The organism is Marinagarivorans cellulosilyticus (assembly GCF_021655555.1).
In the GTDB taxonomy this organism is placed as follows: domain Bacteria; phylum Pseudomonadota; class Gammaproteobacteria; order Pseudomonadales; family Cellvibrionaceae; genus Marinagarivorans; species Marinagarivorans cellulosilyticus.
In genome coordinates this window covers 4,488,443-4,603,785 of sequence record NZ_AP023086.1, presented here as the reverse complement: position 1 = coordinate 4,603,785, position 115,343 = coordinate 4,488,443, and the positions used below count along the sequence as shown (strand labels likewise).

Annotated in this window: 86 protein-coding genes and 1 pseudogene (1 of these 87 cut by a window edge); 42 read left to right on the top strand and 45 right to left on the bottom strand. The window is 46.7% G+C overall.

Going from position 1 to position 115,343, the window contains the following annotated elements; genetic code table 11:
- Nucleotides 1-328: 328 nt before the first annotated feature.
- Entirely contained in the window at nt 329-535 is a 207-nt protein-coding gene (locus tag MARGE09_RS18795; protein WP_236984677.1) for a DUF1289 domain-containing protein, read from the top strand.
- A gap of 480 nt (nt 536-1,015) precedes the next feature.
- Here the strand turns inward: MARGE09_RS18795 and MARGE09_RS18790 are convergent, their stop codons facing one another.
- A complete protein-coding gene (locus MARGE09_RS18790; RefSeq protein ID WP_236984676.1) occupies nt 1,016-1,843 on the bottom strand; it encodes a GGDEF domain-containing protein in 828 nt (275 codons plus the stop codon).
- Nucleotides 1,844-1,969: 126 nt separating this feature from the next.
- On the opposite strand from MARGE09_RS18790, the gene MARGE09_RS18785 reads away from it, so the two are divergent.
- On the top strand, nt 1,970-3,163 hold the full coding sequence (locus tag MARGE09_RS18785; RefSeq protein WP_236984675.1) for a transposase: 1,194 nt from the start codon (nt 1,970-1,972) through the stop codon (nt 3,161-3,163).
- 6 nt (nt 3,164-3,169) lie between these two features.
- Here MARGE09_RS18785 and MARGE09_RS18780 read toward each other — a convergent pair whose 3' ends face one another.
- Nucleotides 3,170-5,644 carry a ligand-binding sensor domain-containing protein gene (locus MARGE09_RS18780; RefSeq protein WP_236984674.1) on the bottom strand — a complete coding sequence of 825 codons (2,475 nt, stop codon included), beginning with the start codon at nt 5,642-5,644 and terminating at the stop codon, nt 3,170-3,172.
- A gap of 390 nt (nt 5,645-6,034) precedes the next feature.
- On the opposite strand from MARGE09_RS18780, the gene MARGE09_RS18775 reads away from it, so the two are divergent.
- From MARGE09_RS18775 to MARGE09_RS18765, 3 genes are all read left to right on the top strand, one after another.
- The gene (locus tag MARGE09_RS18775; protein ID WP_236984673.1) at nt 6,035-7,813 is read left to right on the top strand and encodes a DUF2330 domain-containing protein; all 1,779 of its coding nucleotides are present in this window, start codon (nt 6,035-6,037) and stop codon (nt 7,811-7,813) included.
- A 198-nt stretch (nt 7,814-8,011) separates the two neighbouring features.
- Nucleotides 8,012-9,673 (top strand): DUF2330 domain-containing protein, encoded by a 1,662-nt coding sequence (locus MARGE09_RS18770; protein ID WP_236984672.1) that lies wholly within the window; start codon nt 8,012-8,014, stop codon nt 9,671-9,673.
- Nucleotides 9,674-9,977: 304 nt separating this feature from the next.
- On the top strand, nt 9,978-11,924 hold the full coding sequence (locus tag MARGE09_RS18765) for a vanadium-dependent haloperoxidase (protein ID WP_236984664.1): 1,947 nt from the start codon (nt 9,978-9,980) through the stop codon (nt 11,922-11,924).
- A 264-nt stretch (nt 11,925-12,188) separates the two neighbouring features.
- On the opposite strand, the gene efpL is transcribed toward MARGE09_RS18765, so the two are convergent.
- Nucleotides 12,189-12,755, bottom strand: coding sequence for an elongation factor P-like protein EfpL (gene efpL / locus MARGE09_RS18760; protein ID WP_236984663.1), 567 nt, complete (start codon nt 12,753-12,755; stop codon nt 12,189-12,191).
- A gap of 367 nt (nt 12,756-13,122) precedes the next feature.
- Here efpL and MARGE09_RS18755 point away from each other — a divergent pair, with 367 nt between their 5' ends.
- Together MARGE09_RS18755 and MARGE09_RS18750 are read left to right on the top strand one after the other, a co-directional pair.
- Entirely contained in the window at nt 13,123-13,797 is a 675-nt protein-coding gene (locus MARGE09_RS18755) for a PilZ domain-containing protein (protein ID WP_236984661.1), read from the top strand.
- Nucleotides 13,798-13,893: 96 nt separating this feature from the next.
- Nucleotides 13,894-14,181, top strand: coding sequence for a hypothetical protein (locus MARGE09_RS18750; protein ID WP_236984659.1), 288 nt, complete (start codon nt 13,894-13,896; stop codon nt 14,179-14,181).
- A gap of 63 nt (nt 14,182-14,244) precedes the next feature.
- Here MARGE09_RS18750 and MARGE09_RS18745 read toward each other — a convergent pair whose 3' ends face one another.
- From MARGE09_RS18745 to MARGE09_RS18730, 4 genes are all read right to left on the bottom strand, one after another.
- Nucleotides 14,245-14,619 (bottom strand): hypothetical protein, encoded by a 375-nt coding sequence (locus MARGE09_RS18745; protein ID WP_236984656.1) that lies wholly within the window; start codon nt 14,617-14,619, stop codon nt 14,245-14,247.
- A gap of 90 nt (nt 14,620-14,709) precedes the next feature.
- Entirely contained in the window at nt 14,710-15,153 is a 444-nt protein-coding gene (locus MARGE09_RS18740) for an FAD synthase family protein (protein WP_236984655.1), read from the bottom strand.
- A 32-nt stretch (nt 15,154-15,185) separates the two neighbouring features.
- Nucleotides 15,186-15,839, bottom strand: a complete 654-nt coding sequence (locus MARGE09_RS18735) for a CDP-alcohol phosphatidyltransferase family protein (RefSeq protein WP_236984653.1) — start codon at nt 15,837-15,839, stop codon at nt 15,186-15,188.
- A 359-nt stretch (nt 15,840-16,198) separates the two neighbouring features.
- The gene (locus tag MARGE09_RS18730) at nt 16,199-16,423 is read right to left on the bottom strand and encodes a hypothetical protein (RefSeq protein WP_236984651.1); all 225 of its coding nucleotides are present in this window, start codon (nt 16,421-16,423) and stop codon (nt 16,199-16,201) included.
- A 281-nt stretch (nt 16,424-16,704) separates the two neighbouring features.
- Here MARGE09_RS18730 and MARGE09_RS18725 point away from each other — a divergent pair, with 281 nt between their 5' ends.
- On the top strand, nt 16,705-17,289 hold the full coding sequence (locus MARGE09_RS18725; protein WP_236984649.1) for a DsbA family protein: 585 nt from the start codon (nt 16,705-16,707) through the stop codon (nt 17,287-17,289).
- A gap of 191 nt (nt 17,290-17,480) precedes the next feature.
- Nucleotides 17,481-18,506 (top strand): annotated as a pseudogene (locus MARGE09_RS18715) (transposase).
- Nucleotides 18,507-18,865: 359 nt separating this feature from the next.
- Here MARGE09_RS18715 and MARGE09_RS18710 read toward each other — a convergent pair.
- From MARGE09_RS18710 to MARGE09_RS18685, 6 genes are all read right to left on the bottom strand, one after another.
- On the bottom strand, nt 18,866-19,063 hold the full coding sequence (locus MARGE09_RS18710) for an IS4/Tn5 family transposase DNA-binding protein (protein WP_236984646.1): 198 nt from the start codon (nt 19,061-19,063) through the stop codon (nt 18,866-18,868).
- 137 nt (nt 19,064-19,200) lie between these two features.
- A complete protein-coding gene (locus MARGE09_RS18705) occupies nt 19,201-19,512 on the bottom strand; it encodes a hypothetical protein (RefSeq protein ID WP_236984644.1) in 312 nt (103 codons plus the stop codon).
- 385 nt (nt 19,513-19,897) lie between these two features.
- Nucleotides 19,898-20,842 (bottom strand): DUF2971 domain-containing protein, encoded by a 945-nt coding sequence (locus MARGE09_RS18700; RefSeq protein WP_236984642.1) that lies wholly within the window; start codon nt 20,840-20,842, stop codon nt 19,898-19,900.
- A 109-nt stretch (nt 20,843-20,951) separates the two neighbouring features.
- Nucleotides 20,952-21,281 carry a hypothetical protein gene (locus tag MARGE09_RS18695; RefSeq protein WP_236984640.1) on the bottom strand — a complete coding sequence of 110 codons (330 nt, stop codon included), beginning with the start codon at nt 21,279-21,281 and terminating at the stop codon, nt 20,952-20,954.
- A 116-nt stretch (nt 21,282-21,397) separates the two neighbouring features.
- Nucleotides 21,398-21,814 carry a hypothetical protein gene (locus MARGE09_RS18690; RefSeq protein ID WP_236984638.1) on the bottom strand — a complete coding sequence of 139 codons (417 nt, stop codon included), beginning with the start codon at nt 21,812-21,814 and terminating at the stop codon, nt 21,398-21,400.
- Between the two features lie 279 nt (nt 21,815-22,093).
- The gene (locus MARGE09_RS18685) at nt 22,094-31,552 is read right to left on the bottom strand and encodes a tandem-95 repeat protein (protein ID WP_236984636.1); all 9,459 of its coding nucleotides are present in this window, start codon (nt 31,550-31,552) and stop codon (nt 22,094-22,096) included.
- On the opposite strand from MARGE09_RS18685, the gene MARGE09_RS18680 reads away from it, so the two are divergent.
- Complete coding sequence (locus MARGE09_RS18680; RefSeq protein ID WP_236984634.1) at nt 31,532-31,987, top strand: outer membrane beta-barrel protein; 456 nt, start codon at nt 31,532-31,534, stop codon at nt 31,985-31,987. The two genes, MARGE09_RS18685 and MARGE09_RS18680, sit on opposite strands and share 21 nt — an antisense overlap.
- A gap of 107 nt (nt 31,988-32,094) precedes the next feature.
- On the opposite strand, the gene MARGE09_RS18675 is transcribed toward MARGE09_RS18680, so the two are convergent.
- The 3 genes from MARGE09_RS18675 to MARGE09_RS18665 all read right to left on the bottom strand — a co-directional run bounded on the left by MARGE09_RS18675 (nt 32,095) and on the right by MARGE09_RS18665 (nt 33,761).
- A complete protein-coding gene (locus MARGE09_RS18675) occupies nt 32,095-32,313 on the bottom strand; it encodes a DUF6500 family protein (protein ID WP_236984632.1) in 219 nt (72 codons plus the stop codon).
- 109 nt (nt 32,314-32,422) lie between these two features.
- Complete coding sequence (locus tag MARGE09_RS18670) at nt 32,423-32,968, bottom strand: hypothetical protein (RefSeq protein ID WP_236984630.1); 546 nt, start codon at nt 32,966-32,968, stop codon at nt 32,423-32,425.
- A gap of 76 nt (nt 32,969-33,044) precedes the next feature.
- Nucleotides 33,045-33,761, bottom strand: a complete 717-nt coding sequence (locus MARGE09_RS18665; RefSeq protein ID WP_236987414.1) for an AEC family transporter — start codon at nt 33,759-33,761, stop codon at nt 33,045-33,047.
- Between the two features lie 551 nt (nt 33,762-34,312).
- Here MARGE09_RS18665 and xrtD point away from each other — a divergent pair.
- Nucleotides 34,313-35,845, top strand: coding sequence for a VPLPA-CTERM-specific exosortase XrtD (gene xrtD, locus MARGE09_RS18660; RefSeq protein WP_236984629.1), 1,533 nt, complete (start codon nt 34,313-34,315; stop codon nt 35,843-35,845).
- 12 nt (nt 35,846-35,857) lie between these two features.
- Nucleotides 35,858-38,239: a tetratricopeptide repeat protein gene (locus MARGE09_RS18655; RefSeq protein WP_236984627.1), complete on the top strand. Its 2,382-nt coding sequence runs from the start codon at nt 35,858-35,860 to the stop codon at nt 38,237-38,239.
- Nucleotides 38,240-38,317: 78 nt separating this feature from the next.
- Here the strand turns inward: MARGE09_RS18655 and MARGE09_RS18650 are convergent, their stop codons facing one another.
- Nucleotides 38,318-39,304 (bottom strand): choice-of-anchor A family protein, encoded by a 987-nt coding sequence (locus MARGE09_RS18650; protein WP_236984625.1) that lies wholly within the window; start codon nt 39,302-39,304, stop codon nt 38,318-38,320.
- A 395-nt stretch (nt 39,305-39,699) separates the two neighbouring features.
- Between MARGE09_RS18650 and MARGE09_RS18645 the strand changes: the two genes are divergently transcribed.
- Entirely contained in the window at nt 39,700-40,053 is a 354-nt protein-coding gene (locus tag MARGE09_RS18645) for a VOC family protein (protein WP_236984623.1), read from the top strand.
- Between the two features lie 89 nt (nt 40,054-40,142).
- Here MARGE09_RS18645 and MARGE09_RS18640 read toward each other — a convergent pair whose 3' ends face one another.
- Entirely contained in the window at nt 40,143-42,938 is a 2,796-nt protein-coding gene (locus MARGE09_RS18640) for a DUF349 domain-containing protein (protein WP_236984621.1), read from the bottom strand.
- Nucleotides 42,939-43,119: 181 nt separating this feature from the next.
- On the opposite strand from MARGE09_RS18640, the gene MARGE09_RS18635 reads away from it, so the two are divergent.
- Both MARGE09_RS18635 and MARGE09_RS18630 read left to right on the top strand, forming a co-directional pair.
- Nucleotides 43,120-45,396, top strand: a complete 2,277-nt coding sequence (locus MARGE09_RS18635) for a DUF3857 domain-containing transglutaminase family protein (RefSeq protein ID WP_236984619.1) — start codon at nt 43,120-43,122, stop codon at nt 45,394-45,396.
- Nucleotides 45,393-46,772 (top strand): tetratricopeptide repeat protein, encoded by a 1,380-nt coding sequence (locus tag MARGE09_RS18630; RefSeq protein ID WP_236984617.1) that lies wholly within the window; start codon nt 45,393-45,395, stop codon nt 46,770-46,772. Before MARGE09_RS18635 ends, MARGE09_RS18630 begins: the two co-directional genes overlap by 4 nt.
- A gap of 8 nt (nt 46,773-46,780) precedes the next feature.
- On the opposite strand, the gene MARGE09_RS18625 is transcribed toward MARGE09_RS18630, so the two are convergent.
- From MARGE09_RS18625 to MARGE09_RS18610, 4 genes are read right to left on the bottom strand one after another with little or no spacing between them, the layout of a single operon-like run.
- Complete coding sequence (locus MARGE09_RS18625; RefSeq protein ID WP_236984615.1) at nt 46,781-48,733, bottom strand: alpha-amylase family protein; 1,953 nt, start codon at nt 48,731-48,733, stop codon at nt 46,781-46,783.
- Nucleotides 48,734-48,782: 49 nt separating this feature from the next.
- The gene (locus MARGE09_RS18620) at nt 48,783-49,673 is read right to left on the bottom strand and encodes a carbohydrate kinase family protein (RefSeq protein ID WP_236984613.1); all 891 of its coding nucleotides are present in this window, start codon (nt 49,671-49,673) and stop codon (nt 48,783-48,785) included.
- Nucleotides 49,674-49,701: 28 nt separating this feature from the next.
- On the bottom strand, nt 49,702-50,538 hold the full coding sequence (locus MARGE09_RS18615; protein WP_236984611.1) for an HAD-IIB family hydrolase: 837 nt from the start codon (nt 50,536-50,538) through the stop codon (nt 49,702-49,704).
- A gap of 36 nt (nt 50,539-50,574) precedes the next feature.
- Nucleotides 50,575-52,836, bottom strand: a complete 2,262-nt coding sequence (locus MARGE09_RS18610; RefSeq protein ID WP_236984609.1) for an HAD family hydrolase — start codon at nt 52,834-52,836, stop codon at nt 50,575-50,577.
- 248 nt (nt 52,837-53,084) lie between these two features.
- Between MARGE09_RS18610 and purU the strand changes: the two genes are divergently transcribed.
- The 6 genes from purU (at nt 53,085) to MARGE09_RS18580 (ending at nt 56,982) form a co-directional block, all read left to right on the top strand.
- Nucleotides 53,085-53,954 (top strand): formyltetrahydrofolate deformylase, encoded by an 870-nt coding sequence (gene purU, locus MARGE09_RS18605; RefSeq protein WP_236984607.1) that lies wholly within the window; start codon nt 53,085-53,087, stop codon nt 53,952-53,954.
- A gap of 25 nt (nt 53,955-53,979) precedes the next feature.
- The gene (locus tag MARGE09_RS18600; RefSeq protein ID WP_236984605.1) at nt 53,980-54,258 is read left to right on the top strand and encodes a glutaredoxin family protein; all 279 of its coding nucleotides are present in this window, start codon (nt 53,980-53,982) and stop codon (nt 54,256-54,258) included.
- On the top strand, nt 54,259-55,470 hold the full coding sequence (locus MARGE09_RS18595; protein ID WP_236984603.1) for an MFS transporter: 1,212 nt from the start codon (nt 54,259-54,261) through the stop codon (nt 55,468-55,470).
- Nucleotides 55,471-55,522: 52 nt separating this feature from the next.
- Nucleotides 55,523-55,675 carry a DUF2986 domain-containing protein gene (locus MARGE09_RS18590; protein ID WP_236984601.1) on the top strand — a complete coding sequence of 51 codons (153 nt, stop codon included), beginning with the start codon at nt 55,523-55,525 and terminating at the stop codon, nt 55,673-55,675.
- Nucleotides 55,676-55,738: 63 nt separating this feature from the next.
- Entirely contained in the window at nt 55,739-56,119 is a 381-nt protein-coding gene (locus MARGE09_RS18585) for a YacL family protein (protein ID WP_236984599.1), read from the top strand.
- A gap of 17 nt (nt 56,120-56,136) precedes the next feature.
- On the top strand, nt 56,137-56,982 hold the full coding sequence (locus MARGE09_RS18580) for a 23S rRNA (adenine(2030)-N(6))-methyltransferase RlmJ (RefSeq protein ID WP_236984597.1): 846 nt from the start codon (nt 56,137-56,139) through the stop codon (nt 56,980-56,982).
- A gap of 132 nt (nt 56,983-57,114) precedes the next feature.
- Here the strand turns inward: MARGE09_RS18580 and MARGE09_RS18575 are convergent, their stop codons facing one another.
- Nucleotides 57,115-58,614 (bottom strand): cytochrome-c peroxidase, encoded by a 1,500-nt coding sequence (locus MARGE09_RS18575; protein WP_236984595.1) that lies wholly within the window; start codon nt 58,612-58,614, stop codon nt 57,115-57,117.
- Between the two features lie 501 nt (nt 58,615-59,115).
- Here MARGE09_RS18575 and hppD point away from each other — a divergent pair.
- Entirely contained in the window at nt 59,116-60,153 is a 1,038-nt protein-coding gene (gene hppD / locus MARGE09_RS18570; RefSeq protein ID WP_236984593.1) for a 4-hydroxyphenylpyruvate dioxygenase, read from the top strand.
- Nucleotides 60,154-60,924: 771 nt separating this feature from the next.
- On the top strand, nt 60,925-63,486 hold the full coding sequence (locus MARGE09_RS18565) for a glycoside hydrolase family 3 C-terminal domain-containing protein (protein ID WP_236984591.1): 2,562 nt from the start codon (nt 60,925-60,927) through the stop codon (nt 63,484-63,486).
- Nucleotides 63,487-63,571: 85 nt separating this feature from the next.
- Here the strand turns inward: MARGE09_RS18565 and MARGE09_RS18560 are convergent, their stop codons facing one another.
- The 5 genes from MARGE09_RS18560 to MARGE09_RS18540 all read right to left on the bottom strand — a co-directional run bounded on the left by MARGE09_RS18560 (nt 63,572) and on the right by MARGE09_RS18540 (nt 70,801).
- Nucleotides 63,572-64,726, bottom strand: coding sequence for a CE1 family esterase (locus MARGE09_RS18560; RefSeq protein ID WP_236984589.1), 1,155 nt, complete (start codon nt 64,724-64,726; stop codon nt 63,572-63,574).
- Between the two features lie 87 nt (nt 64,727-64,813).
- A complete protein-coding gene (locus tag MARGE09_RS18555; protein WP_236984588.1) occupies nt 64,814-65,920 on the bottom strand; it encodes a helix-turn-helix domain-containing protein in 1,107 nt (368 codons plus the stop codon).
- A 159-nt stretch (nt 65,921-66,079) separates the two neighbouring features.
- Nucleotides 66,080-66,766, bottom strand: coding sequence for a 2OG-Fe(II) oxygenase (locus MARGE09_RS18550; RefSeq protein WP_236984586.1), 687 nt, complete (start codon nt 66,764-66,766; stop codon nt 66,080-66,082).
- A gap of 392 nt (nt 66,767-67,158) precedes the next feature.
- Nucleotides 67,159-69,573, bottom strand: coding sequence for a phosphoketolase family protein (locus MARGE09_RS18545; protein ID WP_236984584.1), 2,415 nt, complete (start codon nt 69,571-69,573; stop codon nt 67,159-67,161).
- 31 nt (nt 69,574-69,604) lie between these two features.
- A complete protein-coding gene (locus MARGE09_RS18540) occupies nt 69,605-70,801 on the bottom strand; it encodes an acetate/propionate family kinase (RefSeq protein ID WP_236984582.1) in 1,197 nt (398 codons plus the stop codon).
- 757 nt (nt 70,802-71,558) lie between these two features.
- On the opposite strand from MARGE09_RS18540, the gene MARGE09_RS18535 reads away from it, so the two are divergent.
- A complete protein-coding gene (locus tag MARGE09_RS18535; protein WP_236984580.1) occupies nt 71,559-72,503 on the top strand; it encodes a hypothetical protein in 945 nt (314 codons plus the stop codon).
- 239 nt (nt 72,504-72,742) lie between these two features.
- On the opposite strand, the gene MARGE09_RS18530 is transcribed toward MARGE09_RS18535, so the two are convergent.
- Both MARGE09_RS18530 and MARGE09_RS18525 read right to left on the bottom strand, forming a co-directional pair.
- Nucleotides 72,743-74,158 carry a GGDEF domain-containing protein gene (locus MARGE09_RS18530; RefSeq protein WP_236984577.1) on the bottom strand — a complete coding sequence of 472 codons (1,416 nt, stop codon included), beginning with the start codon at nt 74,156-74,158 and terminating at the stop codon, nt 72,743-72,745.
- Nucleotides 74,139-75,623, bottom strand: coding sequence for a ligand-binding sensor domain-containing protein (locus MARGE09_RS18525; RefSeq protein ID WP_236987413.1), 1,485 nt, complete (start codon nt 75,621-75,623; stop codon nt 74,139-74,141). Before MARGE09_RS18525 ends, MARGE09_RS18530 begins: the two co-directional genes overlap by 20 nt.
- Nucleotides 75,624-76,181: 558 nt before the next feature.
- On the opposite strand from MARGE09_RS18525, the gene MARGE09_RS18520 reads away from it, so the two are divergent.
- The 5 genes from MARGE09_RS18520 to MARGE09_RS18500 all read left to right on the top strand — a co-directional run bounded on the left by MARGE09_RS18520 (nt 76,182) and on the right by MARGE09_RS18500 (nt 79,528).
- Nucleotides 76,182-76,505, top strand: coding sequence for a hypothetical protein (locus tag MARGE09_RS18520; protein WP_236984575.1), 324 nt, complete (start codon nt 76,182-76,184; stop codon nt 76,503-76,505).
- Between the two features lie 9 nt (nt 76,506-76,514).
- On the top strand, nt 76,515-77,219 hold the full coding sequence (locus tag MARGE09_RS18515) for a hypothetical protein (RefSeq protein ID WP_236984573.1): 705 nt from the start codon (nt 76,515-76,517) through the stop codon (nt 77,217-77,219).
- 598 nt (nt 77,220-77,817) lie between these two features.
- Nucleotides 77,818-78,321 carry a DUF6795 domain-containing protein gene (locus MARGE09_RS18510; RefSeq protein WP_236984571.1) on the top strand — a complete coding sequence of 168 codons (504 nt, stop codon included), beginning with the start codon at nt 77,818-77,820 and terminating at the stop codon, nt 78,319-78,321.
- A gap of 1 nt (nt 78,322) precedes the next feature.
- Nucleotides 78,323-78,661 (top strand): hypothetical protein, encoded by a 339-nt coding sequence (locus MARGE09_RS18505; RefSeq protein ID WP_236984569.1) that lies wholly within the window; start codon nt 78,323-78,325, stop codon nt 78,659-78,661.
- Between the two features lie 3 nt (nt 78,662-78,664).
- On the top strand, nt 78,665-79,528 hold the full coding sequence (locus tag MARGE09_RS18500; protein ID WP_236984568.1) for a lipase family protein: 864 nt from the start codon (nt 78,665-78,667) through the stop codon (nt 79,526-79,528).
- Nucleotides 79,529-79,680: 152 nt separating this feature from the next.
- Here the strand turns inward: MARGE09_RS18500 and MARGE09_RS18495 are convergent, their stop codons facing one another.
- Both MARGE09_RS18495 and MARGE09_RS18490 read right to left on the bottom strand, forming a co-directional pair.
- Nucleotides 79,681-80,841, bottom strand: a complete 1,161-nt coding sequence (locus MARGE09_RS18495; protein ID WP_236984566.1) for a Fic family protein — start codon at nt 80,839-80,841, stop codon at nt 79,681-79,683.
- Nucleotides 80,842-81,352: 511 nt separating this feature from the next.
- Nucleotides 81,353-81,586, bottom strand: a complete 234-nt coding sequence (locus MARGE09_RS18490) for a hypothetical protein (protein WP_236984564.1) — start codon at nt 81,584-81,586, stop codon at nt 81,353-81,355.
- Nucleotides 81,587-81,803: 217 nt separating this feature from the next.
- Here MARGE09_RS18490 and MARGE09_RS18485 point away from each other — a divergent pair, with 217 nt between their 5' ends.
- From MARGE09_RS18485 to MARGE09_RS18470, 4 genes are all read left to right on the top strand, one after another.
- Nucleotides 81,804-82,589 carry a M23 family metallopeptidase gene (locus MARGE09_RS18485; RefSeq protein WP_236984562.1) on the top strand — a complete coding sequence of 262 codons (786 nt, stop codon included), beginning with the start codon at nt 81,804-81,806 and terminating at the stop codon, nt 82,587-82,589.
- A 3-nt stretch (nt 82,590-82,592) separates the two neighbouring features.
- Nucleotides 82,593-83,159: a hypothetical protein gene (locus MARGE09_RS18480; RefSeq protein WP_236984560.1), complete on the top strand. Its 567-nt coding sequence runs from the start codon at nt 82,593-82,595 to the stop codon at nt 83,157-83,159.
- Nucleotides 83,160-83,903: 744 nt separating this feature from the next.
- Complete coding sequence (locus MARGE09_RS18475) at nt 83,904-84,296, top strand: DUF3859 domain-containing protein (protein WP_236984558.1); 393 nt, start codon at nt 83,904-83,906, stop codon at nt 84,294-84,296.
- Nucleotides 84,297-84,490: 194 nt separating this feature from the next.
- Nucleotides 84,491-84,874 carry an HPF/RaiA family ribosome-associated protein gene (locus MARGE09_RS18470; protein WP_236984556.1) on the top strand — a complete coding sequence of 128 codons (384 nt, stop codon included), beginning with the start codon at nt 84,491-84,493 and terminating at the stop codon, nt 84,872-84,874.
- A gap of 371 nt (nt 84,875-85,245) precedes the next feature.
- Here the strand turns inward: MARGE09_RS18470 and MARGE09_RS18465 are convergent, their stop codons facing one another.
- From MARGE09_RS18465 to MARGE09_RS18440, 7 genes are all read right to left on the bottom strand, one after another.
- Complete coding sequence (locus MARGE09_RS18465) at nt 85,246-85,527, bottom strand: peptidylprolyl isomerase (protein WP_236984554.1); 282 nt, start codon at nt 85,525-85,527, stop codon at nt 85,246-85,248.
- 834 nt (nt 85,528-86,361) lie between these two features.
- On the bottom strand, nt 86,362-86,733 hold the full coding sequence (locus MARGE09_RS18460) for a hypothetical protein (protein ID WP_236984545.1): 372 nt from the start codon (nt 86,731-86,733) through the stop codon (nt 86,362-86,364).
- 5 nt (nt 86,734-86,738) lie between these two features.
- Nucleotides 86,739-87,752 (bottom strand): hypothetical protein, encoded by a 1,014-nt coding sequence (locus MARGE09_RS18455; RefSeq protein WP_236984543.1) that lies wholly within the window; start codon nt 87,750-87,752, stop codon nt 86,739-86,741.
- 1,191 nt (nt 87,753-88,943) lie between these two features.
- On the bottom strand, nt 88,944-89,789 hold the full coding sequence (locus MARGE09_RS18450) for a DUF1186 domain-containing protein (RefSeq protein WP_236984535.1): 846 nt from the start codon (nt 89,787-89,789) through the stop codon (nt 88,944-88,946).
- A gap of 342 nt (nt 89,790-90,131) precedes the next feature.
- The gene (locus tag MARGE09_RS18445) at nt 90,132-91,610 is read right to left on the bottom strand and encodes a Fic family protein (protein WP_236984533.1); all 1,479 of its coding nucleotides are present in this window, start codon (nt 91,608-91,610) and stop codon (nt 90,132-90,134) included.
- A gap of 589 nt (nt 91,611-92,199) precedes the next feature.
- A complete protein-coding gene (locus MARGE09_RS21585) occupies nt 92,200-92,328 on the bottom strand; it encodes a hypothetical protein (RefSeq protein ID WP_255711733.1) in 129 nt (42 codons plus the stop codon).
- A 55-nt stretch (nt 92,329-92,383) separates the two neighbouring features.
- Nucleotides 92,384-95,269, bottom strand: a complete 2,886-nt coding sequence (locus tag MARGE09_RS18440; RefSeq protein WP_236984531.1) for a DEAD/DEAH box helicase — start codon at nt 95,267-95,269, stop codon at nt 92,384-92,386.
- A 496-nt stretch (nt 95,270-95,765) separates the two neighbouring features.
- On the opposite strand from MARGE09_RS18440, the gene MARGE09_RS18435 reads away from it, so the two are divergent.
- From MARGE09_RS18435 to MARGE09_RS18425, 4 genes are all read left to right on the top strand, one after another.
- A complete protein-coding gene (locus MARGE09_RS18435) occupies nt 95,766-96,542 on the top strand; it encodes a Fic family protein (RefSeq protein ID WP_236984529.1) in 777 nt (258 codons plus the stop codon).
- Nucleotides 96,463-96,753 carry a Fic family protein gene (locus tag MARGE09_RS21770; protein ID WP_420828075.1) on the top strand — a complete coding sequence of 97 codons (291 nt, stop codon included), beginning with the start codon at nt 96,463-96,465 and terminating at the stop codon, nt 96,751-96,753. Before MARGE09_RS18435 ends, MARGE09_RS21770 begins: the two co-directional genes overlap by 80 nt.
- Nucleotides 96,754-97,183: 430 nt before the next feature.
- Nucleotides 97,184-97,747 (top strand): hypothetical protein, encoded by a 564-nt coding sequence (locus MARGE09_RS18430; RefSeq protein WP_236984527.1) that lies wholly within the window; start codon nt 97,184-97,186, stop codon nt 97,745-97,747.
- Nucleotides 97,748-97,918: a hypothetical protein gene (locus MARGE09_RS18425; protein ID WP_236984525.1), complete on the top strand. Its 171-nt coding sequence runs from the start codon at nt 97,748-97,750 to the stop codon at nt 97,916-97,918. It abuts the gene before it with no gap.
- Between the two features lie 278 nt (nt 97,919-98,196).
- Here MARGE09_RS18425 and MARGE09_RS18420 read toward each other — a convergent pair whose 3' ends face one another.
- Nucleotides 98,197-98,478, bottom strand: coding sequence for a helix-turn-helix domain-containing protein (locus MARGE09_RS18420; RefSeq protein ID WP_236984523.1), 282 nt, complete (start codon nt 98,476-98,478; stop codon nt 98,197-98,199).
- A gap of 276 nt (nt 98,479-98,754) precedes the next feature.
- On the opposite strand from MARGE09_RS18420, the gene MARGE09_RS18415 reads away from it, so the two are divergent.
- Both MARGE09_RS18415 and MARGE09_RS18410 read left to right on the top strand, forming a co-directional pair.
- Entirely contained in the window at nt 98,755-99,834 is a 1,080-nt protein-coding gene (locus MARGE09_RS18415) for a hypothetical protein (protein WP_236984521.1), read from the top strand.
- Nucleotides 99,834-100,502 carry a hypothetical protein gene (locus tag MARGE09_RS18410; RefSeq protein ID WP_236984519.1) on the top strand — a complete coding sequence of 223 codons (669 nt, stop codon included), beginning with the start codon at nt 99,834-99,836 and terminating at the stop codon, nt 100,500-100,502. Before MARGE09_RS18415 ends, MARGE09_RS18410 begins: the two co-directional genes overlap by 1 nt.
- Before the next feature lie 92 nt (nt 100,503-100,594).
- Here the strand turns inward: MARGE09_RS18410 and mltA are convergent, their stop codons facing one another.
- From mltA to MARGE09_RS18390, 4 genes are all read right to left on the bottom strand, one after another.
- Nucleotides 100,595-101,773 carry a murein transglycosylase A gene (mltA, locus tag MARGE09_RS18405; RefSeq protein WP_236984517.1) on the bottom strand — a complete coding sequence of 393 codons (1,179 nt, stop codon included), beginning with the start codon at nt 101,771-101,773 and terminating at the stop codon, nt 100,595-100,597.
- Nucleotides 101,774-102,058: 285 nt separating this feature from the next.
- Complete coding sequence (locus MARGE09_RS18400) at nt 102,059-102,889, bottom strand: sulfite exporter TauE/SafE family protein (RefSeq protein WP_236984515.1); 831 nt, start codon at nt 102,887-102,889, stop codon at nt 102,059-102,061.
- Between the two features lie 104 nt (nt 102,890-102,993).
- Nucleotides 102,994-104,022: a methionine synthase gene (locus tag MARGE09_RS18395; RefSeq protein ID WP_236984513.1), complete on the bottom strand. Its 1,029-nt coding sequence runs from the start codon at nt 104,020-104,022 to the stop codon at nt 102,994-102,996.
- A gap of 19 nt (nt 104,023-104,041) precedes the next feature.
- Nucleotides 104,042-105,016, bottom strand: coding sequence for a DUF1852 domain-containing protein (locus MARGE09_RS18390; RefSeq protein ID WP_236984511.1), 975 nt, complete (start codon nt 105,014-105,016; stop codon nt 104,042-104,044).
- A 1,605-nt stretch (nt 105,017-106,621) separates the two neighbouring features.
- Between MARGE09_RS18390 and MARGE09_RS18385 the strand changes: the two genes are divergently transcribed.
- Both MARGE09_RS18385 and MARGE09_RS18380 read left to right on the top strand, forming a co-directional pair.
- Entirely contained in the window at nt 106,622-109,351 is a 2,730-nt protein-coding gene (locus MARGE09_RS18385) for a DUF1592 domain-containing protein (protein WP_236984510.1), read from the top strand.
- A gap of 67 nt (nt 109,352-109,418) precedes the next feature.
- Nucleotides 109,419-110,729: a DUF1552 domain-containing protein gene (locus tag MARGE09_RS18380; RefSeq protein WP_236984508.1), complete on the top strand. Its 1,311-nt coding sequence runs from the start codon at nt 109,419-109,421 to the stop codon at nt 110,727-110,729.
- A gap of 141 nt (nt 110,730-110,870) precedes the next feature.
- Here the strand turns inward: MARGE09_RS18380 and MARGE09_RS18375 are convergent, their stop codons facing one another.
- Nucleotides 110,871-111,023: a hypothetical protein gene (locus MARGE09_RS18375; protein ID WP_236984506.1), complete on the bottom strand. Its 153-nt coding sequence runs from the start codon at nt 111,021-111,023 to the stop codon at nt 110,871-110,873.
- Between the two features lie 349 nt (nt 111,024-111,372).
- Here MARGE09_RS18375 and MARGE09_RS18370 point away from each other — a divergent pair, with 349 nt between their 5' ends.
- A protein-coding gene (locus MARGE09_RS18370; RefSeq protein ID WP_236984504.1) for a thrombospondin type 3 repeat-containing protein crosses the window boundary here: on the top strand, nt 111,373-115,343 show its 5' portion. 1,648 nt of this gene lie beyond the right edge of the window; 3,971 of the gene's 5,619 nt are visible here — the first part of the coding sequence; its start codon is at nt 111,373-111,375; its stop codon lies off the right edge, out of view.

Sequence of the window (115,343 nt, the reverse complement as noted above, 5' to 3'; positions counted from 1 at the left end):
CTATGCACTTGCGCGCCGGGCCTTACAGGGATTGTAAGGGGGAGAAAGCGCAGGAGCACGCTTTCCAGAGTGCGTGCTCAGCGCCCAGCCCCAGCAAGGATGCGTGGGGGTAGACTTTGCAGGTGCACAAAGTCGTAGATGGCTTGAGCGGCCTAGGAAATGATCAATTAGCACTCAATTTCGTAGGTGGCAGAATAGTTACGTAATTTTTTTGTGAGGGCAAAAAATTGTAAGCTGCTATCGCGGGAAAAGATAATTTTTAGAAGTGCCTCATTGCTAGTATTCTCGCTTGGTCTATTCAATAACACATGGCAGCCCAATATCCCTTATGACTCATAAGCTAGAGAGCGAAAGTGAAGATGTTCCAAGCCCATGCATTAAAAAATGCTGCCTTGATGATAATAACCTATGCATAGGTTGTTATCGCACACTCGAAGATATTACCGGCTGGCGGGAGAAAACGGCATTGCAAAAGAAAGATATACTGCAGTGCTGCGCGCAACGAAAAGCGCAATATAAAAGCCATTGTTTATAGAGCGAGCCTCTAAAAATTCCCTTTAGGGTACCTCTAAAAATAGTAATTTTTTTGCGAGAGCAAGGACAGAAGTTGCTCCTGACAACTTTCTGCATTTCCTCCGTCCGTGGAGGTCAAGCACCGCTCGGACGACTGAATGGATTCAGGAGGTAGAGCGACGCATCGGTGCAGGAAGCACCTTATTAGAACGGCGCAGGAGCTCGCCGTCGAGGAGGCCAAAGCCGAGAGCCGCAGTTTACGTGGTGTAAATCATTCAGCGCATCCTTGCGCTTCACCCTGCGGGCAGCAAGCTGTGCAAATTGACCCTTCAATTTGTGAGGGCTCGTGGACGAGCTAATGTCCATGGATGGACTGAATACAGGTTTTGCATCGGTGCAGGAAGCACCTTATTAGTCATTGCAGGAGCAGAATATCGAGGAGAGAAAACCTGTAAGCCGCTATCGAGGAAAAAGTGCATTTTTAGAGATGCCCTTTAGGTAGTTACTTCTGCTGCGAAGTGCGCAGGGTAAAACGCTGCTGTTCGATAAGCTCGGGTAGATTGTTGTTTAATTGTTGTGGTGAAATATTGGTGATGTCGCCATCTACAATTCCAGCCCAACCGTTGCGACCACTGGCTTTAACTATGTATAAGCAATGGTCGGCTATGTGCAGTGTTTGCTCCATGGAAAGAATTGTGGGATTGTTAATATCGAAAGGAAAACTGCTAAATCCAATGGAGCAAGTGCATTGAATGATTTTTCCGTTGTTTAAGGCAATGTGCGTCTCGGCTACGGCTTGGCGAATTCTTTCGGCTGCTTCATGAGCGTTACCGCGAGGGCTTAATCGGCTAACGATTAGAAACTCTTCGCCGCCCCAGCGCACAATGATATCCGAAGTTCGGCAGCATCCCTCTAAGGCTTTAGCAACACGCTTTAACACGACATCGCCGTTATTGTGACCGTACTCGTCGTTAATATTTTTAAAGTAATCTAGGTCAATAATATAAAATATAAGGTCAGCGCTCGGTGTTGTTCGTTGGCCTTTTTCAATGGGGCGGCTATAGTGGCGGGCAGCGCTGGCCAGTTCTACAGGAATTGTTTTGTAAAGGAAGTGGCGATTTTTTAGCCCGGTTAATTGGTCTGATAAGCTCTGCTCTTCCATGGCTTTATAGGCAGCTTGTAGCTCTTTGTTCTTATCGTGTAGCTCATGTGTGCGCTCAGCCACTTTTTTCTCGAGTTCTCGGCTTTGCCTTTCGGCGAGCTCGCGTTTTATATACTGGCTATATTGTGCTTTGGCAATAACAACACTTCGGACAGTTTTAAGCACCACAATAGGCCCAAAGTAGTCATGTCGTGTCGGCAGGAAGGGAATAGAGTTTCGCTATGTTATTAGGTGTCATGGATAAATTTTGAGATAATTTGGTTTCTGACATCAAACAACCCACAAGATTTACCCATGACAGACCTAGTAAACACTATTTTCAGTTTAATGCCTAGCATCAATAAGCCTCAACGTGTATTTATGACTGGCCTGCTTGCCACATTGGTTGTATTTCACGGTCGAGCGACTTTCAGAAATATGAGTCGCTATAGCGACATGAGTGAGAAGCGATTCGCGCGTTGGTATCGACGTGGTTTTCCGTTTGCGCAATTCAACACAGAGCTTCTCTTGCATTCATTGGGGCGGTCGCAGGAAAATATTGCAGCCATTGACGCTAGCTTCATGAAAAAGTCAGGTAAAAAGACAGAGGGGCTAGGCTGGTTTTATAACGGTGCTCAAGGGGCTAGTGAACGAGGACTAGAAACGTCACTCATTAGCGCAGTGAATATTAAAAGTCATACGGCTTACTCGATTGATGCGCGGCAAACCATCGATACAGAAGGTAAAACACGCACTGATCTTTATGCTGATCATGCTGCCGATATGGCAGATGAATTGAAGCGTTTAGAGATTCAGTATCTAGCCGCTGATTCATTTTATAGCAAGTATAAATTTGTGAACAGCGTTGTGAATGCAGGGCTGCACATGGTCGGCAAGCTACGAGTCGATGCAAATTTAAAATGGCTTTATCGGGGAGAATACTCGGGCTGCGGGCGGCCCAAACAATACGAAGGGAAAATCAATTTTGAAAATGATCTATCGCGCTTTCAGTACATTGGATCCTATGAAAGTAACACTGAAATATACAGCGCCATCGCGTATAGCGTTTCATTGAAGCGTGAGGTACGTGTAGTGCTTCTTCGATCGTCGGATTCAGCTGTATCGACAAGAGCGATATTGTTCTCGACAGATAAAAATTTAGACGCACTGACATTATTGTCGTATTACAGGGCTCGATTTCAAATAGAATTTTTATTCAGAGATGCTAAACAATACACCGGCTTGACACATTGCCAATCACGCCGTTCGGAGGCCATCAATAATCAGGTCAATGCGTCATTAACGGCTCTCAATCTATTAAAAATTGAGGATAGAGATAAAAAACAAACGGCTGAGAAAACGGTCATATCGATAGCGAGCTGGAAGCGACGAAAGTCCAACCAGCATCTGCTCTCAAGAGTTTTTGAGAGGTTAGGTGTAAACCTGAAATCGATTAAAGTCTGTAATGTGTACGAGGAGCTGAGTGATTACGGGCTTATTGCTTCATAAAACTGTCTACAGTGTTGCAATAATTAACACCGCGAAAAGTATATAGAGGCCGTAGGCCCACCATGTTTTCCACCATGGAGGTAATATTTTTATGTGTATCCAAGTTCCCTCGTTATTCCAGAGGCCTTCATTATTTGCCGCTTTAACGCGAAAAATATAGTTGCCGGGATTAAGGTTAGTGTAAGTGGCTTGCCTGCGATGACCGGCGAAAACCCACTCTTTATCAAAGCCGTCTAGCTTGTAAGCGTATTGGTTGTCTTCGGGTAAATCATGATTCAGTGCCGAATATTCAAAGCTAAAAACGGATTGATGATGCTCTAGGGTAATGTGTTTTGTGTAGTTTATTTGTTGTGTTAATAGGGGGGGGCGGCCAAAGTCATTATCTTCGAGGGGGGTAACGGGGCGGTTAAACAATAAAAAATTCGTAATAATCACTTCAGGTATATGGGTATTTTGGTAAATATCTTCAGGGTCAAATACAGTGAGGCCGCCAGCGCTACCAAATGCAAGCTCCCCTGTACTTAAGCGTTTATTGGCAACTTGCGAAAAGGTACTGCTGGGCAAGCCATGCTGTGTGGTGAAATTTCTGAATTGGCGTGAATGAGGATCTAACCGAGATAACCCCTTGTTTGTGCTTAGCCATAAAGCCCCGTCGTCGGCCTCAAGTATCCCAGTGACACTATTACCAGCTAAGCCATCTTTCATCATGTAAGTGTTAAAGGTTTGTGTTGTTGAATCCCAGTGATAAAGCCCGCCGCCATTGGAGCCAAACCAATATTGGCCGCGGCTATCGTGCAAAATGGAAAAGATAGAGTCGTTATTTGGCACTAGCCTACCGGTACTACTGTGGTCGTAACGGGTGAATGGTTTGTTAATATCGAGAGATTCTGAGTGGTAAAGGCCATTGTCAGTGCCAATCCACAAACCTTGCTTGCGGTCTTCATATATCGCCATTATTCGGTTGGCGTTGTAGTCGGTATTGATTTGGATTGCTTGAAAATTATTCCCGTGTGGGTTGTATTTGTGAAGCCAGCCTTGGTGGCCACCCACCCAAATTTGATTTTGGCTGTCTTTTGTTATGCTCCAAATTTGGCGGTTTTTTAAATCATGCTCGATATTATCGTTGGGTAAAAAATGTTGGAATTCACCTTTTTCGATATTTAGCCGGTTCAGTGCATGCCAGGAATTGCCTACCCAAAGACTATTCTCATCACTCAGTGCAATGCCGTTGGTGGCACTACCGCGCCGGCCCTTCGGGTTGGATGTGTCGTGGAGATAACTTTGTTCAATATTGCCGTTGTAACGGTTTATATAATTTAAGCTTAATTGTGTGCCTACCCAAAAATTACCGTGTTTATCTTCTTCAACCGCGGTGACTTCTGTGTTTTTATTCAGTGCTTTACCTGGCCTAAAATCGGTAAAGTTCTTAAAAGCGCTGGCATAGCGGTGTGCTCGGGCAATACCCGATGGCGTTAGCCCAAGCCATACGCCGCCTTGGGCGTCGGTAAAAAGGTGGTTGGCTGTGCCTTCAATTTCTGGGGCAAACCGAATAAAATCGCCGTTATCGTGGCGCACTCGGTATATGCGGCCCGTTGAATCCACAATCCAAAGCCGCTTTTGTGCGTCTAAATGCAAGTCGACAATTGCGCGGCTCCACAAGCTGTTAGGGGCGCTTTTGTCGTTGCTGAAGTGGGCCCATTGCTGGTTTTTATCTTGCCGATCTAATCCGTTTTGTGTCGCCACCCACATTCGACCTTCGTGATCTTCTTGAAAATCCATAACATAATCATGGCTTAAGCTGTTGTTTGCGATGTTGTAGTGGGCAATTAGCTCAAGGGTACCGGCATTGTTTAATCGCAACTGGCTTGCTCCAGCATTCAAGTACCCCACCCACAGCATGCCTTTACTGTCTTCGTAAAGGCTAGTGATGTGATCTTCTTGCAAAGGGCTATTTTGGCGATTAAAGCGGCTAAATTGATCGTTACTTAAATTAAGCTTATTGAGGCCTCCACCTTGCGTGGCGATCCAAAGATGGTTTTGTGCACTAACAACGACTTTAAGAATGGCATTGTGGCTGGGGCTATTTGCATCGTCTTTGTTATGAAAGTAGCGTTTGAATAGATTGGTGCGCGGGTCGTAGCGGTTTAGTCCCCAGTAAGTTGCAAGCCAAAAATAGCCGCTGTTATGGTCTATGGCTAAATCATTGATGCTGTTGGTGCTGATGGAGTTGAGGTTTGTATCTTCTTGTTGCAGAATTTTAAAATCGTAGCCATCAAAGCGGGCTAAGCCGTTGCTGCCGGCAAACCAGATAAAACCTTGGTGATCTTGCTGTATGGCGGTAATAGAGCCTATGGTGTGCGGGTCTTGTTGTGGCAGGTTATAAAAGCGTAGCGCGCTCGCAAAGGCTTGGTTGGCGATACTCAGCAGTAAGCCTGCTATTAATGCAAAGCGTATAATTTGGGCTGAGTGTGTAACTGCCATATACCGCATGACTGAATGATTCACACCTTTAAAGAGACAGGGAATCTATTAACTATAGTCTAGCTTTTATGTTGTGCGCATCGCCCATTTTCCCGCAGTTGCGCTGGCAAATTGGCGAGTATTTTATAACCTAAGGCTGTACTTGCAGTCTGCCTAAATTTTGACGATAGCGTGGGAGTGTAAACGGCTTTCACATAATATTATTATATGCGCTATAGCCTTTAATGGCGTGTTTCCATTCTATTTATCTAGCGCTTTACCCTCAGCTATTGCTGCCTTTTTCGTCGTTACAAACAATTACAAATTCCGAAAATCAAATCGATATAATCTCACTGTTGTTTCGCGTGGTACTTAAAATTTTACAAGATATCCCTCTCAAAGGAGATTAATGTGGCGATTGTATTCCCGAGTATAAAAAAACCGTTATCTGGCTTGTTGTTATTGGTAAGTTTTGGGGTGGCGCAGCATAGTAGTGCATGCGGTGGCTTCTTTTGTGATTTTGTTCCCATTGATCAAGCCGGTGAGCAAATCGTATTTCGCCAAGATGGCGACCAAACAACCGCGATGATCAAAATTGATTATGCAGGTAACGCCGCAGATTTTGGCTGGGTTTTACCGGTACCGCAAACGCCAGAAATTTCTTTAGGCAGCGATCAAATTTTTACTGAATTAGAGCTTAGTACGCGCCCGCAATTTTTGCTTGAGCGCGTAGGGCAGGGCTGCCCGCGGCCTGCGTTCGATTTTGCCAGTAACGAGAGTGCTTCTTCGGTTGCTGTTAGTAGCCAGGCTTCTTCATCATCGGGTGTTATTATCGAGCGCCAATTAAGCGTTGGTCCTTTTGATGCATTGGTCGTAAGTAGCGATGACCCAGAGGCTTTAGCTAACTGGCTAGACGAAAACAACCTGGATTTAACGGATGAAGGCGGTAGTTTGCTAGCACCGTATATTGCTGCACAATCCAAATTTGTTGTGTTAAAGCTTAAAAATAACGCCAACTCAGGCAGTATTCAGCCCATTATATTAAAGTATCAAAGTGATGTGCCGGTGATTCCAATGACGTTAACAGCCGTTGCCGCGCAGGATAATATGGGGGTTTTAGTTTGGCTGTTAGGTGATGGGCGTGGGGTGCCTAAAAACTTTAAGCATGTTACGCCCAACTATACACGTTTGAATTGGTTTAACGGGCCGCGTTCGGCTTATGCCAGCTATCAAAATTTAATTACCCAAGCGATGGATGAGGCCGGCGGGCAAGGTTTTGCCACTGACTTTGCGGGTTATTTGCCCAACTTACCGGAGCGCTTTACCACGCCTGATATGTGGGTTGGCGCGTTGGAGGAGTTGGCCGGCCTATCGGATGCTGGCTTTATTAGCGGCTTTTGGAAAATGGGTGGTTCGGCCGTTGTTCAAGATACAATCCGGAATGCCTTGCCGACCAGTAATACTTTTGTGTATGCCCAGCCTTTAAGCATGGAAGAACTTTTTACCGCTGAAGAATTAGCCTTGGCTCGGGTCGAATTGACAGACACGGTTAATAACCAACTGATAATGCCGGTGAATAACGCCATTGATATTCTTGATGACGATTTATACTTAACGCGTTTATATACCACCTTGTCTGCCGATGAGATGGATATGAACCCAGAGTTCACCTTTAACCCTTCAATGGACCCGCAGCAATTAACCCGTAATGCCACACTTACAAGCGCATGCGTTGATAATCAAGACCATTGGACGCTTAAATTGGGCGCCGGTACTGGGCGTGAAGATGAGCTTGTGGTTGATTCGTTAGGCTGGGGCCAGCCTTTTGGCGTTGCCAGAGGAGCTTCTTCTCAACCGGCTGTATGGCAGGTGGAAAAAACCAGCGGCACTAGTGATCCAATTGTTTTGGCGAAAAATGACTTCACTCCGTTGGTATCCGTTGGGGATATTACAGTTCCAGTGTGGACGAGCAGCTCGACATCTAGTTTTAGCTCCACGGCTAGCACTAGCTCAAGCTCTCTTGCAGTAAATTCGGATGATTCGGTTGCTGTGAGTAGCACCGCTTCATCGACAAGCTCCGGGATCGATATTAAAAGCGGTGGCTCAATGGGCAGTGGCTTTTTAGCACTATTCGGTCTTTTGGTGCTTAGGTTGCGCAACTTTAAAAAGATGCGTACCAACGCGCGTTAACCGTGGTTATGCCGCCAGCGGGTCTTGGCTTTGTGGGCGGCTAGCGTTTTGTAGGGGCCGGAGTGTTTTTTATCCCATCATTACAATAGATTACAATTCTAAAATATTAACTCGCTATACTCGGGCCTTTGATGGCTTGGGTCGCCAGTAGTGCTGCCTAAGTATGATCTTACAATGCACCCTTAAAAGGAGATTGTTGTGGCTATTCCGATTCTATTGTCCAGTATGAAAAAACCGTTATCGAGTTTGTTGGTGTTCTTAAGCCTTGGCGCTGCGCAGCAGAGCACTGCTTGCGGTGGATTTTTTTGTAATTTTGTGCCGATTGATCAGGCCGGTGAGCAAATTGTTTTTCGCCAAGACGGTGATCAAACCACAGCGATGATCAAGATAGATTATGTGGGCAACGCTGAAGATTTTGGTTGGGTGCTCCCTGTGCCGCAATCACCGGAAATCTCCTTAGGCAGTGATCAAATATTTACCGAGTTGGAACTCAGCACCCGCCCGCAGTTTTTGCTTGAGCGAGTGGGGCAGGGTTGTCCACGGCCGGAAGTTGATTTTGTTGCTTTACCGGCGTCTGTGGTGGATTCCGATAGTGGTCAGCCATCTTCGGGTACTGGAGTGACCATTGAGCGTCAACTCAGTGTTGGTCCTTTTGATGCGTTGGTGGTGAGTAGTGATGACCCAGAAGCATTAGCTAATTGGTTAGATGATAACAATCTTGATCTGACGGATGAAGGCGGTAATTTATTGGCGCCTTATATTGCAGCGCAGTCTAAATTTGTGGTGTTAAAACTTAAAAACAGCGCCAATGTGGGCAGTATTCAGCCAATTATCTTGAAGTACCAAAGTGATGTGCCGGTAATACCGATGACGTTAACCGCCGTTGCAGCACAAGATGATATGGGGGTTTTAGTCTGGTTATTAGGCAACGGTCGCGGTGTACCTAAAAACTTTGATCACGTCACACCTAATTACACCCGTTTAAATTGGTTTAATGGACCCCGTTCGGCGTATGCCAGTTACCAAAATTTAATTACGCAAGCGATGGACGAAGCAGGTGGTCAAGGTTTTGCTACCGATTTTGCAGGCTATTTACCTAATTTACCCGAGCGCTTTACCACCGCTAAGCAATGGGAGGATGCATTAGCTGAACTGGCGGGATTATCGGATGCCGGTTTTATCAGCGGCTTTTGGCAAATGGGTGGCTCGGCCGTTATACAAGATGCGATTAGAAGCGCCTTGCCGACGAGTAATGGATTCGTTTATGGCGAACCTTTGAGTATGGAGGAGGTTTTTACGGTTGATCAACTAGCGCAAGCACGCATCGCATTAATGGCGACGGTAAACGATCAAGTCATTACACCTCTGAATAATGCGATTGATATTCTTGACGATGATTTATATTTAACGCGCCTATACACCACCTTGTCGGCTGATGAGATGGATATGAATCCGGAATTTACTTTTAACCCGTCTATGCCAGCGCAGCAATTAACGCGTAATGCCACTTTAACAATGGCATGCATTAACGATAAAGATCATTGGACACTCAAGTTGGGCGAAGGTACAGGGCGTGAGGATGAACTGGTAGTGGATTCCCTGGGGCTGGGGCTGCCTTTTGGGCCGGCTGTGAATGCTTCTGAGCAGGCCGCTGTGTGGCAGGTTGAAAAAACCAGTGCCACTAGCGACCCTGTGGTTTTGGCTAAAAATGAGTTTCCTACTGTAGTCTCTGGCGATAGGACAGATTCGAGTCTTGATGTGAAAAGTGGAGGCGCTTTGAGTGGTGGGCTTTTAGCTCTTTTGGGGCTTCTACTTTTTAGAGAAAAAAGCCGTCAAACGGCGCGCAAAAAATTTCAATAATATGTGTTGTGTTCCTTTGCCGAGTTTACCCTAACGTTGCATTAGATTTTGAGTTCAGGAGCTTTTAGAGTGGTATTTATAGCGTTGAACGGAGATTTTTTTTGGATTGATACTAGTCACTCTAGGTGAGATCCAGAGAAATTGAGTACGACGTTAGAAATACGGCTATGGAAGCAGCGAAGCGATCCTGGGCCAAAAGTTAATGCAATGTTAGGGTTTGGCAAAGGCAGTTTTAGTAAAGGGTAGTTCTGGCATGACGTTGCAGTATGGATTTTGTCGTTTTGGGAAACAAAGAGTGTTGGCGATGCTGTTACCTGCATCGCTTGTGCTTTTGTCTTGTGGTAGTGACGATCGCCAAGTCGCGAACGAAGAGGGCGATCCTATTGTGATCGACGGCGCATCGGTTGCGCGCCAATGGAATGAGTTAATTCTGGAGGCCATTCGCAACGATTATGCTCGCCCAACCGTTCATGCTAGAAATCTCCATCACTTGTCGGCAGCGATGTACGATGCGTGGAGTACTTACTCATTAAATGCGAACCCTTATCTTTTGGGGCAACAATATGGCAGCACGGATTGCACGCTAGATTTTAATGCTTACGCACAAAGTGCCGACAATTTAATGCAGCAGGGTAATAGAGAGGAGGCAATTTCTTACGCGGCTTACCGGTTAATTCGGCATCGTTTTGCTGCATCACCAAGTGCGGCGGTGACGGCCTTAAATGCCGATAATCTGATGCTAGAACTCGGTTACGATATCAACAAGCAGTCCATGGATGTGACCGAAGGTGATGCTGCCGCTTTAGGGAATTTTATTGGTGAGTGTTATATCCAGTTTGGGCTGCAAGATGGCTCGAATGAACTCAATAGTTATGCCAGTATTAATTATTCGCCGGCCAATCCGCCGCTATCCCCTCAATTATCGGGCAACCCCGATATCGTTGATCCCAACCGCTGGCAGCCGCTAGCGCTATCTACCTTTATCGATCAGGCCGGTAATCCTATTACCGGGGGAGCTTTAGAGTTTCTAGGGCCTGAGTGGGGCAATGTTCAGCCCTTTGCTCTTACCGATGACGAGCTTTCGGTTTATCAGCGCGAGGGTGGTTCCTATAAGGTTTATCACGACCCAGGTGCGCCCTCGCAGCTCGGCACAGAAACGACAGCCGCATATCAATGGGGGTTTTCCTTAGTTGCATTGTGGTCGTCCCACCTAGACCCCAGTGATGGTGTTATGTGGGATATATCACCGGCAAGTGTTGGTAATGTGGGGCAGCTGCCTGCGACAGCTGAGGGCTATCCAAATTTTTACAATGCTCTAGACGGAGGGGACGCTAGCCACGGGCATAGCATTAACCCTAAAACGGGAATGCCCTATGAGCCGCAATGGGTCCCCCGAGGAGATTACACTCGGGTACTGGCAGAGTTTTGGGCTGACGGCCCAGACTCTGAAACCCCGCCGGGCCACTGGTTTGTGATTTTAAACGCGGTGACCGATCACCCCGCATTAAAGCGCCGTTTTCGCGGAGAAGGCAATGAACTAGGTGCCTTGGAGTGGGATATTAAAGCTTATTTCGCGCTTGGCGGTGCTATGCACGATGCGGCTATATCGGCTTGGAGCATTAAAGGGTGGTACGACTATGTTCGGCCGGTGTCAGCGTTGAGGGCTATGGCTGAGTTAGGGCAAAGCACCGATGCGTTGGCGCCGTCTTGGCACCCTGATGGGATTCCACTGACGCCAGGCTATATAGAGCTGGTGCAAGCGGGTGACCCGCTAGCGGGCTACGACAACCAATTTGTTGGCAAAATAAAAGTGCGTGCATGGCAGGGGCCAGAGTATGTGGTTAACCCCGCCAATGATACTGGTGATGTCGGTTGGATTTTGATCGATAACTGGTGGCCCTATCAAAGGCCTTCGTTTGTATCGCCGCCTTTTGCCGGCTATGTGTCTGGCCACTCTACCTATTCGCGGGCAGCGGCTGAGGTACTCACTTTGTTAACCGGCGATGAGTATTTCCCAGGTGGCAAAAGCGAGTTTGAAATCAAAGCTAACGATTTCCTTGTTTTTGAGCAGGGCCCAAGCGTGGATTTAACTCTCGAATGGGCAACGTATCGTGATGCTTCTGATCAGTGCAGTTTATCGCGTATATGGGGCGGCATTCATCCGCCACAAGATGATATTCCGGGCCGCATTATCGGTGAGAAAATCGGGGTTAAAGCCTTTGAGCTTGCGCAAACGTATTTTGCTCGTTAATGCCTAGGGGATCAAAAGGTTGGGCAATACCGCTTCGTTACTTATAAAACCAAAGCAGTCAGCGCGATTCAAGTTTGTAAAGGGGTGACACACCTTCTATTTGGTCAATAGGGCGCTTCTAAAAAATAGTAATTTTTTGTGGTAACGAGGACAGGCAGGTACTTTAACTTTGGCTGCATACAACCCATCCTAGCCATAAACTTTATTTTTGCGGTCGATTGCTAGAGGCGCTTTGTCGGTAGCGTCTCTAGCTGGTGATTTAGCTTAGGCGCGGCTTATAAACTTATGGTCTTCGGTATTTACTTTGACCGTTTCGCCGCTAGAGATGTACTCGGGCACTTGAATAATTAGCCCGGTCGAAAGTGTTGCCGGTTTGGTGCGGGCGGTGGCCGAGGCTCCTTTAATCGAGGGATCGGTTTCGGTAATTAATAAATCAACAGAGGCGGGTAGGTCGAGCGCAACGGGTACATCATTGACCACAAAGACTTGTAAGCCCAGAGTGCTTTCAGTCACAAACGGGACTTCATCAGCAATAGTGTCTTTGTTTAAGTTGTAGGGGGTGTAGTCCTCGCTATCCATAAACACATATTCATCACCATCGATATACGAAAATGTAACGGCCCGGCGAGAGAAGTCAGCAAGGTTGATCATTTCATCGGCCTTAAAGCTTTCGTCCACTTTGGCGCCGGTGGCTATTTCGTACATGCGAATACGATACAGGCTTCCGCCGGCACGGCCACAGACGGCAGATTTGGTAACTTCTTTGACAAGATAGACTTTACCGTTGTAATCAACGGCGACATTCTTTTTGATCTCACTGGCTTTAGGCATGGGGTGGGCTCCGTAAAAAGCGGGGAAAGTATCATAGTCGGAAGCGGATAAAAAGTTGCACAAAGCACGATGTGTCGCTTGGCCATATTGCGGCGCTTGCCGAGTTAATAAGCTGTGAAGGCTTATTCAAGCTATAAACCGTAGTCTAGAGCTAAAAAGATGCGTATTCCGTTGGCGTGCATAGCGTGTCGTAAAAATGTGTGGGCATCTTATGGGTGGGGAATCATTCTTAGCGCGCCTCAGGTACGCCAAGGGGTGTGCAGACGTTGATGGGTTGCTGCGGTTTTTAGGTTTACGATGCTCCTTGTTGTTTGCCGCCTTATAGGCTATTGGTTATAGGGCATACATCTTTTTTATTGGTTGTCACTTGGAACAGTATTACCCTCCCGATCGCATTCTTGAGCTTGCCATAGGTTCTGTGGTGCAAGTGAATAGTGAAAGTGGTGATTTTCACTTCACCGTGAGCTTGGTGGGCGTGGATGCGCCCAATTCGGTAATAACGACTTTGCCGCTCAAGCAGAATTTACCCGAGGGTTTTGGGTACGAAGCACTGTTCTCGCAAGATGATGTTTTTGAAATGCGCACCATTCAAGATGGTTACATCGTAGCCTTCGAGGGTGTTTTCGAGGCGATATATGATGACCGTCTGCTGATCACAAGTTTTCCTGAAATGATCGAAACGCGCTTGCTGCGTTCTGAAACGCGGTTCCCGTGCGCGTTATCTTGTGATATTCATCAAGGTGAACGAGAGTCCTATGGTGTGATATCCAATATTAGCCATGGCGGTTGTCAATTGGAGGTGAACCGCGATGCGAGTTACGACTTTATTGAGCACTCTATAGGTCAGGATGTTACGGTAAGTTTAGAGGTTTATTTCCCTACATTAGAGTCCCCCGTTATGCTCGAGGCTTTTGTTCGCTCGGCAAGTTGCCAAGTTGATGGGGTTTGCAAAGTGGGTATTGCCTTTAAGGCAAACTACGAGGTTGTACGCCGTTATTTAGAATCCTTGCAGTTAGATAGCGTATCGCCGTTTTTTAGGTAGTTTTACGGCTTTGGTTTAATCCGCCCGTTGTAAATTCAACTAATGAATGCACAATGTTAGTATTTTTTGCCAGTGTGCTAATAAGGTATGGATTTTATGACGTATTCGAAGCTTAGCCCTAAAGAACTAGGCACTGTTGAAGCGATATTGATAGGCTTTAATAAACATCAACTACCGCGATTGCTGGAGATTCAAGAGCGAGTTAATCACGGTGAAATGCTTAACGAATTTGAGCTTGTATTTTTAGAAGAAACACTACAAGAAGTGCAAGACACCGAGTACTTTGCTGATAGGCACCCTGAATATCAAAAGCTAGTGGCTGAAGTTGCTAGTTTGTACGAGTGTATTACGCATAAAGCGCGCGCGAATCAGGAGGGCAGTTAGGCGCTCGGCTGTAGCATCGAGTTTTATGGTTTTAGTGAGTGATATTGATCGGGCCGTTTGTATCTATTCATTTGGCCGTTGTGATTCGGGTAATTCTGCAATCATTTTGTTGGCAAGCGCCGTCCAATCTGCAATTAATGTATTGGTAACAACGACCAGCCCTGGGTTTTCGTTGGCGAGTTGTGCTGCATGCCGTTGCTTTGCTAAAGCTTCGACGATGGCGCGTACCTGAAAGGAGTCTACCCCTACTTTAAAGTAGTCCGCTGCACTGCGGGTGTTGTTTTCGCCTATGGGGGTGCCCGCGAGAATATTGCGTACTGTCATGGCGAGCTGTGGGTTATGCTTTCTAATTAGGTCTGCGGTAAGTTGTAGGCTGCCCCTGTTAAATACGTCGGCCGCGGGTTTTGCTGTGTTGTTTGGTGGCGGGTTTTGCGGCATACATAATTCCAGAGTTTGGGTTTGGGCTGTGATGACTCAATGAATTATAGGCTATGTATACACATTTTCATTGTTCACTGGTGCCTATTATTATCCTGTTGCTAGTATTCGTTGTTGGCCAGCATAGGATTGTGCTCTAACATTTTGTTTTATTTGAGTTGACGAAGTACGCGAATTGTAAACAACTTGCGTAATGGTTTTGTGTTTGGATTTTAGGTAGGACTCGACGGCGAGGTTGTGTGGTTTGTTGCCCCAATCTTCACCAATAACAAAAATATCCGCGTTGACGGCTTTGCAGCCAGGCACGTAATCGAGTTGATCGTAGGCGTGAACAATATCGACGCAGCTCAGCGCTTTTAGCATTTCCATTCTTTGTTCCAGTGGAATAACCGGAACATTGGGCTTGTAAGAGTTAACTACCCGATCAGAAGCAACGCCTACGGCAAGTACGTTGCCTAATGATTTGCAGTGTTGTAGTAGGGCAAGGTGCCCTACGTGTAATAAATCAAAAGTGCCTACGGTATATACGATCATGAAAAATTCTACTCTTTAAATATGAAATTATTCTATAAAATTTTCCAGCTATAAAAGCCTGTTATTGCAAGGGTATAAATTGCAAGAAAATACACGTTGCGTGGTTTGCCAGAAAGTTTAGGTGTTTTAATTTGAGAAACATTGAGTAAAGCAAGGCTTAAAGCGCAGGTATAGAGCACCAGTGCGAATTGCGGGGAGGGTAATATGCTTTCGAATAAGAAGATAAAAACCAGTGCAATATTGTTATTATCAAGCGCAAGCCCTGTGTACTGGGACTTATCCGATAGGCCGTACGTGCTGAAATAACTTAAACGTATGGCACTGGTAGCAAGCATTATAAATGCGAGGGGAAGCAAGATAGGTGCAAAGTTTCCGTAGCTTAGCACGAGTATCGCGGGCGCCACCCCATAACTTACAATATCAATAAGTAGATCGAGCTGGCCGCCAAATATTCGATCGCTACCGGTACGCTTCTTCATGTTTCGTGCGACCAAGCCATCTAGCCAGTCGAATGCAACAGCCCAAATCATGCCGATCATGGCGGCGTAGAATAAACCAAGAATACTGAAGTAAATTGCGAGTATCGTGCCGGCCAACCCTGCGAGAGAGCATAAGTTGGGTAAATCTTTTGCGTAGGAAATAATGGCCGGCTGTAAATTTGTTGGGCCATTGCTAGCGTCGGTCATAGTTTTCCTTGCGTTATAGTTGAAAAAGTAGCGGGCACGCGTTTTTCTAAAATAGCAAAAAACGCAGTATAAAATCGTGTGCAGATGAGTGTGTTGCCGCACTCGCGAAATCGAAGGTTGTAGAAATGTAAGTGAAGCGACGACTCTACTACGCGTGTAAATATGTAAAGTCGTGATAAGGAGGATAGCGGCGCAAGGCCAGTAGACTCGATATTAGATCGGTGTGGTCAGGCGACTATACGCGCTATTATGTTTGGTGCAAGCGTTGTGATGGTTGGCGCTACCAGCGGTCAAGTTTTGGCGGGAGGTAACCGGTTTGTTTTTACGCAGGCGAGTTGTAAGTACAGCCCCCTTGTTGGTCACAGCGAGACTTCATGACCGTCAAGGTTGCTCGCAAGGTCATCAAGTTCTTGGCAGGTAGTACTAAAAGTATTATCGGTGGGCGTACGATAGCTAACCAAAATACAGCTGCCGCCTTGATGCCGTCTAGCCCTAACACCTGCGACGGCACCTCTTTTTAAGCGGTTTAAAAAGCGATCAGCCGATTGACCGCTGTCGAAGCGGTATAGCACTTGGCTTTCCAATGAAATATCCTACCTACAAATGCGCCATTCTAGGCTTTTTTGTCGGTAGGGCCAATAGTATACAAATGCTGCCGTTAGCCCACTGAATGGTAAAGCATTGTAAATGCATGTAGCGCACCTTATTGAATGCTCTAGTCAGCCATGTATTTATTGCTTATGTTTGGCTACGATGGGATGGGATGGGATGGGATGGCGATGAGCAGAGCTGCTATCTTTCGACTTTAAAATTGACGACACACATGCGCACTTGATGACATAACAACTAAAGGTTTGATTTAGCTATGAAACAACTTGCTATTCTAATAACGCTTTTTGCAATATCGCATATGGCAATGGGTAAGGAGTATGTGCTCGGTAAGGCTGATGCGCCTATTACACTCATTGAATATGGCTCGTTGACCTGCGATGCCTGCAATTACTTTCACCGAGCCGTGCTGCCTAGTATTGATAAGCGCTATATTCAAAAGGGGGAAGTGCAGTACATCTATAGGCACTTTCCAACAGGTGCAGCGGCGTTACAAGGGGCTATCGCGTCTCAGTGTGCTGGTGAGCAATACTATCAAATGTTAGATAAACTCTATTTAAATATTGAACATTGGTATGAAGCCGATAACCAAAAAGACGTGCTGACTCAGCATGCGGAATCTCTCGGCCTTGACGCGACTGCCTTTAAGCAGTGCATAAATGGCCAGCAGCAAAAAAATCATGTTTTGGCACAACAGCATGAAGCCTCGAAAAAATATGGAGTTATCGGTACGCCAACGTTTGTGATTAATGGCAAAGTAGTAAAAGGTAAAAGAAGCTTTGCACAAATGCAGGCGTTACTCGATGGTGTTGACACTGCGCCGAAAAAGCAAAGTTATTAATTGTTTAACAAGAGGAATGCCGCTAAGGCTCTATTTACGTGATAGGCCTTAGCGGTTAGCGTAATTAGCAGGCTATCGCGTTATTTCCCAGCTGTAATAGGCGAACTTACAAAGACACACACTCTAAATTCTGGACAAAAAACGATCAGTAGCTAAGCTTAAGGAGTAGCCCATTACTGCTAGGTGATTTCATGGCCAAAGCGCGTAAAACCCAGATTTCGCTAGATGCCACGCCCTATTATCACTGTGTCAGTCGTTGTGTCAGAAAGGCTTTCTTGTGCGGCCGAGATAACCACACGGGGCAAGACTACGAACATCGTCGTCAGTGTGCGGCTCTTTAGCATCCATGCTATCGCTGCATTAGTAATTCCTTTTACGTTATTGAAGACCGCTTGTTGTTGTTAGCTGAGGTCTTCGCCATCGATTTGTGTGCCTATGCCGTGATGTCGAATCATGTACATACCGTCTTGCATATCAATGCTGCTGAGGCCCATGACCTGACGGATTTAGAGGTGTGCGAGCGCTGGCATCGGCTTTATAAGGGTACGGTGCTCACACAAAAATACGCTCGGCAGGACCCCATGAATAAAGCCGAGCAAGTCGCCGTTAAAATGCGCATCGATCAGTGGCGCCTGAATCTATTTGATATTAGCAAGTTTATGAAGGCGCTGAATGAGCCGATTGCTCGCATGGCCAATGCGGAAGACAAGTGCACGGGGCGGTTCTGGGAGGGGCGTTTTAAGTCTCAAGCGCTGTGTGATGAAGCGGCGTTAGCGGCCTGCATGGCTTATGTTGATTTGAACCCCATTCGCGCGAAAATGGCCGAAACCCCTGAAGCTAGCGATCATACCTCGATAAAGCAGCGTATTGCGGCCGCTAAAAATAATGAGACCCCAAAAAATCTAGCGCAGTTTGTGGGTAACCCGCGCGAGCCGATGCCGCACGGCTTGCCGTTTACATTAAAGGATTATATTGAGTTGGTGGATTGGACGGGCAGAGCAATACGTAATGACAAGAGGGGGTACATTGCCTCAACTTTACCCCCGATTATCGATCGACTAGGCATCGAGCCGGAGAACTGGTTAGAGCTGACCGGCGCTTTCGAAAAGAACACTAAGACCTTTGTAGGGACCGGCGATCATATCGAGAGTGCCGCTCTCGCCATGGGCTACCAGCGCACCCCAAATCGGCGGCGCTGCCAGTCGTTATTTGGCTGATCAGCCACCTCACTTCCCCCCCCACTTTTCTCACACGGCTATGCTCAAAGCTGCTTGGATATATAGCTTGTTATTCTATTGGTGAATTATTGATACCCAGCGATCATAAGATTGCGGCCCTAAGGCCTTAACTGAAAAATGCTGCTTGCTCTGATACAAAAGGTGGGAAGTTTTAATTGTTTTTTAGAGTGAGTGTCCTTTTTGGTTTAATTAGCCAGAAATTACCAGAGTATGGTATCTCTGGCATTCTCTATGATGTGGCTACCTATGTGGGTTGATTAAATGCTGTACAGAAAAGATCAACACGCTCTAGTTTACGAGGGAAAGATTAGGTGGTTAAGGTGTGGTTGGCGAGACGCTTACCGATAATCAACGTTTTCATTTTTAAAAAAACGATAAGCTGCTTTGGTGTCTCCCCAGTTTTCACACACTTTGTTTATCGGACTTTCAGGTGTTTTTAGGAATCCTTGGGTCATTTTAACTAAGCGCTTATTTAATCTCTCATCACCTAAATCCAGCGTGCAAAACTCCGTTTCAGCCCAGTTATCAGATATCATATAAGTACGCGCAATTGATGAGTGTCTTAAAATTATACTGAATTGTAATCGGTTTCACCAAAAACTTATGGGTAATAGAAAGGTGGTGTGGGGCGAGCTGGCTAGAAACCAGCTATTACCCGATTTATATTTATTGTTTATTTTGGGCAAATTTCGTCGTACTTTGTTTGCCATTTTTTGATAAGTTTGTTCAACTCTTTGTGTTTCACAATCTCTTTGTCAAGTATCTTCTTGCCATCTAGAAAATACTTGCAATTTCTATAAGGGCTAGAGTCTTTATAGCACCCTATATTGAATTTCGTATATTCTCTAAGGTATTCAGATGTTATACGGTAATAGGTGTCATTAACAAATTCGGGGTGAGGTTTCCATTCCCCTTTAGCGGAACGATACTCTGTTATTGAAAATGCGCCGACTGTTTTACCAAAGTTTAAATCCTGATGACTCATATCTCTGAGCACCTTGGTCATATGAATATGTAAATTGTTTGAGCGAATATTATAATAAATGTGTGGTAGTGCTTGTTCGAAGGAGGCGGGCGAGATGTTTTCTATGTCTTCCAGTGTTTCACTAAATATTTTATTTTGTAGTGTCAACAGATTAATATATGCGTCAGTTTCGCAGGAGGCGTATGTGTTCCATGAAAGATATATGGAAGCTAAAAAGAAAAAATATTTCATAAATATGAGTTTAAAAAATTAGTACTTATGGCTGTGGGGGAGATATAACGCCCGGCTCACCAGCGCCCAAGCCGGAGAGGTTTTTGCGGTAAAGTGTAGCGCAGCGAAACCCACAAAAACAGCGTAGGTTTGGGCGTCTGCGTGGAGCCGTTTGTTATATTTGTTCAAACTCTAGGCAATAGTAAGAATCATTTTTTATTGCCCTCCAAAATTCCAAATATCCCGTAGAGCGAGCGTATCCAACTTTTAGATCATCGATATTAACATCACAGTTCAATCCAAATAGGCAGTGACTGATTGCGCTTGAGTCTAATTTCATTAAATAAATATTATTATTGTTCCCGCTTAGTTCTGCCAATGATGAAGATACTACGTAACGAAAAGATTCATCGTCAATTTCCATTAAGTTGATTTCGTAGCAATTGTTATGCTCATTAAACTTGGTCCAGCCAGCGGAAACAATATCGTTTTTAATTTTGACATTCTGCATATCATGAAGATTGCAGATAATTACCTTATCGGCTTGCTCAAGCCGAAGAGTGATTCGGTGCTCCTTCTCATATATCCACTCTTCACTTTTTTGGAGGAATATTTCACTCAATATTCTAGCGCCACCTTCTACACATATATTTGAATAATCAAAATCAAATCTGTCATTTCTGTACCTTAGTCCCTTTCGATACATAATTGGCTTCGCATCTCCATCAAACGGCGTATAATCAATCAAGGATGATGAGGTTAGTGAGCTGGGCATAAATAGCTTCTGAAAAATATTTGAAGCGCCAAAATTGTTAATTCCGGCAACCACTCCCTTATGCTCTCTGGCGTAATGAGCCCACATAAGTAGATTATCTTTAGATTCAGAAAGGCAAATAACTCCGACTTTATTGATATTATTCTCTATGTATTGATGAAAGCTCACTTCCTTATGGTCAATATCAAATACAGTTTGATCATCAAAGTATTTAACTAAATCGTTCAAACTATCTATACAGTAAATGGCTTCAAAAGGATCGTTTAATGCTGACCTTTGAGTTAAACGAATATACCCATCTTCGAAAAACGTCCTTGCCGAAGCCATGTATTTAAAGTAAACCAAATTTCAAGCCTCTACGAAAATATAACGCCCGCAGCTGCGGGCGCCTTGCAGCGACGAAGGAGCGGAAAGGTGCTCCGGCAGACTGCGTTTGTTATGTCGTTTTTTTAATTTACTCTTCATGCCAAGATTTAATCTTACAAATACATTCTCTGTAATCTGTATCTAGTAGATTACTCAATGTATCAAATCCTAGAGAGTTGCGATCAACTGTCGCAAGTTCAGTACCGTCAGAGTTGTACGCTTTAAATTCTGCATCATCATAACTTTCATTTGGTCGGACACTAACATTTTTGAATCCAAGAAATTCAACTCTTGTAACTTTCTCTTTATCATTTTCAAAGCTATTCTGGATGAGTGATTTCTTTTGCCCGGCAACTACATGTGTAGTCTCGCCATGACCGTCGCGAACAGTCACCCCATAAAATCTTGATTTTTTCACTTTTCTCTCCATTCTAAAATAGAACGTTAAATACATAACATTATATTCTACGTCATGGTCATATATAGGAATATGCCTATATCTAGACATTTATGTCTATAACTATACCTAAATGTCTAGATATAGCCATCTACCAGCATCAAGCTTGTGTCTATATCTAGACATTTATCGGCACCACCTTCAACAATCCGATCTTTGAGCCCTAAGCTGATGGCAGTTTTCCGGCTCGTTAACCAAAACTTTCCTATCTGACTCCACTTTGCGCCTGCTTGTTTGACCTTGAGTCTCAAATCGTTTTCATGAAAGCTAATGGCTAGCGCAACGATTTCCGACCTTTGAGTGGCCAAGTGGGCTCGCTGGCAGAAATCTTTTTGCGGAGCAGGGCGCCTATCAACTTCGATTTCAATGGTGGTGATTACCTCATCGTGAGCGCTATCATGCCGATACCGCACCGCGACCAGCTTATCGCCCCATTGGCGTTTAAACCGTTGTGCGCCTGCTTGATCATTGCGAATGGTTTTGGTTACTTTCATAGCGTCCTGCCATTGTGATAAATACGTGTTTTTGTAAGAGTTATTTTTGAGCTGACGGGCGCGACTTGGAACAGGAACAGCCCCCACCTCAACCTTCAGGGCCGTCACCGACAGGATGTCGGTGCAGAGCTACAGGCTTTGGCAGGATAGCCAATGGTAGACATCGCATGGAGCACGATGTCGAGATGTATTTATGCGTGCCCAGAAGGTTGGGGTGGGGGCGATCTACGAAGCACGGCCCAACAAACTAACCAAAAAACCTCACCCCAAAAAAACTCCTTAGAATCGAACCCCAAGACTTACCCCAACCATCACATTCCGTTGCCCCTCAAGCTTCGCCGTTTGATAAATAACCCCAGCCGAATAACGCTCAAAGAAATAACCATTCATACCTGCGCTAACGACCACATCCGTGTCGTCAATTTCAAAGGGTGTGGCGAAGCCGTTAATGAGGGTTGAGTATTCGCCAGTCCATTGCCATGCACTTAGTTTTACGTAGCCCTCGAGCGAATCGCCATGCCAGTAGCTGCCGCGTAAGCCAGCAAAAGCGCCTTTGCCGCTGGTGGGGTAGTGGGATTGGGTGGCGGCTAGCACTGCTTCGGGATTACTGGCGGTGCCTTCTAAGCTGTAACTAATTTCGCCCCAATCGCGATAACCTAGCTCCACCGCAAAGTTGGGCGTAATGCGGTAGCCGGCTAATAATTCTTGCGTACCGCGCTTGTCGTCTAGGTCTGTTATTTTAATTTCTTGTGCGCTGGCTTTTATAGTTGATTGTAAATTGCTGGCTTGCCAGTGGCTGCTGGCGGTGCCTAAACCTAATTCGATATACCAAGGTTTTTCTGCGGCTGCAGCGTTAAAAGAAAGTAGGGCAAGTAATGTTGCGGCGGCCTTTAAACCTAAGCGCCGTGCTGTGTTTAATCGGCCTAGCAATACCAAGCCTAGTAACCAGAAATAGCCAATGCCGATGGCGCCACCACTTTTACCGCCGCCCTCTACTCGTACTTCAGTTGCCACAAATAATGGCGTAAAGGCTGCTGTTGTCGTGTTGTTGCTGGCGTTAGACTCTAGTGCATCAGAGCTAACCCTTGCTGTTGCATTGCCTGCGGGTTTTTGCCTTGCGGTAAGCACCAAGCTAAAAGGCTCGCTGGCGTTGCCGGCTAGGCTCGCGGCGGTGCAGGTTACGGTTACCCCATCCATCGTACATGCCGCCGGTTTACTGGCTACCGTTAAACCGGCTGGCAGTGTAATGGTGGCCACAACGTTGGAGATGGATTGGCTGCTACCGTTGTGTACGGTGGCGACATACTGCCATTGGTAACTGGCATTACTTAACACCGTGGTGGTGTTGGTAATGCTGATGTCTGCAGTTGTGCCTACGGCACCATCGTTGGCAGTTAGGTACACGTTAACCTCGTCGTTATCGTCTTCGTAAATTAAAATATCCGACAAACCATCGTTATCAATATCCTCTGGCAGTACCAAGGTTGATGGATTAAAAATAATGGTGTCCTTTAATTGCCATGCCTCGTTAGTGCCGCCGCCAATATAAAACTGATAGCTGTCGTTATCGTTGGCTACCAGTAAATCGACTTGGCCATCGCCGTTAAAGTCGGCAATGTCGACTTGTTTGGCGCTGGCGTTACCGAGTGTGGTTGCCTTATTTAAGCCGGTTTCTTCGCTGGCGGTAACAATAGTAATGCCCGATTGTTCGGCCGAGTTATTTTGGTGGGTGGTACTCATGACGAGTTCGTCTTCGCCATCACCGTCGAGGTCAGCAGTGAGCAGGGTGCTTACGCCTTCTACTTCAATGCTGTCGATCACTTCGGTAACTAGGGTTTGCTCACTTTGGGCTTCGCTGCCGGTTTTGCGTTGGCTGGCTTTATTAATGTTGGCGCCAAGGCTAAAGCGCAACAAAACTACGGCGTTGCGGGTGGCAATGCTCATGCGGCCGGCAAAAGGCCCGTCGCCATTTTTGCGGTTGTGAATGGCAAAGTGCACAATTTCGAGCGGTGAATTAAAGACGTAGGGCGCAGCGCTAAAGACGCCGTCTTGGCTGGGGTAAATAAACAAATTAAAGCCTTTGCCGCCAATAATTAGGTCGTCAAAGCCGTCGTTGTTTAAATCGCGCAGCAGTGCAGCGCGGCCGAAGGGCAGTGATTGGGTGGCGGGCTCTTGCTCAAATACAAGCTCGCCGCGCGCGTAGTAAACAGCACTGGCATCGCCGCTACTGTTAACCACTACAGCATCTTCTAAACCGTCGCGGTCAATATCGCCTACTTTAATGGCGCGTGTGTGGCCGGTATTGTTAATTTCGCCCAGTACTGTTGCCGTGCCGGCGTCTTTGTCGTAATCCAGTAACTTAACCGTGCCGCCTAAGCTGGTGCCTGCTATTAGCTCTTTACCGGCTTGGTCGTCTAAGTTAATGCTGGCTAGGGCGGTGGCATTGGCAAGGGTGAATTGCACATTGCCCTGGCTAACGGAGGTGTCGGTGGCGCTAACATCGGTAATGGCTTCGGCAAGGGTGCTGTCGGTAACGGTTTCGTGTACCTGCATACTCACCACTATGTTGCCTTCGCTGCCGGGTGCAAAGGTCAGCTTAAATTGTTGGCTTGCGCCGGCGCTTAGTGCAATAGGGCAGCTGTAGCTAAGCGCTGTTTGGCTGCAGGCCGTGTTGCTTATGCTGCTGGTAAAATCGTTACCTTCGAGCAAGATATTCAACGTGCCTGCCGCTAGCGCAGGGCCGTGGTCTTGTGCGAGCGTTACCGTTAGTGTTTGTTGCTCGCCGACTAAGGCGGGCAAGCCTTGCCATTGATTGGTAATCACAATGTGCGGTGTGCCGCGCTCGATCACCTCTAGCGTAAAGCGCTGTTCTACATCAAAGGTTTGATCGGCTGTACTTAGAATAACATCGACCCCGCCAACTACATCAAACGGCGCTGTGCCCACTAAGCGGTTGCCATCAAGGGTTAACCATTCTGGTGCTTGCACTAGGGTCAGCTCGGTTACGCTATCGGGGTCGCGCACGCCAATGGAGTAGCTAATACTACTGCCTTGCACCACCGAGGTAGGCGCGGTGGTTATAAAGCTTGGTGGGTCGTTAACGGCGGCCACGGTTAAGTTTACGGCTACAGGGCTTGAGGTAACGGTGCCGTCGCTTACGGTGTAAGTAAAGCTATCGGTACGGGTTTCGCCACCGTTGTGGCGGTAGCTAAAGCTGCCGTCGGCATTCAAGGTAAAGTTACTGCTGTTGGCGGGCGATGCAACCAGTGTTGCGGTTAGGGTATCGCCGCTATCCACGTCTACGTCATTGGCTAGTACACCGGTTGTGGCATTGGTTTGGAATAGGGCGCCTTCGTCTAGCGTGTAGGTATCGGCTGCCGGCTCGGTGGCATCGTTAGTATTGGCCACGGTAATGCTAAAGCTTTGTAGCATGGTGGTGGTCTTGCCATCGCTTACGCTCACAATAATATCGCGGGCAACGCCGACGTCATCGTTAGTTGGGGTGCCGGTGATGGCACCAGTGGCTGGGTCGAAGGTGGCCCAAGCGGGTAGGTTTTGCACGCTAAAGGTCAGGGTGTCGCCGGTGTCGTTATCACTGATCATGGGTGTAAAGCTATAGTTGCCGTCTTCGTCGACCATTGCGCTGGCGGTGCCGGTGAGTACGGGTGCATCATTAACGGCGTTAATGGTAATTGTGACGGTGGCGGTATTCGAGTTGGCGCCTTCGTTATCGGCCAAGGTATAGCTGAAACTATCGCTGCCATTTACGTTAGCGTTAGGCGTATAGGTGATAGTGCCGTCGGCGTTATCGCTTACGCTGCCTTGGCTTGGTGCGCTTACAATGGCGAGGCTGGCAAAGTCTAAGGTGCCATCAAGATCGCTGTCGTTAGCGGCTAAATCAATCACAATGGCCACATCTTCGTCCGTCGTGGCTGCATCATTATTGGCCAGTGGTGCATCGTTGACGGCGTTAACAGTAATGGTCACCGTTGCCGTTGCCGATGTGCCGCCGTCGTTATCTTGCACGGTGTAGGTCAGGCTGTCGCTGCCATTAAAGTTGGCACCAGGGGTGTACACAATGCTGCCGGTGGCGGTATTCACGCTGGCGCTGCCGTTGGCAGGCGCAGTAACTACCGTAACGCTGCTGGCGACTAGGGTGCCGTCAATATCGCTATCGTTGCCCAGTACGTTAATGGTATGGGCGCTATCTTCGACTAATACGGCAGTATCGTCGGCCACTACGGGCACATCGTTAACGCTGGTAACGGTAATGTCGACGGTTGCAGTATTCGAGCTACCACCAGCATCGTCTTGTACGATGTAGGTTAGGCTGTCGCTACCAAAGTAGTTGGCCTCGGCGGTGTAGGTTATAGCACCGGTTATGGCGTCTATGGTTGTTGCGCCGTGGCTGGCTGGTGTAACAATCGTTACGGTATTGGCGGCGATGGTGCCGTCGATGTCAGAATCATTGGCGGCAACATCAATGACTGTGCTGCCATCTTCTTCTAAGGTGGCGCTATCGTTAGCCGCGGTGGGCAAATCGTTTACGCCAGTCACATTCACGATAACGCTTGCCACATTGGAGCTAGCCCCGTTTTGGTCGTCAATGGTGTAAGTGAAGGTGTCGGTGCCGTTAAAGTTAAGGTTTGGCGTGTACACAATTTCGCCGCCAGTAACTACCGCGCTGCCGTTACTGGCGTTAGTGACCACCATAAGAGTGCTGGTATCGATGCTATCGCCGTTGTCAATATCGCTGTCGTTAGCGGCAACATCAATGCTAATGGCGTTATCTTCGGGCGTACTGGCGGTATCGGCTGTGGCGTTTGGTGCATCGTTTTGGGCATTGACGGTAATGGTTACCGTTGCCGCATTCGACATGCCAGCGGCCGCATCTTGCACGGTATAGGTGAAGGTGTCGGTACCGTTAAAATTAGCTGCAGGGGTATAGGTAATGGCGCCAGTGCCGGTATTAACGCTAGTTGTACCATTGCTGGGGTTGCTAGCAATGGTGACGCTGGCGGCATTGATGGCGTTATCAATATCGCTATCGTTGGCTAATACGGCCACTTGTACGGCATTGTCTTCATTGGTGCTGGCGCTGTCGTTGGCGGCAACAGGTGCATCGTTAACAGCATTAATGGCAATGCTGACCGTCGCGGTATTGGATGTTGCGCCTTCGGCATCATTTACTGTGTAGGTGAAGCTATCGCTGCCATTGCTGTTAGCCGTTGGGGTGTAGGTAATGGCGCCGGTGGTGGTATTGATGCTGGTATTACCTTGGCTTGGCGCGCTGACTATGGCAACGCTGGCGGCATTTAGGGCGCTATCAATATCGCTGTCATTCGCTAAAACGTCCACTAATACGCTGGTATCTTCGTCGGTTGTGGTGCTATCGGCGGTGGCAACGGGAGCATCATTGGCGGCGGTGATGGTAATGCTCACCGTGGCACTATTGGATGTTGCGCCTTCGGCATCATTCACGGTGTAGGTAAAGCTATCGCTACCGTTACTGTTAGCCGTTGGGGTGTAGGTAATAGCGCCAGTTGTGCTGTTAATACTGGTGCTGCCTTGGCTTGGCGCGCTAACAATGGCAACGCTGGTGGCATTTAGGCTGCTATCAATATCGCTATCGTTTGCTAAAACGTCGACTATTACGCTGCTATCTTCGCCAGTTGTGGCGCTATCGGCGGTGGCAACAGGGGCATCGTTTACGGCGCTTACGGTAATGCTTACGGTGGCAATGTTGGAATCGAAGGTGCCGTCGTTTGCGCTAAAGCTGAAACTATCGCTGCCATTGAAGTTGTCCGCTGGCGTGTAGGTTAAGTTAGGGGCTGTGCCGCTGAGTACGCCGTTGCTGGGGTTGCTGGTAATGGTGTAGGTGAGGGTGTCATTATCGGCATCGCTTACGCCCAAGGTGGCTGCGGTGGCGGTATCCTCGGTAACAGCGAGGTTTGCATTGCTGGCCACTGGCGCTTGGTTATCGACTAAGTCGCTGGTGGGTAGGGCGCTTTCGTAGAAGGTAAATTCGTCGATCTGGCCGGTAAAGTAATCGTAGTCTTGCAGTTCGGTGCGGCCTACGCCTTTGTTAAAGCCCAGTTGGTTAAAGCTCATGGCGAGGTGTTGCACGGTGGCATTGCCAGTGCCGACAAATTCACGGTCTAGGTAAACGCTTAGTTTGTTGCCGGTGGTGTCGGCCGTCATTACCACGTAGTGCCATTGGCCATCGTTAACGCTAGCGGTTGAGGTTAATACTAAGCCGTTGTTACTTGTCCACAATTCGGCATGCAGTTTACCGTTGGCATTAACCGATAAAATAGGCACATGCTGATTGGCGCTAACAATGTTGGCGACGCTGTTATTTTGATAGCCCAAAAGCCCGCCGCGGCCGGTGGTTTTAAACCAGAAGGCGACGGTAAAGTCTTGGTTATCCAGCAGCAGGCTATTGGGCATAGCAAGGTAGCTTGCGCCATCAAAGGTTAATGCGCTGCCGCTGTGGCCATTAGTGGTATAGCTGGTGGTACCAATTACGGCGCCATGGTTGCCATTGCCGCTGCCATCTTGGCTGTTGTTTTCAAAGTCGTAGAGCACAATAGGTGGTGCACCGGCATCGGCGCTGGGAGTTACCGCATTAGAGGCATCGGATGCGTCGCCAGTGCCTACGCTATTGCTGGCAGTAACGCTAAAGGTGTATTCAACGCCATTGGTTAAGCCTGTTACCGTAATAGGTGCGCTGGTGCCGGTGGCGGTTAGCCCACCTGGGCTTGCCGTTGCGGTGTATTGCGTAATGCTAGCACCGCCAGTAAAGGCCGGTGCGGTAAAGCTAACGACAGCCTGTGCATTGCCTTTAATCGCGGTACCAATGGTGGGCGCAGCAGGCATTACAGCGGCAACATTAAAACTTTGGGTTACAGCGCTAGCGGCCAGCCAAGTATCGCTGTCGCCGGCTTGGGTGGCGCTAATGCTACAAGTGCCTACCGTAACAAACGTTAAAGCCCCTGCGCTAGTAATGGTACACACGGCGGTGGTGTTCGAGCTAAAGCTTACTGTTAAGTTAGAGCTAGCGGTGGCGCTAAGGGTTGGGGTAGTGCCAAAGTTTTGCTCGCTGGGCTGGGCAAAGGTAATGGTTTGCGCGCTGCGGGTATCTTTGGTGGTGGTATGGGTTACGGCAGTAGCCGCATTGCCGGCTTCATCGGTAAGTACCACGCTTAGGGTTAAGGTGCCGTCATTTAAGCCGCTCACGTTAAGGCTGCTAATGGTATCGGTTGCGGTGGCAATGGTACCCGTACCGGTTACGGCGGTACCGCCAGCACTCGAGCTAATGGTGTAGCTGTATGTACTGCCCACTTCAGCCGCAGCAAAGGTAAAGCTAGTGCTTGCGGCATCGGTGGCGTCGATAAGTGCATCGCTAAATACTACGCTTTGGCCTGAAGGCGCCGTTTTATCGAGTGTTGCCGTGTGGGTTACGGCGGTTGCAGCGTTGCTAGAGACATCTGTGAGTACCACGCTTAAGGTTAAGGTGCCATCACTCAAGCCGCTCACATCAATATTGCTAATCACATCGCTTGCGGTAGCAATGGTGCCCGTACCGGTCACGGCGGTGCCGCCACCCGAGGAGGTAATAGAATGGCTGTAGCTACTGCCCACTTCGGCGCTAGCAAAGGTAAAGGCCTGGCTTGGGGCCTCGGCGGCGTTAATGGTGGCATCGTTAAAGCTCACGCTTTGGCCGCTGGGGGCGGTGGTATCGATAGTAAAGCTGGTTAGCGTAAGGGTATTGCTGGTATTACCGGCGCTGTCGGTCACGCTTGCGGTGCAGTCGGTGTAAGTGGTGTCGGTTAGTGCGGTGCTGTTATCCCCTTGGGTTAGGGTAATGGTGGTATTGCCAGCACTTATTGCGCCTTCGTTAGCACTGCCACAGCTGCCACCAATGGCAAGCGTGCCGGCCTCGGTGGTGCTTAAGGTGACATTGGGGGTGCTGTCATTCGTAGGTGTTGTTACGGCCGTTACTTCCGCTGTAACCGGCGCGGTTTGATCCAGTGTGGCGGTATTTGTTACGGCTGTAGCGGCATTGCCGGCAGCATCGGTAAGTACTGCGCTAATGGTGACGGTGCCGTCATTCAAACCGCTAATATCAAGGCTGCTGATCACATCACTTGCGGTGGCGATAGTGCCACTGCCGGTAACGGCCGTGCCGCCACCCGATGAGGTAATGGAGTAGCTGTAGCTGCTGCCCACTTCGGCACTGGCAAAGCTAAAGGCTTGGCTGGTGGCCTCGGTGGCGTTAATGGTGGCATCGTTAAAGCTTACGCTGTGGCCTGTAGGCGCGGCGGCATCTAGTGTGGCGGTGTTGGTTACCGCTGAGGCGGCATTGCCGGCGGTATCGGTTAACACCACGCTCACGGTTAGGGTGCCATCACTCAGACCACTCACATCAAGACTGTTAATCACATCGCTTGCGGTAGCAATGGTGCCCGTACCGGTCACGGCGGTGCCGCCACCGGAGGAGGTAATAGAATAGCTGTAGCTACTGCCCACTTCAGCGCTAGCAAAGGTAAAGGCTTGGCTGGTGGCCTCGGTAGCGTTGATGGTGGCATCGTTAAAGCTCACGCTTTGGCCGCTAGGGGCGGTGGTATCGAGAGTAAAACTGGTTAGCGTAAGGGTATTGCTGGTATTACCGGCACTGTCGGTCACGCTTGCGGTGCAGTCGGTGTAAGTGGCGTCGGTTAAGGCGGTGCTGTTATCACCTTGAGTTAAGGTAATGGTGGTATTGCCAGCACTTATGGCGCCTTCGTTAGCACTGCCACAGCTACCACCAATGGCAAGCGTGCCGGCTTCGGTGGTGCTTAAGGTGACATTGGGGGTGTTGTCATTCGTGGGTGTTGTTACCGCTGTCACTTCCGCGGCAACGGGTGCGGTTTGATCCAGTGTGGCGGTATTTGTCACGGCTGTTGCGGCATTGCCGGCAGTATCGGTAAGTACTGCGCTAACGGTGACGGTGCCGTCATTCAAACCGCTAATATCAAGGCTGCTGATCACATCGCTTGCGGTGGCGATAGTGCCACTGCCGGTCACGGCCGTGCCGCCACCCGAGGAGGTAATGGAGTAGCTGTAGCTGCTGCCCACTTCGGCACTGGCAAAGGTAAAGGCTTGGTTTGCGGCCTCGGTGGCGTTAATGGTGGCATCGTTAAAGCTTACGCTATGGCCTGTGGGTGCGGCGGCATCTAATGTGGCGGTGTTGGTTACCGCTGTTGCGGCATTGCCGGCGGTATCGGTCAATACCACGCTAATAGTTAAGGTGCCATCGCTCAAACCACTCACATCAAGGCTGCTAATCACATCGCTTGCGGTGGCAATGGTGCCGCTGCCGGTCACGGCGGTGCCGCCACCGGAGGAGGTAATACTATAGCTGTAGCTACTGCCCACTTCGGCACTGGCAAAGGTGAAGGCTTGGCTTGTGGCCTCGGTCGCGTTGATGGTGACATCGTTAAAGCTTACGCTTTGGCCTGCGGGCGCGGTTTTATCCAGTAATGTTGTTGCGGTAACGGCTGTGGCGGCATTGCCGGCGGTATCGGTCAAAACCACGCTAACGGTTAAGGTGCCGTCGTTTAAGCCGCTAATATCAATACTGCTGATCACATCGCTTGCGGTGGCGATAGTGCCGCTGTCGGTAACGGCGGTGCCGCCACCGGACGAGGTAATGCTATAGCTAGTGGTTTTTATGTGGGTGGTAGCGTTGGTCAAACGAGTGTCAAAGCGGACGATGTTGATACAAGTATTGATGATGATAGCTCTGCGTACAAGATTATACTGGGCTACAACCTAGGTTTAGTCCCTTTAATTGATTTGGCTGTTGAGGCGGATTACCGTGATTTTGGATCGTTTAAAAGTGGCGATGGTGCTCTTGAAGCTGACTTAACCACTTTTGATGTATACGGTTTAGCGGGTTTTGATGTTGGCCCTATTGGTCTATTTGCCAAGCTAGGTTATAGCAGTGCCGATGGCGAATTTAAGTACTCTGACGGTAAATTTGATGAGTCTGATTCTGATGTCACCTATGGCATAGGCGCTAAATTCCAGATTGGTTCATTTGCAGTGCGTGCAGAGTACGAATCTTTTGAGTTTGAAGGGATCGACGACCTCTACATGTTTTCAGCCGGTGCGGTGTATACTTTTTAATACTGCCAAAACACCGCTTTTTACAATACCCGCTTAAGCGGGTATTTTTTTGGTCTAATGCGTAGGCTGGGTTTTAATCACGGCAATGCAGTGGTAAAAATAAAGCGTTAAACACCACTTTGTACCATATTTATAATTTTATTGGCCTTTTCAAAGTGGTCTAACCGGTGGGTTTTAATCCACCAAGTGGCAACTTCCATGAGTTGCTCTGGGTCGTTGTTTTTATTGCTGAAAAAAGCATAAAACGATAGACCTACATTGTCGCCTTTCGTCGCTATTTTCTTGTTACAAATTTCGATAATTTTTCTTCTTAGTTCAATATTCATTGGTAATGTTGTTTGTCTGTGTTATTGGGCAGCAGCGTAAAAATCCGGTAAACGGGTTATTGTGAATAGGCTCCACACCGCTACAATAAGCCTATTCGGGAAAGCGCAATTACAATGGACAAAAGTCTACCGCTTTAGGTGTATTGGCAGGGTAGAGTCTAACAATGTCGCTGTCGCCGGCAAAATCACCAATAATCCAAATTTGGTCAAAGGGGTGGTTTTCTGGAATGGTGATTTCCGTGCGTAAGGCTTTGATATCGTCTGATGTCCATGCTGGGTGTGCATTGCGCAAGACTAGCCAGACTTTATCCGTTAAATAATATTTTTTTGATTTGTTGAGTAAAATTCGATTGAGCGCTGTTAATAAGCGGTTGTAAGCTCCTTGAATCGTGCGCAGGTGTTTGAGTTCGATGGTGGTATTTTCGTCAATGTAGTGACCGAGTATTTGAATCGCTTCGGCTTCTGAGCCATAAATATGTGCAATTTCTAGGTCGAGGTTTTCGCCCTCGAGGTGACAGGTAACGTCGGGTTTTGCTGGCTCGTTGTGAATAATATCACGAATGGCTTTGCTTGTTTTAGCTTCGAAGCGGCGCATAAAAATTTTAGCAGCGGCGTGCTCAAGTTGGATTTTTTCGCGGTCACTTTTCTTGCGCATTAGAACCTACTGTTAGTCTTTTTATCTATCGGGTTTTAGCTCATTGCCTGATGCCACAGCCATACGCTAAATATGCCTATTGTAATACTGTTGCCCACGATGGATGCGGTGAGTTTGGGGGGGCTAGGTGGTGTGATGTGGCGAGCACGCCTGCAGAGATCATGGAAGGCATGGCGGGTTCTAAAATAATGACTTTTGCGACTAACCCCTCGACTGTCAGCATTTTCAATAGCGCCCATGTAAACAATGGCGAAAGCAACAAAAGATAAACAAGGCCTATGGTTAACGGCTGCAAATGCTTTCGGTCCAGGCGAAGCCGCCACTGGAGCCCTACGGCGACCATATCCACTGGGACTAAAGTTTGTGCCATACGGGGTAATACCTCATTGAGCCATTCGGGGTATTCCAACCAGCGGCAGCAAAAGGCGATAAGTAGCGTGATAAATGGCGGGAAGCTGATAATGTATGTGCCATACCGGTGCTTTGTATTTGTCGTCGGCTGAGTAATACTGGCGATGGCAACACCGACAGTATTTAAAGCCAGAAAAGTTCCAAATTGGTCGTATAGAATTGCATAAGGCAATGCCTCGCTCCCTAAGAACGCTTGCAGTAAAGGTATGCCTACAAAGCTCGTATTCCCGAGCGGAACGGTAAGCATTAAGATGCCTGTCACACCTTTGGACCATCGGCACAACCGGCTGGTAAGAAACACAAGCGCAGCGGTAAAAAGCATAACCGACCATGCTAGCGCTATGGGTAAAAGTGCTTCGTGATTTAGTGTTAATTTGGGGATTTCATTGAGTACTACCGCCGGTAGTGCAACGTAAATAATGTAGGCATTGAGCGCTCTAGGTGGTCATCCTGCGGGAAACGCTTTATACGCTATAAGCAAAGGCCGATGAGTAGGCAGGTGATAACGAGTAGAGGTTGGACGCGGGTACCTCTTTCGTGCATAGCGGTAATTCTATTCAACTTGTGCTTTTTGAGTGATGGCTGAGCGTTTTGTTTGGCGGCTGACATTCTACGGTCGAGTGGTGCCAAGCTTGGAAGTGGCTGTGTAAATTTATCACCGTTGCGATAATAAGCGATAATGAAGTCTGTGCAGTGTCATGAGTTGCTGGGTGAGTAAATCTTGCTAGGAGGGCGTATTGCTCCTAGGTCTCTGCTGAGTGTCCAGTGTCGGGGGCATCCGTATCGCACGTGTGTTAGCGAAGGCGCTATCCAAACCGTATTTTGACGATTAGCCATTGGTGTATCGGGGGTGGGGCAGTAAACTGTAGTGTTATTTGCATAAGCTAAATTGTGCATTCGCAATTCTTTTATTTATTGGTAGGGCGCCGAATTATGGCCTTTTTTCGTACTTATTGGCCTTTGTTGCCGCTGTTGTTGGTTCCATATTTGTACAGTGGAGCTTTGTTAAACTTGGTGGAGCGCTGGCTGGCGGAAACCGAATATAGTCACGGTATTGTAATTCCTTTTATCAGTCTTTATATCGTAAGTGAACGTTGGCGGGCTATTCGGGCTTGCGCTACCGGCGGCAGTGTTTGGGGTGTGCTGGTGATGGCGGTAGCACTCTTACTATTTCTGGCCGGCGAAGTTAGTGCGCTGTTTGCGCTGGTTCAAATTTCCTTTGTGTTATTGCTGTGGGGGGCTTGTTTAGCTTACTTAGGGTGGGCTAGTGCAAGGTTATTAAGTGCCCCTATTTTTATATTGTTTTTTTCTATTCCCTTGCCGTACTTTATTGAGGTAATGCTCACTGCAAAATTACAACTGTTGTCTTCACAGTTGGGGGTGATGTTTATTGGTTTGCTGGGAATACCAGTATTTCTCAGTGGGAATGTGATTGATTTGGGGCGTCATCAGCTAGAAGTAGTGGAGGCCTGCAGCGGTTTGCGCTTTTTATACCCATTAATGAGTGTAGGGTTTATTGTTGCTTACTTCTACCGCGCCCACTGGCTTAAACGCGGATTTGTTTTCTTATCAACTATACCGATCACTGTTTTTATGAATAGCCTGCGGATTGCGATTACCGCTGCGCTGGTAGAGCGCTACGGGCTGGCAGCCACGGAAGGAACCGTACACGATGCCGAAGGTTGGGTTGTCTTTGTTTTTTGTCTGGTCTTTTTGTTTTTGGAAATTATAGTTCTGGAAAGGCTAACGACTAGGCGCTCCCTTGCAGACATTCTAGGTTTAGATGAGTTATCCCAGGCTGCCGGCGAAGAGGGCCAGCTAATTCTGAAAACTAGCGCTGTTTATGGTGCGCTAGCTTTGTTATTGACTACTTTTTTAGTTTCTACATTGTTGCAGCAGCGCCAAGGCTTGGAGCCACCGGCAACCCATTTAGCCTTATTTCCACACAGTATTGGCGCTTGGCAAGGTGAGCCTCGCCCTTTAGAGGCGAGAGTTACCGATAAATTAAAATTGACTGACTACATGATGATGAATTTTAAGCATCCGATGGAGCTAGAGCCAATTAATTTATACGTTGCTTATTACGCTAATCAGCGCAAGGGCGAATCCCCGCATTCTCCGCGTGTTTGCATGCCTGGTGGCGGTTGGGTGATCGAGTCGTTTGAGCGTATGAAACTTGATGGTGCTGATGTTAATAGGGCTGTTATTGCCAAAGAAGGACAAAAGCAGTTAGTTTATTATTGGTTTTCCGAGAGAGGCCAAACAGTGGCCAATGAATATTATAAAAAATGGTTGCTGTTTAAAGCGTTTGTTCAAACAGGGCGCACAGATGGTGCTCTTGTTCGGGTGACAATACCTGTCGTCGATAATCGACAGTTGGCGGCGTCGGATCAAAAAGTTCAAGAATTTATTAGCTTGATTCGCTCACCATTAGCAACGTTTTTACCCGGTTCCGATTCATATTAATAAGGTTTTATTGTGTCTAAAAAAACAATTCCGCTTGGTCTATCTATTGCTGCATTCGTCTTGATGAGTGCTGGTTGCAAAGAGAAAAAAACAGCTGAGGATTACTTGCATAGCGGCCAAGCATTTTATGAGCAGGAACTCTTGGGTAAGGCGCGAGTGCAGTACCGTAATGCGCTCGCGCTGGATGCTACCAATGGCGATGCCCACTTTGGCTTGGCGACATTGGCCAAAGACAAACAAGACTTGGCTGCACGCCAGTATCATTTGCAAAAAACAGTGGAATATAGCCCCGAAAATACAACGGCTATTTTTGAGCTGGGAGAAATATCCTTGTTGATGGGGGATTTAGCTGTTGCTCAAAAGTCCGCAAAATCGTTGGCGCAATTGCAGCCAGAGACTTTGCAGTACTACAAGTTGGCGTTAGCGGTGGCTATTGCCGAAGATAAGTGGCAGCAAGCACAAACACTAGGGGAGGATGCTTTAAAGGCTTTCCCTGAAAATGCAGAGCTATGGGGGCTGATCGGTGTTGTCGCCAAAAAACAAGAGCAGTGGCCGCAAGCGTTAAAGGCACTTGATAAGGCGATAGCGCTGGACGAGCAAAACCCGCAATACCGAGTGCTACGCATAGAAGTTAATGAAGCGCGCGGTGATGTTGATGCATCTATTCTTGATTTGAAGGCGCTTATTGATAGTAGTGATTATTCAGATGCGCAAATTATTAAATTGATCAAACTTGTCAATGATCAGCGTGGCCGCCCAGCCGCTATTGATGAGCTAAATAATTATTTGCATAAATACCCGCAAGCTGATGCTTTGCAAGTATTACTAGTAGACCTTGTTAAACAGGATGATCCGGAGCGAGCGGGTAAATTATTAGATGAGTTTATTCGCAAGGCTAATAACCCTACAGGGCTTTTATTTTATCGCGTTAATGCAGCCTTTAGTCATAACAATGTGGTTTTGGCCCAGCAAGATTTAAATACATTAGTTGCATTGCCCAATCAAACGCCAAAAGCTTTGGCGCAAGCCAAATCTATGCAGGCTGAATTGGCTTGGTTACAGGGCGATTGGGATAACGCACAAACGCTTGTGATATCGGTATTGGCGCTTGATGCAAATCATGTAAATGCCTTGCTTTTGCGGGCGAAGTTGTTGGTGCGTGAGGGCCGTTCGGGTGATGCGGTGGTTTATCTCAATAAGGTGCTTGCACAAAACGCACAATCTGTTGAAGCGTTATCTTTATTGGCAGAGCACTACCAGCGGCAAGGCAATACAAGTTTGGCGAAAGATTTTTATCACAGAATAGGGCTTGTCGACCCAGATAATTACGCGGCACTGCGTTTTCATATCTATGAGGCTTTTAGCAAGGAGCACTTAACCAATGCCGATGCTTTGGTGACGCGGGCATTAAAACGTTACCCAGAGGATGCCGCTTTGCTGGGTATTAAACTACAGATTGCAGCACTAAGAGCGAATTATAAAACAGCAACGGCTATCCTTGAGCAATTAAAAGCTTTGGACCTGAGCGCTGCTGATGCTTTGTTTTTTGAAGGCTTTATTCAGCAGCAACAAGGTGATTACGCTAGGGCTATGACATCTTTTGGCAAGGCGGTGAGTGCGCGGGGGCAGTACGATAAAGCACTTAAAGCGATGTTTGCGTGTGCAAATAAAGCTAAAGCGCTTGAAGTATTTAAAACTTTTTTGCTCACGCACACCGAAAAAAACGCACACGATTTAACGGCGCATCTGTTAATAGCGCAATTAACATTTGAGGCTAACCCAGTTGCGGCTATAAAACGGCTTTCCAGTGTTACCCAAGCACAGCCTTCTTGGTATGAGGGGGTTGTCGCTTTATCAAAATTTAAGCGTTACCACGGCGATGCTGCTGAAGCATTGGTGTTATTAAAAGGCAGCTATACACAATCGAAAAATAGCAGCGTAGGTATTGCTTACGCAAGAATGCTGGAGCAGCAAGCGCAGGCGGCTGAAGCAGGCGTAGTTTATGATCAGTTGTTACAAGTTGACTCGAATAACGACATTGTTCGCAATAATTATGCGTTATTGCTTGTTGGTGAATTATTTTCACAAGCATCGTTGCGAAAAGCCTTGCAGTTAACCGAGGGTTTTGCCTCTTCGGATAATCCAGCTCTGCTGGATACGCAGGGCGTGGTGCTGATGACAGCAGGGAAGTTTACGGAGGCGAATTATGCTTTTAATAAGGCACTTGGCTTTGCTGATATTACGGAAATCAAATTGCATTACGCCGATTCACTGTATCGCAGTGGTGACCATGCGGGTGGGCGTGAAGTATTAGAGGGCCTAGAAAATAAAGGTGTCAGTGAAGGGATTGCGAAAAAAATAGCTTTGCTGCGTGAACGTTGGGCTCAAAAATGAGGTTGTTTTGCGGGCAATAAAAAAGGCCTTGGTGCGCATGCATCAAGGCCTTTTTTATTAGTGTTGAGCTGGTAAGGCTTAAGCGATTGCTGCCTTGGCAGCCTTACGCTTGCGCCAGCGGCGTATGCCAACAAAAGCGGCCATACCCATTAGCATAAATTGAACTGATGCTGGTAAGGGAACTTCTGATGGCGGTACAAATGTATAGTTGTGGATTTGACGAGACTGGTATAAAGATTTAACTGCTACAGTGCCATCGGTAGTTGGGTTGCCGTATACAGAGGCTCCCATCGCTAAAATAGAGCCGCGGAAGGTATCTAGTCCCATAAAGTCTACGGCTTCGGCATCGTAGAAGTTCCACAAAATATTACTAGCGCCGATGTTGTTGGCATCAGGGTTGGGGTTTGAAAAACCGTTAGTGAAGTTAATGCCGCCGCCGGAAACAAAGTTGTAACCGCTATTTTGTGTTGAGATATTAATGATAACGGTTTCAGCAAGTCCGGCATTTAAGTTTAGGCCGGTATTTTGTTGAAATACATCTTCGGCATTGACGTTAAAAACCGCAGTACTTTGTGTGCCCGTGTAATTAAACGTAGCTGTGTTACCGCTGCGATCAAGGCTACCGTTTGATGCCATGTTGCTGTAGTTGTTAGACGTGCTGTTTAGCTCGGCTATCATGTTATCGCGCTGCGTTGTAAGTGCTGCGCGCGATTCTTGGCGTACAGTGCCGCCGCCATTCATGTTGAAGTTTAGGTTGCTGCTAACGCTACCGCCATAAACTACGTTGCCAGCTTCAACGTTAAAACCACCGCCTGGAGAGTTGATATCCCCTACGGTAACAAGCGTATCAAGTGTTGATGAGGGTGTAAGCGTTAAGCCAACATCCATGTAGCCATGAATAGTCGCGTCGCCACCAACAAAAACTTTGCCGCCAACAGAGGCGTTCCCATGAGTGTAATTTGCTACGGTAAAAACATTGTATTCGTTTAACACAAGCGCGCTAGCAGATAGACTGAATAAGCCTGAGGCTACGGCGAGCGCCGATTTTGCAATAATATTTTTCATATTGATTCCTTTAGAGTATTCCGCTTCAACCTTTGTTGCAGTGAGTGTGTTGCAGTGCATGCACAGAGGTTTTGTCGAATTTAATTGTTCGCATATCTTAAAGTAAGCAGCTATCGTGCCAGAGTTTTCTTGAGTGGGTGTTTGTTGTAAGGAGAATTGAGTGTACCCCAGCACTGGCATGCCTTGGCGCGTTGTTTGGCGCGCCAAACTTGAAAGGCAAAATGGAAGTACATAAAGTGCTTGTTATTGCAATGTAAGCAAAATCGACACTGCTCGGGTCGGTTGATAGCTTGCTGGAGCTGAGCTGTAGCGGCATCGAGCCGCGCTATTATCTTGTGTTTTTGTTCATCTATGCGCTAAGACTATAAGCGCTTATTAACCTGAAGGAGAAAGTCATGCACCAGCACGAAAAGTTAAACTATGTAGAATTTCCTGCAGTGAATCTTGAAGCGACCAAAGCATTTTTTAGTGAAGTTTTCAAATGGCGCTTTCAGGACTATGGTCCCGATTATACTGCCTTTGAAAACGAAGGCTTAGATGGTGGTTTTTATCAAGCCGAGCTTAAATCTCGCTCGTTAGTGGGTGGTGCTTTACTTGTGTTCTACAGCTCTGATTTGGAGAGTACCTTGGCCAAAGTAGAGGCTGCCGGCGGTACGATAGCTATGCCAACCTTTGCTTTTCCAGGTGGCAGGCGCTTTCACTTTTATGAACCAAGCGGTAATGAGTTCGCTGTTTGGTCTGATAATTAATACTTGCTGCCAGCTAAATTAAAAAGCCAGCTCTAATTGATAGAGCTGGCTTTTTTGATGCGGCTTAAAAAACCGTATTTGACTAGCGATTAAGCCGGTTCGGCCACTTTGTTGTTTGTTTTTTCAAAGGTGTTTTCTAAAAAGCGTTGCTGAAGCGACTGTAAGCTGGTTGCAGGGCAGTGGCTTATGGTGATCCATTCACGCGCTAGGCTTTCGGCGGTATCGGTTTGGGTGCTGCCGAAGTTTTGCTTGAGCGCCTCTACTTGGTAGTTCATGCGTTGGGCTTTGTCTTCGGCGGGGCTTTCGATGCCGTTGGCAATTTCTGCTCGTATGCAAAGTAGCCGAAGTGCCTCTTCGCTAGTGTGAAGTGCGGTATTGTCGTTGCTGCCTAGTGCATTAACGCGTTGTAAAAAGGCTTCGTTACAGCTGCTAGGTAGCTTAGTTGTATTTAGCTGCTCTTTGAAGGCGTCTAATGCATCGCCGCTATCCTCGCTTAGTTCAAGCGCTGTTAGCTCTGTGTTAATGGTAAATAAGCTTTTCCAGGCTTGTTGTTGCGCATCTGATCGGTGGCTGGATATTTTTTGTTCGATTTTACTTAATAGTGTGTGAAACTTGCTGTATTCGGCTTTAGGAATATCACCGAGTTCAGAAAAGGCGGTTTTTAAATCGCTGATTTCGCTGCCTTGAGTTTGCAGCTTTTCACCATCTTCTTGTGCTATGGCTTCTAGCTGATCAATTAGCGTATTGGCTTGGGCGATTAATTGATCGCGCTCAGCATTGGCTTCATCAAAAATGGTTTGTCGCTTATTGAACACCTCATCGCAAAGTCCTCGGAATTGTGTCCACAGTTGCTGATCGGTTTTTCTGAAAGTGCGGCCTGCTTGCTTCCAGTTTTGTTGCAGTTGTTTAATGTCTTCGGCCGCTCTTTTGGGGTCGCCGTGTTGGGCGGCTTTTTCTGCCAGTTCTATTAGCTGCAGTTTGCGCTGTTTAACGATTTCGTAAGCGGCGTTCATTTCGCCATAAATTTTATCTAAAGCGGCATCAAAGCCACTTTGCAGTTCTTTTTGCTGCTGGCGTGGTACTGGCCATAGTGTTTTCCAGGCATCTTTTGCTACCCGTAGCGTTTGTTCTACATCTTTCCAAACGGCTTGCTCCCAGTTGTAAGCATCGTGATATTGCTCGAGTTGCTGCGTTAAGGCTTTACGTTGCTCTGCATTTTTTTCGCGGATCTCGGCTTGTTCTGCAAAGTGCTTTTTACAGGGTTCAAAAGCGACATCTGCACTTTGCTGAAAGGCTTGCCATAATTCTTCATCCTGATTTTGGCCGCCTTTACACAGTAATTTCCATTCGTCTTGTAGGGCGTGAATTTTATCGGCGAGGTCGTCTGGTGCTAGTTCAGAGCTTTGAAGCGCGGTCATTTTTTCTACTAGGGCTTCTTTTTTCGGCGTCACGGCAAAGTCGTGCCAATCGCCGAGCTTGGTCATGGTCTCGTCGAGTTGTTCTAGTTTGTTAGCAATGCCCAAAGGTATATCGGTAAGTTCTGCGCGTTTTTCATTAAGTTCTTTGGCAATGCCGCGAGCGCGCCTTACTTGGCCGCTATTCGCTGCAATATTGGCTCTGCGAATTAAGTCGCTAACGTGACCAATTAACGCTTTACGTTTTGCGACAATATCATTTTGCTGTTGTTGCCATTGTGCAATAGCAGCTTTGGCAGTGTCGGCACTTTCACTCTGTAGTGTTGGTAAATTGTGGCGAATATTGAGCTGCGCAGAAATGGCTTTGCGCGTGCTTTCTGCGGCCTCTTTTTCTTGACTATTAAGGGCGGTAACTAGCGCAGTGACGGTGCCGTCTTGCTCGACAAGTTTAAGTAGCGCATGGGCCGCTTCGCTCGCTTGGTAAAAAGTTTGCTGTGCTTTTTGCTGCGCTTTTTGTTGCTCATTGCTCTTGCTGCTAGAGCTTTGGCCGTTATTGATCTGAGCTTGCACGTTTTGGCTTTGTTCGCTGAGCTGTTCTTTAAATTGCGCTAGGGCGTCGGCATCGATATCTTGGCTATCGTAAAGCGCTTGTGCTACTTGGTTTACCGCTTGTGTTGCGGCCTGGATGCTTGCGACCATGCTGTTGGCTAACTGCTCTGCCAATGCTGCGGCTTTACCTTTATCTATTTCTGCATCGATGATTTTTTGGCAGTTGGTAATAGCGTTGTCAAAACGTTTTTGCAGCTCTGCGGTAGCATCGGCTTCGTGGGCCTGCCAATCTTGTTCTAGGCTAACAAATTTGTGTGTGTAGAGATGATCAAAAGGCTTTTTGGCGTGGCGTTCTGCGTCGTTGCAAATGCTTGCTAAGTGAGCATGACGCTGAGCAAGGGCATCGTCTTCTGCTTTAAAAACAGCTAGACGTGACTTAGCAACTTTATAGACGTTTTTGTCTTTGCCTTTGGCGCCTTTCAGCATGTTTTCGACGGCACTGCGTTCGGTAACACGCTCGGCGGCGGCTTTGCGCACTTGTGCTGAAGGCGCTTCGTTCGCCATGGCCGCAAGGGCTTGTTGGTCTGTTATTGTGCTAAGGATGTCTTCAATTGCGGCTGCATTGTAGCTGCAAAGGTTAAGGAGCTCTTCGGTGTTTTGTGCGTCGGCAGTAATTTGCGCGAGGGTGACTGCGTTCTCTTCTAGGAGTTTGGCGATTTGCTGGCGTGCTGCGGTGCGCTGCTTGCTGGCTTTTGTGTCGCGCGCTAAACCGAGCAGTTCTGCCCCGTACTGGCTGGGAAGCACGGGTTGCTCAGCCGTTACCGAGGTATTTACGCGGTTTTGTGCGTTATTGGTGCTAGTCTTTGAGTGTGGGGCTGCACTCGGTGCTTTTTTAAACAAGCGGCTAAAAAAGGATATCATCGCGGGCTCTCTGTTGCGTGTTTGTCAGGCCGCAAAGCCTAGCCTGACGGGCAGTTAGATAAAAGCGCTTAGCATAATCAATGCGCCTAAAAAATGCACGTTATGTGTTTTAACGTAGAATGTGCGATTTTGCATAAATCGCGCAAGATTGGCCGATTGTTTTGATAGTTAAGGATGTTGTATGTCTGTTAGGGTCGCGCTTGGTTGCGCAATAGGTCTTGGGTTGGGCGTTTGTGCGCGTGTATTGGGATATGGCTTATTCGGAGCTTTATTGTGTGTGCCTTTAGTACATGCCCAGGGTGGAGAGAGCCATCAAAGCTTAGCTGCAGCGTTAGCGGTACAAAAACGTGCGTATAAGCCTTCGCCGAATGCCGGCGCAGAGGTTTTATTGCGCAAATCCCACATTGTGCTGGACGAGGATTACTTGGCGCAGGCGGTTGTGTACATGTCCGTGGCGATAAATGATGATGAAGCTGCCCGCGATTACAGCCAAATTACCATTCCCTACAACGAACATTTTGACCAGCTAACGTTGGATTTTGCTCGTGTACTGACTCAGCACGGGCAGTTAGAGAACGTACTTGCCGATGCGATTCAAATTCAAAGCCCCTCACAGGATAATTTTTACCAAGATCGCAAAGAGCTGACTTTCTCGCTGCCGAATGTTAGGGCCGGCAGTGTTATTGAGTTTCAATACACGCGAAAGAGTATGTCGGCAATTATGCCAAAAGCTTATTTTGCTCGTTTTTGGTTGCATTGGTGGCAGGGTAGAGCCGGTGGGCAAAGTTCGCGCTTAGACCCTGTTGCTGTGCGTGAAGTGACGCTGCTAGGCCCACAATCGCTAGCATTAACCAGCGCTATATCGCATCCTAAGTGGGTAAAACAAAGCAGCAAAAAAACAGCCGCTGGCATCCAGTGGCATTGGGTGGCAAAAAATTTACGTGCAATACCGTTGCAACCTTACATGCCGCGTGAAGATGGCATTGTTCCTTTTGTTTCGGTGTCTACCACACCGCAATGGCAAGCTGTTGCTGATTGGGCCTTAGCGCTGTTTGCGCCACATATTCAATTAGATGAAACATTAAAGCGGCAAGCGCAGCGTATAGCGCAGCAAGCGACAACGCGCGATGAAAAAATACGCGCCGTTTACGCGTTACTTAATCAGCAGGTGCGCTATGTATTTGCGCATGTAGGACGCGGTGGCTACGAGCCACACTCTGCGCCTGCGGTCTATAAAAATGGCTATGGCGATTGTAAAGATCAAACGGTATTAACGATTGCTCTGCTGCGTGAGCTGGGTGTGGAGGCTTACCCCGCGTTAGTCGCAACGCGCTCGATGGGTTTGCCTGATATGCCGGTTCCTAGCGTGTATTTCGATCACATGATTACCCATATCCCGGCTCAGCATGGCCAGCGGGCGATTTGGTTAGATACATCTGGCGATCAGCAGTTATACCCAGGCGGCGGTATTGGTTTGGAAGGGCAGCCAGCTTTAATTGTGAAGAAAAACTCTAATGCCTTAACGACGATTCCCGATAGGGCTATTGACTTCCATCAGGCGCATTTGAATGTCGTGTTTGAGCCGCCCAATGCAGAAGCAAAAATAGACGAGCCCTTAAAGGGACATTTTTCGTTAAGCCTAAGCGGTATTTATGAACAGAGTTTACGTGCTACATGGATGTATCAAACGGAAAAAGAAAAAGCCATTACCGATAGCCTTGCCAATTTATTTGCTAACGCAGAGTTAACTGAATTGACCGTCGAAAACGCCGAAGATCTTTGGCTTCCGTTTAAAGTTTCTGGTGTGTGGCGTTTTAAAGCACCATGGGAGCGCGATGCGCCCGAAAGTATTGTTTTTAACGTTAATCAATTGTTGGGGGTTTTTGCTGGGGTTTATCAGTGGCATAAGCCTAGCGAGCGGGTGCAACCTTTTCAGTTGGACCCAGGTTTTGTTTTGAACGCCAGTGTGCTATTTAAAAAGCAAGGGCAGTCGTACCAAGAGCTCATCAGTACTGGCCCTAATATCGAAACGCCTTGGTTTTCGGTTGTCCAAAGCAGTCAGGCTAAGCCTGAGGGTATTGCAGTAGAGACTCAAATTCGCTTGCCATCATTAACATTGGCCCGTAGTGATTATGCTGCTTTTTACGATGCAATTACCGGCTTAGCTGAAGAACAAGGTTTTGCTGTGGCCTATAACTTGAATAATGAATTAGGCGCTAAAAGTAACATGATGGCTAATGCTACGGGTATTGCAGGCATGTTTGCCGGAATACGGCAGGACCTTGCAAATGGGCAATTCCCTGCGGCGTTAAGTGCTGCCAAAAAAGCGGCCGCGTTAGAACCCAAAAATGGTGAAGCTCAGTATTTGTTAGGTTTGGCGCAAGGCTATAACGAGCTGCTAGAGGAAGCTGCGAAGTCTTTCGAGTTGGCAAAGCAGTTAGGGTATTCGCAACCGTGAAATTATTAAGTTTACGTGCGGGTACTTTCGTCCTGGCTCTTATTTTATGTGGTTGTGCCAGTACGGGTTATAAACCGCCCTCGACTAATGCGGCTCCGCCTTTACTGCCGGTTAAAATTGTTGCGCAAATAGATCAAGACTTTCAAAGTTATACGCAGTCTCTTGATAAGCGTGTAGGGGCCTCTACATATAGCCGCTACCAAGCGTTGCTAAAAACCTCGCCAGGCTATGTTCCGGCCTTACGTGGCTTGTATAGCTTTTATTATTTTAATGCGCAATTGCCTACAGGTGCATACCTTACTTTATCGGAAAGTATGGCTGGGCTTAACCAGCTGTATACACGCTTACCTGCGCTTATTCGCAATGAATATTACCCGCCGACGTTTGCTCTGTATCAGCGTAATGCAGCTATTCAATCATCAAGCCCTGCTTCTGTGAGTAATGAGCTTTTGCTAAAAAATTTGCGAATGGCTATTCAAGAGGCCCCCGAAAATGCAACGGTAAGAGCGATATTGGCAGAACAGCTAGTGGCGATGGGGCATGCCGTAGTGGCTAAGGCTGTTTTGTACGAGGCAGCCAGACATGCTCCCGATGAGGAGCTTTACCCTTATACGCTGGCCAATTACTTTTACCAAGCGGCACTAGATCAGGCTTGTATTCAAGATAATAGCGAAGCACTGCGGCCTGCCTTAAGCCTTTATCGCAATACCTTAAAAATCAATTCGGATGCCGATGTGCATTATCAAATGGGTGTTATTTATGGCGTATTGGGCCTGATGCCGCTAATGCTTAACGAAGCGGCGGTATTGGCCAAAAAAGACGATGTGCCGAGTTTGTGGCAAGCAGCATATTTATATGTTTATGGCGGCAATTTAGGTGCGGCTAAACGTCTTTTTGAGCGAGCGGCTAATGCGGCTGATTTACAAAGTCAGCCACAAGGGCGTGCGTATATTGACTACTTAATGTTAACCGGGCAATGGCAAGCTGCTGTTAAACATTACCCAGAATTTTTACAGGCCAAGTATGCTTTGGGTTCTTACGATTTATTGCTGGCAAGCTTGATGGCTGCGGTGGCGCACGGGGAAAATAAAAATATTTCTTTTGATGATGCTTGGCCAAAGTCTAGCCAGTTAAGCTACCACCATCCATGGCCTGTTGCTTTGTTTGATGTGATGGCAGGTGATAAAAATTACCAAGCACTTGCTGAACAGGTTGAGGGGAATCGCTGTTACCAGTCGCAATTACATTTCTACGCTGGATTTAATGCATGGTTAAATAACGATTTTGATCAAGCAAAACAGCATGCGCAAAAGGTGAAGGCACTTAAATTGCCTTTTTCGCTAGAAAGCTTGTTGGCCGAAACTTTATTGCAGTAACTGTTGTATTACGTGCATAGGTAAAGCAATTCGTAAGGTTTGAGAATTAAATCGTTTTGAAAATGTTCGGGTTCTTTCCCTGTAATGGCATTAATTAATGATGATGGGCTAACGCCTTGAAGGCCTTCAATGTCATCAGTTTTTAAGAAGTGTTGTTCTGCGCTAAAGTTAGCCAATACAGTAATGCGCTTTGATTGGTCTTTAACGTCGAAGCGCGAGTAAGCAAAAAGTGCGGGGTTACTAAGTTCGAGCAAGACTCTATTGTTAAAGTCAGCAAAGACAGGCTGTGCTTTCCTTACTGCGATTAGGTGTTTAATGCCGTTAAAAATTTTGGCTTCAATACTGCCTTCTTGATGGCGAAGTTCCGCTTTGTGCCAATTGATTATGGGCCTGTGTACCCAACGGTTATCGGCTTGTTTATCGTGATTCTGTAAATAGCTGAAATCGTTAGTAACACCAATCTCGTCGCCGTAATACAGTAGGGGAATGCCGCCAAAACTTAAAATAATGCCATGTAACAAAAGTATGCGATCAATGGCGTGCTGTATGAGTGCTGGGTCAGCTTGCTCTATGGCTTCTTCAAGGCCAATAAGGGATGCCAGCGAGCCGGATATACGAGCATCACCTGTTTTAGGGTTTTCGGCAAAAGGGATGCCTCGGGCATCGGAGTCTTTATGGTTGCCAATAAAATAATTATGTAAAAAACGACGATGTTCATATGGGTTGTAACCCGCAATGGCTATGTCATGATCATCAAACCCAAAGCCAATGTCGTCGTGACAGCGCACATAATTTAGCCATGTGGCTCCGTCGAGTTTGGTGGGTAAGCTGCGCAAGCCTTGACGTAGCAAATTGGCATTCTTAGTCGCCATAGCATCCCATAACAGCGCCATTGTTGTTGCGTTATAGGCGATCTCACACTCTTTTGCTACTACGGCGTCTTCACCAAAGTATTTAATGACTTCGCTTGGGGCCACAATTGCCTCGGCAATAAATAGCAAGCTTGGAGCAACCACTTGGCAGCAATCTTTCATTAGTTGCAAAATAAGGTGTGCCTCGTCCTCGTTTTGAGAAACGGTACCGATTTTTTTCCACAAAAAAGCGACAGCATCTAACCGAACAATATCAGCGCCTTGGTTGGCCCAGAACAAAATAATGTCGAGCATCTCGATAAATACCGCTGGGTTGGAATAATTTAAATCCCATTGGTAATCGTTAAAAACGGTCATTACCCATTTTTGTGCACTCGGGTCCCATGTGAAGTTGCCTGGGGCCGTTTCTGGGAAAATTTCTGGCAGTGTTTGTTCGAACATATCGGGTGTGCGCCGGTCGTCGAACATGTAATAAAAATCTTGGTATTTTTGATCACCTTGCTGTGCTTTTTGCGCCCATTGATGCTCGTTGGATGTGTGGTTGACAACAACATCTAAAACTAAGTGCATATCTCTATTGCGCATGGTTTTAACGAGCTTTTTAAGTTGTTCTAGATCGCCAATGCGTGGGTCGATTTGGCGGTAATCGCTAACGGCATAACCACCATCGCTTGCGCCTTGCGGGCATTTCAGTATGGGCATTAAATGTATAACGTTAATGCCAAGCTCTTCGAAGTAATCTAACTTTTGATGAAGGTCTTGAATATCTTCGGCAAAACCGTTGGTGTACAGCGCCATGCCGACGAGTTCTTCTGATAAAAACCAGTTGTAGTCGTCTTCGCAGGCGCGGTCGTCTATGCGTAAATCATTAGCGCGAGCAACGTAGCTCCAAGCCATACGTTCGACAAGATTTTTGAGCTGCTCATTGAAATCTTTACGGCGGCCATATAGCTTTTCGAAAAGGCTGTGAATGGCGTAAAAGTTAGCGCCAAGCCGAATTAAAAAATATCTAAGGTCGTGTTCGGTCAGCTGGCTAGGCAGGTTTTCGAGAATGTGATTGAGAATAGAGTGCGAGCGTTGTTCATACATTGAAAAAAGCCTGTAATCATTTTGGGGCAGGGTGCTAGGGCGTGGGTATCTATTCCTGCTCGCAGGTTAGAGGTTCCATTTGCCATGCCTGCTTGAAAGGGGTGTAAAACTCGGCATCGGTGCTGGTCGCTCCGGTGATAGTCACAATATGCGAGGCAAAGGCTTGCGCTCGGGCCAAAATGGCCTGCATGGGCCAATTATTAAGTAAGCCCATAATAAAAACCGCGCTAAAAGCATCGCCAGCACCGACTGTATCAATAACATTATCTTGTACTTTGGGGACTACCTTTGAACATTGGCTTTGTTCTGCGGCGTAAACGCAAGCGCCTTTATCGCCAAGGGTTACTAGTAAACCTTGGAGTTTTAGTGATGTGAGTAAATTGTAAGCTGCTTCTTCGCTGTAGTCGGCATCCGCTAAAATACGAAATTCATCGGCATTAATCTTAAGCCAGTCGGCTTTTTGTGCCAGCTTAAGTGTTGTGTCTTTATCCCAATAAGGCTCGCGCAAATTGACATCCATAAATACCAGTTCGGCGCTGGCTCTTAGGGATTCCAACGCTTGTGCAGATGCTTGGCTTCTTAGTGCTAAAGTGCCGTGGTAAAGCACGTTGCATGTGTTTTTTAATGCTGGCGCTTCAATTGCGTCGTAAGCTACATTTTCACCAATGGTGTAGGTGGGCTCTCCATTTTGAAGGTCTACGTTGACATAACCGGTTGGACGGGTATTGTCGATTTGCACATTTGTGGTGGCAAGTTCTGCTTTATCCATCATGTTTAATAGCTGCTTGCCCTTATCATCGTCGCCGACTCTGGAAACAAAGTTAACGTCTACATCAAAGGCATTCAAATGCCAGGCGACGTTAAAGGGCGCACCACCGGCCACGGCATGTGCGTCGCTAAAAATATCGAATAATACTTCGCCAAAAACAGTTGCTGTCATGCGTTGTCTCCAATTAGGTGAATGTTAATTACGCGCTATACAGTTCTGGGTAAAAATGCTCGATGCCTTGAAGGATGCCGCCGGCATAATGGCCGTTGTCGTCTTGCGACTGATATTGGGCCAAATAGAGCTTGTCTTCGTTGTTTAAGCGCTTAGCGCCCTGCATTGCTAAACGCCGCACTTCTGGGCTCGCATTAGCGACGAGCACTGCGGGTATATGGCTTTCTAGTGCTTCTAAATCATTGCCGCTATCGCCTGCAAATAAACATTGGCAAAGGTCTATATCCTGTGTTTTTGCAAGGAATTCTATAGCGTGTAGTTTAGATACGCTGGCAGGAAGGATGTCGAGAAGGCCGCAGTTTTTAGCTTCGTCTAAGCTCCATATGGCTCTGCTGTTAAAGCCTTGCTCTCCTAATATTTGTTGAATGGTGTGCTGTAGCTCGTCGGCGTTAACATCGGGCGGCGTGTAGTAACTTAATTTATGTGGGCAGCTTTGATTGGTTTGTTCTTCCTGCAGTGTAATGTTATCGATTACCGTTAAATACTCGATCAAAGATTGCCAGCTTTGCCCTTGCCAATCTTTGGCGATTAAAGTGTGCCAGTGCGGGTCGGGCTCCCAACCTGTGTCGTTGGCATGATAAATACTCGCCCCCACGTCAGCGATAATAGCGTTGGGGCGCGGCAGTAAATATTCGGCAATACCTTGTTCTACCAAAGCAATACTTCTGCCACTGACATACGCGAGCTTAGCATCATTGTACTTAAAAATATTACCGAAGCGTGCCCGCGCTAATAGCGGCTCTTCGTGACTGCCATTGGGAATCAATGTTCTGTCTAGGTCTGTGCAAATTAAGTGTGTTGCCATCGCATCTTCCCCTTAGCCTTATGCATAATCGTTTTGTTATTTTTCAGCATTTAACAGAGCCAAAAAGTCGTAATGCTCTACAGCTTCCATAATCCCAGCACTATAGGCGCTTTGGGCAAAGTAAATATTTTGCCCTTGTTCGATATTTGAAAGTTCTTCGCGGTGCCTATTTTTAACCACAACGGCCAAAGACATCCCCCTCATCATATCTTCATCGGCGCCAGAGCCACCAGACACTAAAATGTTTTCGAAGGGAATATCCCATTTCTGAGCAACATAACGCAGTGCATTACCTTTGCTGGCGCGCAGAGGTGTTATATCTAAAAATTGGCCGAGTGATAAAGTGATATTAACGGCTTGATCGTTTTGCCGAAGGTAGGCATTGATGTCATCGATAGCTGGAGCTAAGTTGGCATCGTAATAATATGAAATTTTAAAGCGGCTTTGATGAATGTGCTCTTGCAGACGTATGCCTGGCAGCTCTTCCATTAATGGCCAAAGTGATGAAGGTGACCATAGGTGGTCGATATGCTTCATCCACTGTTTGTCGAGAATAATATCTTTAGTGTAGTAAATTTCAGAGCCTAAGCCGGCAATTAAGAAGTCGGGTGAAGGGATATTGTTTTTCTTTATTTGCGTAAGAATTGAATCTCGCGTTCTACCTGTTGCAATGCCGAAGCCTAGTTGCTTTCTATTGGTGCGAATCATTTCTTTAAAGTTGTTGAGTGCTTCTTGGTCGCCAGTAAGGCTTTGATCGAAACCTGTAAATATAGCGCCGCAAAAGTTTTTGCGAATTTTTAAGTCTGGTAGAGTGCTGATGTCAATAGAATTGCTTTTTCGAACCAAGGAGAAAATGGCTTTGGCATAGCTCTTGGCGTGGGCTTGCCAAGAGTAAAAACTTTTAACACCTTTAAGGCCCGCATCTCTAAATTGTAGCCACTTACTTTTGTTTTCGACGAGCTCAAGCAGGGCTGAGGCAATGCCTTCGGTATCCAGAGGGTTTACAAGTATTCCATTTTGGCAGTTTTCAATAATATCTACAGGCCCGCCGTTGCTCGTGGCAACAATGGGTAGCCCACTGGCTGCGGCTTCAAGCAACGTTAAACCAAAGGGTTCTGTGAGTGCGGGGTTAATAAACACCCCTTGAGTCGTTGCGGCGGCGCGGTATATGTACGGAACATCTTGAGAGTCGTGGTGCTTGGGCAGGCTGACGCTGCCATAAAGATCGTATTTATCGACAAGTAATAACAGCTCGGTGAATACGTCCCTAGCGCCATCATTTAAATCGCTAATATCATCTCGGTTTCCAAGTATTAAGACTAAATTAGCCTTTTCCCTTAGGGCTTTATTTTTGCCAAAGGCAATAACAAGGCTGCGGCTATTCTTGCGTTGGTCAGCCCTTGCTAAAGCCAGAATCATGGGCTTTTTGGGGTCGGTTAAAGGCTTTGTTAGATTTTGGCAGACCTTATCAATATCAACGGCATCATCAACGGCATCGTTGTTTTCGGTATTGTCCTGTGATGAAAATAAATTGAGATCTACCCCCGGAGGAATAATGCGCATGGTCTCTGGGTTGTAATAGTCGTAGAGCTCGTATTGGTCTTCTCTCTCGTTGGTGGTGCTGGTAATGACGAGGTCTGCATTGGCCAGTGTTAGCTCTTCGGCCTCAATGCGTTGGGTGATTTTGTAATCGTTTTCGATTTCTTGCAGGCTAAGCCCTGCGGATGTTAAGCGCTTGAGTTTATCGCGGCCTAGTGAGTGGCCTGTGTGAACCATTGGAATGCCGGTTTGATTAGCTAACCGCGACGCAACGTAACCGGCATCGGCATAGTGCGAGTGAAGTAAGTCTGGCTGTTGATTGTTTTGTACAAACCAATCGAGCGCGTGGTCTGCAAATTCGTCTAGGTGCTCCCATAAATCTTCTTTGGGTAGGTAGTGCTCGGGCCCTGCTGGCAGGCGAATAATTGAGGCATTGGGGTGAGCGAGTGATTCTTGCGCGATGCCGTAGTTGGCGTCTACGGTTGGATCTTTTATCAGTCGAGTAAATAACTCAACTTTACCAACGTTGGGTAGCTCGGCAAGCGCATTGGCCAGCTCGACAACATAGCGGGTTTGCCCGCCGGTATCGGCGTCTCGCCCTAGTTCTAAATGGGTTGGCCGAATTAGGCCATGAAGGCTAAAGAGCGCAACATATAGCAAGTTATTCCCCTGTTTATGGCAGTGAATATTTAAGCCTACGGAGCTGTGTTCGCTGAATGCTAACTGAGCGAACAGGCTCAGCAGGTATTTGAGAGTCATGTACCTGCAACTACTGAGTAGCTAATCGCTAAGGATCAGCTTTGCCTGTTTGGGCATCTTCGCTTGCCCTAAGGTCTAAATTATGAACTCTCAATTCGTGACAATACCTGCTTCAAAAAGTTCACAATATACGCTTTTGTGGAAAAATTCCTGTTTTCTAACATTTGATGTGTTGCGGGTGCTTTAACATGTGGTTAGACGAGGTGTGCGTTTATCCCGTAAAATGCTCACTTTTTTGAGATCAAAGCATGTCTAGTTCAACGTCTAGCTCGATGATTTTAAAGCTTAGCTGTGCCGATCAGCCGGGCATTGTGGCCGCTGTTGCCAGTCTATTTTCTTTGCAAGGCTTTAATATCCGCGAATCTTCTCAGTTTGAAGATGTTCATACCTCGCGTTTTTTTATGCGCACAGTGCTTGAGTCTGTTGAAGGGCCTAAGTCGATAGCGGCCGTTAAAAGCGCATTTGCTGCCGTTGCACAGCGTTATGGTATGGATTGGTCCCTTGATGATGGCACCGCTAAACCTAAAGTGCTTATAGCTGTGAGCCAGTGGGGGCATTGCCTAAACCATCTACTTAATAGCCAGAAGCAGGGCTCTTTACCTGTCGAGATCATGGGGGTTGTATCTAACCATGAAACCATGACGCCGCTGTGTGAATGGTATGGGGTGCCGTTTCACTATTTGCCGGTAACGCCGGCCACCAAAGCCGAGCAAGAGGCGCAAATACTTGCTTTGGTCGAGCAAACTGGTAGCGAGTTACTCATTCTTGCGCGCTATATGCAAATTCTTTCGAATGATCTTTGCAGCCAGCTCAATGGTCGCGCTATTAATATTCACCACTCTTTTTTACCCGGCTTTAAAGGCGCAAAACCTTACCACCAAGCCTATGAACGCGGTGTTAAGTTAATTGGTGCGACGGCTCATTATGTTACGGCAGATCTGGATGAGGGGCCAATTATTGAGCAAGCCGTAGAGCGGGTGTCCCACGCACAAACACCGGATAAATTAGTAGAGATAGGCCGCGATATAGAAGCCGTTGTGCTCGGTAGGGCCATTCGTTGGCACGCAGAGCGCAGAGTATTGTTGAATGGCCATAAAACAGTGGTTTTTGATAGCTAGCTTTAAGCCGTAAGAGGCGTTATTCATGATTCATCAATGGCGCTTGTATGGCACCTTAGGCTGCCACTTGTGTAAGCAGGCACAAGCCATTATCGAAAATTTGCGTCAATCATTCGATATTCAGCTCGAGTTATTCGATATTGCCTGCGATGCCCAAACGGTGGCTAAGTTTGGCGAGCGAATTCCCGTATTAGAAAATAAAAGCAATCAGCAAATGTTGGATTGGCCTTTTGATTTGGAGCGGCTGTCGGATTGGTTAGATCCACCGCAGGTGCCGGAGAATAAAAATAATGTGGAGATTTAAGTGCTAAGAAATGCGCTCTATCCAGCTGTTGGTTTGATTTACATCAGCAACGGTATGCAGGTGGTATTAATTGCATGGTTGGCGCTGTCGGTATTAGAGCTGACGCCCATTAGTGTAGGTTTATTAATGGCGGCTATGCTATTGCCGCAGGTAGGGCTTTTACCGTTAACCGGTAGGCTGGCTGATCGTTACGAGCCTACCCGGTTGGCTAAAGTCGGTTGTGCAGGCTTAAGTGTAAGTCATATTTTAATGGTGGCGGCGCTCCATATTACTTCGTTAAATACAGCTGTTTTAGTGGTTTACGCTTTGTGCTTAGGTTTTAGTACAGCTTTGTTTTTGCCCGCTAAAGATAAAGCTGCCGTGCAACTATTACCTAATCGATTGCAGCGCGCCCTGTCGCTGAGCAGTGCTTTTCAGTTTACCGGCGTTGCAATAGGTACTTTATTTGCGGGTTTTGTCGACGAAATTGGCGTGACTGGCGTTTTAATTGTGCAGTTTTTATTATCTGCTTTGGCGGCAGTGTATTGGGGGTTAATTCCCGCCCATGTGAGTTTTATAGAGCACGGCCCCAATAAAGTGGCGGACGTTAAAAAGCCATCAATAGGTGCTATTTATGCCCATGGCATAGCTATGATGAAGCGTAGTAAAGCACTTAGTCAGCTAGTGGTGCTGTGTGCCTTTAATGGTTTTATGCAAATGGGGTTTGCGGTGGTTTTATTCCCTGTGCTGGGTTTTTCGCACTGGGATTTTAACAGCACGCAATATGCTTGGATGCAAGCTTCGTTTAGTGCTGGGGCCATTGCTGTTTATATTGCCAATGCTTACCGTAAGCCGCAGCAATACCCGGGGCAGTCAGTTTTATTTTGCTTGCTCTATACCGCTGGCATTGCTTATGCCATAACGCGTGGCCCCACGTTATTTGGCAGCTATGGTTTAATTTTTCTTTGGGGCGCGGTTGCTGGTTATTCCGCATCCATGAGTAGAGTGCTGTTATACAGCGTAACTTCAAACAATATGCGGGGCCGTGCTGCAGCCCTTTATCAAATGGTGCTGCTGGGTTTTGCCCCTGTTGGCTCTATTGTGTGTGGCCTCCTATTAGAGTTTATGGGGGTACATCAAGCTTTATACACACTGTTAGCGGCTAATGTGATGGTGTTTTTTGCGTTTTTACTGAGTCGAGAGCTGTGGTCGGTAAAGCAGGCTTCAGCTTAAATGGGCTGCTAAAACTTATTGCCTAAGCAGCGGTTAAAAAATAGAGAGCACAATGAATCGACGTAAAAAAGTGAATCAAATTTTAAAAAAGAAAGCAAAGCAGCGAACGGCTAAACTAAACCCTAAGCCCAAGTCGGCTTATGTGGCTAAGGCGCAGCGCTCTGACCAAACAGCCGCATCTGACGGGCCTTGCGTCAGCGAATAATTGTTCCCCCATGCTGTGCTGGCCGTAGGCTACAATGCGGCCCCATTATTAAGTGTTGTAATTATGGAATATGAGTTCACGTTTGATGCGCAAGGGCAGCCTGGCGCGGTATTTTCTTCGGGCCATTCGGCCTTTGGTTGCTGGTTAACCGACGAGCTAAGTGCAAATGCAAGCCAGCTTGCAGCTCTGATCGATGTGGTAGCGCAGCTTGAGGCTAAAGCGCTGTACGAGCATGAAGCGCCAGGTAAAAGCTTTTCTTTATTGCTCGATCGTGAGCGGGCAGTGGTAAGCGCGAATAGTTTAGCGTTGGATATGGAAGAGCTCCAAACAGATGGGGAAATAGCAGGCTCGACGGACTTCTATGATGAAGAGCTTCACGCCGAATGTGGTTTGACTGATTTCAAAGCGGTATTGCTATCTTGGCAGTTATTTTTGCAGCCCTAATTATTGAGTGAATTCCGATGTTAAGTTATCGCCATGCTTTTCATGCCGGCAACAGCGCCGATGTACTTAAGCACTTTGTTATTGAAAGAATTTTGAGTTACCTCACTCAAAAGGATAAGCCTTGCTTCTATATGGATACCCATGCCGGCGCGGGTATTTACAGTTTAAATGCGGCGGTGGCGAATAAAACAGCGGAATATAAAGTAGGCATCGAGCGTATTTTGGCCGCATGGAATCCCCCTGAAACCATGCGTAATTATATTCAGTGTATAGCGCGCTGCCGAGATAAAAACGGCAGCGATGTTTATCCTGGCTCCCCTTGGTTTGCGGCTGATATTTTACGCAGCATTGATCGCCTTGCGCTTTGTGAGCTACACCCGCAGGACTACCCAAGCCTTGCGTCAGTTATGGCAGGCGATAGCCGTGTTAAGGTGTACAACGAAGATGGTTTTAAAAAAAGTATTGCATTATTACCACCAAAGGAACGTCGCGGTTTGGTGGTAATCGATCCTTCTTACGAAATTAAAGCCGATTACGTCGGTGTGGTTAACCACATCTGCTCGCTGTATAAGCGCTTTGCTACAGGGGTTTATGCTTTGTGGTATCCCGTCGTGGATGCTGCGCGGATAGAAAAAATGGTAGCGCAGTTCAAAAAAGCGGGGCTAAAAAACACCCAGCGTTTCCAAATTCAAACGTACAGTCCTGACAAAGGCGGCATGTATGCCTCGGGGATGATTGTGATTAACGCCCCATGGATATTACAAACAGAAGTTGGTGATGCGATGCCTTGGTTACGCTCTAGCCTGGCTTTGGATGAGTCCGCAGGTTTTATTGTTGAAACTATAACCGGTGAAAATGCGTAGTCTTACGCAGAGTAGGCTGAAAAGTAATGATTAGTCATTAATGATTTAATTGTTCTTTTAGACCCAGTGGTATAACTGACAATATTGGCTAGCTAAAACAAAAGTGAAATTGTTTTAGCTAGCCAAGGCGTTTTAATGGTTTGGTGGTAGCACGGTTGTGGTATCGCTTAGGGTTTCTAAAAATGCAACAATCGCATCTTCTTCTTCACTAGATAAACACAAGTTACCAATATTGCGTGGATTATTTTCGTCGTCACAGTAGTTTTCTATTGTTTGCCCTTCAGGAATAGTTACTTTACAAAAATCTTCGTCGTCACAAGAAAATATATTGCTAGATACTACTTCAGGTATTGGCCAGCAGCCACGCTCGAGAGCTTCATCGTTGGTTACAAAGCGTTGCGCTTCACCGTTCTCATCTACACAAGCTGGCTTTAGATCACGTGTATTATAAAAATGTACAATATCTTTTAAAGATTTAAAGTAGCCATTGTGGGCAAAAGCCTTAGGTGCACCAGGGTAGGGGCGTTTGGCAACATTGCGCAGGGTAGGGGCTTTGAACTTGCCTTCGTGGCCAGGGAAGTCTGAGCCCTCAATGCCATCTTCATCCCTTGCGGCAACTCCAAGGTCTACCCAAGCTTGGCCAAGCGGGTTAAGAATATTGCCGTTATCGTCTTTGACTTTATCCATGGTATACCATGGGTTTTCTGGGTTTGCTGGCGCGCCAATATTAAAGTAGCCCGCTTGTGCTTTAGTGAATAGCTCTCCAATTGCAGTGCCATCAGAGGCGGTTGAGCTGGCGTGGCAGAAGCGTGCACAACCTATGTTTCTGCTGAAAAATAATGAGTGACCAAGGTTTTCTTGTTCTGTTAAACCATCTAGCGGGAGCTCTACGCTACCATTGTTGATAATTTCTTCAGCAACGGCCATATCAAATTTAGAGCTAAAAGAGTTTACTTCACTTGAGGCTTCCCAGGCTGCAATAGCAAAGCCTATGCGCTGATGTACAAAATCAGTATCTACACTTTGGTTACAGCTTAGCTGTTCGCCCCAGGCTTTTTTCCAGAGTTTTTTATGATTCTGCTTTACTCGTTTACAAAGTTTTTTAGACGATGGCAGGTTTTGCTCAACGTCATTTAAAAAGGGCCCCATGGCCTGATCGGCTGCGGGGCCTAATAGCTGGCTCATCTCGGTGATTTTTTCGGCAGACCATTCGATAGGGAAAATGTCTGCAGTGATTGTTTCACCTGTTGCTCGGCCGTCCCAAAAGGTACCACCAGCGGGTGTTGGGCCGTTGCGTCCATTGTTAACAACAAAGTTTTCAGCAAATGTCACATAGGCATTAGTTGGCGGCTTGCGGTTACCTGCGCGCTTTTGTTTCGCACCATGAACGACGGCCCCGCCAATATTGACAAACGGGTCTTCCGCGGTAAAACCAAATTCAGCGGAATGGCAACTCGCACAAGACTGCCCGATAGGCTTGGAAAGCTGGTCATCAAAGAAGATGGCTTTACCGAGCGCTTGCATCGGTGTTAATTGGTTTTCTTTATCTTTTGCATCTGCAGTGTGGCAGTAACCGGTAAGCGCGATAAGCAGAGGCGCTGCAACCCTGAGAGTTCTTTTACAGTTAATCATATATTACCCCTTTAAAGTGTGCGTGTTTAAAAGCAATATACGCGCCAGTACTGAAATTGTGATGCCATTTGTTTTGGTTATAAAAGATGCGGGTTTGAAGAGCTTTTGAGCGGTTTTGTTAGTGTAGGTAGGAAAATAGGGTGTTTTGGCGCAAAATAGCCTTTTTGACCTGTCGGAAAACTTTCCAGAACTAGGTTTGAGTGTTTTTTGAACAGGGTGAAGAGCCTTTATGTGGCTTCATCTATAAAGGGGGGCGTAATTATTAGCTAAGCTGAAGGCCAGTTAAATCAAGGCCTGTGGGTTTTAGAGGCTTGCTTTCTTGGCTGCTAAGGCTAAGTTGGCCGAAACCTTGCTTTTACCGGTTTATATGAATGCTTTTGGTCTAAGTATAGTGATACAGCATTCATTCGGATGATGATCGTTATGCTATTGAAATGTAGTTGCTGAAGCGGGATTAATGATCATTTATTAATATATTGCTCTATACGGAGATATAATTTCATGAATGATTCTGCCTCTTATGTAAAAGTTTCTGACGTCGCATTTATAGAATTCTCAGGCAGTCAGCCGCATTTGCTAACAGCTTTATTTCATCAGCTTGGCTTTACGAACAGTGCTTGCCATTTGTCTGATGCAAAAACTTTGCACTATCAGGGTAATATTCATTTTATTTCCAACCCAACAGCAGGTGGTAACGCTGAGGTTTTTCGCGGCGTACATGTCCGTGGTGCCAGTGCTATGGGGTTTAAAGTTGCTGATTCTAACGCCGCATTTGCACAAGCTGTAGCCTTAGGAGCAACGCCTGCCACTTTAAAAGATTATGATATTCCTGCTATAAAAGGGGTTGGCCAGTCGCTTATTTATTTGGTTGATGGTGCGCATGAAAAAGCGTTGTTTGCCGAGTTTGGTTACAGCAAAAAAGTCGCGCAAAATGAGCAAACATGCCTTGGACGTATTGACCACCTAACGCATAATTTGAATCAAGGTGGTGTCGACCGCTTGGCCAATTTTTACGAGCGAATTTTCGGCTTTAAGCGCATTCGTTCTTTCCATATACATGGTAAAAAAACGGGCTTGTACAGTGAAGTTGTTGCCAGCCCATGCGGTCGAGTGATTATACCGCTCAACGAAACCAAGGATGATAAGTCTCAAATTGCTGAGTTTATTCGAGAGTACAACGGCGAAGGTATTCAGCATATTGCGTTAACAAGTAGCAATATTTATCAAACGGTTGATACCTTGAGCGCCGCGGGTATACCTTTCCAGAAAACACCAGATACCTACTACGAGCTTGTTGATCAGCGCTTGCCTGGACATGGTGAGCCTGTTGATCAGCTTCATAAACGCAATATCTTAGTCGATGGTGGCGCGGAGCAGGGCGGTGGGTTTTTATTGCAAATATTTACCCAAAATAGCATCGGCCCTATATTCTTCGAATTTATTCAGCGTAAGGGCAATAAAGGCTTTGGCGAAGGTAATTTTCAAGCGTTATTTGAATCAATTGAATTAGATCAAGAGCGCAGAGGCGTTTTAGTTTAATTTAGCAATCCCCATTATTGTTTTTAGCCATGAAGGTTGGAGGCTGTAATGGGGATTAAAGTTTATTCACTGCTATATTGCTTTAAATTCCTAACCCCTTTCTTAGCAAACCCTCTAAAACAGTAATTCTTAGAGGGAAAGCACCTTGGTTCATAGTTTACCTAGCTCCATAGCCGCAAGGCGATCGGTGTTATTAGTTACTCTTTCTTAGGCGTTGATGGCTTCTACACTAATCCTGCAGCCATAAAAATTTGCAAGACGCCATACCTTAAACCTCAGCAGGTTAAATCTATTCCTACCGGCGGTGTGCTTCATCATCATTTAACGTTTGGCTTCTTGTGCCGGTGTGCGAGCATTTATCGCTTAGGTCATAGCGCTATAAAATTTTTGGCCTTTACTTTTATTCCTAATAAATGATGATGCGTTACGGCGCTTGTATGGCGGATTGGTGCATTTAAACTGTACTTTTTAAATTAGCGTTAGCGCTAAAAATCTATTTTACTTCTAGCTGGCTAGGCGTTTTGGGTGGCGTTTTTGCGCAAATCTATCACCAATTAGGGTATCAAACTTACAGTGGTATTTAGGTGGGCTGGCCAGCATAGTGGCGTTATTGGTGGGCTAGCTTTGTATAATGCAGGCGTTTTTGGGATAGATGGAATTCTCTAGACTATATTGGTAAATAGAATGCATCTTAAGTATCCCTGATTTGTGCCATCCCGAGAGTAACCACGGGTTGTGCTTTCGCCACAAAAATATAATAGCCCAAATGTCATGACTAAAATTGCTTTACTTTCTTCTGTTTCTCTAATGTCTATTGTCTTATGTTGCCTTGGTTGTTCCGCGCCTAAGGTATCTTCATCTTCGCAGCCTTTGGTTAGTGCTAAAAGCACGCGCTCACCCGCCGTTATCGAGGCAGAAGTAGAGCGTTTACTCTCGTTAATGACACTAGAAGAGAAGGGTTCTTTGGTGCATGCCAATGGCAAGTTTTCGGTTGCTGCTATTGAGCGCTTGGGGATCCACGAAACTTGGCTGTCTGATGGCCCGCATGGGGTAAGAGAAGAAATTTCGCGCCACAGCTGGGATGCTGCAGGCTGGACCAGCGATTACTCTACTTACTTGCCTCCGCTAACGACTGTGGCTGCTAGCTGGGATCGTAACATGGCGCAGCTACACGGTAATGTCCTCGGCAGCGAGGCGCGTCACCGTGGTAAAGACTTTATTTTGGGGCCGGGAGTTAATTTGGCGCGCTTGCCTTTGTATGGCCGAAACTTCGAGTATTTTGGTGAAGATCCGTACTTGACGGGGAAGCTGGCGGTTGAGGAGGTAAAAGCTATTCAGCGTAATGACGTCGCCGCTACTGTTAAGCATTATGCGCTTAATACCCAGGAGCTAAACCGTATTGGCGTTGACGCTAAGCCTGATGAGCGAACATTGCGTGAAATATATTTACCAGCCTTTGAAATGACAGTGAAAGAAGGTGGCGCATTAAGTTTAATGGGAGGCTATAACCAAGTTCGTGGAACGAATGCCAACCAAAGCCGACACCTAGTCATGGATATATTAAAAGGGGAGTGGGGTTTTAAAGGTATTTTGATGACGGATTGGAATGTCGACATCAATACTTTTGATGCCGCTATGAACGGCCTTGATTTAGAGATGGGCACCGATGTTAGCGAGTATAGCCAGTACTTTTTAGCCGAACCGTTATTGGCCATGATTCGCGATGGAAAAATCCCAGAGTCGGTGTTAGATGACAAGGTTCGGCGTATGTTGCGCGTGCAATTAACGATGGGGATGATGGATAAACAGCGTTTATCGGGCCAGCGTAATACAGAAGAGCATCAGCAAGCGGCTAAAAAAATTGCGCAAGAAGGCATTGTTTTATTAAAAAACGACGACTCAATATTGCCCTTGGATAAATCAAAAGTACGCAACTTATTAGTACTTGGTCCAAATGTAGATCGCCCCCACGGCGCTGGCGGCGGCTCCTCAACCGTTAAGGCGTTATATGAAGTTACACCATTGCAAGGTTTAAAAAATGCGCTGGGTGAAAACGTTAATATAACATTCATGAGAACCCGAAAGTCGGCTGCTATCTTACCAATCGATGGCATTTTTGTAGAGACGCGACACTGGACGGGAACCCCTGCATGGAATACCGAGTTTTATAGTTCGGCCGATCGCACGCAGCGTTTATCCTTTGATACAGCGCCAGACTCGGCCTATAAAGCTAAAGCGGGCAAAACAGAGTTTGTCACCATGAGCGCCGATGTTCGCCCTAAAAGCACAGGGGTACATACCTTTAAAATATCTGCGCTAGGTAAGTTGCAATTGCGTATTGATGGTGAGGTGGTATTTTCCCACACGGGTACGTCGAAAAAAATTGTGCGCCATAACGTGAACTTAAGCCAGGGGCAGGTTTACCGAGTTGATATTTTATATGATGGCGATCAAGAATTTTTACTGGGTTGGGATACTCCAGGCAATATATTCTCTTCCCGTGACGATGTTATTGCGGCGGCTAAAAAAGCCGATACGGTTATTTATGTGGGCGGCTTAAGTCATGGCGATGACCGAGAGGCGATTGATCGCACGGACATGAAGCTGCCGAACGACCAAGATTCGGTTATTGAAACTTTATTAGCAGTTAAGCCTAGTACCCTTGTAGTGATGATTGCAGGCTCTGCCGTGGAAATGCCGTGGGCGGCCAAGGCAAAGGCTTTGTTGTGGAGTAGCTATGGCGGTATGGAGGCCGGTAACGCACTAAGCGATGTGTTGTTTGGTGTGGTTAACCCTAGCGGTAAATTACCCATCACCTTGCCCCATAAGCTTGAAGATACGCCAGCTATTGCGCTTAACGACTACAATGCTATAGAAAACTTGTACCCCGAGGGCGTGTTTATGGGGTACCGCTGGTTTGAAGAGAAAAACATCGAACCGTTATTCCCCTTTGGTTTTGGTTTGTCGTATACGACTTTTAAATATTCTAATTTACGCTTGTCTACAAATGCTTTGAAAAAAGGCGATACTTTAACCGTTACGGTTGATGTTACAAATACTGGTAAAGTTGCCGGTAGTGAAGTGGTGCAATTGTATATTGGGGATGTTGCAGCTAGTGTTCCGCGGCCAGCTAAAGAGCTTAAGGGTTTTGATAAGGCCTTCTTATTACCGGGGCAAACTAAAACACTCGCCTTTACGGTTAACCAACGGGATCTAGCATTTTGGGATGTTAACTCTAATGACTGGTTGGCTGAAGAGGGAGATTTTGATGTGTTAATTGGTGCATCTGTTGCAGATGTGCGGCTTGCAAAACGTTTTAGTTACAATCAATAAATACTTAATAAACCACTGATTTTAGCCGTCACTTTATTTTTAAGTCTATAAGCTAAGGGGGCAGGGTTTGCCCCCTTAGCTTTCACTACTCTGCGATGCGCAGCTTATCTTTTAGAAAGTCCCAAATAATAACTTCTGCATTGATGTCTTGATTGCGAAACCCAAACGTCGAAGTGTCGTCGTTGGGGGCGGCTTTTTGTGTGGGCCATTGGTGGCCACCGCCGTGGACTTGCAAGCGGGTGAATGTTGCGCCGTTAGTCGCTGGAGTATAATTTGTGCGCGTAATAAAGCTGTTGCGTGTCGCAAGTGACCAATGCTCATCACCGACGTAGTCTTCGCCTTCAAACACGGTGTTAGGTAAGTCGTAATCTACGGCAGACTCTGGGTTAACCCCTAGTGCACCCATCCACGCCGCTACAGATTGATCGGTAGATACTTCGTAATCAATACCTAAACTTTCAAAAATAGGTGTCAATACTGGGTCTGGTGTGCTGTGCATTATCATCATAGAAAGCGGTGCTTGCGAGGGTTCTGCTGCGCAGGCATTTAGCTCAAGGGTTGCCGGTAGCCCAAATACTGGGTTAACCGCTGCCACCGCTGCAATTTGACCACCCATTGTTCTGGCTGCATGCTCGGCCATTTCACCGCCGTTAGATAAGCCGACTATGTAAATACGATCAGGGTCGATAGGTAATGCCTCGCGCTGCATTTGGGCTATTAGGTTTTTTATGTAAGCCGTATCATCGACATCGTAAAAGTTATCGCCTGCGCCAGGGCCGCCCACGCAAGTGCGCCAATAGCCTTGGTTTGCATTGAAGGGCTGCTCGGCAACGTGAGGTGCCGGTTGACCATCAAGTGGGTAAGCGTTGGCGTAAACTAGCATAAAATTTTCGGCATCAGCTAGGCGCTCAAAACGATCCCCCATATCAAAAAAACGAAGCTGCTCGGCGCTTGTGCTGCCCCCTGGCAAGAGTATTACCAGCGGAAATGTCTGGTCGTTTTGATAAATGCGGTGGGGAATATACTGTAAATAACGGCGCACTATTTTATTTTGCTGCCCGTTTAACGATTGGCGAAACGTACGTACTTGGAGCCGTTCCGCATAAAGCTTTTCCCATGTCGCATACGGTGAGCCTTGGTAGTGCCCCATTTGAGGTTCGGCGTCTGAAATAAAGTCGGCGGCCGTGCTAAGAGCAAAGCTGCAGGCAACAATGGATATAATTGTTCGAGCAAATAACATAAATAATCCTCCTATGGATGGGAGCTTTATGTTGCGTGCTATGGCTGTGCGCGGCGTCCTTCTCGCACGAATGGACCTTAAATACACTTAGAAAACGGCATTTTTTAGCTCTGTGGGTGGTGCTTGCTGGTTATGGCGTGCGTGCTTGCGGAAATCGCCAGGGGTTTTCCCTGTGGCAGCCTTAAAGGCCCGGTAAAAAGCGTTTTTACTGTTAAAACCTACAGCGAAGGCAATGTCCAGTACAGCGGCTTGGCTAGTCGTTAATGCGGCTTTAGCATCGTTAATTCTGTACTCATTTATAAGCTCATAAAACCCCGTCTTTAAATGCGCATTCAAAAGCTCTGACATTTGCTGCCGGCTAAGCCCTAAGGTTGCTGCTAGGGTATCGAGCGATAGATCGTTCTGGCGATAAGCCTGTTGTTCCAAAAGGTGGGCGTTGAGTTTTTCTCCTAGCGCTATAGCCGTGGAGGGAGCGAGTTCGAGCTGCCTTGGTTTAGGGCTTGGGGCTGAATACGGCGATGGGCTGCTAGTCGTTGGTTCTTGTGGGGGGTCAAATATTCCCGGTTGCCACGCCGTTAGAGCAGCAATGCTCAATACATAAATACTTAAACAAAGCATTACACATTGCCATACCCAAGGGTTAACTTGGCCGCCTAACGATAGCCAAGCAATAATAGCGACATCCATAAAGGCTAAAAAAGCGATGCCAAATGTCTGCCACATAAGCCAATGCTGGCTTGCTCCTGCAAAGCGGCGTAGCAAAATTGTTAGTACGCGGTTGTGTGCTTTTAGAAGCTGTAGGGTTTGAATGCTATAAAAGGCAATATGCATGAAAAAAACACCTACTAAAAGTAATGGTGGGTAATCGCCACCGCTCAATGCTTTGTAGCAGGCAATCAGTATGTAAGGGGCAAAATGCCACTGCCAGTATTTCGCAGGGCGTTTAACAATGTGGCGCAAAAACAGGTAAAGCATTGGCCCGTATACCAGTAATAGCGAACGGCATAGCGCAGTAGCTATTGGCCATATTACATAGCCAGAAAGCTGTGCGTAATTATGTAGCAGTGGTATAGCCAGAATAAGCAAAAAAACGGCATGAAACTGATGTGTGGTTGTTTTGGCGCGAAATAAGGCAACGACGTGCCACGCAATTAGCGTGAGTGCAATAAGTGATGTGGCTTGAAAAAAGGACATGTGAAACCTGTAAAGTCGCGATAACGTTGGTCTTAGCGGGTACTGGGTTTACCCCTTCGCGCTACTGTGTGTCATTAAGCTGGCGAAGTAACCAGACAGCCGCCAACTTAATTGGTTGCATGTGTGAATGAATAAATCTGGCCGATATCGACCCCCAGGTTATTCTGACCAGTACCAACTGGTGACGTTATAGCGGTATCGCTGAGAATGCTCCTTGTTTAAGGCTTCTACCCAGTGTTCGGAGCCCTTAGAGGATGGATCAAATAGCACGCAGCGGTTGTAACGTGGGGTTATGCGAATGGGGTTATTGTCGCATCCTTTAAACGCTAGCTCGCCGCCGGCATCGGGTTGCCATGCTTTATTTAAATACAGCAACATGCAAACCTGTCTTCCTGGGGAATCATCGGCGTGTTGCCGAACAAAATCGGCTCGGCTTAGGCGGAAGTAATTGGTATTAATTATCGGGTCTGCAACGTTGATGTCGGTGAGCTCAATATTAAAAATACGCGATAAGAAAGACATAAAAATATCGTCGCGCAAAAAAGACAAAAATGCGTGCGCGGTGTCATTGCTTGGGGTATGGGCTTTACGTTGCCAAATATCGCGTTGAACAAAGCGCTGATTGTCGAGGGCTTGTTGCCACTGATCGGAATCCACATAAAGTGCCGAGTAAGTATGTTGCTGGGTTTGCCATTGGTTGGGTTGCTTTAAAATCGATAGCACATCATCTAACTTGGCAGCGTTAAACAGGTTGTCAATTACAATATGATTTGGGCAAGAGTGCAATAGTGTGGTGCGGTATGCCTTTATTGCGATATTGTCGGTGTGCTCTTTGTTTAACCACATTGCCTTGACTCTTTACTTTTTGTGCGATTATACAAAATACTTGCTTAGTTACGACTCCCTTGCCTCCACCAGTTTGGGCTAACGTTTAACGTCGTTCACTCGTGGCAGCGAAAAGTAATCACAAGGATAAACACAGCAGCCTGCGCCATACCCATGGCGGCCAAAATAAACTCAGGCGCAACAATCAACACTAATAAGCCAACCGCAAGCAGCATAGTGCGGTGCAATGTCTAAAAAGTGCTTCGCGCACCGATGTGCCGCTCGAGCCCCAGAATCCATTCCGTCGTCTGGCCGGTGCTTTGTTGCCTAGAATGGCCTGATATGCAGGCAAAACAGGAGTATTTGCCTGTCCTCGTTGCCAAAAAACCTATTTTTACAGGTAGCCGGTACCCTTAAGCGTATGGCCATACCCAATCGGTAATCTCACTTGGGTCTATGCCGTGTGTATGAGCATACTCTATATGGCGAATAATCTCGGCTTTCATCGCGTCACGCAAATGTGCTGCCCGAGAGCCCAAAAACGAAACGCGTTCGATAACATCAATAACAAGGTTGAAGCGATCGATTTGATTGAGTATTGCTAATTCCAAAGGAGTATTGATATTGCCTTTTTCTTTATAACCCCTTACGTGTAGCCGTTGTGTATTTGTGCGGCGGTAGGCTAATTTATGAATAAGCCATGGGTAACCGTGAAAATTGAAAACAATGGGCTTATCGCGAGTAAATAAAATATCAAAATCTGTTTGCGATAAACCATGCGGGTGTTCATCGGCAGATTGCAATTTATAAAGATCAACAACGTTAATAAAGCGTACTTTTAAGTCTGGTAAGTATTCGCGCAATATAGCCGCGGCCGCAAGCGACTCCATTGTAGGTACATCACCACAACAAGCCATAATTACATCGGGCTCGTCGTAGTCGCTGGTGTAAGTTGCGCTCGTATTGCCATCGTTACTCGCCCACGGCCAAATGCCAATACCTTTAGCGCAATGAATAGCCGCTTCATCAGCCGATAAATACTGCAGGTGTTTTTGCTTGTCCGATACGATTAGGTTGATGTAGTTAGTGCTGCGTAAACAGTGATCAGCTACGGATAATAGACAATTCGCATCCGGCGGGAAATAAATGCGGGTAACATCGGCGCTTTTGTTTGTTACTAAATCAATAAAACCAGGGTCTTGATGCGAAAAGCCATTGTGGTCTTGCCGCCAAACAACAGAAGACAACATAATATTGAGTGATGAAACAGGTGCTCGCCACGCGACATGGTTTTTACAAATGTCTAACCATTTTGCATGCTGGTTAAACATGGAATCAATTACATGGGCAAATGCCTCGTAGGTATGAAAGAAACCGTGCCGGCCGGTTAATAAATAGGCTTCTAGCCAACCCTCAAGAGTATGCTCGCTGAGCATTTCCATGACGCGGCCCGAAGGTGACAAGTTGCCGCCGTCTTCGTCCTCAGGAAGGTAGCTACCCATCCAAGCTTTTTGCGTCACCTCATAAACGGCCGATAATTTATTAGACGCGGTTTCGTCTGGCCCGAATAATCGAAATGTGGTGGGATTATTACGAATAATATCCCGTAAAAATTCACCCAATACCTGCGTGTTAGACATTTGTGTTACGCCGCGCTGCGCTATATTAACCCCGTAATCTTTAATATTTGGCATTATCAGTTCGCGGCGTAAAACGCCACCATTTGCAATGGGGTTGGCGCTCATTCTGCGCGGGCCAACAGGTGCCAGCGCTTCGAGTTCTGGGATTAGCTGCCCATTCTCGTCAAAAAGGTGTTCCGGTTGGTAGCTTTTTAGCCAGTGTTCTAGTCGTTCAATATGGTCGTTGTTTTCGTGCATGGCACTCATGGGGACTTGATGTGAGCGCCAGCTCCCTGCTACTTTATGACCGTCTAACTCAGTAGGGCCTGTCCAGCCTTTGGGGGTGCGCAGGATAATCATAGGCCACATAGGGCGAGCGGGTCGTTCTTGGCTGCTGCGCGCTTGAGTTTGAAAATCCCGAATCATTACAATGCACCGCTCCATGACTTCGGCCATTTTTTTGTGCATTTCAAGAGGGACATCGCCCTCCACAATAAACGGCTGATAGCCATAGCCTTTAAATAGCGCAGTTAATTCTTCTTCGCTGATGCGTGCCAGTAGAGTGGGGTTTGCAATTTTATAACCATTTAAATTCAGTACCGGCAGCACGGCGCCATCGCGTGCAGGGTTTAAAAATTTATTGGAATGCCAAGCGGTTGCCAGTGGGCCAGTTTCGGCTTCGCCATCGCCAACCACGCAAAGCGCAATAAGGTCGGGGTTATCAAATACCGCACCATAAGCATGGGATAGGCTATAACCCAGCTCACCACCTTCATGAATAGAGCCCGGTGTCTCTGGGGTGCAATGGCTGCCAATACCGCCAGGGAATGAAAATTCACTAAATAACTTTTGCATTCCGGCTTCGGTTTTACTTTTATTAGGGTAAACCTCGGAATAGGTACCTTCTAAATATACCGGCCCTAAAACACCTGGGGCTCCATGACCTGGGCCTGCTAAAAATATCGCATTCAAATCATATTTTTTAATAAGGCGATTCATATGAATATATGTAAAGCTTAATGCTGGGGAAGCGCCCCAGTGGCCCAATAACCGCTGTTTTATGTGTTCGCCTGTTAATGTTTGCCTGAGTAATGGGTTGTGTTGTAAGTAAATCATTCCGGCGGCTAAATAATTACAGGCCCGCCAATACGCATCGATCAAAGTAATGTCATGCGCGCTAATGATTTCTGTAGGCTTTAGGCTATTCATGTTTTATCTCGCTCGATCATAAATGTACCGATTACGCATTGTTGGCAGCCAGTTGCTGAGCAATCTGTGCCATCACCTTTTCTTCATTTGTCGATATTACCCAAACTTCCACTTTACTGTGAATGCCGGAAATTACACCATCATGACAATGCTGATTATTTTTCTGGTCATCTAGTTCAAGCCCCAAATAGCTCAATTGTTGGCAAACGCGAGCTCGTATGCGCGGAGCGTGCTCTCCAATACCGCCGGTAAAAACAAGAGTGTTGCAACCGTTTAGCATTGCCGTCAGTGCTCCTATTTCTCTTACTACAGTTAATGTAAAGTGCGCTATTGCTTCTTGCGAGGCAGCTGAATCGTCGGCAAATAGGTTGCGCATATCGTTGGATAAACCGGATAAACCGAGCAAACCAGACTGCCTGTATAGCAATTCCTCAATATCCAGGGCGCTATAATCCTGTCTTAATAAATAGAGCAGCACGCCTGGATCAATCGCGCCACAACGCGTGCCCATAGTAACGCCATCGAGTACAGAAAACCCCATTGTGCAGTATTGGCTGTCGCCGTTTTTGATCGCGCACAAACTTGCCCCACTTCCTAGGTGGGCAACAATTAGTTTTCTGTCGTTTAGCTCGTTATAGTGAGCCTTAAGCTGTTGACACACATATTGATAAGACAAACCGTGAAAACCGTAACGTTTGATCCCTTGATCAAACAAAAGCTTTGGCAATGCGTACTGTTTTGCTGTTAGGGGGATTGTGGTGTGGAATACAGTATCAAAGCAGGCGACATGGCGTGCGTGAGGAAAAAGGTCGAGTGCTATCTTTATAGCGGCAATATTCGAAGGTAAGTGCAGAGGGTCTAATGGCACAAGCGACGTTAATTCACAAAGTAACGCATCATCGATTACGCGGTGCTGGGCTATATCGCCACCATGAACCACGCGATGGCTAACCACCGAAACATGACCACTGTGGTTATAAGTCTGTAACGAAAGCTTTAACGCCGAACAAAACTGCTCGATGGCGCTAGTAAGCACGCAATTGTTTACCTTTAACGGACCGTACTGCCGCGCATCGTTAAAAAAATACAGCTCTATTTGAGGCTTTGAATCTAGGCTAGATACCTGTCCTTTAGCAATGCATTCTGTAGCGCTAGGCCCTGTAAACGCAGAAAATTTTATGCTCGAAGAGCCGCTATTGATGCTTAATACTATGTCGTTTGTTGTCATACTTATTGCTCTATTAGCCAGCTGAAACGATAATGCTCTGGAAAACCAACATCAACCCTTTAGCACTTGGGCACCTCCAAAAATAGTAATTTTTGTGTGAGAGCAAGGGCAGAAGTTGCTCCTGGCAACTTTCTGCATTTTCTCCATCCGTGGCAATGTCATTAACTTAAGGCAAGTTAAGCGGTAGGCGGTGATTTTTCAGGACCCTCACGCGCCGGGAGCGCGTGCGGAGCGTCCATGGATTGGCTTGAGCGAGTCCAGAAAAATTGTCGGCTGCCGCTAAGTTAATGACATTGCCATCCGTGGAGGTCAAACGCCGCCCAGAGAGCCGCAGTTTACGTGGTGTAAATCATTCAGCGCATCCTTGCGCTTCACCCTGCGGGCAGCAAGCTGTGCAAATTGACCCTCCAATTTGTGAGGGCTCGAGGACGGAGCTAATGTCCATGGATGGACTGAATACAGGTTTTGCAGGAGTAAAAACCTGTAAGCCGCTATCGCGGAAAAAGTGCATTTTTAGAGATGCCCACTTGATAATTACCATGAATTTTCCCTTTGGGATGCATCAGCTTTAAAGGGCACCGCGCATATTGAAGCGGTAGAATAACCCTAATCACTGCGGCTGTTTAGGTCTTAGGTAATTGTGGCGTTAGGATGGCGGTCAGACCTGCCGGCCCGATTGAGCTACCATGCTTTCGGCCGCGTAAGTGTCTCCACTCTATAAGTTGAATATCTATTCAAAGACTAAGCGAAAGAAAATATGGCATCTTCAGACCGTGTTGTTACCTTGATTATTGACGAGTGTGTTTCTAGCAGTCAGCTTGCGCGCTTTAAAAACTACGCCGAAGGTAAAGGTGTTGTTTTTCAGCAAGAGTTTAAGATCTCTGCGCAGCACTCGGGTATGCCAGATGCGCAGATTATTCACCACCTTTTAGATAGCGATACAATCTTATTGACTAACGACATACCTTTCCATAATAAGGTGCTGAGTAAGTCTTTAAAGTCCTATTTTGTGGATGACGAGTATGTTACCCATAATGCTTTGCAGGGGATAAAGGTTAAGCCAGATACCCCGCTGACTAAAAAAACAAAAGTATTAAAATCGAGTTATCACCAAACTAGCCCCGAAATTAGAAGCGTGCTGCTGCCCACATCCAGTAATGATTTAAAGCGTTTATCTAAGAAGTGCCGACGAATTCGCAATCATTTTGATGGGCTTGATAACTTGGCGCTTGTTGCGGTAACGGTATCGTTGCGTGCGTTTAATGGTGCGCAATTATTAGGAGTGAAAATCCGTGTTTCATCCGTCGTGGGAATAAAAGCTTTAGATGCCAGTGAAAGCTATATATTGGAAGGCTGCGAAAAAGAACGGGCCGGTTTGATAGCTTTAAACTATAGCTTAATAACCGTTATATTGTTGATGCTGAGCAGTGTAAAAACCGAAGTGTTTTTTGATACAGATTCTATAACGCTACCAGTTATTAACGATAAAAACGAAGTTGTTAGTGAACGCGCTAAAAGTGATGACTTGGCTTTGTTTGCTGTACTTATCGACGCCTTTAAACAGCTAGAGTTCACGCCAACGCACAAGGGTGCGTTTATCGAAAAATTACGTTTAAGGCTTTTCGATTTAATGCGTACTAACAGTAATGAAATAAAGCCAGGGAATATGGCGGATATTCTAAACACGGTTTGTAAAAGCTAAGGGCGAGGCATAATGGGGCAGGCTAAAAAATACAGGGGCTTGCATTTGTTATTGTTTTACATGGGCATACACCGTTAAAAAGACCGTTAACAATACACGGTTAATTGGTGAGCTTTTTCATTTGTTGGGTGTTTTTCATTTTTCATTTTTCATTTTTTGTTTTTTGTTTTTCATTTTTTGTTTTTTGCTTGGTATTAACAGTGTGCAGCCGTATGGTTATTTGGGTGCACAGCGGCTTATTACGAATCATCGGCCATTTCGATCCGATTGCGTCCGCTCGCCTTGGCGCGATAAAGCGCTGTATCGGCACGTTTAAAGAGGTTGTTGAAGCTCTCTCCTGATTTGCTGCAGGCTATGCGAATACTGACGGTGACGCTTAATGGTTGGGCTTGGGTTTCAAACCTATGCTGCGCCACCGCTTGGCGCAGTTTTTCGCCGATAGTGCCAGCGCCGACGTCGGACACATTGCGGCACACCAGTACAAATTCCTCGCCTCCCCAGCGGGCTAGGTAGTCGTCAGTGTGCACGCAGGTCCTAACAATGTCGGCGAAAGCTCGAAGAATTCGGTCGCCCACATCGTGGCCCCAGGTATCGTTGATGCGCTTAAAGAAGTCAATATCCAAGACCATAACGCATATTTGGCATGTCTCTTTGTTCGCTTTTGGATGTTGCTCCAGCGCTTGCTGCAAACCTGTGCGGTTAAGTACCCCAGTTAATGCATCGGTGGTAGATAACACATGGTATTCGGCGGATTTTTTCCTTAGGTCTGCGTACCGTTTACGTAGATAAAGGCCAGCCGCGGCCAGCAATGCATAACCCAAATAGGCCCAAATGGTACGCCATGGCGGCGGTGTGATGGTAATGTGAATTTGCGCGTCTTGGGCACTGTGCACGCCAGCGTTGTTTATCGCGCGCACCCGAAAGGTATAGTCGCCAGGGTTCAAGTTGGTGTAAGTGGCGGTGCGCGCGGTGCCGACATCGTTCCACGTTTGGTCAAACCCATCCAACTTGTACCAATAGCGATTTTGGCGAGAGGAGCTGAAGCTCAGCGCGGCAAAATCGAAAGCAAACATCGCATCTTTGTAACTGAGGGTAAGTTCGTGGGTATGCTCGATAGCCTTGGTCAGCGGCGAGCCGGCCATGCCCACTGTCATCTCACGATTTAGAATGCGCAGCGCTGTGATAACGACCTTGGGCGGCTTTTGACCCTGCTCGATGCTTTGCGGTGCGAATACGGTAATCCCTTTTGTAGTGCCGATGTAAAGCTCGCCATTATCGGCTAAAAGCGATGCATTGCGATTGATGTTGCTGCCCGCTAGCCCATCGGATTTACGCAGCACCTTAATGGCAAAGCTAATCGGGTCAATCCGCGCGAGCCCTGCCGGCGTGCCTGCCCATATGTAACCTTGCCGGTCTTCCAACAAGGTGGCCACATGTGCGGCCGGCAAGCCCTCCTCAATACCTAGTGTACGGAATCGGTTGGTGGCGGGGTCCAGCACGCTTACTCCGCCTTCGGCGGTGCCTGCCCAAAGGCGCCCAGTGCGGTCTTCGAGTAGTGAAATAACATTATCGTGGCCGAGGGAGTGTGCATTGTCTGGATCGTGGTGGTAGTGCTGAAAGGTTTGATCGGCCTTGTTAAAACGGTCGAGCACCATTTTTGGTGCCAATCCATAGCTGACCATGGCGGTCGGGCAGAATGCGCCACACATAGTTATACGCCAGTGAGTTGGCGGCCTGCGGGTTGTGGTGATAGTTGCGAAAGCTGTCAGTGTCACGCTGATATTGGCCCATGCCACCGCCTTGATCAATGGCGCCAACCCAAAGCGTATTGTCGTGATCCAGAGCAAGGTTCCATATGTGGGCCCCAACGAGGCTGTTCGTTTTGCCTTGTTCTGGGTAGTAGTTCTTAAATTTGCCTGTGCGCTTGTTGAAGCGGTGCAAGCCGCCAGACCAACTGCCTACCCAAAGCGAACCATCTCGGTCTTCTACTAGCGTAGTTATGGCGCCAAAACGTAGGCTGTCTGGGTCCTTGGGGTTTGGGGCGTAGCGGGTGAATTGCCCCGTGTGCCGGTTGTAGGCGTTCAGCCCTTTTTCGGTGCCAATCCAAATAATGCCTTCACTGTCCTGCAACAGTGAGAGCACGCCATTGTGATCGAGGCTATTGGGGTTTTCCGGTTGATGTGTCAAGGTTCGAAATCGGGCTTTGGCGGCGTCGTAGAAGCTAACGCCGGTAGGTACCCCTCCGACCCATAAATTGCCGCGCCGATCTAAGTGAAAATCGCTAATAATGTCACTGCCAATTGTGTGGGAGTCCTCGGGGTCGTGGCGGTAAATCTTAAAGCGGCGGCCATCTTCGTCCAGTCTTGCTAAACCATATCCGCGAGTGGCAACCCATATTCGACCTTTATTATCCTGAGCGATACGGTCTACGTGGTTATGCATCAGGGAATCAGGATCGGTCGGCTCGTTACGCCAATGCACGAAGCTTCCGGTGGTTGGATCAAGCCGGCTGAGGCCTCCGCCGGACATACCCGCCCACAAGCGCTCCTCAGAGTCAATAAAAAGCGCGGCAACGCCGCCCTCGGCTAAGCTTTTGGGGTCGTTCGCATCAAACGTGTAGTGGCGAGCGGCGCTGCGTTCTGGGTTGAATACCGTTAAACCGCCGCTGGTTCCAATATAAAGGTTATTGCGGCTGTCCACCTCTAAGGCGGTCACCAAATCCGACGGTAAGGTAAGGCCTGTGCTGTCTTTGCCGCTGTGAAAGGTAGTGAAGTCATCCGTTTCGTGGTTGTAACGACTGAGCCCGCCGCCGGTGGCCAGCCATAGCACGCCTTCGTGGTCCACTCGCATGTCGCTCACCCAGACACTAGGGATGGCACGTGGGTTCTTGGTGTCAGCCTTATAAAATTTAAATGCGTGAGCGTCGTAGCGGGTCAGCCCAGAATCACCGCCAATCCAGATAAAGCCAGTGTCATCCTGTACTATGGAAAACACCACTCCGATGCCGTCTTTCTCGTTATCGTCTTCACCAGTAAGCAAGCGTTGAAAGCGCATGTTGTCCAGCAGCTGCTCGACATTTGTTTGAGCCGTGGCTTGCGCGGCGCCATTGGTTAAGGCCACCAAAACGAATGCGTGTAAAAGCGGCCTGAATTTCAAGCTGCGTAACGCATAAAATCGCCGGAGCAACATCGTGAAAATCTCTGCTACTAACACAGATGTGTTGGCGGTGAATATGGCCTACCGCCGCGCTCGATAGGCCACTTTATGATAAAGGGTAGGGAATATCTCAAATCTGATGGACCTACAATTATTTTAAGAAGCCGGCTGGGCGTACCAGAAGCCGCACAAATAAAGCATAGACCAACTGCAACTCGGCCGTTGTGCCAAAAGGGATCGTGTTTAACCTAGAAACCGCAGGGGGAGCCTAAAAGATGCGCGCACGCTTGGTGTGCATTGAGTGCATTAAAAATGTCTAGTCACATCAGGGGAATCTATCAATCTCTACATTGCCCTCGCCATACTCTGCTGTACTTGTGCTTGCAATAACCGGAGCCGTTATTGAAAATGGCGCGCTTAAGGTTTGTGGTTGTACTGTGGCGGGGCTTGCGATGGCCTGTGTCTGTGCGGATACGCAAAAGATTAAAATGCTGGCCGTTTAAACGAAAAGATGTGGGTGTAATGAATAAAATCGTTCGAAAAAACAGAAAAAAGGCTAAAGCTAAGCAGCAAACGCCAGAAATGATGTTCAACCAAGCTTTAGAGCGTTATCAGCGTTTTAAAAATAAAAACGCGAAGTTCGAGCAGGAAATGCATGACCTTATAGCGCGTGTAAAGCTGGAGGTGGACGAGTATGAAATCAGCAAGCACGAGCAAGTCTACGCATTAACCAAAAAGATCATCCCATTTTTTAGCAAAAAAACACTGCCTGAATACCTGCGTGAAGAGTTGTTCGATTGGATTGATAACAATATGTGCATGTTGGGCCATGGCCCCTACGAGTAGCATTTTGACATGGTTGCGTTAGAGGTATTACTCGACGAACATTGCAATCAGCACAGCCAAAACCGCCAAGAAAAAGAACTTAGCAAACTCGCAAAAGAAGGCGTAGATGAGGATCAAATCGCGCAGCTACGCGAACTGGGCGACAAGGCGCGGCAGGCTAACTCGCCCGAGGAGCTTGAAGAGTTGTTGCGCAAAGTGCTTGAGGAGGCGATGGAAGAATCTGATAGCTTGGATGAGGAAGCGGCGCCAGCGGCAGATTTATTCGAAGACTTATTTGGTGATAGTGCAGATTCTGAATTTGGTGCTGGCGACGACTTTTTCGGCCACGAGAGTAGTGACTTTGAGGATTTGTTTGACGAGGACGAGCTACAGCATAAAGAATTGGATCGATTATTTAAGGCATCTAGCATCAATAAACTTTTTCGCCGTATTACCAAAAAAATTCATCCCGATTTAGAACCGGACGAAACTAAAAAGGCGGAGCGACATCAGCAAATGTGCCAGTTGATCGAGGCGCGAGAAAACAAAGATATTGCCTATATTTTGCAGACCTATACAGAAACATTCGATGCTTTGCCAGATCACTTCCCCGAGCAAGACTACGTCAATTTAACCCAAATCCTTAAAGTGATGACTGAGCGGCTTTCACAGCAAAAACTTGATGCGCTCGAATCCATCCCGTTTGGCCATGTTTATTATGACTTGTTCTATTGAAAAAATAAGCAGCAAGAGTCACTCGCCGTACGCGGTTTTATAAAGCAGCTTAAAGAATTGACGAATGAATACCAGCAAATTTGCGTCGATATTAGCAGTATCGCTTCGCTGAAACTTTATTTGCAGGAACGTATGGCGGCTAAGCGAATGCGTGACTTCGAGTACGAAGAGGATGATCTGTTTTATTGATATAACGGCGCCTCTAAAAATAGTCATTTTTTTGTGAGGGCAAGGACAGGCAAATGTTTTTACTTTGCCTACGTACATGCCACCTAGGGAATAAAGGGCTGGAATTTAGAATGTGGGGCGTGCTAGTTCTGGTCTAATATCTCGGCACATCGGTTGTTTTTATGCCTGCTTTCAGCCCGCGACGCTCTCAACGAGAGAGCAAGTTTAGGGACCTGACTTTGGCGCCAAGAAGCCTATCTGCCACGGTTGCTCGAGCAAGTGTTTTGTCATAATGAGTAGCCTATGGGGGCATAACCTGGCGTTACACCATTGGCATGCCTTTTGATTTTAGCTAGCATGTGCCAATCCAATCACAGAGCTTTTTACCTAGGGCAGGGTATTACAGCGTTTTTGATCCATAGGAGGGATAATGAAGACCATTCTCAAAGCCACCCTTCTGACACTATTGTTTGCTAGCGTTTCAGGAGCCTGCATGTCTATACCATCGCTTAACCCTTTCAAAAAAGAAGTTGTTCTCATGTCGCCTTTAAAAGGGGTGCTTCTGAAAGGGGGGCAGCCGTTAGCCAATGTCGATATCGAAGTGGTTATTGTAATGCCGGGCGGGGAAGAGCGCATCTACAAGCATCAAACAGCATCAACGGGTGAGTTTGATTTGCCCGTGATAAAAGACACCATGACATTAGGGCCAATGACTGAATTTGCTGTTTCACAATTTGTCGATGTATTTATTAATGGGGTTAAAGATACTATTTGGTCGGCTGCAAAACGGGAGCCAGGCCTATTCGCCGAAAGACATCCGGCCAGTGAAACAATTGGGCTTGTTTGTGACATCAACAATCAGAAAACAAGGTACAGTGAACGTGCTGGAGTCATCAGTACAAAATGCACATGGAAATCATTAAGGAAGATATAATATGGCAACAGTCCCTCCATCTAAAGCAGCCAAATTAGCCGCTTTAGTATACGCGGTTCAAAACGAGCGAACCTCTGACCTTTTCTTCGGAGATGCGTCATTCTCAACCGAGAAGGCCCAAACCCTACAAGCTACCGTCGGATCTAGGCTTATCAACACTAAAGATGGTTTTGGTGCTTGTGCTACGGGCGCGGGTATATATGAGAATGATGTGTTTTTGGTATTTAGAGGCTCAACATTTGCTAACTACGGCGCCGACTGGATTAGTAATGCCAGAATAGGCTTAGAAATTGGCATATCGGGTAAGCCTGTGCATATCGGTTTTAATCACATATTTTAAAGTATGATTCCTCAGCTAGAGACGTTCTTTAATAGCTTAAGTGGGCAAAAGCCAAGAATTGTCCACTGTGTTGGTCACAGCTTAGGCGGAGCAATTGCAACCTTAGCGGCTGACTGGGTAAATCACACACAAAGAAGTGGTGCGGCCAAGGTTTACACCTTTGGCGCACCACGCCCAGCCACACACTTTTTTGCCAAAACCCATACGGACAAAATCCAAAAACAAAATATTTTTAGGGTATACCACGAAAGTGACCCCGTGCCGATGATTCCTATTTTTCCTTTTTGTCATGCTCCCTTCGGCAATATGGCCTATTTCATTCATACCAAGCCCATTATCTGGCCAACAGACCACTTCATGGATAATTACATTAAGTCGGTAAATGCTAAGGGAAAATCGTGGGAAACTCTGTCGCCCACGGGGGTTCATGAGCCAACCGAGGCGCAGATGCAACAGTGGTTAGAGTCCAATGTTAAAGTGGAACCCTCTGCCACCAGTACTTGGACGTGGATTAGCTCTGCTTTGTTTTATATCTTGCGTAAAATAGTGGGCTTCTCGTTGGCAAAACTTCAAGCCGCATTTATTGGTGCGGTAACGCTGGCCGATAATATTGCCGCTTTATTAAAACAAGGCTTTGATATGGGTGGGCCCGATGACAAAAATGGCCCAACCGGCGGTGCAGCGCCGGCGCGCAATATTGGATATTGGGTTGAGCGATTAATGCGCAAGATTATGCAAGTACTTGGTTGGGCAACGAATGTCGTCAGGGAAACATTGAGCCAATCTTTTATGAAAAGAGCTTTAGAGCAATTGATTGAAAAATCTCATGGGGAAGCAAGGCGAGCTGTAAGAGCTATAAACGCTTAATTACACTAAAATAAGTGTAATAAAAAAGGCGCCACACGATGAGTGTTGGCGCTTTTTTTCGTCTATAAGTTCGCAGAGTGAGTGATCAAACTTGTTAATAGAAACAGCAGCGCGCTTAAATTATTATTAAATAACATGCCTATCTGCTTTGCTTATAGAATCGCAACTGGGGTAATAACTGCTAAAGTATAACGTGTGCTTCGGCCTCCGCCGGCTAGTTTGATTAGGCAGTTCTTTTTTACTAAGCCTGCCAGTTCGCGAGTGGCAGTGGCTTTACTCACTTTGGCTAACGCTTGGTATTTACTGGCATTAATACCCTGTAAAAACTCTTCCCCCTGATTGTCTAGCAGGCGATTAAGTACCTTAATTTCGCGCGCGCTTAATACGGTTTGTGCATGCGCTTGCCAGAAACGCGTTTTATTTAATACGCGCTCAAACCTTTTGAGGCCATCTGTTATGGCGTCGTCCAATACTGATAAAAACCATTGTAGCCACGTGGTGATATCCATATTCCCTTTTTGTGCTTGCTCTAGCTGCGCATAGTATTCTTTACGGCGGGCCATAATGGCGGCGCTTAAAGAGTAAAAGCGAATGCTGCTACTTTCGGCTTGCGCAAGTGCCTGATCGGTTAACGCGCGAGTAACACGGCCATTGCCATCGTCGAATGGGTGTAGCGTGATAAGCCATAAGTGCGCAATGGCTGCGCGCAGCAGTGGGTCTAGTTGAGTGGGTGGGTTATTAAACCAGTTCACAAAGCGTTCGACTTCACCATTGAGTACATGCCTAGGTGGCGCCTCAAAATGGATGGTAGGCTTATCTATTCGGCCGGATACCACCTGCATGGGGGTCTCACCCCGTAACTCGCCCACAATAATGCTTTGGTATCGTGGTATTTCTGGGAAGAGATCTGCCTGCCATTGGCACAGTGTCGCTAAACTTAGCGGTTGGCTGATATTGGTGGTCGCCTCTATTAAAAGCTTTACCAGTGCTTCAGTTTGCGGCGTGCCCGAAAACATAGGCTCTTTGCTGGCTGCAATACCGGCCTGTTCTAACCCTAGGTGCCGTACAACCGAAGAGCGCACCGAAGCGGCATTCAGTGTTTCACCTTCTATTTCACTGGTGCGTAGGGCGGTTTGTATCAGAGCATCCAATTGCGCGGCTTTGTTTTCAGCCGATAGCCTGCCTGATTGCTCTAATAACTGGCCTTGCTTTAAGCGCACGCGCTCTAGTGAAGGGGTAAGCGCGGAGCCGTCCCACTCAAATGCGGGTGCATCATGTTGCTGCCAACGCGAATTTTGCCAGATATATTGCATGGTGTTGCACCGTATTATGGGGTGGTGAGCCGAATAGAGGCTATTATTTGGCTCATATGTTGAGCCGAATCATAGCCTCTATTCGGCTCAATCGCTACTGTAGTGGTCAACCCACCTGGTCACGAGTTTAGAGTTTTTATTTGTAAATATTTTCGTAACTATTTAGGTGGGTGCGAAATAATGGTCGCTCTAAAGGCAAATTGATTGTTTTCTGGGTATTCAGGCGTCTGGAACGCTTGCATAGCGACCAGCCCCAGCAAGGATGCGTGGGGGTAGACTTTACAGGAGCGCAAAGTCGTAGATGGCTTGAGCGGCCCAGAAGATGATCAGTTTGCCGACCTATTTGAGCGTGGCTGAATAGTTATATATTTTCTTTCTTGACGACGGCACCACAGGGCGATTCGTGCAAGCTATCTATCTGCGCTAATAATCGAATGTCGGCTTCCGTGTACTGGCAAGTAAAACCCTTTGTAGTGCGCTGCCGGCGACGACACTGGCCTGTCTCAGCGTATTACTTGATCAATCGCTTAATTTGCGGTCTAGAGTAGCCGCTGATCCGGCAAAGGAAATGGGCCACATTACCCTTGTATCGCTTACCGAGCGTCATGTAATGGAACTGCACTAATGTCTTCTGTACCCATTTATAGCGCTCATCTTTATCGCTGAGCACCTCATAGCTACAGGCTTGGCTACCGTTAAGAAATCGCTCCAGCTCGGCAGGAGTCTTGAGTTGTTTGAAAGTCATGATGGTTCTCATTTACCCATCATGGTGGCTGCATGCACCGTTTTAGGATCATTTCACGTTGGAAACACGCATGCGCTTCAGGAGCGCTTCATATTGGAAAGGCTGGCTATAGATAAAAAATTCAATAGAAGGCAGAATGTGCGCTAGGGAAGTGCGCGTCCAAAGTAATTAATTTGGCCCACGCTTTAGGATTGGATAAAAAATAAGGAATAAATTAATGGAGCGATTAACTCAATCTGTCGGCAAAGGTGGTGTGAACGCCTATCAGGACGTCTGCGTAACGCAGTTACTTCTCAACTGTTGTGCTCATGTCATGGGCCCAGTCTCACTGCTGAAAGTTGATGGTAAAATTGGGCCGATGACGGTTTCTCTAATTGAGGCGTTTCAGAATAATGTTATGTCGATGGCGAAGCCGGATGGCCGAGTCGATCCGGGAGGGAATACGCTTAGGCAGTTGAATCTAAAGCGTGCAGCGCAGCCTAAAGAAAAGAACTCGTTCAGATTTCCCCAGATTGAAACCGAGTACTTCAAACCCAAGTTACCCAGACCTCATAAATTCCCATTATCATCCCGCCCAACTCAATCCTACAAAGAGGGAATGAGAGCTTTTGGAGGTAGTCGCTCTAAGGGCCGCAAGCACGCTGGGTGTGACTTATACGCTCCTATTGGAACAGCTATATATGCAATGGCAGACGGAGTTATTTTGAAACCTCGTTATGCCTTTTACTTGGGTACCTTCGCTTTGGAGGTTAAGCATGACGATTTTGTTGCAAGGTATGGTGAGTTGGGAGGGGCGGGGCCAAAATTTGAAGTTGGTAGCACCGTTAAGCGCGGAGACCTAATAGGTTATGTTGGTAAACTTCGGGGGCTTAATATGTCGATGCTTCACTTGGAACTATATTCGGGTAAGTCGGAGGGAGGCTTAACCAATCGAAGCAATCCTCCATTTATGCGAAGAAATGATTTAATTGATCCAACCCCGATTTTGGATAAGGCTGAATAGACTGTGCTTAAAATTAAACAATCCCTAACGCTTATTGTCTCGCTATTAATTCTGATTAATTGCTCAGAGGGGCAAGCCCCTCTAACTGATGTGCCGGTCACAAGTCAAAGTCCGCCCGCTTCTTTCGAGTTTGAAAAAATACTCAATAACACTGAAGAATCTAGCACTTTACCCACCAAGGCCGACTTAAATGGAGATGGTCTTGTAGATAAAATGTTTTGGGGGCGTCGAAACTCAAATGTGCCTTTGTCTGGCGTTACACCTGTGAATTTATGGCCGGAATATGCAGAGGTTACGCATGGCTCCCTTCGCGCGATTGGTGTTTCTTATGGCGCTGACTTAGGTAATTTCCTTATTTATGATACAAATGATACGTCCGTTTTGGATGCTGATGCGGCCCTGTCAGCTAAAATTATCCAGCATAAAAACATCGGCTTAATTGAGGAAGCTGTTGTGAGCGAAAGAGCCAAGGGTGATGTAATTGTTATTCCCACTGAGGCAGGGATTGACACTTATATATTCTGGAATGGCTTAGCGTTTGAGCTTTATGAACCTTTGGATTACCCTTAATATTTCAGGTGCAGCTCATTAGTGCCACTGTAACTATGTTCAAGCATTGATTGCTGTCGCAAGCTTTTGAGTATTTTTGCTTGCGAGAAGCCTGAGTGATTATGCGTTATTTTTCGAGTTTTATGCGAGTGCAGAAGGCCTTGTTCGAGCCATTTTTTTAGCCAGGATTGCAAGGCGCGGAGGGGCGACTGTCTTTGAGTCGGCTTCCTTAGTCGGCGTGTCTAATGCGGCCAGAGCGTCGAGCAGGGCTTGTATACTCATACCTTCCGGGGCCTCAGCGCGTAGCGTCGATACCCGTAACCATTGCTCTTTTTGCTTCTTGCTCATCATATCAGCCCCTAAGCTGCGCAATCCTCATGCATAATATTTAGGGTTTTTATGCGCCAAAAAAGAGCTTATGCGCAAGTTTGGTTTAATTACGCAGGCTCAGAGGCTTTGTCACGATGCATTTTTAAAGGCGTTTTGGGGCAGCTAGGCCTATAGGCGTGGCTCTCGGCTGCGCAGAAGCTACTTATCGTTAAACCATCTCTTATCTTGCTAAATTCACAAATATAAAAAGCTTCAAAACAAAAGACACCCCCATGGCAGGCTTGCACCTCCCGCTTAAATCGCCTTTTTCTGTCGTAAACTGCGGCTCTCGGCTTTGGCTTCCTGCGTCGCTCTACCTCCTGAATCCATTCAGTCGTCCGGCGGTGCTTCCTTGCTCTCACACAAAGATTACTATTTTTAGAGGTGCCCTTAATTATGGCCAAGAAAAAACCCGAAGTAACCTTGACTAATTATGGTATTTACACGCAATGGGACAGTGAATCTAAAGACTTACCAAAACTGCGAAAAGCGACTCGAGATATTCCCTGCGAACTTGATATTGAATTCGGGTATATCGTAAACATTAAAAAAGCAAAAAATAAAGTTCTGCAGTATTGTATTTATCACCCGAACATCCCAGATGAAAATGGTGTTGCAATGGCGCCGTTCTCTGGCGAAGAGTACATCAAGCAAAATGATTGGCGATTTTTTATCGGCGATACCATTTGGAAGCCTATAACCAATAAGGTTGGGCCATGGCGAATTACTTTGGCTATCGACGATATTATTTATACCGATGAAACGTTTAACGTATATTCCGCAAGTTAGAAGCAGGCGGCTTAAGATCAATGATAATTTTGCCAATTAGCAGTGATCAATCATCACGATAAAATCACAAGTTTGAGTGCATGTCCTATTGTTGCCTAGTACCTAATACACCTTCCCCCTTGTTAGGTCGTATCTCGACCCCACATAGATTCTAATACCAACAAGTCACAGGCCTTAAGCCAAAGGAAAGCTTCATGAAGATCCAATTTAATACTGACGCCAACATCCACGGAACCGAAGAGTTGGCTGCTCGAGTGAGTGATTCTATCGAGCATGCGTTAGATCGCTACCAATCACATATCACCCGAGTAGAAGTGCATATCAGTGACGAGAGCAAAGGTAAAAGTGGGCTACATGATCATCGCTGCATGTTAGAGGCTCGTTTAGAAGGTCGGCAGCCAGTAGCGGTTACCGAGCACGCTGCAACGCTAGATCAGGCTGTCAATGGTGCAGCCAAAAAGCTAGCCCATCGATTGGAAACCGTATTGGGTCGCCTGCAGGATCATCGGCCTAAGGCATCAGTGTTGCCTGTGGATGAGACTGAACTGGATGTTGATGCTGATGTTGATAAGGTTTAGTTTTTGTAAACAATCAAAAAAACATACGTAACAATTCAGCCATGTCAGCCATGTCAGCCATGTCAGCCATGTCAGCCATGTCAGCCATGTCAGCCATGTCAGCCATGTCAGCCATGTCAGCCATGTCAGCCATGCTCAAATAGCTCGGCAAACTGATTATTTTCTGGGCCGCTCGAGTCATCTACGACTTTGTGCCCCTGTAAAGTCTACCCCCACGCATCCTTGCTGGGGCTGGTCGCTATGCAGGTGCTCCTAGTGCTTGAAGGCCCAGAACACGATCAATTCGCCTTTTTAGGTGGGTGTCATTTCGAGCCACCTGAGTAGTTACTTAAAAACGATAGGTGCCGATAGGCTCGCTATCGGCGTTCGGTTTAGTCTTGGCGTTCGGTTACTTCTAGTAGGTGGTAACCAAACTGAGTTTTTACGGGGCCCTGTACTTCGTTAACCGGTGCGCTGAACACGACTTTGTCGAATTCAGCCACCATTTGGCCAGGCCCAAAGGTCCCTAAATCACCGCCGCTACGGCCCGAGGGGCAGCTAGAGTGATCCTGCGCCAATTTGGCGAAATCTTCGCCCGCTTCAATTTTGGCTTTCAATTCATTACAGGTCGTTTCGTTATCAACCAAGATGTGACGCGCGGCGGCTTGCGGCATAATCGTTCCTCTTCTTCATAGGTTTAAGGTCAAGCGCTTACGATAATCGCTATAGCGATTCAGATCCAGCTTGGGATAGGTTGCCGTTAGCGCCAATCAACTTGAGACGGCGCTATGCCAAGATGTTTCGTGCTTTTAGGTGTAATTTCCATATCGGCCGAAAGGTGAGTGATTACTTACCTGTCTTCTCTTTATCTAAGTCTTTTTTGGAGTGACTGTCCCTGCAAGTACCTTCCTGCGAGTTGAGCGGCAAAATCACCGCCGCGTATTAATTTCTCTGGCACGCTCAAGCCATCTCGACACCACGCTCCATGCGGTGTCTACCATTGGCTATCCTGCCAAAGCGAGCCACTCCACACGTGTTCCCGACGCGCGAGGGCCTGAGAAATTAATACGCAGCAGCTTCAGGCGAGTGCGAGTCCCTGCAAGCTTTCAATAAAAAGCACCAAAACAAAAGGGCGCCTCTAAAAATAGTAATTTTTGTGTGAGAGCAAGGAAGCACCGCCCGGAGAGCCGCAGTTTACGTGGTGTAAATGAGGACTCGAGGACGGAGCCGACGCCGCTATCGCGGAAAAAGTGCATTTTTAGAGATGCCCAAAAGACAACCCCCAATCGCAGGCCTTCGGCTTCCCGCCTTGCAAGGCAATTTAAACGGTCGGGCAAACGGGGCGTCGTGCCCCGACAGCCCTCAATTGCACGTCCTGTGCAATTGACTCCTTAAATTATCTTTTCAGTTGGCTGCTTTAGGGGGAATTATGGTTTTGATTGAGATTTGATCAAAGTTTAGAGTGCATGCCCCTGTAAACGTTTCTAAGTTTTCATGCCGAACAGGAACTATTGGGCCATATAAAATGCGGGTATTGCCGGGCAGTCGAAAGGTTGCCCCGTAAGCTTTGCAATTTCTTGCTGTAGGTAAGGGTAGAACTCTGCAGCGGGTAGTCTCCCCCCCTCATCAAAAATGACGGCGGCCATCGCGTTCGTTTGCACCGTTTGACGAAATGTTTTCATAAATTCTGCCGCTTTTTCGGCAGGACGCATGGTGTTGAGTTCATTCAGCTTGCCGGTGCTTTGCCAATAATCTACTGAATGCGCATTGCAGTAGGCATTGGCGTCACTGCGGTAAAGTGCAATCTCGTTACTTTTGCTGCTACTACAAGCGCTAAGTAGCAGTGCGATGACTAAAATGGGTGAGAAAATGTTTGGCATTGTAGCTACCTTGGCAGGTTTTTTAAGTCGGCTACCATACGGGCGAAAATGGCGCGAATTTTTTGCGGATTCTCTTTCAGCTCCTTGAAAATATGGTTTTTTTCAGTGTCAGATAAAACTATCCCCAGTGTTGAAACGAGCTCTTTTATTTTCTCGACTACGGCTTCTGGGGTTGATGGTTGAAAGCTGTTAGCTGTTTCCGAGATGGCTGCGGGCACTGTCAGCAGGGCTTTAGTACCTAGCTGCGATACGATGGTCCATATAAATGCGCTAACAGTGAGGCGCCTATTCAGTGCTTGAGTGGATAATTGAGTGACGATGGTTCCCGCTGCCCGTGCGGCAACTTTAGGGTCGTTAGCCATAGCCGGTAACAAATGCTGAGTCTGCCCCTTAAATAGCGATACCCATAGCATATCGGATAATACCGATTCTAAAGTTGGAGCAATTGGTCGCAACTCGCGCTTAAATGAAAAGAGTACTTGTAGTGTGCGAATTGCGCTGGTCGTGGCCTTTCTTTTTTGTTTTGTAATTGCCTCTTGAAAAAGATCCATGCCAATGACCGCGGATAAGCCTTTCCAGCTAGTGCCTGCTAATACCCCTATAAGAAATTGCAGCTCCCACTCGGCCAGAATTTGTGTGGCCTGCAAGTTATCGGCGGTGCTACGTCGAATGTAGTCAAGCCAAGTTTGGTGAAACCCGATTGGCGACTGTATATACAGCCCGAGTTTTGGCTTCGTATTAAACACCTCAGTAAACAAAATATGTTCACTTGTGGCTTCTAGAATAATGCGTTTACCATTAGGCACTGGGTAGCTTTCGCCCGCCTTAAGTGTAAGGCGATTAAGGGTGCCGCCGACGGTAATGCTTGCGGCGGTTTTAAGGGGGTAGTAGCTGGCTATTTGGTCGGCGGGGATAGGTACCGCTTTGCCTGCATTGAAGTCGCTTCTGTTTTTATCGGTCGAGACAAACTTTCCGTCTACAAGGTTAAACGTACCGACAATGCGCATTTGACTGGTCATAGAGTAGCTCCATCCGTTGAACTGATTTGATAAAAATGCTCGCAAAGTATACCGAGCCTGCGCAAGCTATGGAAGTGGACGGCCAGAAGCAACAAAGTGGCTTACGATTCAGGCGCTTTATAGCCAAAGTAAGCGGTAAAAATGGTCTTTTCAGTTGGCCGTTTTAGGGCGCAAGGAGAGGGCGCTTTGAATTTGTGTTTTTCGGGTGGATCAATACCGTTTTCGCCAGCTGGCGAGTTACGTTTATTTGCTTGTCCAAATAAATTCGCTAAAATCAAAAGCAGCAAAACAAAAGACACCCCCAGTCGCAGGCCTTCGGCTGCCCGCCTTGCAAGAAAATTTAAGCGGTTGGGCAAACGGGGCCTCCATGCCCCGACAGCCCTCAATTGCACGTCCTGTGCAATTGCCCGCTTAAATTATCTTTTCAGTTGGCTGCTCTAGATGGAATTATGGTTTTGATTGAGATTTGATCGCAGTTTAGAGTGCATGTGCCTGTAAGCTTGAGGTGTAATTTCTATACCGGCCGAATGGTGAGTAACCGCTTACCTGTCTTCTCTTTATCTAAGTCTTTTTTGGGGTGACTGTCCCTGCAAGTAGTTGACGCCATGTCCCTGCAAGTAGTTGACGCCAGACAGCCCCGCATTAATTTCGCTGGCACGCTCAAGCCATCTCGACACCACGCTCCATGCGGTGTCTACCATTGGCTATCCTGCCAAAGCGGGTCACTCCACACGTGTTCTCGGCATGATGCTCCATGCGCTGCTCTACCATTTGCATCCTTGCAAAAGCCGACGCGTGAGGGCCTGAGAAATTAATACGCAGCAGCTTCAGGCGAGTGCGAGTCCCCGCAAGCTAACTCACCGGCCAACTTTAAAACGAGTGCCTGTCCCTGCAAGCTAGCCAAATTGAGCGATAGTGGGCGGGGTATTTCGGGAATAAAGCCACGCTTGTCTCAAGGGCATCTCTAAAAATGCACTTTTTCCGCGATAGCGGCGTCAGTTCCGTCCTCGAATCCTCATTTACCCCACGTAAATTGCGGTTCTCGGCTTTGGCTTCCTGCGTCGCTCTACCTCCTGAATCCATTCAGTCGTCCGGGCGGTACTTCCTTGCCCTCACAAAAAAATTACTATTTTTAGAGGTGCCTTCAAGGGATAAGGCACTCAGTTTCAGCGTTGAGCGCAGCGGAAGTAGTTATTGGTTGCAACATTTTTTATACTTTTTACCACTGCCACACGGGCATGGGTCGTTGCGGCCAGCCTTAGCTGCATCTCGTTGGTAAGGTAAGCCGGGTGAGCTTAGGTTATGTTGGCTCCTTATGTCGTTTGCAGTACCTCCTTCGGCGAGGTTAAAAAGCATTTGTGCGAGGCTTGCTCTTTCCGTATCGCGTTCGGCTCTTAAGCCCAGTTTGATCTCGACGTCTTCAATATCGCCGCAGACGCTTTCGTCAACACATTTGCGTTCGTAAGTCGAGCGAATGTGTTCGATCAACTCGACGGCCTCTAAATCAATGAGGTTGCTAATGAGCAACCCATTAAAGCTGTATGCGGTTTCTTGCGGTGATTGTACGTAATGACTAAAAATATCTAAAATATGCGCTCTTAAACTGGTTTTCTGTAAAGCGATTTGGGTTAGCGCTGAAGCGGCTAATGCGTAAGCAAATTCTTCATGCTCTGGCGACTGCAGGAATTGAGAGAGTGGCGCGATGGCGGGTTCGCCGATAGCTGCAAATACAAATGGAAGATCGTCAAGAGCCCATTCGTCATCACAGAGTCGATCAAAAATACTAATCATGGGGGCTATTGCCTTGGGCGTTTTAAGGTGCCCCAGTGCGCGCCATGCGTGCAACGCCGCCCAGACTTCGGTGCTCTGGCTAGGTGCGCTGTTTAATTCTTCGCAGGTTAGCACGGCGATTAGGTCGTCAATATCTGCATCATCAAAGTTGAGTTCAGTGGCATATATTCGCCACGGGAAGAGGTCGCTAGCCTGAGGTTTTCCAATTTGGAGTAATTTTAAAATTTTGGGGTTGTCGCGATACATAAGCTGGGCCGTATGAGGTGTTAATGAAGGGGCGCCATTGTATATAAACTGGCTCTATCTCTCGAATGGAATGGGTGTGGTTTGTTGGATGGCGCCTATTGAATTATTGCCGGTTTTAACGCAGCAAGCGGCTCGCCAGCTGGTGAGTAACTTTTATTGGCTTGTCCAAATAACCGTCACCGAAAGAAAGCACCAAAACAAAAGACACTCCCAGGCGTAGGCCTGCGGCGGCCCACCTTGCAAGGCAATTTAAACGGTCGGGCAAGCGGGGCTCCATGCCCCGGCAGCCCTCAATTGCACGTTCAGTGTAATTGCCACCTTAAATCGTCTTTTGAGTTGCTTTCATGCGTTAGGCGCTTTTTTGTCTACCCATTTATTTTGCCATTGATTAAATTCTGACGGACGTAATTGGTAGCGGGCAAAATTACCTTCATGTAAACCTAATAACTCTGTTTCGGTATACTCTAGAAATTGCTGCTGGTCCGCTTCTGGAATGGCATTATTTACCCACCTTTTTATGTGTGCATAAGCCTGCTGTTTAGTCAGTAAATTTCTTACTACTTCGCTAACCAGTGTTTTTAATTCTTGTCGGTAGCGTATGCGAAAGGCGTCGGGCTCGCCCAGCGTTTGCCTGGCGACTTGGTAGTGGTTTATCGAACGCTCGTAGGCCCAAATGAAAATTTCTTTTAAGGGTTCCACACGGTTTAATTCATACACGCACAATATGGCGTCGGTATAAATATCTTGTGGGAGGTCAGCAAATGTCAGTGGCATTAGGTTGTGTTTAATAAAAGGAATATTGGCTGCTAAGCGCGATACACGTTTATTCACATCGTCAAAGGCTTGCAAATATGGCAGTTGGACTAGGGCGAACAGAGCTTGTTCAAACGGGTTTTGAATAGCTGAGGCGGTTGCCAGAATTTGCTCGAAACAAGCCTCAATACGCTGTGGTACTTCTAAAGGTTGAAAAACACTTTTGCCAATACCTATGGGTATTTTGCGTAAACAGCCGCTGGCATCTGGGTTATCTAGCAGGTTATCCGCTAGCAGCGCGTGCAGGTTGAGCAATGTGTAGCGGTTAAAGCCAATGTCGTCTGCCGCGCCCACCAAAAATTCAATAGCTTCTTTATGATTCAAAATCATTTGGGCTTCGATACTCGCTTTGCCTTCGGCGGCAGCACCGAATTGGATTAAGCGGCGAGTATCTAAAAGCGAATAGGTGTTGCCTTCTAATCGGCTGGAATTCCACGATAAATCAATGAGTAGGCGATGTAGTAGTTGGCGGGCAAAGGTACCTGCGGGTAATGGCCCTGAGTCATGTGTTTTACTCAGTTGCATAAGGTGGGCTTGTTCGCTTGCACTGAGGTAAGCACTGCTATTTGGGCGATAGTGGTTCAGAAAATCATAGTTGTAGCCCACGGGTTTGCGTTGAATCGTGGGTTTATTAATTTCTTTAATACAGTCGAGCGAGGTGGTGGAGAATGGAAAGGCCTTTTGTGGGGGCTCTTGTTGGGCCGACAGTTTTAGCGCTGCCGTCATGCTGCGTTCATTATTTGGAGCGGGCTGTGCTGAATGAGATAAAAAGTAGCGTATATCTCGTCGGCTACCTGTTTTGTTGAGAAGGCCTTGTTCGACCCATTTTTTTAGCCAGGATTGCAGGGTGCGGCGCGGAGGGGCGACTGTCTTTGAGTCGGCTTCCTTAGTCGATATGTCTAATGCGGCCAGAGCGTCGAGCAGGGCTTGTATGCTCATACCTTCTGGGGTTTCAGCGAGTAGCGTCGATACCCGTAACCATTGCTCTTTTTGCTTCTTGCTCATCATATCAGCCTCTAAGCCGCACAATTTTCATGCGCAACCTCTATTCTATTTATGCGCAAGAGTAGCAGTTATGCGCAACAATTAGGGCTTTTTTGCGCAAAAAAAGAGCTTATGCGCAGCTTTTCAAGTTTATGCGCAGAATTTTTAGCTTTATGCGCAATTTTGGCTCAATTACGCAGGCCCAGAGGCTTTGCCGCGATGCATTATTAAAGGTAAGTTTTGGGGCCGCTAGGCCTATAGGGCATGTAGAAGCCGCTTCCTATTAAGTTACGCTAGCTCTAGCTATCTAAATCAATGTTTATTGGCCTCTGTTCGACTTGTTGAGTCGCTTGAGGTTTAGGGTTGTGGTTGTCATGTCTCGAGGATTGTTACCGGATATAGCAAGATTTAGAGTGTGTGTCCCAGTAGTTCCCAGTAGTTCTCACCAGTAGTTTTGTTCAAAAATCACCGCCGCGTATTAATTTCTCTGGCACGCTCAAGCCATCCGTGGTCACTCCACACGCGTTCCCGACGCGTGAGGGCCTGAGAAATTAATACGCGGCGGCTTCATGACGAGCAAGATTTAGAGTGTGTGTCCCAGTAGTTATAATCGCTATAGCGATTCAGATCCAGCTTGGGGTAGGTTGTCGTTAGCGCGCCAATCAAGTTGATACGGCGCTGTGCCAAGATGTTTCGTGCTTTTAGGTGTAATTTCCATATCGGCCGAAAGGTGAGTAATCACTTACTTGGCACCTCTTTATCTAAGTCTTTTTTGGAGTGACTGTCCCTGCAAGTACCTACTGCCAGTGAAACAGTCGCTCATTGATTGCGTAATCGTGGTACATAGTGGTTGGAGAAAATTGTTTTTCGTTTTTATCTAGTGTGACGAAAAACAATTCAATGTTTTGATCATTGATTGCAAACAGGCCTTCTCGCGCAGCGGGTTGGTATTCGAAAGTTGTCGCGCCAAAGCCTACCAAGATTTGCTCTCGTGCGTAACGGGCATGTAATCGCAGTGATACATCTTTCAACTCAGGCATAACTGGCTGGTCGTATTTGGTTTGCGCTAACTGCCAATCCAAAACATCAGAAAGTTCCTCTGCAACGCCAAGCTGTTTGAGGCCATTTAAGCTATGTTCAATCGATTCAAATCCGGCTTCACAACCATTTTTTTGCCAGAAATCATAATGGCACATCGTTACGTGTCGATCATTGATGTCTTTCGGCACGAAGTCGTGCATGCAAAGATATTTTAAAAACAATAGGTAGTCGTGATCATCACAGGTAAGAATACGATTATGAATTGCCTTTTTAAACATTTTTAGTTCCAACTCGTCGTGCACGTTTTTATTGGTATTTTTCGCTGAGTTAACTAACTGAGTCCAACATCCGCGCTTATATAGCTCGTTAAGATCGATATGCGGATGTTGTGTTAAAAAGTTAGTTAATGTCAGCGGTGACGATGAATGCTGCGGGTACTGACGAATCATGGCTATAACACGATGCAATGTGAGTGAAGCCTTACGAATGTTGCTTAAGATCATTTCTTGAGTGCGCTTAGTTAGCTCTATGCGACAACCAAGGGGTGCATGGGGGAAGCCCTGTTTTATTTCATCGCTTATCGCGCGATTACTTTGACCGACTAAGGCTCTGAATTTATTGGCGAAATCATATTCTGGGCGAGAATTTCCGACAAAATCCAATATTGTGCAACATTCTTTTTCTTCAGCTAATCGCAAGCCTCGACCGAGTTGCTGCAAAAAGATAGTCAGGCTTTCTGTGGGGCGTAAAAAGAGAAGGGTGTCCACTTCTGGAATATCAATGCCTTCATTAAATATATCTACCACACACAAAACATTAATTAGACCAGAGCGAATTGCTTGTTGCTTTTGCTGCCGCTCATGACTGTTATCGCTAGTCAGTACGTCCGCATTAATTCCCCTGAGTAAAAGTTGCTTAACCATATATTGTGCATGATCGCGACTAACACAAAATGCCAATGCTTTCATCTTGCTAATATCTGTAATAATTTCTTGTAAGCTCAGTAGTATTTTGTCGAAGCGGCTTTGGTTACTGGTGTATAGGTTCGTTAGTTGAGCTATGTCGTAACGCCCACGATTCCACGGTATGCTACGTAAATCGGTGTCATCATCAATGGCAAAATATTGGAACGGACAAAGGTATCGGCGATTAATTGCATCAGGTAAGCGTAGTTCGGCAGCGATTACACCATCAAAATCACTCAAAATATCTGCGCCGTCATGGCGCTCTGGTGTGGCCGTGAGCCCTAGTAAAATGTCGGGATTAAAGTGCTCTAAAATTGCTCGGTAGCTGCTTGCAGAGATGTGATGCACTTCGTCAATGACAAGGAAATCATAATAGTCTGGGGTTAGGGTAAGTTGCTCTAACGTATTATTGATACTTTGTATCGATGCAAATAATTGACGGTAATGCTCCGGGGTGTGGCCGCCAACCAATAGTTCGCCAAATGAACTATCCCGTAAAACGCCACGGTAGGCCGCGCGCGCTTGTTTTAATATTTCTTCACGATGTGCTACAAATAAAAATTTGGCATTGGGTTTTGATTTTAAAAATCGAGCAAAATCAAAGGCAGAAATAAGTGTTTTTCCTGTGCCGGTAGCTGCCACAACTAGATTGCGAAAGCGTTTGTGGATACTACGTTCAACCAATAATTGCTCTAAAATTTCACTTTGATGAGGGAAGGGCGTAATGTCGAAGAAGTGCGATGGGCTATTATCGTAGTCACCACTTTGTTGCTTCAATGCGCGTTTTAATTTCTCGGCACTAATGGCATCACCACTAAAATCTTCAAAATCATTAGAAGCCCAATAGGTCTCAAATGTACTGAGCGACTTATCGATGATATGAGGAATTTCTTGCGAGGTGATTTTTAAATTCCACTCCAATCCGTTGGTTAGCGCAGAATGAGATAGATTTGAAGAACCGATATAGCCAGTGTGATAGCCTGTTTCACGCAAGAATAAATAGCTTTTCGCGTGAAGCCGTTCGCGCTCGGTATTGTAGCTAAGTTTGACCTCGGTATTGGGTAGGCTGGCTAAATACTCAACCGCCTTGGCGTCTGTAGCGCCCATATAAGATGTCGTAATAATTTTGAGCTTGCGGCCGCTGGATGTGAACTCTTCGAGCTCTTTTCGAAATATACGAATCCCGGCCCACTTTATAAATGATACCAGCCAGTAGATTTTGTCTGCTGATAAAATTTCCCTTTTTAGTTCAGATTCCAGCGATAAGCCAGCATTGCTTCCGCAAAAAAGTTCGCTTTGAGTTAGGCCCGTGAGTGGCGTGATGTTCTCAATGTATTGTTTTAGGTTTGCCGCAACAGGGTTTTTATGGTGATAAAGGGCGGTAAGTATTTTTCCTTGACTAGCGAGTAAATTCTCTTCAATAAAATCTTTGTCTTGGATTTGGCTTTTTATCCACAAAAGCAAATTGTTAGACAGTGTTATCTGCTGTTGTAGTCGATCATCGCCGTTAGGTATTGCGTCAATTGCATACTCGAGAATATTAGATAAAAACCGGGAGAGCCAAATTGATGCTTCATTATGACCAAGCTCACGCTCGCCAACATAAAAGCGATCCCGATCCAAGCGGCTTTCAATGAGTTCGGTGATTAGCTGCTCGTAAATACCCGTCTGCTGCATGATAGCCCTTTACTTTAGAATATTGGATTGAAGGCATATTAGTTCTGAAATGTGACCAATGACAGCCGTTTTGTTTGCGAAGCTATGCTATCAACTGAATATATGTGGTCAAGTTTGCACATGTTTGCAGGCTGCTGGCTATGCAGCTTTTGATCGGCACCTAATCAACCTGGATGATGGCTGTCGTGCTGTATGGTAAAAGCGCGGGATCAAGCACCTAGCGTCCGCGAGTATTTTATTGCCAAAGAGGGCAGTAAAATACAGCGGCCGAAATCCTACTCGCCACCACAAACCTACATTGAGCAGCATCGCAAGGCTTGTGAGCTTTAGTGCTGACGCCACCTTTACGAGTGACGCATGCTAGCCGGCGGTGGTTTTGCCATCTATTTAAACCTTGCCGTCGCAGTTGAGATGCCAACGTTGATGGTTTGGTCAGTGAGCAAAAAGCGGTATGCTTACAAACCGCTAGCGCTTTCACTTTATTGACTGTTTTCTTATGTCTGCCAATTACCAGCCGCCGTTTACTATTACGCCGAAGATTATTCGCTTGATTGCCGATATTAGTGAGCGGTTAGGGCGTATGGAGGCGCTCCAGCAGGGGCAAGATTTACGGCTGCGCCGCATCAACCGTATTCGTACCATTCAAGGGTCTTTGGCGATTGAGGGGAATACCCTAAGTGAAGCGCAGATTACGGCGATTCTCGAGGGCAAGTTGGTCATTGCGCCACCTAGAGAGGTGCAAGAGGCCCGCAATGCTATCAAAGCCTACGATTTGTTCGAGCAAGGGCAGCCCGCCAATGAAAGCCATCTCCTGAAAGCTCATGAAATCATGATGCTGGGTTTAATTGACGATGCTGGGCGCTACCGCAGCGGTAATGTCGGCGTAGTGAGTGGCGATATTGTGGTGCATATGGCTCCGCCCGCAAGCCAAGTGCAGCGCTTAATGGCGGAGTTATTGACTTGGTTAGAATCTACCGAACAGCACCCGTTAATTACCAGTTGTGTGTTCCATTATGAGTTTGAATTTATCCACCCATTTTCTGACGGTAACGGAAGAATGGGGCGGTTTTGGCAAGCTTTGATTTTAAGCCAGTGGCAGCCATTACTCGCACAGCTACCTGTTGATAGTTTGGTTTTTACACATCAAAGCGAGTACTACCAAGCTATTAACGCCAGCACTAAGACCACGGATTGTGCGCCTTTTATTGAGTTTATGTTGCAGGTTGTGTTTGAATCGCTTGCGGAAAGTGAAGGCTCTACGCCCCCAAGTTAGGGCACTTATCGGCGAGTTGGCCAAGCAAGAGCCTCTATTGCGTGAAGAGTTGCAATCTCGTCTCAATTTGAGTGATCGTAAATCGTTCAGGGAGCGCTATCTTAAGCCTGCCGTAAGTCTTGATCTCATTGAAATGACTGCACCAGAAAAGCCTAGGAGCCGCTCGCAACGTTATCGCTTAACGCCAGCCGGTCGTAAGTTGTTGGGTTAGTGGGGCAATAAAGTCGTTGCCGTAGCTAATTACACTTAATGGTCACCTGCGCAAATCCCGGCCCCTGAATTGTTATGCACTCATGCTGTGATCGGAGAAAATTCCAGTCCACACACTGGCACTTCTTTATCTCGGTAAAGACTCCACTCAAAGCTGCTTCGGTATTCATCGCCATTCGGCTCAATGTAAATCAGCATGCTCGAGCCTTTTGACTTGGTAGTTCAAACAGTCATTAAATGATAGCCTGCGAGTAGGAAGCTAGTTGGTTATAGTTTTGAGAATGTCTTAGTTTTGGTTTGAGCTAGCGGTAGTTACTGGTATTTTTTTAAAATAGCTATTCACGTTGTGCGAAGATCGCAATAAGTTTTTGGGTCAGAAAAAAAGCAAAGGTTGCGTGCGATAGGAAGCCGCTTTTTTATGGAGGGTATTTGTGAGTGATATGAAATCTCAAGTCGTTGCATCTGTTGTTGGCGCAGTTACTGGTGTAGTAGCTACGGCATTGATCGGTTTTCTGCAGGTTGTCAACCCTATAAAAGGGGAGTTGGATATTGTTAAAAAGGAACTTATGGGTTTAGAGCAGCGCTATATGTATGGCGAAGTCAATCGAGAGTCTAGGCAAAATGGTTTTGGTCTTGAAGTCTTTAATGTGGAGCGGCTTGCTTACGGTAAAGTGCGAGTGAAACTGTTACTTAGTAACTTGGCAGAGGAAGAGAGGGAGCACTTTAAAATTTATCGGTCAAAGTCCGCTATTCAGACGGAAACATTGGATGTAGTTACAGTGAGTCGGGTGAAGCTATACAATTTAGGGGTATCGAACTCACTGAGTGTAAAGGTTAATATTCCGCCATCGGCTAAACATATTCCAATCGAATTGGAGTTTGATGGGGTGGATGATAATGCTAAGTACTTGTCGTCTTTAAACTTGGTCTTAGGGGTTGGTTGGAGCAGATCAAATGACCATACGGTTGTATTTAATGATCTGGAAATACAGTAAGTGCTGCAGTTAAGCCTCATCGAACAGGTTTACGCATCAGTGGATGAAGACTATCGCATTGTATTGAGTAACAACTTAAAAGCGCAGGGCGCCGAGCCAGCCGTACACGCGGTGTTTATAAAAAAAGAAGGGCAGTCCATACATTTACCTAATACGTTTTTACCTTCGTAAGCATATTTGGTTCAGCATCGTGCAGTGTGTGAACTGTAAAAGCTAAAACCAGCCAGCGCGCCAGTATTGAGCTCGTAGCGGGCTATGTGGGCAGGATGCCCACGTGCAGCTTTCAGGGATGAACTTGTAGCGGCCGCAGCGTGATTAATATTGGCGCGGCGAGATAATGATCAAGCCTCCCAGTACCAAAAATTAAGGCTTCGCTCTAATTCGTTAACGCCTTTTGCATTTCGTGTATTTCTGAAGTGATGAACTATGCGTCGAGTTTAGGCGTGGGCTTATGGGGCATCTTTTAGCACCTCGTCGATCGAGCTGGGCGCTGGGTTGTATTGTGTGAGTGCATAAAGGCGATTGAGGTCGTCGAGGCTTTGCCATAATAGCAGTAGTTGGCGCAGTGAAATTTGGCCTGTCAATTCAAACTTTTTGAGCGTTGCGGCAGGCACTGTACTGCGTTGCGCTAGCGCTTCGCGCGAGAGCTTTTGTTGCTCACGTCGTTGGCGAAGGTGGCTGGCGAGTGCAAGTTGAACATCGCCTTCGGAAAGTAATTGTAGGCTGGGCATACCGCGTTCCAATGGATACAGTTGTATCTATTTTAGTCTATTTATGGCGCTTTTGGATACGGTAGTGTCCTTTTGCGTTTTTTGAGGGGCTGGGTTTGATGGTGCTAAAACAGTGTGCCCCCTATGAGCTTCTGACGCATAAAGGCTTGAAGCTGGGCTGGGATTAGTTGGTCGTTTTGGGTCGGTTGGCTGTCGGTGCTTAAGCTTCTCCGTATCGATAGCATAGGGTATTATTGCGGCTTAAATGGAGACAGCATATCGCCACAAGGAGGCTCGATGTCTATTAATAAAATTTTTACCCAAAATGCCCACTTTGTTCCGTTCGATAAAACCAAAGGCAATGGTCGTAAGGTGTTTATCGATACCGCCTTAATCCCCCGTTATATAGAGCTAACCCACAGCAAAGCAGTAACCCCCATGCGCTTAAGCCACGCCATAAAAGCGCTGCGTGCCCTGGCCGGTGGCTTTAGTTCATCTAGCAACCAGCAAAGCGCCTTTGCCCACCGCACCAGTGTTGATGGGGTGGAAGTTGCCTACACCGTATTGCAAGGCGGCCAAGGCCGTGAAGGTGGGGTTTATGTGACTGATTTAAGGCTTAAGGCTAGGCATGTTAATGCGGATGCGGCGGGTTTATACAATGTCGTACCACAAAGGAATATTTGGAATGCTGTAAAAGCGCCGGGTTTCAAATTGAGTACATTCTATGGAGTTATTTCTGCTGGTACCGCCGGGCCCTCTGGCGAAGCAGAAAGTCCGAAAACTGCCAGCGAATGCGGTAAATTCTTAGCTAAGAACACACGTTATGATGGCAAATACGATTTATTTTTTACCCCCGGTAGTCGGGTCGATAGTGAGGGCACTTGGTTAACACCAACGCAAAAACGCATGCCTACATCTGCGCTAGCGCAAAACTTGGCGAATGTGATACGTCAAGCTGAAGTAGATCTTACTTGGGCAAAAGACCCTGTCACATGGTATGTGCTAGAAGATGGCGCCAAGGTGCTACTGCAAGCCCTAAAGCTTTTGCCGGCAACGGGTGTAACGGCATTAACTAAAAATGCTTTTTTGTTTGCCAACCCTCGGGAATCTATGGCGACCCTTAAATTTGCTCTGCAAAAAGTGGGCATTACCCTAACCCCCGAGATGATTAAAGCCAATAGCTTGGATGCTGCCGCTGTGGTGCGCCAACAATTTACGCAACAACACGGTTTAGCGGTTATTAAAAGCCAAAAATCTATAGATAATAAAGTCGGCATTACTCAGTTGGCGACCAATAATAACTTGCTTAAAAAAATCGAATCCTTTGAAGAGGCCGTTAAAAAACAATTACTTGGCGCAGCGCAAGGGTGGAGCTAATGAGTACAGCTTTAGATGTTAAAAAAATAACCCTGCAATGGCCTGCTTTTGCTAAACAGCCTATTAATAGCTTTAAACTACCTGAATCACATTTAAGTTTTCGGCTGGACGTAGCAGAACAACGAGATTTGGCTCCGGAAGACTATGTGGGCTACGAGGTTGATCTTAATAGTGACGAGCTGTTTTATCAGTATTTATATGGCTTTCAATCCAAAGAAAAACCGTTTTTATATTTGGCGCTTGGCGATAGCGGCTTTGATGTTCTTCAGAAAGGTGGCGGTTATAGTGGTGGTATTTACGTTAGCATTGCTATTGCGCGTATTCAAAATATCCCTAGCGTTACAGATGTAAGAAACTGCAATGAGTTAGAGCAAGCGGTACAACATATATTCGACGAAGAAAACGATGGTGAAATGTTAGGCCCGGATTTTTGTTGGGTAACAGTTGAGGATAAAAAATTCTTACGTGAAAACGCAACTCACAAACGGTCTGATCCAAGATATATTTTCAGTTTACCCATTGATCATCGTCATATATTGACTTTCAACTGCTCTTTTGGCGGCTACGTACCCATTGGCGAACCACTCCCCCAGGCACTCTTCGATGCCTTAATGGATGGCGTGAAAGAGTTTTTAAGTTATGTTCAGCTAGAAAAAATTGAAGGCTAAATTTTTTTCGGCCATAGTTTGTTTGGTTTTTGGCTCAAGCGCCCCTCCTAAAAAGGGGGCTTAAGCTCGTACCTCTGGATCACTGCGGTTTATTACTCCACGCCCTTTTTAGGGAGCAAAACCCATGTCACCCCTGACGATTTCATTTTGCCGGCAACCTCAGCGGCATAGTCACCACTGCCCCAAAACACATCGCCACGCAGTGGGCCTTTGATGGCGCTGCCGGTGTCTTGGGTGATAAGCAATTTATTAAGTTGGGCGCCTTCGCTGGGGTGTTCGGCACTAATGTATAGCGGTAAGCCGTAATGCCAATAGGCTGGGTCGACGGCGATGGAGTGTTCTGCGGTAAGGGGCACACCGTGGGCACCGACAGGGCCAGAGTCTTTATCGTTATTAAGGCTGTTATTAAGTGGCCTAAAAAATATATACGATTGATTAAGGTTCATGATGCTTTGGGCGCGCTCGGGGTGTTGCGCCAGCCATGCGCGAATGCTTTGCATGGATACAGTGGCCGCGTCTATTTCGCCTTGCTCAATTAACGGTTTACCAATGGCGGTATAGGGTTGGCCATTGCGGCCGGCGAAGCCGACACGCATTTTTTCGCCGTTATCTAATGCGAGTAAGCCAGAGCCTTGAATATGCAAAAAAAACACATCCACGCTATCTGCCCATGCGATAGGTTGGGCGGGAATACTGTGCCGGTGAATTTCTTCGCGGGTCCAGTAGGGCTTAAGCTGTTGCCCCTCAATACGGCCCCAAAGTTTTTTGCCTTGCCAGCCTTTATCAAAGCTGCCTAAATTAACGGTGATGAGATCCTCGGGTAGGGCGTAAATAGGCGTATTAAAACCGGCTTTTTGCGTGACGGATGCGTTTAATTCGGGTTCGTAATAGCCCGTATAAAAACTATCGCGCACACCATTAAAGCTTGCTTCAAATACCTCAAAGTATATCTCAAAGAATTCCCGCGCCTTGCCCTGCCAAGTAGCCGCTTGTTTACACGCATAGTGAAGGTCGACTAAGGGCACCATTGGCTGGGTTTCACTCGAGGTAATGCTTTTTCTCAATAAGTTTTTACGGCACGATTTTTTAAAGGCGTTTAGTGCGCCTTGTTGATTTGATTCGCCCCAGCTTGGCAGCGCCTGGAACGACGATTGTTCTAGGTGTATGGCTTTTGGTTGTTGGGGTGTTTTTTTGACTGTGCTACACGCACCAATGGCAAGTGCGATGGTGACTAAAAGGCTGTATTGGTAAAAAGTGTAAAAATGCGTCATTGGGTGTGTCATTTGGTAAATAGTTTTTAAGCGTGCTAATAGCCGCCATGAAGTAGTGATTATGTTTTGGGGGCCTATGGTATATGACATTTGCTGTTAAGGGCATATTGGACATAGTTTAAGCACAAGTACACTGTCGAGGGTGTTGTGTTGTGCTGGCAAGGGTGTTGTAGGCTGGCGAAGGTTTATGCTGGTGTACGAGCCTTGGAATTCATTGGTAGGCTAATAAATCAGCTATGGTATTGCACCGTTTAACCACAGCACGATTAGTGTGTTTAAAACCGCCTAGAGCATGGTTTGCGCTAGCATGCGTAGGCCTGTGATAAGCAATACAACCGAGAACACTTTTTTCAATTTATTGGCATCCAACTTGGTGGCAATGTGGGCGCCAACCGGCGCAAACAAAACGGTGAGCGGCACAATACAAATAAAGCCAATAAAGTTTATCAGTCCATATGTCCCGGCTGGTGCATCAGCAGGCGTTGTTCCTAAAGCTAGCATCGTTAGGGCGCCGGGTAGTGAAATGATTAATCCTATTGCGGCTGCTGTGCCAACGGCTTTGTGGGTAGGGTAGTTGCAGAGTGTAAGTAAGGGAACGGAAATTGTGCCACCTCCAATGCCTACCATAGCGCTGAAAAAGCCAATCGATGTGCTCATGGTGGTTTGCCCGATGCTTCCTGGTAGTTGCTGGAATAATGCAGACTTCCCCGTTTTAAATAGCATATTTAATGCAGATAACATTGCAATTAAGGCAAATAATACCGTTAGCCAGGTGCCGTCCACTCGAGTTACAAGCCAGCTTCCTGCGATAGCCCCTGTAAGAATAAATATTCCCCAACGTTTTAGCAGATCAAAATCCACATTGCCTTTTTTATTGTGTGAAAAAATAGAGCTAATAGATGTTGGGATAATGGTAGCTAGCGATGTGCCCGTGGCAATTAACATTGCTGATTCGGGTGAAACGCCAAAACCCTGAAATAAGAAAAACAAAATGGGGACAATAACAATGCCGCCGCCTACACCCAGTAAGCCGGCTAATACGCCGGCAAACATACCGGTCGCAACCAGCGATAAAAAAGTGGAAAAATGGTTGCTTAAAAATTCAATGATGCTCATGGCAATATACTTTTATAAATAAATCTGGCGATGGCTTAGGCGCAGCACTGATGATTCTTAGTCATGTAGTGGATTGATTGTGCGATATTGGCAGGCCGATTGTTTTATGTTGTCAATTCTTTTCTCACAATTTCGGCGCCAGCCTGCAGTGCATTGAGCTTGCCCCTTGCTACTTCGCGGGATAAAGGTGCCATGCCGCAGTTGGTAGAAGGGTATAGTTTGTCTGCATCCACATATTTAAGGGCTTTTCTTAAGGTTGCTGCCACTTCTTCTGGGGTTTCTATGGTATTGCTGGCCACATCAATGGCGCCTACCATAATTTTTTTACCTCGCACCAGTTCAAGCAATTCAATGGGCACGCTGGAATTATGGCATTCAAGTGAAATAATATCGATGTTGGAATGTTGTAAATTTGGAAACACTTCTTCGTACTGCCGCCATTCGGAACCGAGGCTTTCTTTCCAATCGGTATTGGCTTTTATCCCATAGCCATAACAAATATGAACGACAGTTTCGCACTTAAGCCCTTCAATGGCTTTTTCTAAACAGGCGATACCCCATGAATTGACTTCGTCAAAAAACACATTAAATGCTGGTTCGTCAAATTGAATAATATCCACGCCAGCGGATTCTAATTCTTTTGCTTCTTGATTTAGAATTTTGGCGAATTCCCACGCTAGATCTTTACGGCTTTTATAGTGATCGTCGTAGAGGGTATCTACCATGGTCATGGGGCCGGGTAAGGCCCACTTAATGGGTTTGTCGGTTTGCGCGCGTAGAAACTTTGCATCATTAACAAAGATAGCGTTTGGGCGGCTTACAGTACCAACAACACTGGGTACGCTGACGTCATAGCGATCACGGATTTTTACCGTTTTTCGCTTTTCAAAATCCACGCCCTCTAAGTGCTCAATAAACGTGGTTACAAAATGCTGGCGGGTTTGCTCGCCGTCGCTCACAATATCGATACCCGCCTTTTTTTGTTCTTGCAAAGCCACTCTTAAAGCATCTTGTTTGCCTTCAATCAGTGCTTGATTTTCTAATTTCCACGGTGACCACAGTTTTTCAGGTTCCGCTAGCCACGATGGTTTAGGTAAACTTCCGGCTGTTGATGTGGGTAACAAGGTTTTCATATTCACTTTCCTATAGCCCTTAAGCGTAGTTTCGAGACCATTGGTCAAGTACAGATTGATAGGGTTTGATGAAATGTTCTTCAGCAAATTTTCCTTGTTTAATGGCTAGCTGGCTGCGCTCTTCGCGATCATAAACCACCTGAGTTAGCGAATGATCTGGGTGTTTTAGATTCGGCTGATAATGGTTGCCGGCGATGGCATTGGCATTGTAGATTTCGGGCCGATAGATTTTTTGGAAAGTCTCCATTGTGCTGATCGTGCTAATCAGTTCAATGTTGGTGTAGTCACTAAGTAAATCGCCAAAAAAATAGAATGCCAATGGTGCAACACTATTGGGCGGCATAAAGTAGCGCACTTCAAAGCCCATCTTCTTGAAATATTGTTCTGTTAATGACGACTCATTTGGCTGGTACTCAACACCCAGTACAGGGTGTTGGTTTCCGGTTCGATGATAAATTTTATTGTTTGAAACGCTTAGGCAAATAACCGGTGGTTTTCTGAAGTTAGCTTTGTAAGTGTCTGAATTTAGAAAATCTTTAAACAGCTTGCCATGTAAATCACCAAAGTTATCCGGAAAGCTAAAGCTCGATTGGCCTTTATTATGATCTAGCAATAACACGCTGAAATCGTAATCGCGCACGTAAGACGAAAAATTGTTACCGGCAATACCTTCGATACGTTTGCCGGTTTTGTGATCGATAATGTTGGTTTTCAGGATTTCAATACATGGAAAGCGCTCGCCATTCCCCTTAATATCGATATCCACAGATATGATTTGTAATTCCAACGAATAGCGGTCAGCTTTTGGATTGTCCCAGTTGGCCAAACCATTAAATCGACCATCTACCATGCGCAGGGTGTTGCGCAGGTTCTCTCGGCTGCTTTCGCCTCGGGCTAGATTGGCGAAGTTCGTTGTAATGCGCGTGCTATCTGCGGGTTGATAGTTTTCATCAAAGGGGGTGCTTGTAATTATGTATGTAAAATCGTTACTCATGGCGACCTCTTCCTATTTTGTACCAACAGATTGAACTGTTGCGTTGCTATTGGCGCAATTTATACTCGCCTATGCATGAATAAAATCGATTATATTTCATGCACTTATGAGGTTTGTTCATGTGTTGATTTTGCGACGCAGTGAAAAGGTTTGTTCAGCGCTAGAAAAACACGAAGGAGGGTATTGGAGAGGTTGATATAGGGCGGCCACATCGGGGCTGATTGCTGGTGAATGTTCTGGATAACTACTGCTAAGGTGGCTTGATCAGGAGTTATCCCAATAGGGGCATCTCTAAAAATGCACTTTTTCCGCGATAGCGGCTTTCAGCTTTTCGCTCCTCGACATTGTGCCTCTCGATAACTGCTCGCTTCGTTATTCTAATTAACCACTTCCTTGTGGCGGTGCAATGTCTAATAAGGTGCTTCGGGCGCCGATGCAAAAGTATTCAGTCCATCCATGGGCATTAGCTCCGTCCTAGACCAAAACGCCAGGTGCGTTTTGGGTTGCCGCCGGGCAATCCGTAGGATCGAAGCCAAAGAGGGCTTCAACAAATCCTCACAAATTAGAGGATCAATTTGCACAACTTGCTGCCCGCAGGGTGAAGCGCATGGATGCGCTGAATGATTTACACCACGTAAACTGCGGCTCTCGGCTTTGGCTTCCTGCGTCGCTCTAGCTCCTGAATCCATTCAGTCGTCCGGGCGGTGCTTCATTGCTCTCACAAAAAATTACTATTTTTAGAGGTGCCCTTAAGTTAATGACATTGCCACGGACGGAGGAAATGCAGAAAGTTGCCGGGAGCAACTTCTGCCCTTGCTCTCATAAAAAATACTATTTTTAGAGATGCCCATTATTTAAACTTGAAAGCTGTTAATTCAACGGTGCGGTTATCTATATAATAATTTTTAATTTAAAAGTTACAAGTTTTAGCTTGATAAAAATACACGCTAATTTTTAGCTGTCATTTAATTTGTGCAAAGATTGGTGGCTGAAATAAATTTGTTGAAATGCTAGCCAGTAATGGCCTAAAGGTCTCTGCGCGGGTAGCGTTATTGTAGTGTGAAGTATTGCTGTGTAGCTTACAATACACGCCGATTTTCACGCTTTTTTGGGGGATGTGCGGGAAAGTAGGGGGCAATAAAAACCTTGTAAAATCGGATAGTTAAAGTAGGAGAAGGTGGTTCAAGCTTCCAATGTTTACTTGCGAATTATTATTCAGGGTGTTTTTGTAAAATTGTGGGCACTTTAATATTTTCTGAAAATTAATTTTCTGCGCGAGCCTAAAATTGTTTCGATATCTTTTTAAAAATGTGACATGGCAGCACTTTCCGGCTAGTGAAAAACACGCGTTGACTGTAGTTTGAATGCATAATTTCTTCATTGGCACCATGGGGTCTTTATTTTATTAGATCGTTAGTATGTGTGAGCCTTTCGAAAGAAAAAATTTAAAGCAATAAAATAATCGAGTTGAAAAGGTTGGGCTAAAGGTTTTTAGTGAGCAAAGTGGCGCTATTTTAGCTGCTGCGCGAGTTATTTAGCGATGACAAAGTTCTACGACTCATACCATTTAATTTGTGCAGCAAAATGTTAACTAGGAGTGGCAGCGTGATCTCTAAATCTGCGGGCAGGCTAAATATCGCCAATAAGAAACTACGATGGTCTTACGGCGTAATTCCTTTTGTTAAACTCCCTTCACTTGCGGCGCTTGCCTGCGCCACCTTTTTGACAGCATGCACCGGGGAACTCGAGGAGACCAGCTCATCTAGCATCCCCCAGGCTTCTAGCTCATTGGGTGGCTCAAACTCAAGTGATTCGACCTCGAATAGCCCTAGCTCAAGTTCAAGTGACATAACTTCAAATAGCTCTGCCTCAAGCGATTCGAACCCTTCTACTGGGGTTGAAGGCTTGATTGGAGAGGCGGCCAGCGGCGCTGATGAATGGGAAATGCATTGCGCCCTATGCCACGGTAACCTAAATACTATTGGCTCAGATGGCCGCGTTAATGTGGCTATTGGTACCGCTATACGCTTTAACGCCGATGGCGGTGGCATATCAAATACCGGTAAATCCTACGATAGCTTGGCATCTTATATTGCAGCAGAAATGCCTCCGGTGGATGCCACCGCTTGTAACGCGCAATGTGCGGCCGATGTTGCAGCCTATATGGAAACCTTTGCCGAGCCTGAACAATCCAAGCCGTTTGCCTGTTCTAGTGAGAGTGAGCTGATGTACGGGCAGCGTACGATCCGGCTATTAACCAGCCGAGAATACCAAAACTCAATTGAAGACCTGCTTGGTCTTACTGACGAGTTTGGCGATAAGTTGGCAAACTACGATAGCTACTTAGGCGGGTTTGTGAGTACTGCCGCCCAAGCGGTCAGTGACCGCCTTGCCGAAGCGCATCTGGATAATGCCGAAAAGATTGCATCTTGGGCGGCTGAGAACGGAAAACCATTTACTTGTAATAATGCCGCCACATGCGCCACTAAGTTTATTAATGAAACGGCCTATCGCGCTTTTCGGCGCCCGTTAACCGCTACCGAAAGCGAAGAATATCGCAAACTCTTTACAAGTTTCGGTACCACTGTGGGTATGGAGGCTGCTTTAACAGCACTGCTAACCTCGCCGCAATTTCTGTATAGAGATGAAACGGGCATTAGTATTCAAGAGGCTATTGAAAAGGGCTATTACGACAATCAAGGCTCTATTGCGAGTGCTACAGTAGAAGCAGAAAGCTATGACCCTGCATCGCCAGCATCGCCTTTTGAAACACAAATTGAAGGCGGCCGAACAGTTGTTGTATGGCCAGGGCAGGGTGGTGAGAATACTCAAGCCACGGATAATGCACAGGGGCAGCTTTTCTATCAGGTAGTTGCCACTTCGCCGGACTTGAGCCTGTTTGCTACGGTGAATATGCCCAACGGTACAGACGATAGCTTTCACTATAAGCTCGAGGGCCGAGATAATGCATGGACGGCCCAGAATAACGTTAGGACGAACGGCTATGAAGAGATTGCGGTTGCTTCTTGGAGTGGACTGACCGCGGGCCAAGTTTATACGCTAAAAATTCAGCGAAGAGAAGACGGTACAAAAATCGATGCGTTTCGCCTTGTAGGCGGTGATTTTTCATCGGGTGAGGTGCAAGAGCCATCGCAGTCAACCGAGGTTGCACCATTGGCTGATGCAGACGCAGATGCTTATGTATTGCCTCCTTACGAATTCGCTTCTGCACTCTCATTTATGTTTACGGGCAGTTTGCCGGACTTAACCTTATTGCAGGCCGCTCGCAATGATGCCCTTACGACTTCAGAGCAAATTGCGGCGCAGGTAGAGCGTTTGGTGAATAGTGCGCGTGGCCGCGAGCACTTTAGTAACTTTGTTGGCGCGTGGATGCAAACTGATGGGGTAGCTGAGCTGCAGCGTGGAACGGTTGCTGAGTTTACGCCGGCGGTGAGGTCAGCGATGGCTGAGGAGGTTCGAGCGCTTTTCCGACATGTTTTTTACGATGATGCTGTACCGTTTAGCGAGTTTTACAGCGCAGACTATACCTTCGTTAACAGAACTTTAGGTGACTTCTATGGTGCGCAAGGTGGCCTAGATGACAATTTCGCTAAAACCTATATTGATGGTCGCGGCGGTATTTTGACCTCTGGGGCGTTTATGTCCCTCAATGCACACGATAACCGTACGGCGCCTATTCTTCGGGCTGTTGATATTCGAGAGCTTATGCTTTGCCAGCATATTGCGGCGCCGAATGCAGAGTTAGTGGCCGATCGCGATGCAGCGCAGAAGCTTGTTGAGGCGCATCAACAGACATATGGCGCTATTAACAGCCGCACATTCTTTGAGTTGTACACCCAAGACGCTGCGTGTGATGGCTGCCATAAGCGCATTATTAACCCTCTGTTTGGTCTTGAAGATTTTGACTCAGTAGGGCGTATTCGACCTCCTGCCGGAGGCGGCTCGGTGATAGAAACTTTGGAGGGTGGCGAAGAAGTCGAGGTCGCGTTGGCAGGTACTTTGTACGGTGTTGAGTCGATTACCGAGAATTCTCAAATTGACTTTGTGGGTACACGAGACCTTGCGATGAAGCTGTCATCGACCCAAGCCATTAAAAGCTGCTTGATCAGAAAAGGCTTCCGATTTGTTACGGGCTTGCCGGCATCCCACGATGACTTCGACCTTAATCAGCCAGAGTCACTGAGTGACAAGCAAGCAGAGGACTACGCGTGTGCAGCTAATACCATGCAAGCTGCATTAGATGACTCTAACGAGAGCCCGCGGGCGATGTTTGAACGGCTGGGTACGTTGGAACTGATTAGGTTCCGCAAGTAGCCCGCTTAATCGCTTAAATATCACCCCCGTTGCCCCCCAAATGGGTACCCATTTAAAGGTGTAGAGTATGAAAGATACAAATAGAATAGTGAATAAGACGCGCCGAGACTTCCTGTCGATGGTTTCAAAAGCCGGATTTTCTGCATCCGCATTGAGCGGCTCAATACTTGCGTCAGGTATGCTGGCTAACCGTTTTGCTCATGCGCAAGGTGGTGTAAAACGTTTTTGTGCGGTGTGGGCCGGTAACGGTTCGCCAAATGGTGCTTGGTTGCCGAATGGTACTCAAATGAACGATGCCACGAGAAGCCTAGAGGGTGTCAAGGAAGTCTGTAACTTCCGAGAAGTTGACATTGTTCGCGGTGGCCATGGCAATATCCATAAAGCGCTTGGCTCTTTGAGAGGAGGCAGTGATTGGACAGCGGACACGGTTGACCAACAAATTGCGAGCGTTATTGGTACAACTACGCCGTATCAAAGCTATCAGTTGGGTGTTCATGCGATTCGCAGTTGCTGTAACGAGGTGATGGGCCGAAAAGGTGGCCGTCGCATTCCGCCCCAAATTAATCCTAGCAATGCCTATTCCGCATTATTTGGCGGCAATATTCCCGTTAATAACGTAAACAATGTACTAGCTAAAAAGCAGAGTATTCTTGATGTAAATCGCGAGGCCTTAAAGCGTTTACAGACTAAGCTCGGCCAATTTGAGCGGGAAATGCTAGAGAGCCATGTGGATTCCTTAGATAAGTTAGAGAAACGCATTATTGCAACTTCTGAGCCTCAGCCCGATATGCAAGAGGCTTGTAAGTCGCCCTCCTGGAATGCGAATGGTTATGGCACGGATACTCGCGCCGCCTTCGGCCACCAGACCGAGTTGCAAATGGACAACATCATCAATGCGTTTGCTTGCGGTTTAACCAATGTTATGACGCTGCAATTGGGGAATGATCAGGGCGATTGGAACCCCGTTGGCACGAATTTTAGAAACAATTACCACAATTCTTGCCATGCGGCTTCGTTTCCAAATTATGTTGAATTAAATCGTTATTTGAATGCGCGTTTTGCCTATTTAATTCGGGGCTTAATGGATAGAGATGATCCTGCCGTACCGGGTACCAAAATGATTGACAATACGGTTGTATATTTTGTTACCGATATGGGAGATGGAAGATCCCACAGCGGCGCCAATGGGCCTAACCTTGTTGCCTCGAGAATGCCTGGCTTTAAAAACTATTCGGCAACAAAGGGTGGCGATAATCGGCATATGATTGATGCTGTAACCGTAGGTATGGGCCTAGAGCAATATATGGGCACCAATAAAAATACGCATAAAATCTGGCCGCATGGTGGCGGCACAGTAGCCACCCAAATTCTTGCGTAATGGCTTTATTGCTTTAATTTAAACGTCCCTCGGTTAGGGGGCGTACCCGCCAAAATATAATCTGCAGTTTTACATGAATGGATGCTGCGTTGCTTTGAAGCACGCAGTGTTCATTATCCTTTCACAGTCGGTAGTTTTTCTTCAATAGCGTTTCTTCAGATGCTCTTTGGCACCTTGCCAAGCGGCTGCGCCGATCGCTTTTTCCAGTGGTACGGTATTAATGGTTTGTGCATGCTTTCGACGCTCCGTTAATGCAAGTTCGGGCACCGTCGGCAATGCGCAGAGTTCGTTCATTATTTTTTATAATTCATCGATAAGCGTCAGGCTTTTGGGGAACTTCTTTATTTGGATTAACTACCTTGGTTGTGCGTCGTAAATTGGGTGAGTTACGACCTGTGGTTTAAATTTTATTCGGTAGTTAATGTGGGGAATCGTTTTATCCACAGCATTTTATCTTTTTAGCTTGTTCGGCTTTATCCATTAACCAATCCCTATAGATAAAATATCGCGCTTTTAAGTATGCATTATCTGGCATTGCGGGTGCTTGCATAGTATCCACCCACTTTATATGGGGGTATACGATAAAACGTAATTAATGAATAATGGCGCCACAATTAATAAGGTACTTAAAAGGCTCTAATCGATGAAATTTGGTCGAACTCAATACGTGTGGATGTTGGTCGTTGTTTTTTTAATTTCGGCTTGTGGAAGTGGTGGCGGAAGCGAAGACAAGCCGCCGCTTTCTTCAAGGGCAGCTGCGAATTCGCAGTCTGTTGCTGTTAGCTCTAGCCAAATGTCCTCATCCGTCAGTTCATCCATTAGTGTTCCTGAGAATGCATTAAGTGCTGTAAGCATTGCTGATAGCGATGGTGATGAAGTGGCTGATGCAGTTGATAACTGTCCTGCGGTTAGTAATAGAAACCAAGTTGATGCGAACCTTGATGGTGTTGGTGATGTGTGCGATGCCAGCTTACCCGAGGCGCCGGAGGGCTTTACGCTTTGTTCACCTCAAACCGCTGCTGAAGATAACCCACCCAAATCCTGCCATATTCGCTTACCTGCGCAAATGGCGTTTGGTGTTAATGGGACATACGTATTTATTGATGTGCCTGATGATGAAGGCCTAGGCGTTATGGATTTTATTTGTGAACGCGCGCCTTTTCGACGAGACCCTACACCTGGCCAAGGGAAATTTTGTTTTGTAAATACTGATTCTTTTGGGCCTGTGGATTCGGATTTGGATGGCGTAGCCAACGATATTGATAACTGCTGGGATATCCCCAATAGCGACCAGCAAGATACAGCTGGTAATGGGCGAGGTGATGCGTGCGACTTTGGCGAAACCCGCGCGCTGCTATCCGTTGTGCCTGCCACTATTGATTCCCCTGAGGTATTACAGCACTTTGATCAAGCGTTCATTATTGGTGAGAGCCGCCTTATACATTGGTGCTTTCCGGCGATGGGCGACGACGAGCAAAGCAGCCAGCCGAGCAATGCTAATGAATGGCCGCAGCACTGTATTCAGGGTGAGCTGAGTGACGATTACCGCTTCGAAACGCCGGTAGTTTCACCCAATGGCGTCGAGGTGGGTAATTACGCAGAGGGCGTACTCACCGATGATGGCGTCTATATTGTTATCACTACGCCGGAGCAAGACACAGAGGTTTTTATTGGTCTGAATCAAAATTTGGATGATGCCGACGGCGATGCTATCCCAGACGAAAATGATAACTGTGTCGATATATTTAACCCAAGCCAACAAAACCGTGATGAAACGGGTTTTGGGGATGCTTGCGCATTTCCTTACTCAAATTTATTTGCCTCGCCTCGCCAAATAATCAATACCCATAGTGACAGCAATATCCAACTTGAAGCTTTTCGAGTGACCGACAATGGCTTACTACAGACGACTTTTATCGTAACAAATACGATGTGTGAACAAGGTTGTCGTGTTGATTTCGAAACCTCGATGGGTGCTAGCCCGCTGGTTGTTGATTTGCCGAGTGAAATTTATGCCGTATTGCCATCAGACTTATCGACTTTACAGTTGCAAGCGGATGTATCTGAAGAGGGTGCTGCACGCATTCGTTTGCAAACGAGCAGTGGAGAAGTGCCTTACGAGTTTCTCACACAGCGCCCAGATATTATCGATAGCGATGATGATTTTATTCCCGATGTAATCGATAACTGCCCATGGCACAGCAATGTTTTGCAAATCGATAGTGATGCCGATGGCGCAGGTAATGTTTGTGATTCACGATTTAGCGGTGTTTACAAAACACGACAAATGAGTTTTGAAAAAAACACACAAACCTCTCCCGATATTGAACAGGCATTAATACTCGATAGCTTTGTGATTGATCGCGCTGGCGAGCTAACCATTGACTTGGCGCTGTATTATCAAGATGGCAATATCAATTGTGAGCCCTGCGTATTAAGCGGTACACAGTTTATAGAGTCGCAACTGCAAGACCTCGATATTATGGCGGTTGAATCGCTAAATTTCGCGGGTGTTATTGATGGCCAATTAACGACAGAGCAAGGGCAGGAAGCGGTTGCTTGGTCATATTCCGGTACTGTTGATACCCAAGGTGTTCTGGCTTTATCCATTAGTAGCGTCTTCCCCGAAGGGGATATTTTAACAGAGGGTGCAAGTAGTCGTTATATCGGTTTGCGTTTAGACGTTGAGGATAAAGACTCCGATTTAATTGCTGACTTTGCCGATAACTGCCCACTGCTTTCCAATGTGGATCAAGTGAATACGGTCCAAGATATTCAGGGGCTAGAAAGCCAGAATGATGAGCGTGGTGATGCATGTACGTCGCCCTATATGGGTTACTACACACTGGCTTATTCGGGTGATACGCGCCGGCGGATACCTGTATCGCAGGTGAATAAAAATACACCCTACGGGGCAGTAGAGGGTATTCGCGCTTTACCTGATGGCCAAAAATACTATGCGAACACTGATCTTGGAGGTAACAAGCAACCCATTTCTCTGATTATTGATGCCGATGGTGTTCTGCACTGGGGATATCGCGGCGAGGTTAATTCTTTTTTATGTAATGCTGACGCTATTGTGGGTTGGCAGCTGCAGCAAATCGACTATGAAGCTAAACGCGATCAAATTGAAAGTATTTGGAGTGAGATAGATTTACTTAATTTTAGGCGGCAGAAACCGCTAGTTATTTTAGGGATTCAAACACCAGTCACATATCCACGTCTAGTGGATGCTGTCGCTGAGTACGATAAATTAATGCGCCAAATGATTTTTAGTCCTGCAGGCCGTACCTATGAGAATTACGAAAAGCTAGTGGCTTTTGCCGATGAAGCGACGGCTCAAATGGTTGACCCGACAGGGTTTCTTAATGATGTTGGTAGTTTAATTGGCGTAAAGGTGGGGGCCACACGCCTTGCGCAAATACAAAAGATTTTAAAAGGTTCGTTATTTGATAAGCGGCCCACTTTAGCCCAGTTGCGTAATTATGATTCCAGTGTACAGGCATGCCGTTTTACCTCAGTTGATAGTATGGCGTCTGTTGACCCAGTATCGGGTGAAATTACTGGAGAAATGCTACTTAATCGCGGTGGCGCTACGATTAATAGTGCTCAACTAGAAGGCTCAATCGATGCGCACGGTAACCTCCGATTACAGCAAAAACTCGCTGGGGTAGAGCCTACTATGGCCGGCTACAACACACTGGATTTTTATGGTTTTCAACATAGTCAATTTCAGTTTGATGAGGATAAAAACCTCGTTGCCGACGCCACAGAAAGTATACCGCTAGGTTTTAAGGTGTCTTTGGTGAAACCTCGCTATTGTACTTATGAGCCTTTGTTTCAAATTACAACATGCAGGCTAAAAGCAAAAGTGCGTAGCTTGGGAATCCCCCTGTTGAATACAGAGCTAAACCTGTTAAATGCGTCGGCCTTTGATACAGATAAAAGTATTAGTAACGGTACGTTTGATATCCCAGGCTCGCCTACCACTAAGTTTTTTTCTTTCACGTATAAGCAAGTAGAGACAGACCGTGAGTGCGGATCCATTATTTGTCGCGTGTCGGTACGTGAAATGAATATTCCGGTGCCGCAATGGGAGCTTGTGTCACCTGTTGTGTCGTCGTATGTTGCGCTGGCTGGGCCTAAATCAGAAGGTATTTTTATTGATACAGCGGTTGGCCAAGTGCAAACTTTGGACGTTGAGTTAGTCGCACGTAATTTAACCGGTGCTATACAAACGTTGGATGTCAGTGACACCAATGTTTCCAATTCCGATGGGCTGAGTATGACGCTAATGCAAGATGGCGCGCCGCTTAGTGAGCTAGATATGCAGCCTGGTCTGCAGCGTTTACCCCTTCAGCTTCGAATAGATACCCGAGGCGCTGCTGATGAGCTGAATAATTCGATCATCAAATACGCGATGACTATGCCGACAGAAGTAGGCACCTTTACACTCGAGAATGAATTATATGTAAATGTGCTCAATACTCGAGCCGACCGCGATAAGGATGGCATTGCGAATTATATCGACCTTTGTCCGAATGATAGTGGCTTAGCCCCTGATGGCTGCCCTGCAGGCGTGGCGCCTGCTAACACGAATGGTATTCACACTTT

Excerpts from the sequence above, each read along its gene's own strand:
- mltA (WP_236984517.1), bottom strand. The coding sequence starts at position 101,773 with ATGACGCATTTTTACACTTTTTACCAATACAGCCTTTTAGTCACCATC.
- MARGE09_RS18765 (WP_236984664.1), top strand. The coding sequence starts at position 9,978 with ATGCTGTTACCTGCATCGCTTGTGCTTTTGTCTTGTGGTAGTGACGAT.
- MARGE09_RS18395 (WP_236984513.1), bottom strand. The coding sequence starts at position 104,022 with ATGAAAACCTTGTTACCCACATCAACAGCCGGAAGTTTACCTAAACCA.
- MARGE09_RS18565 (WP_236984591.1), top strand. The coding sequence starts at position 60,925 with ATGACTAAAATTGCTTTACTTTCTTCTGTTTCTCTAATGTCTATTGTC.
- MARGE09_RS18575 (WP_236984595.1), bottom strand. The coding sequence starts at position 58,614 with ATGATTAACTGTAAAAGAACTCTCAGGGTTGCAGCGCCTCTGCTTATC.
- MARGE09_RS18625 (WP_236984615.1), bottom strand. The coding sequence starts at position 48,733 with ATGTATGAACAACGCTCGCACTCTATTCTCAATCACATTCTCGAAAAC.
- MARGE09_RS18495 (WP_236984566.1), bottom strand. The coding sequence starts at position 80,841 with ATGCAATATATCTGGCAAAATTCGCGTTGGCAGCAACATGATGCACCC.
- MARGE09_RS18745 (WP_236984656.1), bottom strand. The coding sequence starts at position 14,619 with ATGCCGCAAAACCCGCCACCAAACAACACAGCAAAACCCGCGGCCGAC.
- MARGE09_RS18460 (WP_236984545.1), bottom strand. The coding sequence starts at position 86,733 with ATGCCAAACATTTTCTCACCCATTTTAGTCATCGCACTGCTACTTAGC.
- MARGE09_RS18485 (WP_236984562.1), top strand. The coding sequence starts at position 81,804 with ATGGAGCGATTAACTCAATCTGTCGGCAAAGGTGGTGTGAACGCCTAT.
- MARGE09_RS18440 (WP_236984531.1), bottom strand. The coding sequence starts at position 95,269 with ATGCAGCAGACGGGTATTTACGAGCAGCTAATCACCGAACTCATTGAA.
- MARGE09_RS18615 (WP_236984611.1), bottom strand. The coding sequence starts at position 50,538 with ATGGCAACACACTTAATTTGCACAGACCTAGACAGAACATTGATTCCC.
- MARGE09_RS18465 (WP_236984554.1), bottom strand. The coding sequence starts at position 85,527 with ATGCCGCAAGCCGCCGCGCGTCACATCTTGGTTGATAACGAAACGACC.
- MARGE09_RS18435 (WP_236984529.1), top strand. The coding sequence starts at position 95,766 with ATGTCTGCCAATTACCAGCCGCCGTTTACTATTACGCCGAAGATTATT.
- MARGE09_RS18445 (WP_236984533.1), bottom strand. The coding sequence starts at position 91,610 with ATGATGAGCAAGAAGCAAAAAGAGCAATGGTTACGGGTATCGACGCTA.
- MARGE09_RS18610 (WP_236984609.1), bottom strand. The coding sequence starts at position 52,836 with ATGACTCTCAAATACCTGCTGAGCCTGTTCGCTCAGTTAGCATTCAGC.
- MARGE09_RS18455 (WP_236984543.1), bottom strand. The coding sequence starts at position 87,752 with ATGACCAGTCAAATGCGCATTGTCGGTACGTTTAACCTTGTAGACGGA.
- MARGE09_RS18675 (WP_236984632.1), bottom strand. The coding sequence starts at position 32,313 with ATGAATATTGAACTAAGAAGAAAAATTATCGAAATTTGTAACAAGAAA.
- MARGE09_RS18640 (WP_236984621.1), bottom strand. The coding sequence starts at position 42,938 with ATGATATCCTTTTTTAGCCGCTTGTTTAAAAAAGCACCGAGTGCAGCC.
- MARGE09_RS18780 (WP_236984674.1), bottom strand. The coding sequence starts at position 5,644 with ATGGCAGTTACACACTCAGCCCAAATTATACGCTTTGCATTAATAGCA.
- MARGE09_RS18390 (WP_236984511.1), bottom strand. The coding sequence starts at position 105,016 with ATGAGTAACGATTTTACATACATAATTACAAGCACCCCCTTTGATGAA.
- MARGE09_RS18470 (WP_236984556.1), top strand. The coding sequence starts at position 84,491 with ATGAAGATCCAATTTAATACTGACGCCAACATCCACGGAACCGAAGAG.
- MARGE09_RS18750 (WP_236984659.1), top strand. The coding sequence starts at position 13,894 with ATGACGTATTCGAAGCTTAGCCCTAAAGAACTAGGCACTGTTGAAGCG.
- MARGE09_RS18710 (WP_236984646.1), bottom strand. The coding sequence starts at position 19,063 with ATGATATCTGATAACTGGGCTGAAACGGAGTTTTGCACGCTGGATTTA.
- MARGE09_RS18515 (WP_236984573.1), top strand. The coding sequence starts at position 76,515 with ATGGTTGCGTTAGAGGTATTACTCGACGAACATTGCAATCAGCACAGC.
- MARGE09_RS18510 (WP_236984571.1), top strand. The coding sequence starts at position 77,818 with ATGAAGACCATTCTCAAAGCCACCCTTCTGACACTATTGTTTGCTAGC.
- MARGE09_RS18635 (WP_236984619.1), top strand. The coding sequence starts at position 43,120 with ATGTCTGTTAGGGTCGCGCTTGGTTGCGCAATAGGTCTTGGGTTGGGC.
- hppD (WP_236984593.1), top strand. The coding sequence starts at position 59,116 with ATGAATGATTCTGCCTCTTATGTAAAAGTTTCTGACGTCGCATTTATA.
- MARGE09_RS18555 (WP_236984588.1), bottom strand. The coding sequence starts at position 65,920 with ATGTCCTTTTTTCAAGCCACATCACTTATTGCACTCACGCTAATTGCG.
- xrtD (WP_236984629.1), top strand. The coding sequence starts at position 34,313 with ATGGCCTTTTTTCGTACTTATTGGCCTTTGTTGCCGCTGTTGTTGGTT.
- MARGE09_RS18785 (WP_236984675.1), top strand. The coding sequence starts at position 1,970 with ATGACAGACCTAGTAAACACTATTTTCAGTTTAATGCCTAGCATCAAT.
- MARGE09_RS18520 (WP_236984575.1), top strand. The coding sequence starts at position 76,182 with ATGAATAAAATCGTTCGAAAAAACAGAAAAAAGGCTAAAGCTAAGCAG.
- MARGE09_RS18585 (WP_236984599.1), top strand. The coding sequence starts at position 55,739 with ATGGAATATGAGTTCACGTTTGATGCGCAAGGGCAGCCTGGCGCGGTA.
- MARGE09_RS18490 (WP_236984564.1), bottom strand. The coding sequence starts at position 81,586 with ATGACTTTCAAACAACTCAAGACTCCTGCCGAGCTGGAGCGATTTCTT.
- MARGE09_RS18415 (WP_236984521.1), top strand. The coding sequence starts at position 98,755 with ATGTCTATTAATAAAATTTTTACCCAAAATGCCCACTTTGTTCCGTTC.
- MARGE09_RS18725 (WP_236984649.1), top strand. The coding sequence starts at position 16,705 with ATGAAACAACTTGCTATTCTAATAACGCTTTTTGCAATATCGCATATG.
- MARGE09_RS18500 (WP_236984568.1), top strand. The coding sequence starts at position 78,665 with ATGATTCCTCAGCTAGAGACGTTCTTTAATAGCTTAAGTGGGCAAAAG.
- MARGE09_RS18540 (WP_236984582.1), bottom strand. The coding sequence starts at position 70,801 with ATGACAACAAACGACATAGTATTAAGCATCAATAGCGGCTCTTCGAGC.
- MARGE09_RS18735 (WP_236984653.1), bottom strand. The coding sequence starts at position 15,839 with ATGACCGACGCTAGCAATGGCCCAACAAATTTACAGCCGGCCATTATT.
- MARGE09_RS18420 (WP_236984523.1), bottom strand. The coding sequence starts at position 98,478 with ATGCCCAGCCTACAATTACTTTCCGAAGGCGATGTTCAACTTGCACTC.
- MARGE09_RS18705 (WP_236984644.1), bottom strand. The coding sequence starts at position 19,512 with ATGAGTCATCAGGATTTAAACTTTGGTAAAACAGTCGGCGCATTTTCA.
- MARGE09_RS18530 (WP_236984577.1), bottom strand. The coding sequence starts at position 74,158 with ATGGTGCTCGACCGTTTTAACAAGGCCGATCAAACCTTTCAGCACTAC.
- MARGE09_RS18620 (WP_236984613.1), bottom strand. The coding sequence starts at position 49,673 with ATGACAGCAACTGTTTTTGGCGAAGTATTATTCGATATTTTTAGCGAC.
- MARGE09_RS18505 (WP_236984569.1), top strand. The coding sequence starts at position 78,323 with ATGGCAACAGTCCCTCCATCTAAAGCAGCCAAATTAGCCGCTTTAGTA.
- MARGE09_RS18450 (WP_236984535.1), bottom strand. The coding sequence starts at position 89,789 with ATGTATCGCGACAACCCCAAAATTTTAAAATTACTCCAAATTGGAAAA.
- MARGE09_RS18545 (WP_236984584.1), bottom strand. The coding sequence starts at position 69,573 with ATGAATAGCCTAAAGCCTACAGAAATCATTAGCGCGCATGACATTACT.
- MARGE09_RS18670 (WP_236984630.1), bottom strand. The coding sequence starts at position 32,968 with ATGCGCAAGAAAAGTGACCGCGAAAAAATCCAACTTGAGCACGCCGCT.
- efpL (WP_236984663.1), bottom strand. The coding sequence starts at position 12,755 with ATGCCTAAAGCCAGTGAGATCAAAAAGAATGTCGCCGTTGATTACAAC.
- MARGE09_RS18550 (WP_236984586.1), bottom strand. The coding sequence starts at position 66,766 with ATGTGGTTAAACAAAGAGCACACCGACAATATCGCAATAAAGGCATAC.
- MARGE09_RS18580 (WP_236984597.1), top strand. The coding sequence starts at position 56,137 with ATGTTAAGTTATCGCCATGCTTTTCATGCCGGCAACAGCGCCGATGTA.
- MARGE09_RS18400 (WP_236984515.1), bottom strand. The coding sequence starts at position 102,889 with ATGAGCATCATTGAATTTTTAAGCAACCATTTTTCCACTTTTTTATCG.
- MARGE09_RS18795 (WP_236984677.1), top strand. The coding sequence starts at position 329 with ATGACTCATAAGCTAGAGAGCGAAAGTGAAGATGTTCCAAGCCCATGC.
- MARGE09_RS18650 (WP_236984625.1), bottom strand. The coding sequence starts at position 39,304 with ATGAAAAATATTATTGCAAAATCGGCGCTCGCCGTAGCCTCAGGCTTA.
- MARGE09_RS18690 (WP_236984638.1), bottom strand. The coding sequence starts at position 21,814 with ATGAAAGTAACCAAAACCATTCGCAATGATCAAGCAGGCGCACAACGG.
- MARGE09_RS18380 (WP_236984508.1), top strand. The coding sequence starts at position 109,419 with ATGAAAGATACAAATAGAATAGTGAATAAGACGCGCCGAGACTTCCTG.
- MARGE09_RS18410 (WP_236984519.1), top strand. The coding sequence starts at position 99,834 with ATGAGTACAGCTTTAGATGTTAAAAAAATAACCCTGCAATGGCCTGCT.
- MARGE09_RS18475 (WP_236984558.1), top strand. The coding sequence starts at position 83,904 with ATGGCCAAGAAAAAACCCGAAGTAACCTTGACTAATTATGGTATTTAC.
- MARGE09_RS18535 (WP_236984580.1), top strand. The coding sequence starts at position 71,559 with ATGGCATCTTCAGACCGTGTTGTTACCTTGATTATTGACGAGTGTGTT.
- MARGE09_RS18740 (WP_236984655.1), bottom strand. The coding sequence starts at position 15,153 with ATGATCGTATATACCGTAGGCACTTTTGATTTATTACACGTAGGGCAC.
- MARGE09_RS18590 (WP_236984601.1), top strand. The coding sequence starts at position 55,523 with ATGAATCGACGTAAAAAAGTGAATCAAATTTTAAAAAAGAAAGCAAAG.
- purU (WP_236984607.1), top strand. The coding sequence starts at position 53,085 with ATGTCTAGTTCAACGTCTAGCTCGATGATTTTAAAGCTTAGCTGTGCC.
- MARGE09_RS18560 (WP_236984589.1), bottom strand. The coding sequence starts at position 64,726 with ATGTTATTTGCTCGAACAATTATATCCATTGTTGCCTGCAGCTTTGCT.
- MARGE09_RS18645 (WP_236984623.1), top strand. The coding sequence starts at position 39,700 with ATGCACCAGCACGAAAAGTTAAACTATGTAGAATTTCCTGCAGTGAAT.
- MARGE09_RS18375 (WP_236984506.1), bottom strand. The coding sequence starts at position 111,023 with ATGAACGAACTCTGCGCATTGCCGACGGTGCCCGAACTTGCATTAACG.
- MARGE09_RS18600 (WP_236984605.1), top strand. The coding sequence starts at position 53,980 with ATGATTCATCAATGGCGCTTGTATGGCACCTTAGGCTGCCACTTGTGT.